Raw genomic sequence first — 115343 nt, 5'->3', positions numbered from 1 at the left:
GAGAAGATTTTTGCGACGCCCGCGCACCCGTACACTCGAAAGCTACTGAAAGCAGCCCTTGACCATTGATTTTTCACCCTTTCACCAATTGGGTGCGTGTCCCGATTGAATTTTTCTATTTGTTTTGACACGTGAATACTTACTGGCTAGTATCGACCAAACTTTTTCCGTAGCTCTCTGATTTTTAGGCAAAAAATACCGACCAATGCAGGATAGAAACCTAACCCAGGCTTGCACGCGCGTCGTCGCCGGGATGTTCATTGGCGTCTTGATGGCAGCAGCTCCCGGCGCGTTCGCCGACGAAGTAAGCAGTTTCAATCAGAATGCCTCATATTCGACCCTCAACGGGTCGAATTCTTTGTCCACTCCCAATTCGCAAGCCACCGCTCCCGATAGCGACAGCGGCGCCAAATCGTTCCTCTCCGGCATGGCCGGAAAAGCGGGCGACGTGGTCGTCGGTGCGTTGAATATGATCGGTGTGCGTTACCGCTGGGGCGGCAACACGCCGGATTCCGGGCTCGATTGCAGCGGTTTCGTCCGCTACGTGTTCCAGGACACGCTCGGTATGGCGCTGCCGCGCCGGGCCGAGGAAATGAGCCGTGTCGGCGAGAAGGTTCGCGTGAGCGATCTGAAGCCGGGCGATCTGGTGTTCTTCAACACCATGCGCCGTACGTTCTCGCACGTTGGCATCTACATCGGCGACAACAAGTTCGTGCATTCGCCCTCTACGGGCAGCACGATCCGCGTCGACGACATGGATAGCGGGTATTGGGAAAAGCGCTTCACCGGCGCGCGCCGGATCGAGACGTCCTATCAGGACGGTCAGGATCTGCGCAAGCGCGTGAACGCGGCAATCGGCGGCAATCAGTAACGGATTGCCCGGATCACGCGGCCTGCGCCGCAGCCGTTCCTGCGTAAAAAAGCCTGTTTCGTTCGAAGCAGGCTTTTTTACATTTGAGCGGAGCGGCTGACGGGGCGTCTTTCGCTTCGGAAGCCCTTGCAGGTCCGCGGTTCAGGTCCGCTTACACCGCGGCGCGGCTCGCTGCCAACTTGCGTTGTAGTTCCGGCATCATCTTCGCCACCGCTTCTTCGCCGGCCAGAATCGCGGCGTTGCGCTGGGAGAAATCACTGCCACTCATGGCGGCCAGATTTGGCCGGATCACGATGTCCGCGTATTTGTCGAGTTCGTAGGCCTTGATCGTCTGACCCATGATCGTGAAGGTCTGCATCAGCACATCGAACGAGCTGGCCGTCAGGCCGCTTTCCGGGCGCTGCGAGATATCCACGGCAATCACGAAATCCGCGCCCATCTTGCGCGCGAAGGAAGCCGGCACCGGGCTCACCAGGCCGCCGTCCACATACTCCCGCCCGCCGATCTTTACCGGCTCGAAAATCGACGGCACGCTGCATGACGCGCGTACCGCGACGCCGGTGTTGCCGCGCTGGAACAGGATCGGCTGGCCGCTCTTCAGGTCGGTGGCGACCACGCCGAGCGGCTTGGCCATTTTCTCGATCGGACGGTTGTTGAGCGTCGTGTTCAGGTAGTTCTGCAGCGCGACGCCTTGCAGGAAGCCGCGCGTGCGAAAGGGCATGGCCCAGTCGCTGATCGACGCTTCGTCCATAGTCAAGGCGAGCTTGTTCAGCGCAAAGCCGTTCATGCCCGACGCGTACAGCGCGCCGACCACCGAGCCGGCACTCGTGCCGGCCACCAGATCGATCTGGATATTGCGTGCCTCGAGGCCCTTGATCACGCCGATGTGCGCGAAGCCGCGCGCGGCGCCGCCGCCGAGGGCGAGCGCGACGCGCAGCGGCCGCTGCGGCTTGTCGAGCGGCGGCGTATTCGTGGTGGGCGTGGCAGGGGTGGCGGCGACAGGCGCGAGATCGGTTTTACTGCCGGTCGTGGTGCAGGCGGCCAGCACGGCGGATGCGGCGGCCAGTGAAAAATGGCGGCGGGCGAGGCGGGGCGATGAGGGCTTCAACGAGTTCTCCAGCAACGGCTCGGGCAACGCGAAAAACGTCACCCTGGCCGCGATCGGGCGGATAGTCAGACGACAGAATCGCCGGCGGCGATTCCATGCGCTGTGGATCCAACTCCAGCCGCAGCGCGCGCACATCATAAATCAAAGCTCAACGCGTGCGGCGGCGTGGTAATGAAACGTTGCAGAGGAAGCCCTCGGGTCCCGCAAGGCGCGGCATGCAGGACGTATTGGCCGTTCGGACGAGGGCAGGCAACCCTCCGGCGGAAGGTATAATTCGCCTCTCGTATTTAATTCCTTCGTGTCCATGCGCGGCGCCTGCTCGCCGCATGGGCGCGCTCCGCTGCCGCGCTTCACGGGTGATGTCCGCCCGGGCGCCGGCGCCTGTCTTCCGAGTAACCGCTAATGACCACCTCCGTTCGTACCCGTTTCGCACCGAGTCCCACCGGCTTCATCCACCTCGGCAACATTCGCTCCGCGCTCTACCCGTGGGCGTTCGCGCGCAAGATGAAAGGGACCTTCGTGCTGCGAATCGAGGACACCGACGTGGAGCGTTCCACTTCCGAATCCGTCGACGCCATTCTCGAAGGTATGGCGTGGCTCGGCCTCGATTTCGACGAAGGTCCGTTCTACCAGATGCAGCGCATGGACCGTTACCGCGAAGTGCTCAAGCAGATGCAGGACGCCGGGTTGGTGTACCCGTGCTACATGTCGACGGAAGAGCTCGACGCGTTGCGTGAGCGTCAGCGCGAAGCTGGCGAGAAGCCGCGCTATGACGGCACGTGGCGTCCGGAACCGGGCAAGGTGCTGCCGCAGCCGCCGGCGGGCGTGCAGCCGGTACTGCGCTTCCGTAACCCGCTCACCGGCGTGGTGGCATGGGACGACGCGGTGAAGGGCCGCATCGAGATCTCGAACGAAGAGCTCGACGACCTCGTGATCGCGCGTCCGGACGGCACGCCGACCTACAACTTCTGCGTGGTGGTCGACGATCTGGACATGCGCATCACGCACGTGATTCGCGGCGACGATCACGTCAACAACACCCCGCGCCAGATCAACATTCTGCGCGCGCTCGGTGGCGAGCCGCCGGTCTACGCGCACTTGCCGACCGTGCTGAACGAGCAGGGCGAGAAGATGAGCAAGCGCCACGGCGCGATGAGCGTGATGGGTTATCGCGACGCCGGTTTCCTGCCGGAGGCGGTGGTCAACTATCTGGCGCGCCTCGGCTGGTCGCATGGCGACGCGGAGATTTTCACGCGTGAACAGTTCGTCGAGTGGTTCGATCTGGAGCATCTGGGCAAGTCGCCCGCCCAGTATGACCACGACAAGCTGAACTGGCTGAACGCGCACTACATCAAGGAAGCCGACAACGCGCGTCTCGCGGAGCTGGCCAAGCCGTTCTTCGTCGAGTTGGGTATCGACGAAGCCGCGCTCGCCCAGGGCGCCGATCTGACAGCCGTCGTGGGCTTGCTGAAGGATCGTGCATCCACGGTGAAGGAGATCGCAGAGAATGCCGCGATGTTCTATCGCGCACCGGCGCCTGATGCCGAGTCCGTCGCGCAACACGTCACCGACGCCGTGCGTCCGGCGCTCGCCGATCTGGCCACCGCGCTGAAGAGCGTGGAGTGGACCAAGGAAGCGATCGCTGCGGCATTGAAGGCAACGCTCGGCGCGCACAAGCTGAAGATGCCGCAGTTGGCCATGCCGGTGCGTCTTCTGGTGGCGGGCACCACGCATACGCCGTCGATCGACAGCGTCCTGATGCTGTTTGGGCGTGATGTTGTCGTTGGCCGTATCGAAAAAGCGCTGGGCTAACTGCGTTCGCGCGTGCCTTGAGCGGGTTTGCATGCGACTTGTGAAAAAAGTCGCATGCAATTGCTCAAAGGGTATTTACAAAGCGCAAATTGGCCTCTAGAATCTCGTTTCTGTTCTGCAAGGGGGGTATAGCTCAGCTGGGAGAGCGCTTGCATGGCATGCAAGAGGTCAGCGGTTCGATCCCGCTTACCTCCACCATCAGAGCAGAGTGAAGTTGTTCCGAAGTCTGGAACTTGTAGCAAAAAAGACTTCACAAACGGCTGTAACGTAGTTAGAATATCGGTCTTTGCTGCTGACGAAACAGAAGTTAGCGTGAGTTAGCAGCAAGATAAAGACAGATCTGAAAAGATTATGTCCCCTTCGTCTAGAGGCCTAGGACATCACCCTTTCACGGTGAGTACAGGGGTTCGAATCCCCTAGGGGACGCCAAACATCAGCGTCGCTTTAGTGTTCCGAGTTCAGCTCGGTTGGCAGTAAGGTAGCGCAGCTTGCAGAGAAATAACCGACGCTCGCAAGCTAGGGTGTAAAGACTGGAGTGGTAGTTCAGTCGGTTAGAATACCGGCCTGTCACGCCGGGGGTCGCGGGTTCGAGTCCCGTCCACTCCGCCAGACAAAGCCCGTTCATCCAAACTTGAACGGGCTTTTTCATTAAAGGTGTAAGCAGTACGTTGTCCCCTTCGTCTAGAGGCCTAGGACATCACCCTTTCACGGTGAGTACAGGGGTTCGAATCCCCTAGGGGACGCCAGCATATCGGCGTCGTTCGGTTGGAAGTTTGAGCGATGCAGCGGTCAATGAGCCAGTCTCATAGGCTGCGGTGCAAAAAATCTGGAGCGGTAGTTCAGTTGGTTAGAATACCGGCCTGTCACGCCGGGGGTCGCGGGTTCGAGTCCCGTCCGCTCCGCCAGATTTGAGAAAGCCCACTTCGAAAGAAGTGGGCTTTTTTTATTCCGCTCTCCATTGCGCTTGGGTATGCTCGGGACAAACAGCCATTGCCAGCGCGCACGGCCTGTTTTACCGTTGACCCGACTCATCTTCGTCGCTCCGCCATGTTCGATCCCACCGAAGCTCCGTTGCCGTTTCATCTGCGCAAAGCCAGCATGGACGATTTCGAGTTCGCCGAGGCGCTGACTCGCAACAACATGGGCGGTTACTATCGTCGCCACCATCTGGTGTGGCGTGGCGATCTGTTTCTCGGTAGCTGGCGCGAATCGGAGAATTTCATTCTCGAAGTGGACGGCACGCCGATCGGCGTGTTGCGCATCACGCAAGAGGGCGATTCGCTGCATATCCGCGACGTGCAGATTGCCGAAGGCCATCGTCGGCTCGGCGCCGGCACCTATCTGCTCGATGTCTCGCATCAATGGGCGCGCGAGCGTGGGTTGCGCGAGTTACAACTGCGCGTGTTCGTCGACAACCCCGCCGCGCGGCTCTATCAACGCAAAGGCTATAAGCTGACCGGGCCGCGGCTTGCGCAACTGGGCGCGATCCGTCATCTGGCGCGACGGGTTTAGTGGCCGCTTGTGAGGCGTACGGTTTCAGGTGCCGCAGTTGGCAAAGCTTGGATTCGATGCGCGCGTTTTATTCACTCGATCTGCGTTCGGCATCGTGCGAGGCATCCGCGCGGTCCTGCGCCGCCGTCTCGCTGTCCGTCTCCAAGTCGCGATGCTCCCCATGCTCCACCCGATGTTCCGAGCCACGCTCGATGAATGCGCGCGGACTTTCACCGAACGCGCGGCGGAACATCGCGGAGAATGCGCTCTGACTCTGATAGCCCAGTTCCAACGCGACATGCGAGAGCGGGCGCCCCTGACTCAACAGCGGGATCGCACGCGCCAGAATCGCCTGCTGGCGCCACTGCGAAAAACTCACTCCCAACTCCTGACGAAACAGCCGCGCAATGGTGCGTGTACTCGCGCCCACGCTGGACGCCCATTGCTCGAGCGATTCACCATGCGTCGGATCCGCAATGACCGCTTCGCACAAAGCGCGCAGCCGCTTTTCGTTGGGCATCGGCACGGACAGCGGCAACGGCTCCGAGCGTGTCAATTCGTCGAGTGCGAGCGCGCCGAGCAACTGCTCGCGGGTGGCCGAGATGCCGGGCGTGTCGAGCGCGGCGATCACTTCGCGCAGCAGGTCCGAGACTTCGACCACGCGCGGTGTATCGAGCCCGGCCGGCACCGTGCTTTCGGTGATGTAGAGGGTGCGCAGGAAGGCGTCTTCGACGGCGACCACTTCGTGCGTCACGTGCGGCGGCACCCAGATTGCGCGCGATGGCGGCACCATCCACGTCGTGCCGGTGGTCGCGACCCGCAGCACGCCGCGCGACGCATAGGCCACCTGTGCCCACGCGTGGGTGTGACGCGCGATGCGCCAGCCCGACGGCATTTGCCGGGAGCGTACGCGGATGGGATGCGTTTCGGTCGGCTGGAACTCGGGCGGAATGTCGGCGAAGCGCACGAAGCTCGACAGGTCTGAGTCGACGGACGAAGTCATGATGAAGATCGATCCCGATAACGGAACACGAGAAGCGCGGACCCGCAAAGTAGTCCGGTGACGCCGCAATGAGAAGCCCGCTACGGCAAACCGCCGCGGGCTTCTCATTGTAGGTGTTGCGTGGCACCCGGCGTTGCATAATGTCCCGATTACCCGGACACGAGGAGAACTTCATGAGCTTTGCTACCGCGGACTTGTGCGACGCGCACGAGGATCAGTTGGCGCTCGGCACGTTGCGCGTGCTCGAGCCGGTCTTTCACCTGTTCAGCCGCGCCGAGTGTTTCAGCGGTGAGGCGGTGACGTTGAAGGTCTTCGAAGACAATGCACTCGTGCGGGCCACGCTCGAAGAGCAGGGCGCGGGCCGTGTGCTGGTGGTCGACGGCGGCGGCAGCCTGCGGTGTGCGCTGGTGGGCGGCAACCTTGCGCAGATTGCGCAACAGAATGGCTGGGCGGGCATCGTCCTGAACGGCTGTGTGCGCGATACGCTGGAACTGAATGAAGTCAACGTCGGCATCGCGGCGTTGGCAACCTGCCCGCGGCGTGGCCAGAAGCGCGGCACCGGCGAGCGTGACGTGGCGGTACAGTTGCCGGGCGCGCTGGTGCGTCCCGGTGAGTGGATCTACGCGGATATCGACGGCGTGCTCGTGGCGAGCGCGGCGCTGAACTGAACCTCGTGCCGGACTCAGGCTCGAACGGAATCACAGGCCACCCGAACCCCTATTCAAGGAGAACAAACGACGATGCAGACCGTCTTTGTATACGGCACATTGCGCGCCGGTGAAGTGAACGACATCAGCCAGGCGGCGGCGCGCAACGAGATCGACGCCCCCAATCTGCTCGGCACGGCCACGGTCCGCGGCCATCTTTTCGATTTCGGCTTGTACCCGGGCCTCGTGGTCGACGAAGCCGGTGTCGACGTGATCGGCGACGTGTATGAGATCGACGATCAGCTGGTCGCCGTGCTCGACGAAATCGAAGCGGTCTATCCGGGTGTCGAGGATCGTTTCCTCGCTCGCGAAGTGATGGTGAAAGTCGACGGCAATGTCGTGAACTGCCGCTTCTATCCCGTTGCGCCGGGTGCGGTGAAAGGCTTGCCCGAAATCCGATCGGGTGACTGGGTCGAGTACCGCAGCACGCGCTGACTGAAGTGCTGCCTGCAGTGCTGCCCGCAGTGCCGACTGAACCCCTCACGCGCACATAAAAAAAGCGGCCCGGCAAGCATACGCCTGTCGGGCCGCCCGGTCGGTCAGCCTTGCGACTCAAGCCGCTTTCGCGCGCTGTCCGTCACACGCGAAGGCGGCCTTGCTACTGCGTCGTCCGTTATCGATGCATCTGCTGCGTGAGGCCTGCTGCCGGCCTCAGATCTCTTCGTACAGCGGCAATGTCAGGAAATCGGTGAACTGTTCCGAGGTCGACATTTCCTCGAAGATCTGCGCGGCGCGCTCATACGGCTTCGTATCGCCGCCCACGGCCTGCTTCACCTTGTCGAGTTCCTGCGCCGACAACTCGCGCACCAGCTCGGCCGTGACCTTGCGGCCGTCTTCGAGCTTGCCCTTCGGCGAGCGAATCCATTGCCACACCTGCGAACGCGAGATTTCCGCCGTGGCGGCATCTTCCATCAGGTTGTGAATCGGCACGCAGCCATTGCCCGCGAGCCATGCGCCCAGGTAGTGGATGCCGACGTTGATGTTGTTGCGCAGACCGGCTTCGGTGATCGGCGCTTCCGGACGGAAGTCCGTCAGGTCGGTTGCCGTGACGAGCACGTCGTCGCGTTGCTTGCCGATCTGGTTCGGCTTGTCGCCGAGTACCTTGACGAACTCTTCCATCGCGATCGGCACGAGGCCCGGATGCGCGACCCAGCCGCCGTCGTAGCCGTCGCCGGCGTCGCGCGCCTTGTCCGAGCGCACGCCGGCCATCGCCTTGTCGTTCGCGGCCGGATCGTTCTTGATCGGAATCAGCGCGCTCATGCCGCCGATCGCCGGCGCATTGCGGCGATGGCAGGTCTTCAGCAACAGCAGCGCGTAGGCGCGCATGAACGGCGCGGTCATGGTGATCTGCGAGCGGTCGGCGAGGCAGAAGTCACGGTCGGCCTTGAACTTCTTGATCGCCGAGAAGATGTAGTCCCAGCGGCCGGCGTTCAGGCCCGAGCTATGTTCGCGCAGTTCGTACAGGATCTCGTCCATTTCGAAGGCGGCGACGATCGTTTCGATCAGCACCGTCGCGCGAATCGTGCCGCGCGGCACGCCGACCGCTTCCTGCGCGGCGACGAAAATGTCGTTCCACAGACGCGCTTCGAGATGGCTCTCCATCTTGGGCAAATAGAAGTACGGGCCGGAGCCGCGCGCGACCAGCTCCTTCGCGTTGTGCACCATGAAGAGCGCGAAGTCGAAGATGCCACCCGACACGCGCTTGCCGTCCACCTTCACGTGCTTCTCGTCGAGGTGCCAGCCGCGCGGACGCACGATCAACGTGGCGACCTTGTCGTTCAGCGTGTACGACTTGCCGTTCTGTTCCAGCGAAATCGTGCGGCGCACCGCGTCCTTCAGATTGATATGGCCGGTGATCTGGTTGTCCCAGCTCGGCGCATTCGAATCTTCGAAGTCGGTCATGTACGAATCCGCGCCTGAATTCAGCGCGTTGATGATCATCTTGCGCTCGACCGGGCCGGTGATTTCCACGCGGCGGCATTGCAGGTCCTGCGGCAGCGGCGCGATTTTCCAGTCGCCTTCACGCACGTTTTTCGTTTCCGCGAGAAAGTCGGGGCGCTCGCCGGCGTCGAGGCGCTGGGTGCGTTCCGCGCGCGCCTGCAACAACTGCTGACGGCGCGGCTCAAAAGTGCGATGCAGCGCGGCGACGAGTTCGAGCGCTTCGCGCGTGAGAATTGCTTCATAGCCCGGCTTGATCTCAGCCTTGATTTCAATGCCTTGGGGCAGCTGCAGCGACGATTGCGATGACTGCGGGTTCGCCATGTTTTCTCCTTGGTCGGTCAGATTGCAAAGATGCAAATGTTGAAAAGCGGTTGGTGTGCGTCGCGTAGTCCAGTAGTAGCCGTTACGCGCCAGGGCTGTGGCGTGTGCGGCTGCCGCCGGAGCCGCTGGTGCGGCCGGGCGACGCGAGGGTTTTCAGGAAAGCGAGCAGATCGGTCATGCCTCCGCCCGCGCCATGCGGCGTGACGCCCAGTTCTTCGGCTGGTGCGTTTTGCCGGTTGAGCCAGAAAGTCGTGAAGCCGAACCACGCCGCGCCGGCCACGTCCCAACCGTTCGACGACACGAAGACGATCTCGCGCGGTTCGGCGTCGAAGGTTTGCGTGCCCAGCGCGTAAGCGGCAGGCGAGGGTTTGTAGGCGCGCACGGCGTCGACGGACAACACGTGGTCGAACAGGCCCGTCATGCCGGCGCTCTTCACGGCGATGTCGAGCATTTGCGGATTGCCGTTCGAGAGAATCGCGAGGCGCGCGCAAGAAGCGGATTCGCCGCTGGCGGATGCCGGCGAGGTCAAAGACTCGCCGCGCGACAGGCGCAAGAGGCGCAACGCGGGCACGGCGTCGGGGAAAGCGGACAGGCACGCATACTCGTCCATCAAACGTTTTTCGGCCGTGCGGCCGAGCGTGAGCTGAAGCTTTTTTGCGGCGAAACGCAGCGCGTCGAGCGTGATGTCCCAGAACGGCCGGTAGTGCGCGCCGGGTGCGGCAGCCGGGGCGGCAAGCGTGCGCAGCTGCGTGTATTCGATCTGTTTCTGGCGCCACAGCTGCGAGAGCGCATCGCCGTGGCCCGGAAACATCTGCTCCGCGGCAGCGATCACCGAATGCACGTCGAAGAGCGTGCCGTAGGCGTCGAAAATCACTGCTTTAGGGGAGTGTGTCGTTGTGGCCGACATTGCCGTGCGCTCCTATCAGAGGTCAGGATGGATTGTATTAGTGATGCTCTGCGCTAAAAAAGAGGCTAAACATCACTTGATCTTTTACTTTCATACACCTAATCTGACGCGCACCGACCACCATTGCGCGTCGCTTCTCAACGAAATTTCCGTACTGGGACGGCGCGGCTTCAATCGCTTATGGACCGTTTCAAGCAGATCGAGACTTTCGTGACCGTCGCGGCCAAAGGCAGCCTGTCTGCCGCGGCTACGGCGGAAGGCGTCGCGCCGGCTATCATCGGCCGCCGTATCGACGCGCTCGAAGAGCGCCTCGGCGTCAAATTGCTGGTGCGCACCACGCGCAAGCTCACGCTGACCTTCGAAGGCTCGGCCTTTCTCGAAGACTGCCAGCGCATCATTCACGACATGCAGAACGCGGAAGCCAGCGTGTCGGCGGGCGGCGTCAAGGCGAGCGGCCATCTGCGGCTCTCCGCGCCGGCGGGCTTCGGGCGCCGGCACGTCGCGCCGCTCGTGCCGTCGTTCACGGTCGCCCATCCGGACGTGTCGATCACGCTCGACCTGTCCGACCGCCTCGTCGATCTGGTCAACGAGGGTTTCGATTGCGCGGTGCGTCTCGGCGAATTGCCGGATTCGTCGCTGGTGTCGCTCAAGCTCGGCGAGAACCGCCGCGTCTGCGTGGCGTCGCCGTCGTATCTGAGCCGGCGCGGCGCGCCGCACAGCCTCGCCGACCTCGCGCATCACAACTGTCTCGCGCTCGGCGCGAGCGCCAACCAGCAGCGCGGCTGGATGTTCCAGCAGGGCGACAAGGTGGTGTCGATCAAGGTGTCCGGCACGATGGAATGCTCGGACGGCGCGGTGCTGCACGAGTGGTGCCTCGAAGGTTACGGTCTCGCGTGGCGCTCGTGGTGGGAGGTCGGCACGGATATCGCGGCCGGACGGCTTGTCAGCGTGCTCGACGAATTCGCCGCACCGCCCATCGGCATTCATGCGGTGTTTCCGCAGCGCCGCCATTTGCCGTTGCGGGTGAGACTGTTCCTGGATTTTCTCAAGCATACGTACGGGCATCCCGGTTACTGGGGCTGACGCCGGCCAGGCTCGCGATGGCGCGCCCGGCGATTGCGTCGCCGGCAATACGGGGTTTCCGATATGCGGACAGACCCTTGGCAGATTCATACGCTCAATTCCGCGACCTACAATCGATTGAAGCGGCCTTCGCGCCGCGCCTCGTTGGACGCTCACGCCGCGCTGCGCGAAGCCGGCGACGGAGGGCATCATGTTCAGGCACATCCTGGTTCCGACCGACGGTTCAGACCTGTCACGCAAGGCGATTGACGGCGCCATCGATCTCGCCCAAGCCGTCAACGCGCGCGTGACCGCCTACGCGTGTCTGCCGCAATATCCTTACTCGCCGTTCTCCGACGTGGTGGTCGAGCCGCCCTCCGAATTCCTGCAGCGCAGCGAGCGCGAAGCGCGGGTGCATCTGCGAGAAGTGGAAATGGCGGCGCGCCGTGTCGGCGTGACGGTCGACAGCCGGACCAGCGTGCACCCGGCGCCGTATCTCGGCATCATCGAAGCCGCGGAGCAGGGCGGCTGCGACGTGATCTTCATGGCGTCGCATGGGCGCCGTGGTCTGGGCAGCCTGCTGATCGGCAGCGAAACGCAGCGGGTGCTCACGCATACCAAGATTCCGGTCATCGTGTATCGCTGAGCCGAAACCTGAAGCCCACAAAAAACGCGCCGGCGGTGAGGCCGGCGCGCGCTGTGTTCGCCGCGCAATCTGTTGCGCTGGCTTTCTCTGCACTGCTGCGATCTCTCCCAGATTCAAGCCGTCGGCGCTAACCGTTCACGACCCGGCGCCCCGGCGGCCTTGCTCCTCCCTGTGACGGCGGCTCTCTGACGAAAGCCGGTAGTCCGTCTGTTGCCCTGTTACTGCGATCGGCCTGCGGGTAAATTACGCGACCCGCTTGTCGAAGAACTGTTCGTCTTCCGTCGAGCCGTGCAGCGCGGTCGTCGAGGCTTCGCGTTCGACCGTTTGCGTCACGGCGTCGAAGTAGCCCGTGCCCACTTCGCGCTGGTGCTTGACCGCGGTGAAGCCCTTTTCGGCCGCAGCGAATTCAGCCTGCTGCATTTCGACGAAGGCGGTCATCTGGTTGCGGGCATAACCGTGCGCGAGGTTGAACATCGAGTAGTTCAGCGCGTGGAAGCCGGCCAGCGTGATGAACTGGAACTTGTAGCCCATCGCACCGAGTTCGCGCTGGAACTTGGCGATCGTTGCATCGTCGAGGTTCTTCTTCCAGTTGAACGACGGCGAGCAGTTGTACGACAGCAGTTGATCCGGGTATTCCTTGTGGATCGCGTCAGCGAATTTCTTCGCGAACTCGAGGTCCGGCTTGCCGGTTTCGCACCAGATCATGTCGGCGTACGGTGCGTAGGCGAGGCCACGCGAGATCGCCTGTTCGAGACCCGGCTTCGTGCGGTAGAAGCCTTCCACCGTGCGCTCGCCGGTCAGGAACGGCTTGTCGTTGTCGTCGATGTCCGACGTGATCAGGTCGGCGGCTTCCGCATCGGTACGAGCGAGCAGCACGGTCGGCGTGCCGGAGACGTCGGCGGCCAGACGCGCGGCTGTCAGCTTGGCGATGTTTTCGCGCGTCGGCACGAGCACCTTGCCGCCCATGTGGCCGCATTTCTTCACCGAAGCCAACTGGTCTTCGAAGTGCACGCCCGCTGCGCCCGCTTCGATCATCGCCTTCATCAGTTCGAACGCGTTCAGCACGCCGCCGAAGCCGGCTTCCGCATCCGCCACGATAGGCTGGAAGTAGTCCACGTAACCTTCGTCGCCCGGATTCTTGCCTTCCGACCACTGGATCTGGTCAGCGCGGGTGAGCGTGTTGTTGATGCGTTTCACGACGAGCGGCACCGAGTTCGCCGGGTACAGCGACTGGTCCGGGTACATTTCACCGGCGACGTTCGCATCGCCCGCGACCTGCCAGCCCGACAGATAGATCGCCTTGAGGCCGGCCTTGACCTGTTGCATGGCCTGGTTGCCGGTCAGCGCGCCGAGCGAGTTGACGAACGGCTCGTTGTTCACGCTTTCCCACAGCTTTTGCGCGCCGCGCTTGGCGAGTGTGTGTTCGACTTGCACCGAGCCACGCAGGCGGATCACGTCGTCAGCCGTGTAGCTGCGCTTCACGCCTTTCCAGCGCGGATCGGTTTCCCACTGCTGTTGAAGTTGCCTGGCTTGTTCTAGACGGGACATGATTTGCTCCTTGGTTGCCTGTAATGGCTGAGTGACTCTGTCGACCAGCGTCGCCGCGTGAGCGCTTGTTCTGGTCCGATACAGGAAACTTGCAATCTTCGCCAAAGCGGCCAGCCCGGTCGGGCGTTTCGTTTGGTGAAGTCTTATATAAGAGTCTAGGCAAGTCCAAGGTCGCGCAGTAGCCGTCGGAGCATGTTTTTCTGATATTTATTGTTATTTATAATCAGTCGCTTACTGTCTTTGTTTCACATTGAGAAAAGACTTTTTCCATCTTGCAATAGGCGTCTTGTGCCTTGCAGCACGATTTTTTACGACGCAAAAAAATTTTCCACATCGTGAAATTTGGGGTGCGCGGCGTACAGGCGAAAAAAAACCGGCGCCTAAGCACCGGTTTCTTCCGACCCACAGACAGCGTAAAGCCGTCCGGGTCTTTTTTAGCTGGCTGCAACGTACCGCCTGGGCGCCGCAAAGGGCTGTGTGCCCTGAAACGGAGTGCGCTCCTGCTCAGTACTGAGCGGCCAATTAGCGGCCAATTAGCTGCCGCGACGCGCCGTACGCGGGCCGTCGCTGCGGCGTGCGCCGTAGCCGCCGTCGCGCGAACCGCCGTAGCCTTCACGCGAACCGCCACCGAAGCCGCCTTCACGCGAACCGCCACCAGCCGACTTGCCGGCCCAGCCGCCGCCATTGCCGCTGCCGCTGCGCGCACCGCCGCCGTTACCGGCCGGCTTGCCCGAACCGCTACCGAAGCGACGGCCACCGCCGTTGCCACCGCCCGGACGGCCGCGGCCGCCAAAGCCAGGACGGCCGTTACCCGACGGAGCCGACTTGCGCGGCTCGAAGCCTTCGACGACATTGACCGGCAGCGGGGTGCGCACGAAGCGCTCGATGCGCTTCAACGCGCCTTGTTCCGCGTGATGCACGAGGCTCACCGCGATACCCGAGCGGCCGGCACGGCCGGTACGGCCGATACGGTGCACGTAGTCTTCGGCGAACTTCGGCAGGTCGTAGTTGAACACGTGCGTGATGCCGGGGATGTCGATACCGCGAGCGGCGACGTCCGTGGCCACCAGCACGCGCACACGGCGCTCGCGCAGGGCTTTGATCGTGCGGTTACGCGCGCCTTGCGGCAGGTCACCGTGCAGGGCGGCCGATTCGAAACCGGCGTCGGCCAGACGGCCAGCCAACTGGTCGGCGTCCATCTTGGTTGCCGTGAAGACGATAGCCTGGTCGAGGCCCTCGCCGCGCAGCAGATGGTCGAGCAGACGATCCTTGTGATCGCGGTCGTCGACGTAATGAACGGTTTGCGCGATGTTGGTACGTTGCTCCAGACGCTGGACGATCTCGATACGCTCCGGATCCTTCAGCAGGCGGCCGGTCAGCGAACCGATCTTGCCGTCGAGCGTGGCCGAGAACAACATGGTTTGACGCGTAGCCGGCGTAGCGGCAACGATCGTTTCGATGTCCTCGATGAAGCCCATGTCGAGCATGCGGTCAGCTTCGTCGAGCACGAGGATCTGCAGTTGCGACAGATCGATACGGCCGCGTTCCAGGTGATCGATCAGACGGCCCGGCGTAGCGACCAGGATTTCCGGGTTCTTCGCGAGCAGCATCAATTGCTGGCCGTAAGCGACGCCGCCCAGAATGCTGACGGTGCGCAGACGCTTCAGGTGCTTGCCGTACGTGGCGGCAGCGGTGGTGACCTGCATCGCGAGTTCGCGGGTCGGCGTCAGAACCAGCATGGTCGGACGGGCAACCGGTTGCGGGCGGCGCGTGCGGGCGCCGTCGGCCGGACGCGGCTCGCGCGGCTGGCTGGCTTGCGCCTTTTGCAATTGCGAGAAACGCTCGATGGCGGGCAGCATGAACGCGGCGGTCTTGCCCGAACCGGTCGGGCTCGAGACCAGCAGGTCACGGCCGGCGATGCCGGCGGGGATGGCACGTTGCTGAACCGGCGTCGGGGTTTGATAACCAGCGGCGGTCAGGGCAGAGACGACGTCCGGGGACAGACCGAGCGACGCGAACGACGGGCCGGACGGTGCTGCGGCTTCAGCGGCGACGGCTTCCGGAGCGGCAGCAACGGCTGCGGCTTGAGCGGGTGCGTCGGCGAGACCGAGGGCTTGGTCGGCGATGGCGTTCAACGGGCTGCTGGGGGTATTGCTCGAAGTCATGAGAATCCTTGGTAAATCCTTGGTACACACGGAATTAAAACGTCGGCGCCAATCGGCATACCCAAGTCGTCGGATTCAGCGAGCAAAGAAGCAGCGAGCAAATCGAAAAACGGGGGCAGCTCGCGGCAATGAAGGCGAGCTTTTCGTTAGAAGCTGTATCGGATGCGACATGCCAACACGGCGTGCCGCCAGCCTGGGACATGATCGCCCGTAGGGGGCTAGGCAGGAGGGGACAGGTTCTAAACTGGATTGGAGCTAAACGCTACGAGGCGCTGCGCCGCAAAGGCCGCTAGAGGAAAGCCGGGCAAAGCAGTGAAGCGCAGGCAGCATTGTATAGGGTTTTGCTGCACTGCGCCACTATTAGGAATCTTCCTGGCAGAAAAGTTGCGGCGGCCGACTGGACGAATGGCCTGCCATCTCCAATCGGGCCGCCGGGTAAGCCTTCGGCGCCAGCTCAGGCCGAGGCGCCGCTCTTCAGCGATTCGACCAGTTCGACGTATTGCTGCTTCGCGGCTTCCTCCGCCGTGCCTTTGAGCGCGGCCCACGCGTCATACTTGTATTTGCCGACGATGTCGGTGAAACCCGGCTTGTCGCCGTGAACATCGCCTTCGCTAGCCTGTTTGAAGAGGGCGTACAGCCGCAGCAGCGTGAGGTTGCCCGGGCGCTCCGGCAGTTGTTTCACATCTTCCTGAGCCTGCGTGAACTGCGTATTGATGTCGGTCATGGTCGTTTTGCCCGCCGGGCGGGACAGGGGTGAAGGTCGGCTGACGATCATAGCAATTGCATGCCGCTGCGGGGCTGAGGGCTTATTCCAAAAACAGGACGCGGGGCTTGGCGCGAAGCGCGGACCATCCAGGACGCGAGCCGGTTCAATCCGGGGCGCAAGCCAAACCACATTTGCGCGCGCAGTGCCGATTACAATACGGTCCATGACTCAAACTGTGCTCCTCGCCCTCGATACCTCGACCGAATTCTGCTCGGTAGCGCTTCTGTCGGTTGCCGGCCATGCTGCCGGCGCCGTAACTGGAGAGACCCGCGCCGAACCGCGCGTCTGGGTGCGCCACGAGCAAACCGGCGCGGTTTCCAGCACGCGCCTGCTCCCCGCCATTCGCGAACTGTTCGACGAAGCCGGCCTGAAACTGGCGGACTGCGACGCTATCGCTTTCGGCTCCGGTCCGGGCTCGTTCACTGGTTTGCGTACGGCGACCGGCGTCGCCCAAGGTCTCGCATTCGGCCTGAACCTGCCGGTCGTGCCGATCAGCACGCTGCTTGTCTGCGCTGAAAGCGCCCGCCTGCGCCATCCGTCGGCCGCGCGGGTGCTCGCCGCGCTCGACGCCCGCATGGACGAGATCTACTGGGCCGACTACGCCTGGGACGACGCGCAAGGTGAATGGCGCACCGTGCAGAGCGCTTCGCTCGACGCGCCGGACCGGCTCGTGTTGCCCGACGTCCCGTTCACGCTGGCAGGCAACGCCGCCGCGGCCTTCGGCGCGCGGCTGCCGGCGCTCGCGGCGGCGCGCAGCGTCGACGGCGAAGCGTTGCCGCACGCCGTGCCGCTCGCCCACGCTGCGCTGCGCGCGTTGCGCGCCGGCCGCACGGTGCCCGCCGATCAGGCCGCGCCGGAGTACGTGCGCGACAAGGTTGCGCAGACCACGGCCGAGCGGGTCGCCGAGAAAGCTGAAAAGGCGGCCAGACTCGCGCACGACGCGGCTCACGGCGAGGGCCGGCAATGAGTGGCGTGTTGCTCGCGGACCGCTATATGTCGCCGATGACCGAGGGCGACCTCGACGAGGTCGCCGCCATCGAAAAGATCGCTTATGAGTTTCCGTGGAGCCGGGGCAATTTCGGCGACTCGCTGCGCAACGGTTACTTCGGCGTCTGTCTGCGCCATGTCACGGGCACCTTGATCGGCTATTGCGTGTTGATGCCGGTGGTCGACGAAATGCATCTGCTCAATCTGTGCGTGACGCCCGCGGCGCAAGGCGCCGGCGCCGGACTCGCGCTGCTGCGCGAAGCCGTGCGGATCACCCGCGCCGAAAAGCTCGACGGCTTGCTGCTCGAAGTGCGGCCGTCGAATCATCGGGCGATCCGGTTGTATGAGCGCTTCGGGTTTGCTTCGATTGGGCGGCGCAAAAATTATTATCCGGCGCGGCATCGCAGCCGGGAGGACGCCATCGTGATGCGTTTCTCGTTTGCCACGGAGGGCGCAGATGGCGCTGCATGAATCGGTACTGGAAGAATTCGGACTCGCGCCGCTGTGGGTGCGTCGCGGAATGGCGGCGGCCGAGCAACCGGCTGTTGTTGAAGCCCAAGCCGAAGGCTTAGCGGGGCAGGGCACTGGCGACGTGGCCGGCTCGGGCGCGCGTCGTGACGATGCGCACGGGTCGCAGCCCGCCGCGGCTGCCGTCACGCGCCCGCTGGAGACTGTGCGTGCGCCGGAAACCGCGCCATCCGCCGTGCGCTTCCAGCAAACCGCACCGTCTGCCGTGCGTCCGCAGCAAACCGCGTCGTTCGCAGCGGGAGCGCCGGAAACCGCGTCGTTCGCAGCGGGAACGCCGGAAACCTCGTCGTTCGCGTCGCCTGCGCCTGAACCCGCACCGTCCATGCTACGGGCGCCGGCAAGCGCCTCGGCCGCCCCACACGCGGGCGAGGCGCGAAGCGCCGACGCCGCGCACGGCGAACACCGCGTGCGGCCCGCACAAGAACCAGCGCAGGCAGCGCAAGAGCGGTCGCAAATGCCCGCGGAAAAGCGTCACCCAATACCCCAGCCGCCGCCATCACGCATGCCCGAGCCGCCGGTTTTCGACGCGCCACCGGACGACGATTTCGCGTGGTTCGACGACCTGCCGACCCACGCGCCCGCGGACGCCCGTAGCGAGGCGCCCGCAGCTCCCGCAATCCACACGCTCGACTGGGACGCGCTAAGCGAGCGCGTCGCCGCCTGCCGCCTTTGCCGTCTATGCGAGAAGCGCACGAATACGGTGTTCGGCGTCGGCGACCGCGGTGCTGACTGGATGCTGATCGGCGAAGCGCCGGGTGAGAACGAAGACCGTCTGGGCGAGCCGTTCGTCGGCCAGGCCGGCAAGCTGCTCGACAACATGCTGCGTTCGCTGACGCTCGCGCGCGACACCAACGTGTACATCGCGAACGTGATCAAATGCCGGCCGCCTGGCAACCGCAATCCCGAACCGGACGAAGTCGCGCGTTGCGAGCCGTATTTGCAACGTCAGGTGGGGCTGGTCAAGCCGAAGCTGATCGTCGCGCTCGGCCGCTTTGCGGCGCAAAGTCTGCTGAAAACCGACGCGAGCATTTCGTCGCTGCGTGGTCGCGTACACGAGTACGAAGGGGTGCCCGTGATCGTCACCTATCATCCCGCGTATCTGCTGCGCAGTCTGCCCGACAAGGCGAAAGCCTGGGCCGACCTGTGCCTCGCGCGCGACACGTGGCGTGCGGCGGGCGGTGCGCCGTCGAACGCGTCGAAGTGACGGCTGCCGAGGGGCCGGCGGCCGGTTCCACCGGCGCACCCGGCATGGATGCCGCGAGCCGCGCTGCGCTGCTCGACACTTTGCATGATCCCGCCGTGCGCGATCTCGCCTGGTTATTGCTGAGCGCCGATCTGTTGCGCCCGCAACCACCGGTGGGCATCCTGGCGAATCCCTTCGATACGCCGCAGGAAGCGCAGGCGAGCGTCGCGTGGCTGCGCGCGCTCGACGCCGCGCCCGAATCCTTGCATCACGATCTCGCGGCGACGCGCATCACGCGTCTCGGCCGCTATGCCGAACGGCTGCTCGGCTGGTTTCTGCAACATGGGCCGGCGGCGCGACTGGTGGCCGCGGGCGTGCCCTTGCGGCGCGCGGGCGTCACGCTCGGTGAATGCGATTTTCTGGTCCAGACGCGGCGGGGCGCGCGTCTGCATTGGGAACTGGCCGTGAAGTGCTATCTGCACGCCGGCGAAGCACGCGGGGAGTTGGCTGCGGTGTTGCCCGCGCAATCACGCACGCAGTTACCCAGACAGTCACCCGCGCGGTTATCAGACTACGTTGGCCCGAATCTGAAAGACCGTTTCGACCTCAAGCTCGCCCATGTGCTGAATCACCAGTTGCCGTTGAGCGCGCGTGAGGAGTTCGCATCGGTCGGCTATCCGGGGCCGTGGACGCCGCAGATGTTCATCAAAGGCTGGCTGTTTTACCGGCACGGCGAAACTCCGCTCGATCCCGTCGAACTCGATCCAGCGCATGGCCGTGGCTGGTGGGTGACGCGCAGCGATTGGCCGGCCTTCGCTGCAGGCAACACGCAAAAGTGGCGGCCTTTGCCGCGGCTGGAATGGCTTGCGCCGCGGCGTCATTCAGCTGACGAGGCGCAGGCCGCAGGATTGGTTTTCGTCGATGCGCACACTCTCGCCGGGCAAACCTCGCATCAGCATGGACCGGCGATGGTCGCCGCGTTCACCGAAGACGGCGCGGGCAACCTGATCGAGCGCTCGCGCGGCTTCATCGTGCCGGACGAGTGGCTCGAGCAGGCACAAAACTACGCGCGCGAGCAGCAGCGGGGAAGCGGAGAGACCGGCGCGTAATATGGCCGCCGACTCAGACGGCAAACTCAGAGGCGAGCCCAACCGGCCAGCCCCGCCCACGCTCCCCTCACCACCACCGATAAAAATGATGCACCGGCCCGACGCCGCTGCCGACGTCGAGTCGATCGCTCGCCTGCAGCGCGCCGGTCAGATACTGCTTCGCGTCGGCGACGGCGCTCGCCAGATCGCCGCGTTGCGGAATCAGCGCCGCGATCGCCGACGACAGCGTGCAGCCCGTCCCGTGCGTATTCTTCACCGGCACGCGCGGGCCGCCCAGACGCAGCGTGCCGCTCTCCTGCACCAGCCAGTCCGGACTATCCGTCGCGCTCAGATGACCGCCCTTCATCAGCACCGCACGCGCACCGAGCGCGCGCAGCGCTTCGCCTTGCTCGACCATGCCCGCTTCATCGGTCGCGGCCGGCACGCCGAGCAGCGCGGCGGCTTCCGGCAAATTCGGCGTCAGCAGATCGGCGAGCGGCAGCAATTCGTCGCGCACCGCCGCGACCGCGTCGGGCAGCAGCAACGCGTGATTGCTCTTGGAAATCATCACCGTGTCGAGCACGATGTGCTTCGGCTTGTGCCGGCGCAGCGCGTCGGCCACGGCGCGCGCGATCGGCGCGTTCGCCAGCATGCCGATTTTCACGGCGTCGATGCGGATGTCGTCGAACACCGCGTCGAGTTGCGCGGTAATAAAACGGGGGTCCGGCGCGTGAATCGCGGTGACGCCGCGCGTGTTCTGCGCGGTGAGCGCGGTGATCACGCTCGCGCCATACGCGCCGAGCGCCGAGAAAGCCTTCAGGTCGGCCTGAATACCGGCGCCGCCGCCGGAATCGGAACCGGCGATCGTCAGCACATTGGGAATCGGTTGAGTCATGGCAAAGCGAGGAAGGAGGAAGGCGCGGGCCCCGAGGTGAGCGGACAACTCGGCGCGGGTCAGTGCTTGGCTTCGCCGATCAGCGCGACCGAGTCGAACGCGCGCTGGTTGGCCTGGTGGCGCCGCATGACGAACCACATCATCACGCACACGAAGGTGCCGAACAGCACGATCACCGCCGTGACCGGCACGTCGAGCCAGACGAGCACGGCGTAGAGGCACAGCATCACGAGCACGGAAAGGTTTTCGTTGAAGTTCTGCACGGCGATCGAGTGACCCGCCGACAGCAGCACGTGGCCGCGATGCTGGAGCAACGCGTTCATCGGCACCACGAAAAAGCCCGACAGGCCGCCGACGATCATCAGGAACACATACGCGACGATCAGATAGCCCGGCACATGCATGCGGCCGAAATAGAGGCCCCAATGGGCGGGGAACAGATCGCGCGTGTAAAACGCCATCAGCATCACGGCGATGCCCATCATGATGCCGACCGGCAACACCGAGAGCGACTTTTTCAACGGCACGCGCGAGGCCGCGAAAATCGCGCCGGCCGCCACGCCCACGGCGACCACCGCCTGCAGGATGGCCGCCTCGGAGAGCGACATGCTGAGCGACACTTCGGCCCACTTCAGGACGATGAATTGCAGCGTCGCGCCGGCGCCCCAGAACAGGGTGGTGACGGCGAGCGAAATCTGCCCGAGCTTGTCGCGCCACAGCACGAGAAAACAGTCGGCGAAATCGGTGACGAGCTTGATCGGGCCGCGCTCCTGTTTCGGATAGCGGGCGCCGGTGTCGGGAATGCGCAGATTGAACAGGGCGGCGATCACATAGATCACCATGATCACCAGCATCGCCGCCTCGGCGGGCGTGTTGACGGTGGGAATGTGATGCCGCAGGATCGGCGCGGCAATATGCGGGCTGATGAGCGCTCCGCCGAGCACGGTGCCGAGAATGATCGAGCCGACCGTCGTGCCTTCGATCCAGCCGTTCGCGGCGACCAGCCGGTCAGGCGGCAGCAGTTCGGTGAGAATGCCGTATTTGGCGGGCGAATAGGCCGCCGCGCCGAAACCCACGATGCCATACGCAATCAACGGATGCGCGCCGACCAGCATCGTGATGCAGCCGACCACCTTGATCGTGTTGGTGACGAACATCACGCGTCCTTTCGGACGGGAATCGGCGAAGGCGCCCACGAAGGCGGCGAGAACGACGTACGACAGCACAAAGAACAACTTGAGCAGCGGCGTCATCCAGTTCGGGGCGTGAAGATCTTTCAGCAGTGCGATAGCGGCGATCAGAAGCGCATTGTCGGCCAGCGACGAAAAAAACTGCGCGGCCATGATGGTGTAAAAACCTTTTTTCATCTGATGCGATGCTGTCCTCGCTGCGGTCTGTCCGCCCCGGCCGCTGGTTGAGCGTCCGGGCTTATGCCGTTCGAAATGGGTTGTGCGCACGGCTTTATATCATGAAAATAGCTGGATTCGGACTAGCAAAATCCTTGATCGCACCGCCCAGCGGGCTGCCGAGCGCTGAAAACGCCCTGTAAGCCGCTGATTCGCAAGCGTCTTTACGAAAATATCCCATGCCGCGCCCCCTTTCAGCCACGATTCATACCTCCGCTCTCGCCAACAACCTGGCCGTCGCCCGGCGCCACGCGCCGAAATCCAAAATCTGGGCTGTCGTCAAGGCCAATGCTTACGGGCATGGCCTTGCGCGCGTCTTCCCGGGCCTGCGCGCCACCGACGGCTTTGGGTTGCTGGACCTCGAAGAAGCCGTGAAGTTGCGTGAATTGGGTTGGGCCGGGCCAATTCTTCTGCTCGAAGGCTTCTTTCGCCCGACCGACATCGACGTGATCGACCGTTACAGCCTGACCACCGCGCTTCATTCGGACGAACAGTTGCGCATGCTCGAAATGGCGCGGCTGTCCAAGCCGGTCAACATCCAGCTGAAGATGAACACTGGCATGAACCGCCTCGGTTACACGCCGGAGAAGTTCCGCGCCGCGTGGGAACGCGCGCGCGCCTGCCAGGGCGTCGGTCAGATCACGCTGATGACCCATTTCTCGGACGCCGACGGCGATCGTGGCGTCGACTATCAGGTGGAGGCGTTCGAGCGCGGCGCGCAGGGCATTGCCGGCGCGCGCAGCCTGGCGAATTCGGCGGCCACGCTGTGGCATCCGGCCACGCACTTCGATTGGGTGCGTCCGGGCATCATCATGTACGGCGCGTCGCCCTCCGGCGTCCACGCCGCGATCCACGGCACCGGCTTGCAGCCGGCCATGACGCTCGCCTCGGAATTGATCGCCGTGCAAATGCTCAGCGAAGGCCATACGGTCGGCTACGGTTCGTCGTTCAAGGCTCGCGGCCCGATGCGCATCGGCGTGGTGGCCTGCGGCTACGCGGACGGCTATCCGCGCGTTGCGCCGGAAGGCACGCCGGTGATCGTCGACGGTGTGCGCACGCGGGTCGTCGGGCGCGTGTCGATGGACATGCTCACCGTCGACCTGACGCCGATTCCGACCGCCAACGTTGGCTCGCGCGTCGAGCTGTGGGGTAACGCGCTGCCGATCGACGACGTCGCCCAGGCATGCGGCACCATCGGTTATGAGCTGATGTGCGCCGTGGCGCCGCGCGTGCCGGTGCGCGCGGAGTAAAGGTCGCCAAGTAAAGGTCGCCAAGTAAAGGTCGCGAAGTAAAGGTCGCGAAGTAAAGGTCGCGAAGTAAAGGTCGCGAAGTAAAGGTCGAACATGGGCGCGGGCTGGTGCCTCGCGCCCAGCGGAAGTTCCAATCCAAAGAACAGCAACACAGGCAACAAGCGCGTGGCTAAACCCAAGACGGTGTACATCTGTAGTGAATGCGGCGGGCAATCGCCGAAATGGGCCGGCCAGTGCCCCTCATGCAATGCATGGAACACGCTGGTCGAGTCGGTGGCGGAAGCGCCTTCCACGCACCGCTTCCAGTCGCTCGCGAAGAGCGCGCCGGTGCGCCGTCTCGCCGATATCGAAGCGTCCGACGTGCCGCGCTTTTCCACCGGCGTGAGCGAGTTCGACCGCGTGCTCGGCGGTGGTCTGGTACCGGGCGGCGTGGTGCTGATCGGCGGCGATCCGGGCATCGGCAAATCGACGCTGTTGCTGCAATCGCTCGCGGAAATCGCCGCTGACAAACGCGCGCTTTACATCAGCGGCGAAGAATCCGCCGCGCAGATTGCGTTGCGCGCGCAACGACTTTCTTTGCTGGAGCCGGGCTCGAAGGCAAGCGAACTGCAACTGCTGGCCGAAATCCAGCTCGAAAAAATCCAGGCGACGATCGCCGAGCAGCGACCCGATGTCGCGGTGATCGACTCGATCCAGACGGTCTATTCCGACGCGCTGACCTCCGCGCCGGGCTCGGTCGCCCAGGTGCGCGAGTGCGCGGCGCAACTCACGCGCATCGCCAAGCAGTCGGGCACCACCATCATCATGGTCGGCCACGTGACCAAGGAAGGCGCGCTGGCGGGGCCGCGCGTGCTGGAACACATTGTCGATACGGTGTTGTACTTCGAAGGCGACACGCATTCGTCGTATCGTCTCGTGCGCGCGATCAAGAACCGTTTCGGCGCGGTGAATGAGCTCGGCGTGTTCGCCATGACCGAGCGCGGCTTGCGCGGCGTGGCCAATCCCTCGGCGCTGTTTCTGTCGCAGCATGAGCAGTCGGTGCCGGGTTCCTGCGTGCTGGTGACGCAGGAAGGCACGCGGCCGCTGCTGGTCGAAGTGCAGGCGCTCGTTGACGCCGCCAACGCGCCGAACCCGCGGCGCCTGGCGGTCGGCCTGGAGCAGAACCGGCTCGCGATGCTGCTGGCGGTGCTGCACCGGCATGCGGGCATCGCGTGTTTCGACCAGGATGTGTTCCTGAACGCCGTGGGCGGTGTGAAGATCACCGAGCCCGCCGCCGACCTGGCCGTGCTGCTCGCGATCCACTCGTCCATGCGCAACAAGCCGTTGCCCAAGGGGCTGGTGGTGTTCGGGGAAGTGGGTCTCGCCGGTGAGATCCGGCCGTCGCCGCGCGGTCAGGAGCGTCTGAAGGAGGCCGCCAAACTGGGCTTCTCAGTCGCGGTGATTCCGAAGGCCAATGCGCCGAAGCAGCCGATAGAAGGCTTACAGGTCGTTGCGGTCGAGCGGATCGAACAGGCCATCGACCGGGTCCGAACGCTCGAATAGACGGGGCTCGTGCGCCTCCAGGCGCCCGCCGCTCCGTAATGGCCGGTAAATATCTCCATATTGGCTGTAACCTGCCGGACATTCCTTTTTCCTAAGCTGCAAGGGTTTGCATCCCTTCTGATGCCCGAAAAAGGATCGCGCCTTGAAACAGTCATATGAAACCGTAGCCGAGCGGCCGATACAGGTGCGCGGTTGCCGCGTCTCCGCGCCCATTCGCCAGCCATGGGGCGGCGCCTGCCGGATCGTCGAGTGGATCGACACGGCGGGGCAGATTTCGCGGCGGGTGGTGGCCGAACACGCCACGGCTGCCGAAGTCCGCGCCACGATCGACCGTCATGTGGAAGGCCGCAAGCACATGCTGTACGACGATGAAAAGACGCCGCGTCAGACTTTGCCGCGGCAGACTGCCGCGCGGCGTTGAGGGTGTTGAGGGTGTTGAGGGCGTTGAGGGCGTTGAGGGCGGTAAGGCGCGGCTTCTCCCGCGCGTTACCGGACCAACCGGTCTTCCTCGTCTTCGCCGCGTACGTTTGCCGCATCGTAAGCCTGCGGATTGAACAGCGGATGGCGCGCGGCTTCGGCCGCTGTCAGCACTGGCGAGACACAGCAGTCGAGCGCCTCCAGCATCACCACCCATTCTTCCAGCGGACGCTTGCCGATCACCTCGGCGAGTTCCTGCGTGAGCGCGGCTGCGTCCGGGCCACCAATGGCCTGGCCGAGACTCCAGTGGCGCGTGGCCCATTCGGGCCGGTCGAGCGCCATGCAGAGCGTTTCCCAGAACTTCAATTCGAGCGCGCCGACCGCGAGCCAGCGGTTATCGAGTGTGCGGTAGAGGTTGTAGCAGGGCACGCCGCCATTCAGCAGACCGGCGCCTGCGGCCGGCGCCGCGCCTTCATTGGCGAGCGCGACCTGCGCCACGACGTTGTGCGCGTAGGTGACGTGCGTCATGGATACGTCGACGAAGCGGCCTGTGCCGCCGCGCGACACCTGCCATAACGCCGCGAGAATCTGCGTGACTGCGCTCAAGGCACCGCCGAGCAGATCGGCAATCTGAAAATTGGGCAGGATCGGCGCGCCGTCACGGCCCGCCAGTTGGTCGAGCACACCCGCGTAGCCGATGTAGTTCAGATCGTGACCGGCGTGATCGACGAATGGACCGCTCGCGCCGTAGCCGCTGATCGCGCAATAGACCAGCCGGGGGTTGACCGCGCGCAAGGTGTCGTAGCCGATGCCGAGCCGCTCCATCACGCCGGGCCGGAAACTCTCGATCAGCACATCCGCTTCGGCCGCGAGCGCGCACAGCACGTTGCGGCCCGCCTCGGATTTGAGGTCGAGGCGCGTTTCGCGCTTGCCGCGATTCACTAACCGGTAGAACGCGCCGGGCCGCCCGGCCACGCGATCGCTCGACGATTGCATCATCGTGCGGGTGGGGTCGCCGGCGCCGGGCGCTTCGATCTTCAGCACGTCGGCGCCCAGCTCGGCCAGCCGCAAGGCGGCCACTGGCCCCGGCAGCAGGCGAGTCAGGTCGAGCACTCGCAGACCTTGCAGCGCGGGCGGCGCGGGACTGGCCGATGAGTTGGCCGGTGACCTGGCCGATGAGTTGGTCGATGACTTGGCCGATGAGCCGGCCGATGAGCCGGCCGATGCCCCGGCCATCGTTGCGGCCGTTGAGACGGATGATGTCGCAGAAGACAAAGCCAACCTCTCGTCGATGCCGGCGCGGACCTGGAACAGCGTGCCGCTAACCGATTTGTTCGAGTTCCTCGTGAGTCTCGAGCCATTCGGCTTCGAGCGCTTCGAGGCGCGCGTTCACGTCTGCCTGACGGCGGATCGCCTCCGTCAGTTTGCTTTTCTGGGCGGGCTCGTAACTCGCCGGATCGGCGACGAACGCATCGAGCATCGCTTTCTCCGCGTTGAGCGTGTCCATTTCCTTTTCGATCTTGGTGATCCGGCTTTGCAGCGGTTTTTTCAGATGCGCGAGCTTCTGGCGCGTTTCGGCTTCGAGGCGCCGCTGTTCCTTGCGGTTGACGCCGTTGTCCGCACCGCCGTCAGCGCCATTGCCGCCGTTCGACGCCGTGCCCGCCTTGAGCGCCGCGCGCTGTTCGGCCGCATGCTGAAGCAGCCAGTCGCGATAGTCGTCGAGGTCGCCGTCGAACTCCTGCAGGCGATGTTTCGCGACCAGCATGAACTGATCCGTGGTGGCGCGCAGCAGGTGCCGGTCGTGCGACACCAGAATCAGTGTGCCTTCGAACTGGGCGAGCGCCATGGTCAGCGCGTGACGCGTTTCGAGATCCAGGTGATTGGTCGGTTCGTCGAGCAGCAGCAGGTTCGGCTTTTGCCAGATGATCAGCGCGAGCGCGAGGCGGGCCTTTTCGCCGCCTGAGAAGGGCGCGATCTTCGAGGTCGCCATCTCGCCGGAAAAGTTGAAGCTGCCGAGGAAGTCGCGCAATTCCTGCTCGCGCGTGTCCGGGGCGAGGCGCGCGAGGTGCTGCAACGGCGTGTCGTCGGGGCGCAGGGTTTCGAGCTGATGCTGCGCGAAATAGCCGATGCGCAGCCCCTTGCCTTCCCGCACGTGGCCGCCGAGCGCCTCGAGCGTGCCGGCGAGCGTCTTGATCAGCGTGGACTTGCCCTGGCCGTTCGCGCCAAGCAGACCGATGCGCTGCCCGTTCTGGATCGACAGCATGACGTGATCGACGATCGGAATCTCGACGCCCGGTTCGTCTTCGCTGCGATAGCCGCAGCGCACGTCTTCCATCACCATCATCGGATTCGGCGCGGAATCGGGCGTGCGGAACTCGAACGTGAACGGCGAGGCCGCATGCGCCGGCGCGATCAGCTCCATCTTTTCCAACGCCTTGACGCGGCTTTGCGCCTGGCGCGCCTTGGTGGCCTGCGCCTTGAAGCGGTTGATGTAACTCTGCAAATGCTCGACCGTGCGCTGCTGTTTCTCGTATGCGCTTTGCTGCAACGCGATCTGCTGCGCGCGCAGCACTTCGAATTGCGAGTAATTGCCGCCGTAGCGCTTGATCTGCTGCTGCTCCAGATGCAGCGTGACGTTGCATACGGAATCGAGGAATTCGCGGTCGTGCGAGATCACGATCAGCGTGCCCGGATAACGGGCCAGCCAGTCTTCCAGCCAGACGATCGCGTCGAGATCCAGGTGGTTGGTCGGTTCGTCGAGCAGCAGCAGGTCGGAGCGGCACATCAGCGCCTGCGCGAGATTCAGCCGCATGCGCCAGCCGCCCGAAAAGCTGCTGACCGGTTCGCGTGTCTGGTCGAGCGTGAAGCCGAGCCCTAGCAGCAGGGCTTCGGCGCGCGCGGGCGCGGTGTAACCGTCGGCGTCGGCGAATGCGGCGTGCGCCTCGCCTTCGGCCGCGCCGTCATGGGCGGCGGAGGCGGCGGCAATGCGCGCTTCGATCGTGCGTAAGGCGGCGTCGCCATCCAGCGTGTAGGCGAGGGCGGTTTTGTCCGCGGCCGGCGTTTCCTGCGCGACGTGCGCGATCTGCCAGGTCGGCGGGATCGAAAAATCGCCGCCGTCCGCATGCAGCTCGCCGCGCAGCACGGCGAACAGCGTTGACTTGCCCGCGCCGTTCGCCCCCACCAGGCCGGCCTTTTCGCCGGGATTGAGGGTGAACGTGGTGTTGTCGAAGAGCGGCTTGGTGCCGCGCGCTAGGCTGAACTGGTTAAAGCGGATCACGAAAAGGCCGGCTGGAGAAAACCGCTATTTTAGACTGCCGGGGCTGACACCGGGCGCTCAGCCGGGATCGGCCATTCGGCCGACTGTATCGGCGAAGCTTTTGGCATAGACTGACGGCTTTTACGGGGGGAGCACATGGCATCGATTTATTCGTTTTCGGCGCGCACGCTGGGTGGCGAGGAAGTGAGCCTTGGGCAGTATGACGGCAAGGTTTTGCTGATCGTCAATACGGCAAGCGAATGCGGGTTCACGCCGCAGTACGCCGGCTTGCAAAAGCTGTACGACACCTACGCGGCGCGCGGGCTCACGGTACTCGGTTTTCCCTGCAACCAGTTCGGCAAGCAGGAGCCGGGCGACGCCGCGCAGATCGGCAGCTTCTGCGAAAAGAATTACGGCGTGACTTTCCCGATGTTCGATAAGGTCGACGTGAACGGTGCGAACGCGCATCCGCTGTTCCGCTACCTGACCGGTGAAGCGCCGGGTGTGCTCGGTCTGGAGGCGATCAAGTGGAATTTCACCAAGTTTCTGATCGACCGTGACGGCAACGTGGTGAAGCGTTACGCGCCGCTGACGAAGCCCGAGGCGATTACCGAGGATATCGAAAAGCTGCTGTGAGACGCGGTGGGAAACAAGAGTTGGCCTCGCGTCGTCGCTAAAGGCCGGTACTGTTGCGACACGGCTGCAGCGCAAGCGCCCTTACGGCCTTGGGTTAGTCCTGGGCGTTAGTCCTTAGCGCGGCTGCCTTGCTGGACTGCTTAGAATCGGCAGCCGGCCGGCTGGGCGCGGGCGCCGACTTCAGTTTCACGCCGTTGCGGCGAATCAGCGCTGTTTGCAGCAGCGCGGCCTCACAGAATTGGCGAAAACAGCCGCGCTACGTGCATGAGCACGCGCTTCAAGGCGCTTGCCTGCCGGTACTCGTTGCGGTCGATTTCGCGCGATTCGGCGAAGTCGGCCAGCAGCATCGTTTCGACCTCTTCGGCGAAGCCGCGATCCACGGTCAGCACCATGATCTCGAAGTTCAGGCGGAACGAGCGGTTGTCGAGGTTGGCGCTGCCGACTGCCGCGGCCACGCTGTCGATCAGCACGACCTTCTGATGCAGGAAGCCCGGCTGGTAGCGGAAGATCCGGATGCCCGCGCGCAGCGAGTCATACGCATACAGCTTCGAGGCCGCGAACACGACGAGGTGATCGCGCCGGCTCGGAATCAGAATGCGTACGTCCACGCCGCGCAGCGCCGCGAGCCGTAATGCCGAGAACACGGCTTCATCGGGAATCAGGTAGGGCGAGGTGATCCAGATCCGCTCGCGCGCCGCATTGATCGCTTCGACGAAAAAGAGCGAGCAGGTCTCCTGCTTGTCCGCCGGGCCGCTCGGCACCACGAGGCAATGCATGCCCCGGCCGCCATCAGGCTGGATGGCCGGAGGGGGCGGCATGTCGAATTCGGGCAACTGCTGCGTGGCCCAGTGCCAGTCTTCGGTGAAGACGAACTGAATGCTTGCGACCGCGGGGCCGCGCACTTCGATATGCGTATCGCGCCATGGCGAAAGTGGTGGCTTGCCGCCGAGATATTCCACGCCCACGTTGTGTCCGCCGACAAACGCGCGTTCGCCGTCCACCGAAACGATCTTGCGGTGATTGCGGAAGTTCACCTGCAGACGGTTGACGAAGCGGCGATGGGTGGCGAACGGATGCGTCTCCACGCCGCCCGCGCGTAGCGCCGCCACATAGCGGTGAGGCAGATCGAAGCTGCCGATGCTGTCGTACAGGAAGTAGACGCGCACGCCCTGTTTTGCTTTCGCAATCAGTGCGTCTTTGAGCATCTCGCCGAGCGCGTCGTCGCGCACGATGAAGAACTGCACGATTACGTAACGGCGCGCATTCTCGATCGCCTCGAAGATGGCCTCGAAAGTCGCCGCGCCGTTGACCAGTGTGCGCACCGTGTTGCCGGGCAGAAACGGCATGCCGCCAAGACGCGTGAGCGAATGCACGAGCCTGCCGCCCAGCTCCAGCGTGGGCAGGTTCGCCGACGAAGTGCGCGTGTCCCATTCCGGCGGATGCGCGCGTGTGCGCAGCAGTTCGTTTTCGACGCGGCGCGCGTCCGCATAGCCGGCAAACTTGCTGCGGCCGAGGAACAGATACGGGATCAGCGTCAGATAGGGCATTGCGACCAGCGACACGGCCCACGCAATCGCGCCTTGCGATGTGCGGGTGTTCAGAATCGCATGGCACGCCGCGACCACGCCGAGAATATGGCAGAGGCCGACCAGCGTGCCGATGTGAAGCAGGTCGAATTGCATAGGTGGACGAAGGGTTGGCGAGGGGCTGGCCTGGCTGGCTCGATGAGCGCCGGGTAGCTGAGCTCGCCCATCTTACCGAACGCGCGTGCATTCGGGGCGCGTGCGGCTCGAGGCGGGCGGTTTTGCTGCGCGAGCGCAGCAAAACTTTAGACCGGCAAATCAGCCGCCTGAATCAGGAACACGTTGTCGTCGCCGGCGCTGGTCGACAGCCAGACCAGATCGAGGCCGCCGAACGCCGCTTCCACGTGCGCGCGCTCATTGCCGATTTCCACCACCAGCACGCCTTCATCGGTCAGCCAGTTGCGCGCTTCGGCGATGATCCGGCGCACGATGTCCATGCCATCGGCGCCGCCCGCCAGCGCCATGTCCGGCTCGTGCTTGTATTCTGCGGGCAGTTCCTGCATGGACGCGGCGTTCACGTACGGCGGGTTGGTGATGATCACGTCGTAGCGGCGCTCGGCGAGCGGCGCGTACAGATCGCCTTCGAACAGGGCGATGCGGTCGTCGAGCTTGTAGTCCGTGACGTTGCGCGTGGCGACTTCCAGCGCGGGCGCGGACAGATCCACCGCGTCGATATCCGCGTTCGGGAACGCATGGGCCGCGAGAATCGCGAGGCAGCCCGAGCCGGTGCACAACTCCAACACGGCGCTCACCTGTTCGGGATCTTCCACGTAGGGCTGCAAACCGTCCTGCAGCAGTTCGCCGATGAACGAGCGCGGCACGATCACGCGTTCGTCCACATAGAAGCGGAAGCCGTGCATCCACGCTTCCTGCGTGATGTAGGCGGCCGGCACGCGCTCGGTGGCGCGGCGCTCGATCACGTTCAGCACGGCGTCGATTTCAGCGGCGCTCAAACGCGCGTCGAGAAACGGCTCCAGCAGATCGAGCGGCAGATGCAGCGTGTGCAGGATCAGATAGGCGGCTTCGTCGTAAGCATTGGCCGAACCGTGGCCGAACGACAGATCGGCCTGGTTGAAGCGCGAAACCGCGAAACGCAGCAGGTCGCGAACGGTGGAAAACGGGAGCGTCATCGCAATAGTCCTTGGGTCACGCAATCAGTTGTTCGAGCACGCGGCGGTACACGTTTTTCAGCGGCTCGATGTGTGCGACTTCGATATGTTCGTCGATCTTGTGGATGCTGGCGTTCAGCGGGCCGAATTCGATCACCTGCGGGCAGATGCGCGCGATGAAGCGGCCGTCCGAAGTGCCGCCGGTCGTCGACAGTTCGGTGGTCACGCCGGTTTCGTCCTTGATCGCCTTGGCAAGCGCGTTCGACAGATCGCCGCGCGGCGTGAGGAACGGCAGCCCGCTCACGGTCCATTGCAGATCGTAATCGAGCCCGTGTTTGTCGAGAATCGCGTGCACGCGCGCCTGCAAACCTTCCACCGTGCTCGCCGTCGAAAAACGGAAGTTGAACATCACGTCCGCGTGGCCGGCAATCACGTTGGTCGCGCCGGTGCCGCTGTGAATGTTCGACACTTGCCACGTGGTGGGCGGGAAATATTCGTTGCCGTCGTCCCAGCGCTCCGCCACCAGTTCGGCGAGCGCGGGCGCGAGCAGATGCACCGGATTTTTCGCCAGATGGGGATAGGCGATATGGCCTTGCACGCCCTTGACGATAAGCTTGCCGGACATCGAACCGCGCCGGCCGTTCTTCACCATATCGCCGAGCTGCGCGCTCGAAGTGGGTTCGCCGACGATGCAGTAGTCCATGCGTTCGCCGCGCGCCTGCAGCGCCTCGACGACCTTGATGGTGCCGTCGGTGGCGGGGCCTTCTTCGTCGCTCGTGATCAGGAACGCGATCGAGCCGCGGTGCGCCGGGTGCGCGGCGACGAACTCCTCGCTCGCCACCACGAAGCCCGCGATCGACGCTTTCATGTCCGCCGCGCCGCGGCCGTACAGTTTGCCGTCACGCTGGGTCGGCTCGAACGGCGCCGAGTGCCACTGTTCGAGCGGGCCGGTCGGCACCACGTCGGTATGACCGGCGAATGTGAGCAGTTTGCCCTCAGTGCCGTCGACGCCGCGTTTCACGGCCCACAGGTTGGTCACGCCGTTCGATTCGATCGTCTCGTGCTCGAAGCCGAGCGCGGCCAGGCGTTCGATCAGGAGGCGCTGGCAATGCTGGTCGTCGGGCGTGACGGACGCGCGCGCGATCAGTTGTTCGGTAAGGGCGAGGGTGCCGGACATGGATTCGATACAAGCCACTTTGAAATGAAAAAATGCCGGCTGGCGGTTGAACACCGCAGCCGGCAACAGCTTTTGAGCCACGCGACCAGGGTCGCGTTTTACTACGTTTTGCGTTCGCGGCGCCGGCGCATGGACTCGCGCCAGACGGCTAGCAGATCCGGCGGCGCTCAACTCCGCGCGCCGGATCCGACGAACAGTGCTGCTCTTACGCAACCAGCGCTTCGTACTCGTCCGCGGAAAAACCGAGCGATTTCACGCGCCCGTTGACCACCAGCACCGGCCGCTTGATCACCGACGGCTTGTGGATCATCAACGCGATCGCGCCCGATTGCGTGTCCGCGGCCGCCTTCATGTCGTCGGACAGGGCGCGCCACGTGGTGCCGCGACGGTTCAGCAACGCGTCGAGCTTCACGTCTTTCAGCCAGTCCTGCACGAGCGGTTCGGTCACGCCATGCTTCTTGAAGTCGTGGAACTCGAACTCGACGCCGTGTTCTTCCAGCCACACGCGGGCTTTCTTCACGGTGTCGCAGTTCGGGATGCCGTAGACGACGGTTTTGGTGCCGCGCGCCATCAGTCGCCTCGCAGCAGCTCGTTCAGGCCGACCTTCGCACGCGTCTTGGCGTCGACCTTCTTCACGATCACGGCGCAGTAGAGGCTGTGCGAACCGTCTTTCGACGGCAGGTTGCCCGCCACCACCACCGAACCCGCCGGAATGCGGCCATACGTGACTTCGCCGGTTTCGCGGTCGTAAATCTTGGTGCTCTGGCCGAGGTACACACCCATCGAGATCACCGAATTCTCTTCGACGATCACGCCTTCCACCACTTCCGAACGCGCGCCGATGAAGCAGTTGTCTTCAATGATGACCGGGTTCGCCTGCAGCGGCTCCAGCACGCCGCCGATGCCCACGCCACCCGACAGGTGAACGTTCTTGCCGATCTGCGCGCACGAACCGACGGTGGCCCACGTGTCGACCATCGTGCCTTCGTCCACGTACGCGCCGATGTTGGTGTACGACGGCATCAGCACGACGTTCTTCGCGATGAACGAGCCGCGGCGCGCGATGGCGGGCGGCACCACGCGGAAGCCGCCGGCAGCGAAGTCTTCAGCGGTGTAGTTGGCGAACTTGGACGGCACCTTGTCGTAGAACTGCGAGTAACCACCCGCAGGCATGGGCGCGTTGTCTTCCAGACGGAACGACAGCAGCACGGCTTTCTTCAGCCACTGATTGACGACCCAGTCGCCGTCTTTCTTCTCGGCGACGCGCAGTGCGCCCTTGTCCAGTTGCTCGATGGCGTGGGCGACGGCTTCGCGCACGTCGGCCGGAGCGGCCTTCGGCGACAGTTCGGCGCGGTTTTCCCAGGCGGTGTCAATGATCTGCTGAAGTTGTTGCGACATATGCGTGCTTTATCGAAGAGTTGAAGTCTGAAGAAGGGGATGCGGTGCGCGAGGGTTGCAATCAGTGAAGACTCAACCCGCCAGCGCACGGCAAAAGTCGACGATCCGCTGCGCGCCTTGCGTGCATTCGTCGACGTCGGCGACGAGCGCCATGCGCACGAAATTGCGGCCGGGGTTCACGCCATGCGCTGTGCGCGCGAGGAACGAGCCCGGCAGAACCGTCACATTATAGTCGGCGTAGAGGCGCTGGGCGAACTCGGTGTCCGTGAGGCCCGTGCGCGAGACGTCCGCCCACAGGTAGAACGCGGCATCCGGCAGGCGCACGTCGAGCACCTCGGCGAGCATTGGCGTGACCGTGGAAAACTTCTGCACATACTTCGCACGGTTCTCGCGCACGTGCGCCTCGTCATTCCAGGCGGCGATGCTGGCATTCTGGAACACGGTCGACAAGGCCGCGCCGTGGTATGTCCGGTATAGCAGGAAGCTCTTGAGAATCGCCGCGTCGCCCGCGACGAATCCCGAGCGCATGCCCGGCACGTTCGAACGCTTGGACAGGCTCGATAGCATGATGAGCCGCTCGAACCCGCGGCCGAGCTTGTGGGCCGCTTCCAGACCGCCGAGCGGCGGGCTGGCTTCGTCGAAATAGATTTCGGAGTAGCACTCGTCCGAGGCGATCACGAAACCGTAGCGGTCCGACAGCGCGAACAGTTCGCGCCAGTCGTCGAGCGTGAGCACCGCGCCGGTCGGATTGCCGGGCGAGCAGACGTAAAGCAGCTGCGTGCGCGCCCAGATATCGGCCGGCACCGCCGAATAGTCGCAGGCAAAGTTGCGCGCCGGGTCGCTATTGACGAAGTACGGCTGCGCGCCGCCCAGAATCGCCGCGCCTTCGTAGATTTGGTAGAACGGGTTCGGACAGAGTACGATCGCAGGCTCGCCGTCAGCATTCTTTTTCGGGTCGAGCACGGTTTGGGCGAGGGCGAACAACGCCTCGCGCGAACCCGATACCGGCAGCACCTGGGTGGCCGGATCGACCGGCGGCAGGTTGTAGCGCTGCGTAACCCACTTCGCGATCGACTCGCGCAGGGCAGGCGTTCCGATCGTGGCCGGATACGCGGACAAGCCGCCGAGCGAGGCCACCACGGCGTCGCGGATCAGCGCCGGCGTGGGGTGTTTCGGCTCGCCGATGCCGAAGCTGATATGCGCGAGGCCGGCGTTCGGCGTGACGTCCGCGAAAAGCGCGCGCAGCTTTTCGAACGGGTAGGGCTGAAGGGAGTCGAGTAGCGGGTTCACTGGGCGGATCGAGCCTGATCGAAGATGGGCGCTGACGGATGCAGAAAGAAGCGGCGCACGCGCTGGCGGCGGTAAAGCGCAAAAACACGCTCGAAAGATGGCAGCAGCGGCGAGCGGATGATTATAGCGTGGTGAGCCTGGCGTGGCGGGCCTACCGTGGCGCAGGGTTTCGCGGGCGGGCCTGAGCCGGCGGCGCCGCGCCGCGCCACGCCAGGCCCGGCCCGGCCAGTTGAACGGTCAAGCAGATTAGGGACCCCGCGCCGGCAAGCACCGGCGCAACCCGCCAGGTGGCGCAGGCAATGCGCTGCAGCGGGAACGACGCGAGCCGCCGACGGTTCGCGCAAGCAAGAAGCAGGAGCAGCAATGTACGCAGCAGCCCCGGAGACATCCGGACACAACAGGCGCGGGAGCGCCGCGGTCCGTGACAGACACACCCCGAACGCCTCCGCAAGGAGTTCCGCACCATGACCAACTGGCTTCGCAACGGTTGGCCCACGCTCGCGATCATGCTGGGCGCGTCGGTGTGGGGAATGATCTGGTATCCATTGCGCATGCTGAATGCGCTCGGCGTGACCGGCACGGCAGCCAGCGCGCTGACGAGCGGCGCCGGCTGCCTGTTCGTGCTGCTGGTGCGGTATCGCGCGCTCAAGACTGTGCGCTGGCACTGGCTGCTGCCCGCTCTCGCGCTGGCCGCGGGCATCACCAACCTCGGCTTCGTGTGGGGTTCGATTCATGGCGAGGTGATGCGTGTGTTGCTGCTGTTCTATCTCACCCCGGCGTGGACCGCGCTCTTCGCGCACTTCATCCTGCATGAGCGGCTCACGTGGTCGGGGGCGGGGCTGGCCGCGCTGTCGCTAGCCGGCGCGATGACCATGTTGTGGTCGCCGCAACTGGGCATTCCCGTGCCGGGCAATCTCGCCGAATGGGCGGGCCTCGCGGGCGGCATGGGCTTTGCCATGAGCAACGTGCTGATTCTCAAGACGAGCCGCGTGTTGCCTGATATGAAGCCGGAAATGCGCACCGCGACGATTTTCGGCGGCGCGGCGATTTTCGGCGCCTGTGCTTCGCTATTCGAGGCGATGCCCGCGCCGCCCACCGGCGCGCATCTCGGCACGGCCGCGTTACTGGTGCTCGGCCTCGGTTTTCTGCTCGCGTCGAACAATATGCTGGTGCAGTACGGGCTCGCGCGCGTGCCGGCCAACCGCGCTTCGATCATCATGCTGTTCGAGATCGTAGTCACGGCGTTGTCGGCGTGGCTTTTCGCCGGCGAGACGCCCGGTCCGCGCGAATGGGCCGGCGGCGTGTGCATCGTGCTGGCCTCGGCGCTGTCCAGTTGGGTGCATCGGACCAAGGCCATGCCGCCCGATCCGGCCATTCAGGAAGAAAGCCTCGTGAATGAACGCAATGCAGACCTCGGCGAGCACAAGGACGGCAAGAACCCTCCACGCGCGATGGTATGATTGCCCCTCATTAGCCGGCACATGTCTGAACGCATGAAGCCGGCACCCGTGTCCCGAGGGTTTGTTGGGTTTCGCGGGCCGTGTCGCTCTTTCGGCGAACGGCTGGCGCGGCCTTCACGAGCCACCCATTTTTTCCCTTTTCAAACAGCGAAATCGCCGTGCGTCTGACCTCGATCAAACTCGCTGGCTTCAAGTCATTCGTCGATCCCACGCATTTCCAGGTTCCGGGCCAGCTAGTCGGCGTGGTCGGACCGAACGGGTGCGGCAAGTCCAATATCATCGACGCCGTGCGCTGGGTGCTCGGCGAATCGCGCGCCTCCGAGTTGCGCGGCGAATCGATGCAGGACGTGATCTTCAATGGCTCGACCGCGCGCAAGCCGGGTAGCCGCGCCAGCGTCGAACTCGTGTTCGACAATGCCGACGGACGTGCCGCCGGCCAGTGGGGGCAGTATGCCGAAATCGCCGTCAAGCGCGTGCTCACGCGCGACGGCACCTCGAGCTACTACATCAACAATCTGCCGGCGCGTCGCCGGGACATTCAGGACATCTTCCTCGGCACCGGTCTCGGGCCGCGCGCCTACGCGATCATCGGGCAGGGCATGATCGCGCGCCTGATCGAGGCGAAGCCGGAAGAGTTGCGCGTGTTCCTCGAAGAAGCCGCAGGTGTGTCGAAGTACAAGGAACGCCGCCGCGAAACCGAGAACCGGTTGCACGACACGCGCGAGAATCTGACGCGGGTCGAGGACATCGTCCGCGAACTGGGGGCGAACCTCGAGAAGCTGGAAGCGCAGGCGGTGGTCGCCACGCGTTACAAGGAATTGCAGACCGACGGCGAAGAGAAGCAACGGCTCTTGTGGCTGTTGCGCAAGAACGAAGCCGGCAGCGAGCAGGAACGCCAGCAGCGTGCGATCGAACAGGCCCAGATCGATCTCGAAGCGCACACTGCGAAGCTGCGCGAAGTCGAAGCGCAACTCGAAACGCTGCGCGTCGCGCATTACTCCGCGAGCGACGCGATGCAGGGCGCGCAAGGCGCGCTCTACGAGGCAAATTCTGAAGTCAGTCGGCTCGAAGCCGAGATCAAGTTCATCGTCGAATCGCGCAATCGCGTGCAGGCGCAGATCGCCGCGCTGAATGCGCAGCGTGAGCAGTGGCAGTCGCAGGCGCAAAAAGCGCAAGACGATCTCGCGGACGCCGAAGAACAACTGGCCGTTGCCGAAGAAAAAGCCGCGCTAGCCGAAGACGAAGCCGCCGCCAAGCACGACGCGATGCCCGCGCTCGAAGCGCGCTGGCGCGATGCGCAAACGGAGTTGAACGCCGAGCGCGGCGGGATCGCGCAAACCGAACAGGCGCTCAAGCTCGAAGCCGCGCATCAGCGCAATGCCGATCAGCAATTGCAGCAATTGCAGGCGCGTCACGAGCGTTTGAAGTCGGAAGCAGGCGGTCTCGACGCCCCCGACGAAGCGCAGCTCGAAGACTTGCGCATGCAGCTTGCCGAGCACGAAGAAATCCTGCACGACGCACAAACGCGTCTCGCCGACGCGCAGGAAACGCTGCCGCGTCTGGACGGCGAACGCCGCGCCGCGCAGGAGCGCGTGCAGGCGGAAAGCGCGCAGATTCATCAGCTCGACGCGCGCCTCGCCGCGCTCAAGCAGTTGCAGGAAAACGTCCAGACCGAAGGCAAGATCCAGCCGTGGCTCGAAAAGCATGAACTGGGCGGCTTGCCGCGTCTGTGGAAAAAGCTGCATGTCGAAGCTGGTTGGGAAGCTGCGCTCGAGGCCGTGCTGCGCGAGCGGCTCGCCGCGCTGGAAGTGTCGAACCTCGACTGGGTCAAGGCATTCGCCACCGACGCGCCGCCCGCCAAGCTCGCCTTCTACGCGCCGCCCGTGGCCGGGCAGCCGTCCGTCACGCCGCCCGCGCTGCGGCCGCTGCTGTCGCTGGTGCGGATCGACGACGCGGGCATCCGCGCGGTGCTCAACGACTGGCTCGGCCTCGCGTTCGTCGCCGACGATCTGCAGCAGGCGCTCGCCATGCGCTCGCAGTTGCCGGAAGGCGGCTCGTTTGTCGTCAAGGCGGGCCATGTGGTGACGCGCGTGGGCGTGCAACTGTATGCCGCCGACTCCGAACAGGCCGGCATGCTGGCCCGTCAGCAGGAAATCGAAAATCTGGCGCGCCAGGTGCGCGCGCAAGCCTTGCTCGCCGACGAGGCGAAGGCCGCCGCGATCCGCGCCGAAGCCGCGCACACGCAAGCCGCCCAGGCCTTGACCGAGGTGCGTCAGCAGGCGGAGCGCGCCACGCAGCGGGTGCACGCCTTGCAGATGGACGTGCTCAAGCTCACCCAGGCGCACGAGCGTTACACGCAGCGCAGCACGCAGATTCGCGAGGAACTCGAAGAGATCACCGCGCAGATCGAAGAGCAGCGCGCCATGCGTGCGGAGTCGGAAGCGAACTTCGAGCGTCACGATGGTGAGCTGGCCGAATTGCAGGCGCGCTTCGAAGATCATCAACTGGCGTTCGAGGCGCTCGACGAACAACTCACCGCCGCGCGCGCTCAGGCCCGCGATCTCGACCGCGCCGCCACCGACGCGCGCTTTGCCGCGCGCAACATGGCGAACCGCATCGACGAATTGAAGCGCAGTATTCAGGTCGCGCACGAGCAGAGCGAGCGTGTTGCGGCGTCGCTGGAAGACGCGCGCGCCGAGCTGGAAACGATCAACGAGCAGACCGCGCACACCGGCTTGCAGGACGCGCTCGACATTCGCGCAGTCAAGGAAGAAGCGCTGCACGCCGCGCGCCTCGAACTCGACGATCTCACCGCCAAGCTGCGTGCCGCCGACGAAACGCGTCTCACAGCCGAGCGCGCGCTGCAGCCGTTGCGCGACCGGATCAACGAATTGCAGTTGAAGGAACAGGCGGCGCGCCTGAACGGCGAGCAGTTCATCGAGCAACTGGCCGCGGCCGGTGTCGACGAGGCGCAATTGCAGGCCAAGCTCACGCCGGACATGAAGCCGTCGTATCTGCAGGGCGAAGTCACGCGCATCAACAACGCGATCACCGCGCTCGGTCCGGTCAACATGGCCGCGCTCGACGAACTGAAGGCGGCGACCGAGCGCAAGTCGTTCCTCGACTCGCAATCGGCCGACCTGAACAGCGCGATCGAAACGCTCGAAGACGCGATCCGCAAGATCGACGCGGAAACGCGCACGCTGTTGCAAGGCACCTTCGACCAGGTGAACCAGCATTTCGGCGAACTGTTCCCGCGTCTGTTCGGCGGCGGCCAGGCGAGGCTGATCATGACCGGCGACGAGATTCTCGACGCCGGCGTGCAGGTCATGGCGCAGCCGCCGGGCAAGAAGAATTCGACGATTCACCTGCTGTCGGGCGGCGAAAAAGCGCTGACCGCCACCGCACTGGTGTTCGCGATGTTCCAGCTGAATCCCGCGCCGTTCTGTCTGCTCGACGAAGTGGACGCGCCGCTCGACGACGCCAATACGGAACGCTTCGCGAACCTCGTGCGTGCGATGTCGGACAAAACCCAGTTCCTTTTCATCTCGCACAACAAGATCGCGATGGAAATGGCGCAGCAGTTGATCGGCGTGACCATGCAGGAGCAGGGCGTGTCGCGGATCGTTGCCGTCGACATGGAAACGGCTGCGGGTTTCGCCCAGAATATCGTTTGAGTTGCGCTTGAGTTGCGCTTGAGTTGCTTTTGAGTCGACATTCGCGGGTGTCCGCGTTCAGCGCAGCGGCCGTTGGCCGCGCGACACGTGAGCCGGGCGTAGAAGCCGCGCAGATAAAAGAATTGCTGATGGAGCATGCATGGACGAGTTGACACTCGGTTTGATCGGCGCGGGTGCCGTGGTGGTCGGGGGCGTGGTCGTGTACAACGCGTGGCAGGGCGCGAAGGTGCGCCGCAAGATGCCGCGGCCAATGCCGGCCGACACCGCCGAGAACTTCGCGCGGGACGATCAGGAGGAACAGAGCCCGTTCATCGAGCCGGCCCGGCCGACCACGCGCCGCGAGCCGGTGGTGGGCGCCGAAGCGGCAGGAGAAACCGCGGCGGCGCGCGTCGAGCCGACTTTCGGCGGCCCCGCTACAGCGGCTGCGCCACTCGATACGCCGGCCGATATTCAGGCCGAGACGACCACGCCGAACGGCTACCCGGAAGCCGAGGGCGTGGCTGAAGCCGAAGGCGGCGAGCACGCGCAGGCCGGCAAGGCCGCGCAAGCCGCTCACCTGACCGACGAACCGGCCGAGCCGATTCTGCCCGCCGCCACGACGATTTCGTCCGCGCCGCCGGCTATCGTCGATCGCCGCATCGACTGTATCGTGCCGATTCGTTTGAATGGCCCGGTCGCTGGCGACAAGGTGATCCCGCTTGCGCAGCGTCTGCGCCGCGCGGGCAGCAAGCCGGTGCATATCGAGGGCAAGCTCGAAGGCGGCGCGTGGGAACTGCTGCAGAACGGCGCGCGCTACGAAGAGTTGCGCGCGGCCGCGCAGTTGGCCAATCGCAGCGGCGCGTTGAACGAACTGGAGTTCTCCGAGTTCGTGACCGGCGTGCAGCAATTTGCCGACGCGCTGGATGCGTCGCCGGAATTCCCCGACATGCTCGAAACGGTGGCGATGGCGCGTGAACTCGACGGCTTCGCCGCGCAGTGCGACGCGCAATTGTCGATCAACGTGCTCTCCGACGGCGCGCCCTGGTCCGCCAACTACGTGCAGGCGATCGCGTCGCAAGACGGGCTGCTGCTGTCGCGCGACGGTACGCGTTTCGTCAAGCTCGACGCGCGGCAAAGCCCGGTATTCATGCTGCAATTCGGCGACACCAACTTCCTGCGCGACGACCTGACCTACAAGGGCGGCCAGATGATCACGCTGGTGCTCGACGTGCCGGTGGCCGACGAAGACATCCTGCCGTTCCGCCTGATGTGCGACTACGCAAAATCGTTGGCTGAGCGTATTGGCGGGCGGGTGGTCGACGACGGCCGCCGTCCGTTGCCGGAAACCGCGTTGCTCGCAATCGAAAAGCAACTGATGACGCTCTATGCGAAGCTCGAACAGGCGGGGATCCCCGCGGGTTCGCCGGCCACGCGGCGCTTGTTCAGCCAGTAATTTTTTACGTTTTTACCGATGTCCGCAACGGCCGCACGATGTGCGGCCGTTGTCGTTTCAGGCGGCGGTTTCACGCGCAGCCGGCGACCGGGAGCACCCCGTGCCGAAACTGGCCATTCGGCCGATGTAAAGGGGCACGCTTCCTGCGATAATCCAATGTCTGAATTTCACCGAAGAACCTTCCGACAGCATGGCCCGAACCCCCGTCTCACCCTCCGCAAGCAGTGCCCCGGCAGAGCGCGCCGCGTGGCTGCGCGCGGAACTCGAACGCGCCAATTACGCGTACTACGTGCTCGACCAGCCGGACCTGCCCGACGCGGAATATGACCGGCTGTTCAAGGAACTCGAGCGCATCGAGACGGAACATCCTGACCTGATCGTGCCGGATTCGCCCACTCAACGCGTGGGCGGCGAGGCGGCCAGCGGTTTCGAGCCGGTCGTGCACGACCAGCCCATGCTGTCGCTGAACAACGGTTTCGCGGACGAAGACATCGTTGCATTCGACAAGCGTATCGGCGATGCGCTCGGCAAGAATGCGAGCGAGCCCCCGGTGCCGGTCGATTACGCGGCCGAACTGAAGTTCGACGGCCTTGCCATCTCGCTGCGTTACGTCGACGGCGTGTTCGCTCAGGCGTCCACGCGCGGCGACGGCACGACCGGCGAGAACGTCACCGAAAACGTCCGCACGATCCGCTCCATTCCGCTCAAGCTCAAGGGCAAACGCGTGCCGGCCGTGCTCGACGTGCGTGGCGAAGTGCTGATGTTCAAGCGCGATTTCGAGCGTCTGAACGAACGTCAGCGGGCTGCTGAACAGAAGGAGTTCGCCAACCCGCGCAATGCGGCGGCGGGCAGTTTGCGGCAACTCGATTCGAAGATCACCGCGCAGCGGCCGCTGTCGTTTTTCGCTTATGGAATCGGCGTGCTCGAAGGCATGGACATGCCGGCCACGCATAGCGAACTGCTCGACTGGTACAAAGAACTCGGCTTGCCTGTGAATGGCGAACGCGCGGTGGTGCGGGGCGCAGAGGGCTTGCTGGGGTTTTTCCACGCCGTTGGCGAGAAGCGCGAGAAGCTGCCGTACGACATCGACGGTGTGGTGTACAAGGTCAACCGGCGCGATGAGCAGGAGGCGCTCGGTTTCGTGTCGCGCGCGCCGCGTTTCGCGCTCGCGCACAAATTCCCCGCGCAGGAGGCGCTCACCAGACTCGTCGCGATCGACGTGCAGGTCGGCCGTACCGGTGCGATTACGCCGGTGGCGCGGCTCGAGCCGGTGTTCGTCGGCGGCGCGACGGTCACGAACGCCACGCTGCACAACGAAGACGAAGTGCGCCGCAAGGACATCCGCATCGGCGACACGGTGATCGTGCGGCGCGCCGGCGACGTGATTCCCGAAGTGGTGAGCGCGCTGCTCGACCGGCGTCCTGAGGATGCCCGCGAGTTCGTCATGCCCACGCATTGCCCGGTGTGCGGCTCGAATATCGAGCGCTTGCCGGACGAGGCGATTGCGCGCTGTACCGGCGGACTGTTCTGCCCGGCGCAGCGCAAGCAGGCGCTGTGGCATTTCGCGCAGCGGCGCGCGCTGGATATCGACGGACTGGGCGAAAAGATCATCGATCAACTGGTCGAGCAGAATCTCGTGCGTACGCCGGCCGATCTGTTCAATGTCGGCTTCGCGACGCTCGCCGAACTCGACCGTTTTGCGGAAAAGTCCGCGCAGAACCTGCTCGACTCGCTCGAAAAGGCCAAGCACACCACGTTGGCGCGCTTCATCTACGCGCTCGGTATTCGCCATGTGGGCGAGTCCACGGCAAAGGACCTGGCCAAGCACTTCGGCTCGCTGGATCCGATCATGGACGCGTCGGTGGAAGCCTTGCTGGAGGTCAACGACGTCGGGCCGGTAGTGGCCGAGTCGATTCATCAGTTCTTCGCCGAAGAGCACAACCGCACGGTGATCGAACAACTGCGCGCGCCGGGTAAAGTCACGTGGGCGGAAGGGCCGCCGGCGCCGAAAGCGCCTGTGGGCGTGCTGGCCGGCAAGACGGTCGTGTTGACCGGCACCTTGCCGAGCCTCGCGCGCGAAGAGGCGAAGGAAATGCTGGAGGCCGCCGGCGCGAAGGTGGCTGGCTCCGTGTCGAAGAAAACGGACTATGTGGTGGCGGGAGCTGAAGCTGGCAGCAAGTTGGCGAAGGCCGAGGAACTCGGCATTCCCGTACTCGACGAAGATGGTATGCGTAAGCTCCTGGAGGGGCAGTTATGATCCGCGAAATTCTTAAGATGGGCGATCCGCGCCTTTTGCGTATTGCCGATCCGGTCGATCACTTCGACACGCCCGAATTGCATGAACTCGTGAAGGACATGTTCGAGACCATGCATGACGCCAATGGCGCGGGCCTTGCCGCGCCGCAGATCGGCGTCAATCTGCAGGTGGTGATCTTCGGCTTCGGCCACAACGAGCGCTATCCGGACGCGCCGCCAGTGCCGGAAACGGTGCTGATCAATCCGACCATCACGCCGGTCTCGCAGGACATGGAAGAGGGCTGGGAAGGCTGCCTGTCTGTGCCGGGCTTGCGCGGCGCGGTGAGCCGGTTTTCGATGATCAAGTATCACGGCTTCGACCAATACGGCAAACCGATTGATCGCGTCGCGGAGGGTTTTCACGCGCGCGTCGTGCAGCATGAGTGCGATCACCTGATCGGCAAGCTCTATCCGATGCGGATCAACGACTTCGCGAAGTTCGGTTTCACGGAAGTGCTGTTTCCGGATATGGATCCGAATAGCGACGATTGAAGCTGTTGGGGTGATGTGGCGCGGCGTGATGAACCACCGCGGGTGTTCCTATAGCGGCAAACTGGCGCGACTCTCGGACCTGGTGAAGCGTGAGACTCGTCCAGCGTCGTATACGCTGACAGGCGGCAGGGCGCCGGAAGGACCGGCTCATTAGCAAACGACCCCACGTTTTCGAACAAACGTGGGGTCGTTTTGCACCGCCGCCAGGCTATCGACCGGGTGAGGATCTAACCGCGCCCTCAGCACCGGACACATAGTTTCAGAACGATTCGTCGGCTGACAGGTAGCGCCATTGCCCAGGCGGCAGCGCGCCCAGCATCACACGGCCCATGCGCACGCGCTTCAGGCCGATCACTTCGAGGCCGACCAGTTCGCACATGCGGCGAATCTGGCGCTTCTTGCCTTCGCGCAGCACAAAACGCAATTGTTCGCCGTTCTGCCAGCTGACCTGCGCGGGTTTGAGCGGCACATCGTCGAGCGACAGGCCGTGCCGCAGCAGCGCCAGACTTTCCGGCGGGAAGTGGTTTTCGACGTCGGTGGTGTGCTCGCCGAACGCCACGCGCACGAGATACTCCTTGTCGATTTCCGAATGACCGCCGATCAGCTGCTTCGCGATACGGCCGTCCTGAGTCAGTACCAGCAAGCCCGTCGAGTCGATGTCCAGACGGCCGGCCGGTGCGAGCTGGCGCAAATGCGCGACCGAAAAGCGAATGTCCGAGCGGTCGCCTTCCCAGCGGTTCTCCGGCGTAACGAGCGTGATGGCCGGTTGATAACCGTCTTCCGCCTGACCCGAGACGAAGCCCACTGTCTTGTGGATCAGCACTGTCACCTGGCTTGCTTGCGCGGCTTCGGCGGCGGGGTCGATCTCGATACGCTGGTCCGGGCGAACCTTGGTGCCGAGCGTGTCGATGCGCTCGCCGTCCACCATCACCCAGCCTTTTTCGATCCACTCGTCGGCTTCGCGGCGCGAACACATACCGAGTTCCGACATCAGCTTGGACAGGCGCAAAGTGCCCGGCGCGTCTTCGTAATCGCGACGCGGCGTGCGCGGCGTGGCATCGACTTCGGAATCGCGCTCGCTTCGTGCTGCGCCGCGCGGCTTGTCGGCGCGCGCGGGACGCTCGTCGCCGAAGCGGCGTCCGGCGGCGGGCAAGGTTTTGTCGAAGCTGCGGACAGGGCGCTCGGTGCGCTCGGTGCGTTCCGCGCCGCGCGCAGGACGGTCGCCGAATTCGCGTTTGGCCGGCGCGCGATCGCCGCGCTCGTCGCGCGGAGCGCGAGCCGGACGGTCGGAGCGCTCGCCGTAGCCGCTCTTGACGGGCTTGGCAAAACTGCGTTCACCGCGTTCGGACGAACCGCGCTCGCCTTCGAAACGGCGCGGCGCGCTGTCGCTGCGCGGCCCGCGCTCACCGCCACGGCGCTCTTGCGGAGCGCCACGGTCGCTGCTGAAGCGCGGACGGTCGGACGCATCGCGCTCACGACGTTCCGGACGATCGCCGCGCGACGAGCCTTCGGACGGACGGCCCGCGCCAGGACGCGCACCGCTGAACGGGCGGCGTTCGCCATCGTCGCGGCGCGGGGCGCGGTCGCTGCTGCCTTCAAACCGGCGTGGCGGGCGTTCACCCTCGGTGCGACGGGGGGCGCGGTCGCTGGCACCTTCAAACCGACGTGGGGCGCGTTCACCCTCAGCGCGGCGCGGGGCGCGTTCGCTACGATCACCACTGCCTTCAAACCGGCGCGGGGCGCGTTCGCCATCGTCGCGACGCGGGGCGCGCTCGCTGCTGCCTTCAAACCGACGCGGTGCACGTTCACCCTCAGCCCTGCGGGGTGCGCGTTCACTGCGGTCAGCGCCACCTTCAAAGCGACGCGGTGCACGTTCACCTTCGGTGCGACGGAGTGGGCGTTCGCTGCGGTCAGCACCACCTTCAAACCGACGTGGCGCGCGCTCTCCCTCGGCGCGGCGCGGGGCACGTTCGCTGCCACCTTCAAAACGGCGCGGTGCCCGCTCACCCTCGGCCCTGCGCGGCCCACGTTCGCTACGATCACCGCTGCCCTCAAACCGGCGCGGGGCGCGTTCACCATCGTCGCGACGCGGAGCGCGCTCGCCGCTGCCTTCAAACCGGCGCGGCGCACCCGTATTGCCGGCGCCTTCGCGGCGCGGCGGCCGATCCGACGCGGCGCGCTGAGTCCCACCCGCCGTCCGCTCGCGCGAAAACGACCCTTCGGCCTGTGCCGGACGAGCGCCGGCGCCCACCGGCTTGCCGCCGGCCGGTCGCTTGCCGCTTCCAGCCGGCGCGCCCGCACGTTCGCTCCGGGCTCCGCCGACACCCGCGGTCGACTCAGAAGGCTTCGGCCCCGCCGGGCGCGTCGGCTTACGCGCCGATGGACTTCCGGTACGGACAGGGGCGCGTTCGGACGAAGCCGGCCGCGGGTGCTTGGCTGTTAATTTGACTCGCATGAAATCTCACACTGCAATCGCGCGCAGCAGTTCGGTCTCGACCTGAATTTGCAGGCGGCTGTCAGACAGGCCGCGTCCATCAAGCAGGAACACGTCTTCGACGCGTTCGCCGAGCGTATTGATCCGCGCCGAAGCGACGCCGACCCGATGCTCGGCCAGCACGCGCGCAATCGAATAAAGAAGGCCTGGCCGGTCGTTCGCCGACACGGACAGGATGTAATATTGGCCGCGCTCGTCGGCCCGAAGATCGACGCGCGGCGTAACAGGGAAGGTCCGCGACAGCCGTGAAAGACGGCCTTTCGACGGTCCCGGAAGCAGGGTGCCGTCGCCGGTGAGGCGGGCGGTCAGTTCCTGTTCGACCAGATTGGCAATATCGCGATAATGCACGTCTTCTTCGGTATGCGCGACGAGGAAATTATCGAGCGCGTAACCGTGACGGGTCGTGCTGACCCGCGCATCGAGCACCGACAAGCCATTGCGGTCGAAATATGCGCAAATGCCGGCGAACAGATCGGGCTGATCCTTCACATAGACCAGCACCTGGAGCGCCTCGCCGATCGGCGACGGACGGGCCCGCACGATCGGCGTCGGCGTTTCGACATGGCGATACAGCACACGTGTTTGCCACGCGATATCCGCCGCATCGTGACGCAGGAAATAGCCGATGTCGAGCTTGTCCCATAGCGCCCTCTGCGCGCCTTCCGGCACGGTTTCGAGGCGCAGCAGCGCAAGCGCTTCTTCCTGCCGGGACTTCAGTTCCGAATGCGCATCCGGACGTGCGCCGCCGAGCACGGAGAGGGTGGCGCGGTACAGATCTTCGAGCAGCTTGCCTTTCCACGTGTTCCAGACTTTCGGACTGGTGCCGCGGATGTCGGCCACGGTCAGCAGGTAGAGCGCCGTGAGGCGGCGCTCGGTGCCGACCAGTTCGGCAAATCGCTTGATGACTTCCGGGTCGCTCGTATCCTGCTTCTGCGCGACCTGGCTCATGGTCAGATGCTGCTGGACCAGCCACACGACGAGTTCGCCGTCGTCGCCGAGAATGCCGTGATTGCGGCAGAAGCGCCGCGCGTCGGCCATGCCGAGCGTGGAATGGTCGCCGCCGCGGCCTTTGGCGATGTCGTGAAACAGCGCCGCCACGTACAGCACCCAGGGCCGGTCGAAGTTCGCGATCAGCTGGCTGCAGAACGGATATTCGTGCGCGTGCTCGGCCACGGCGAAGCGCCGCAGATTGCGCAGCACCATCAGAATGTGCTGGTCGACGGTGTAGACGTGATACAGATCGTGCTGCATCTGCCCGACAATGCGCCGGAAGTTGAGCAGATAGCGCCCCAGTACGCTGGTCTGGTTCATCAGGCGCAGTGCGTGCGTGATGCCGGCCGGCTGCTTCAGAATGTCCATGAAGAGGCGCCGGTTTTCCGGGTCCCGCCGCCAATGCTGATCCATTACGTCGCGGGCGTTGTAGATCGCGCGCAGGGTGCGCGCCGACAGGCCTTTTACGCCGGGCGTCTGTTCGTACAGCAGGAAAGCCTCGAGGATCGCGTTCGGCTCGCGCTGGAACACGTCGTCGCTGGCGATTTCCAGCATGCCCTGCTTCTCGACGAAGCGGTCCGACAGCACACGCGTCACGCCGCTCGTGCTGGGAAAGAGTTGCGCCTCGATGTTCTGGATCAGGATCGTGGCGAGTTGCGTGACAGCCTTGGCAGACCAGTAGTAGCGGCGCATGAGCTGTTCGCTCGCGCGCTTGGTGGCGGTCGGCTTGTAGCCGAAGCTCTCCGCCACCGCCGTTTGCAGGTCGAACACCATGATGTCCTGACGACGCCCGGCGATCACATGCAGCCGCGCGCGCAGCGCTTTCAGGAAACTCTCGTTGCGACGCAGTTCGCGCGCCTCGCGCTCGGTGATCAGGCCGCGCGCTTCGAGTTCGCGCCAGCTGCTGCCGAAACCGGCCGCCTGGGTGATCCACAGAATCAGTTGCAGATCGCGCAGGCCGCCCGGGCTCTCCTTGATGTTGGGTTCGAGCGAGTAAGGCGTGTCCTGGAATTTGGCGTGGCGCTGGCGCATTTCCAGGACTTTTGCCTGGAAGAAGGCTTTGGGGTCGAGCGCGTCGCGGTAACGTTTCGCGAAGTCGTCGAACAATTCCGCGCTGCCGGTTATGCGCCGTGCTTCGAGCAGCGAGGTGCGCACCGTGACGTCGTTGGCGGCTTCATCGAGGCATTGCGACACGCTGCGTACGCTGCTGCCCAGTTCGAGCCCCAAATCCCAGGCGAGACTGATAAAGCGTTCGATGCGGGCTTCCAGATGCCCGATCGGCGCGTCGGGCAGCAACACCAGAATGTCGATGTCGGAGTGCGGCGCCAGTTCGCCGCGCCCGTAGCCGCCCACCGCCAGCAAGGCCAGCTCGGGCGGCAGGTCGCAGGTGTTCCAGACGGCGCGCAGGGAATCGTCGGTGGCGCGCGCGAGCGAGGCCATCAGCGCCTCGACGTTGGTGGCCGTCCTGAAGCGTTCCAGCAGTTGGGCTTTGGCCACTTTGTACTCCGCCTTGAGCGACCTGGCAGGGGATTGGGCGAGGGCTGGAACACTACTCATTGGCAGGCGGCGGTGGGTTCGGAAGTCAGTCAGGCGGTGGCCGCGACGATCGGCGGACGCGCGGGCGTGCCGGCCGAAACGGTCAGCACGTCGTAGCCGGTTTCGGTGACGAGCACGGTATGCTCCCACTGCGCCGACAGGCTGCGGTCTTTCGTTTTGACGGTCCACTGGTCCGGCATGGTGCGGATGTCGCGGCGGCCGGCATTGATCATCGGCTCGATCGTGAAGATCATGCCGGTTTGCAGCTCGAGCCCAGTACCGGGGCGGCCGTAGTGCAGGATCTGCGGGTCTTCGTGGAACACCGTGCCGATACCGTGACCGCAATATTCGCGCACCACGCTGTAGCCCTGGCCTTCCGCATGCTTCTGGATCGCATAGCCGATGTCGCCGAGATGGGCGCCCGGACGCACCTGGTCGATGCCGAGCCACATGCATTCGAAGGTGGTCTGAACCAGACGTTTGGCCAGGATCGAGCCTTCGCCGACGATGAACATGCGGCTGGTGTCGCCGAAATAGCCTTCCTTGATGACGGTGACGTCGATATTCAGCGCGTCGCCGTTCTTCAAGGTCTTGTCGCCCGGAATGCCGTGGCAGATCACGTCGTTGACGGAAATGCAGGTGGCTTTCGGGTAGGGCGGGTAGCCGGGCGGCTGATAGTTCAGCGGCGCCGGAATCGTGCCCTGTTCCTTCAGCATGTATTCGTGGCACAGGCGGTCGAGTTCGCCAGTGGTGATGCCCGCCGTGACGAACGGCGTGATGTAGTCGAGCACTTCGCTCGCGAGTTTGCAAGCGACGCGCATCTGCGCGATATCGTGTTCGTTTTTGAGCGTAATAGCCATGAGTCGGGCCTGAAATGCGATTTATTGCGAGATTATCGCACCATATTCCTGCCGCCGCAGGCTTTTGCGACGGGAGTGACGCCTGTCGAGGGCTCGTGCGCGAGTCCCTGAGGTGGTCCCTGAGGTGGTCCATTGAGCAGGCGGCTTTCGCCGCGGTGGCGCAATGCCGCTCAGTGTCGAAGGCGCGCCGCAGTCGGCATTGCACCATGCCAGGGCGGGTTGGGTCGGCTGGCTCGGGCTAGTCGATCGGGGGCGGGCGGCGAGTACGCGGGTGCAACCGGCGGCGTCAGACAGGAGCTACCGGAGCAGGTTGAGTCGTGCAATAGTCGCGTGCTATAATCTTTGGCTAAGTCGATCTCTGTCTTGCTTTATTGCTTCATATGGTCTCCATGTGAGTGAAAAGTTTGGCGGGAGCGGCTTCTCATGGCGCTGGTTGCCTGCGCCATGAGGTGGTAAAGCATGATAAGGCAGCAGACTCGCAAGCCGGCGCACCCAGGGTGTCCGTCGCGTTCAGCCAGATAGATGAAATGGCGGCGCGGCCGATACGGCAGCCGGCTTAAGACCCAACCCTCGCGGAGATTTTCATGGCAGTTACCATGCGTCAAATGCTGGAAGCCGGTGTCCACTTCGGTCACCAAACGCGCTTCTGGAACCCGAAGATGGCCCCGTTCATTTTCGGTCATCGCAACAAGATTCACATCATCAACCTCGAAAAGACGCTGCCGATGTACAACGACGCGCTGAAGTACGCGCGTCAACTGGCGGCGAACCGCGGCACGATCCTGTTCGTGGGCACGAAGCGTCAATCGCGCGACACCATCGCTGAAGAAGCACAACGCGCTGGTATGCCGTACGTCAACGCTCGCTGGCTCGGCGGCATGCTGACCAACTTCAAGACGCTGAAGGTATCGATCAAGCGCCTGAAGGACATGGAAGCGGCGCTGGAAGCAGGCGAAACCGAACGCATGAGCAAGAAGGAAGCGCTCCTGTTCGAACGCGAAATGGCCAAGCTGCAAAAGTCGATCGGCGGCGTGAAGGACATGGGCGGCATTCCGGACGCGATCTTCGTAGTCGACGTCGGCTACCACAAGATTGCCGTGACCGAAGCCAACAAGCTCGGCATTCCGGTCATCGCCGTGGTCGACACGAACCACTCGCCGGAAGGCATCGACTACGTGATCCCGGGTAACGACGACGCCTCGAAGGCTGTCGCTCTGTACACGGCTGGCGTGGCTGACGCGATCGTTGAAGGCCGTGCGAACGCGGTCAACGAAGTGGTGCAGGCTGCACGTGGTGGCGACGGCGACGAGTTCGTCGAGGTCAACGCGGAAGCGTAAAGCTGCCCCGTGTCCGGCAAAAAAGGGGGCTTTCTACAGGCCCCCTTTTTTTAAGCCGCGATATTGTAGTAGGGTGCGGCCGGCAGTCTTCCGAGCGGTGCCCAGGCGTTGTCCGTAAAAAAGTACGCGCAACGCTGAAACGAATTCTTGCCGCCGGCATCGAAATGCGGGCGGCGTGTGACAGACGGAACTCAAGGAGCAAATGATGGCGGCAATTACCGCAAGCATGGTTGCAGAACTGCGCGCAAAGACCGACGCGCCGATGATGGAATGCAAGAAGGCGCTGACGGAAGCCGACGGCGACATGGCGCGCGCTGAAGAGCTGCTGCGCGTGAAGCTGGGCAACAAGGCCAGCAAGGCAGCGTCGCGCGTGACGGCTGAAGGCGTGGTCGCATCGTTCATCGGCGGCAATGCAGGTTCGCTGGTCGAGCTGAACTGCGAAACCGACTTCGTTTCGAAGAACGACGACTTCCTGGCTTTCTCGAAGAAGGTCGCTGAGCTGGTCGCTACGCAAAACCCGGCTGACGTCGCTGCTTTGTCGGCACTGCCGCTGGACGGCTCGACGGTCGACGCAGTGCGTCTCGCGCTGGTCGGCAAGATCGGCGAAAACCTGTCGATCCGCCGTTTCGTGCGCTTCGACACCGCCAACAAGCTGGCAGCGTACCTGCACGGCACGCGTATCGGCGTGCTGGTCGAGTACACGGGCGCGGACGAGCAGGTCGGCAAGGACGTGGCAATGCACATCGCCGCAATGAAGCCGGTTTCGCTGTCGTCGGACGACGTGCCGGCGGATCTGATCGCCAAGGAACGCAGCATTGCTGAACAGAAGGCCGCCGAATCGGGCAAGCCGGCTGAAATCGTCGCCAAGATGGTCGACGGCAGCGTGCAGAAGTACCTGAAGGAAGTGTCGCTGCTGAACCAGACGTTCGTTAAGAACGACAAGCAGACGATCGAACAGATGCTGAAGGCCGGCAACGCGAGCGTGCAGAAGTTCGCACTGTTCGTGGTCGGCGAAGGCATCGAGAAGAAGCAGGACGACTTCGCAGCTGAAGTGGCCGCTCAAGTCGCTGCTGCAAAGCAACAATAAGTCTCACCCAAGCATCACTGTTGTATCGTTGGACCCGCGGCAGAGCAAGACTTTGCCGCGGTCGGCAGCGCCGCAAGGCTGCGCGCGGGTTGACCCTCGTGGCGCAGCCGCCGCTGGCGAACCCCAGGGTTCGTCAATTTGGCGACGCTTGCCCGAATCAGCATTTCACCCCTACATTAGTCCCTTGTTGTTGCCCTGTTCTGCGCGATCTGGATACCCCTATGCCCACTGCCTATAAACGCGTCCTGCTCAAACTCTCCGGTGAAGCTCTGATGGGCGACGATGCCTTTGGCATCAATCGCGCGACCATCGAACGAATGGTGGCGGACGTGGCCGAAGTGGTCCGTCTCGGAACGCAGCTGGCCGTGGTGATCGGCGGCGGCAATATTTTCCGCGGCGTCGCGGGCGGCGCGGCGGGTATGGATCGCGCCACGGCCGACTACATGGGCATGCTGGCCACCATGATGAACGCCCTGGCGCTGCAGGACGCCATGCGCCACGCCGGTATCGAGGCGCGCGTGCAATCGGCGCTGCGCATGGACCAGGTGGTCGAGCCGTACATCCGGCCCCGCGCGATTCGCCAGCTCGAAGAAGGCAAAGTCGTGATTTTCGCGGCCGGCACCGGCAACCCGTTCTTCACGACCGACACGGCCGCAGCGCTGCGCGGCTCGGAAATCGGCGCGGAAGTCGTGCTGAAAGCAACGAAGGTGGACGGCGTCTACTCCGCCGACCCGAAGAAAGACCCGAGCGCGACCCGTTACACCACGATCAGCTTCGACGAGGCAATCGGCCGCAATCTGCAGGTCATGGACGCCACGGCGTTCGCACTGTGCCGCGACCAGAAGCTGCCGATCCGGGTGTTTTCGATCGTCAAGCCGGGCGCGCTCAAGCGCATCGTACAAGGTGAGGACGAAGGCACTCTCGTCCACGTGTAAACTCTCGTTCACATAACGTGGGCTTTGACGCGAGCCCGGGTCGCCGCATCTTGCGCGCGCTGGCCGGCTCGCACCGTTTTGAAGGTTCGGAGGTTTAAAAATGTCTGTGGCTGATATCCGAAAGGGCGCTGAACAAAAGATGCAGCGCTCCATCGACGCGTTCAAGAACGACCTGTCGAAGATCCGCACGGGCCGTGCGCATACGGGCCTGCTGGATCACATCCAGTGCGATTACTACGGTTCGCCGGTGCCGATTTCACAAGTCGCGAACCTGACGCTGATCGACGCCCGCACGATTGGCGTGCAGCCGTGGGAAAAGAAGATGGTTCAGGTCGTCGAAAAGGCGATCCGCGAGTCGGACCTCGGCCTGAACCCGGCCACGCAAGGCGACGTGATTCGCGTGCCGATGCCCGCGTTGACCGAAGAGCGCCGCCGCGAACTGACCAAAGTGGTCAAGAGCGAAGCGGAAACGGCCAAGGTCGCCGTGCGCAATTTGCGCCGTGATGCAAACGAGCAACTGAAAAAGCTCGTGAAGGACAAAGAAATTTCGGAAGACGACGAGCGTCGTGCCGGTGACGACGTTCAGAAGCTGACGGACAAGTTCGTTGCCGAAATCGACAAACTCGTCGTGACGAAAGAAGCCGAGATCATGACGGTCTGAGGCCGGTCGCCTCTCAGAAAAACGCCGGGCCGCCCCAGGTTTTCCGCCCCGCAGGACATCCCCTTCGGGGATTGCCCCCTCGGGCGGCTGGCGTGAAGCGCCAGGTTTGGGGGCACTCGGTACTTTCAGGGTTTCCACTTCTTTATTTGCAGTCACTGTCCCGACGGCCATGACCTATACCAGCTCAACCGTGCGCGTGCCTGATGTCGCCGCGGTGCCGCGACATATCGCGATCATCATGGACGGCAACGGCCGTTGGGCCACCCAGCGGCGCCTGCCGCGCGTGGCGGGCCATACGCGCGGCGTCGACGCGGTGCGTGCGGCCGTCGAGGCGTGCGCCCGTCAGGGTGTCGAATATCTGACGCTGTTCGCTTTCAGCTCGGAAAACTGGCGTCGTCCCAACGACGAAGTGTCGTTCCTGATGCGCCTGTTCGTGACCGCGCTGGAGCGCGAGATCGGCAAACTGCACGCCAACGGCATCCGTTTGCGGGTAGTGGGCGATCTGTCGCGCTTCGATACGCGCATCCGCGACCTGATCAAGCGCGCGGAGACCAAGACCGCGCGCAATACCCGCCTTACACTCACGATCGCCGCGAACTACGGCGGCCGCTGGGACATCATGCAGGCCACCCGCAAGCTCGCCGAACAGTCGGCGCTGGCGGGCAAGGCGGTCGAGGTGACCGAGGAATCGTTCGCCGAGCACCTCTCCATGGCTTATGCGCCGGAGCCGGATCTGTTCATCCGCACCGGCGGCGAGCGCCGTGTCAGCAACTTCCTGCTGTGGCAGCTCGCTTACACCGAGTTCTACTTCACCGACACGTTCTGGCCGGATTTCGACGCCGACGCGCTCGGCCACGCCATCGCTTCGTACGCGGAGCGCGAACGCCGCTTCGGCCGCACCAGTGCTCAACTCGAGCCGCAATCGCAAAACGTCGATTCGCTTCCATGCTAAAAACCCGTGTCATCACGGCGATCATCCTGCTGGCGGTCTTCCTGCCGGTGACGTTGTTCGCGCCGGTGGGTGCGTTCGGCGCGCTTATCGCCTTCGTCGTCGTGTTCGCCGCATGGGAGTGGGCGCGCCTGCTCAAGCTGGGCGGCGCGGGCCCGGTCATTTATGCGCTGGTGGCCGCGGTGGCGCTCGTCGCCAGCACGCGCCTTGGCACCGGTATCGAGCAGGCGAGGCCGCTCTTTCAGGCGGCCGCGATTTTCTGGGTGATCGCCGGTCCGTTCGTGCTGTTGCGCAAGCCCACGCTCGCCCAGGGCGCATGGCGCTCCTTTCTGTTTGTTGCCGGCATTGTGGTATTCGTCGCGTGCTGGCATGCTCTCGTCGCCGCGCGCATGCAGGGCGTGCCGTTCGTGCTGTCGTTGCTGCTATTGGTATGGCTGGCCGATATCGGCGCATACTTCTCGGGAAAAGCATTCGGAAAACACAAGCTGGCACCTGCCATCAGTCCGGGTAAGACTTGGGAGGGCGCGATCGGCGGCTGGCTGGTGGTGATGATCGTCGCGGCGGCGGCGGTCTTTTTGCATGCGTTCGAGCCGACCCTGTATTCTGCGTTGCTGGCGCATCGGGGCGCCGTGCGCACGTTGCTCGCCCTGACCCTGCTGGTCGTTTTCAGTGTGGTGGGCGACCTGTTCGAATCCATGATGAAACGCCAGGCCGGTGTGAAAGATTCAAGCGGCCTGTTGCCGGGGCACGGTGGCGTGCTCGACCGCATCGACGCATTGTTGCCGGTGCTGCCGCTTGCCATGCTGCTGCTCGGCTAGAGAAAGAGATATGCAAAAACGTCTGACACTGCTCGGTTCCACGGGCTCGATTGGAGACAGCACGCTCGACGTCGTCGCGCGTCATCCCGAGCGTTTTTCGGTGTATGCGCTGAGCGCGCATCGCAACGGCGACAAGCTCGTCGAGCAATGCCTGCGCTTTCAGCCCGAAGTCGCGGTGGTCGGCGACGCCGACACGGCCGCCAGCGTCGCCGCGAAATTGCGCGAGGCGGGTTGCAAGACCGAGGTCACGTACGGACCGCAGGCGCTCGTCGACGTGTCGAAGAGCGACGGCTGCGATACGGTGGTAGCGGCGATCGTCGGCGCGGCCGGCCTCGCGCCGAGCCTTGCCGCCGCGCGCGCCGGCAAACGCATCCTGCTCGCCAACAAGGAAGCGCTGGTCATGTCCGGCGCGATCTTCATGGACGCGGTGCGCGACAACGGCGCCGTCCTGCTGCCGGTGGACAGCGAGCACAACGCGATTTTCCAATGCCTGCCGCGCGAAGCCGCGCTGCACGGCGGCGTCTCCAAGATCATTCTGACCGCTTCGGGCGGCCCGTTCCGTACGCGCGAACCGGCCACACTCGTCGACGTCACGCCGGAAGAAGCCTGTAAGCATCCGAACTGGGTCATGGGCCGCAAGATCTCGGTCGACTCGGCCACCATGATGAACAAGGGCCTCGAAGTGATCGAGGCGCACTGGCTGTTCGATCTGCCGGGCGAGCGCATCGACGTGCTGATTCACCCGCAAAGCGTGATCCACTCGATGGTCTCGTACGCCGACGGTTCGGTGCTCGCGCAGCTTGGCAATCCCGACATGCGCACGCCGATCGCCCATGCGCTGGCGTTTCCGGATCGCGTCGATTCGGGCGTGGCGCAACTCGATCTGCTGCAGGTCGCGTCGTTGTCGTTCGAAAAGCCGGATTACACGCGCTTTCCGTGTCTCGCCCTTGCTGTCAAGGCACTCGCCGAGGGAGGCCTCGCGAGCGCGGCGCTGAACGCCGCGAACGAAATAGCGGTGGAGGCTTTCCTCGCGCGCCAGATCGGTTTCATGGCGATTGCCCAAGTGGTCGACGCGGTGCTCAACGCGCTGCCGAACCGCAGCGCGCACGCGCTCGAGGACGTGATCGAAGCGGATGCCGCCGCGCGTCGCGCCGCTGCCGAATTCATCGCGCGTCTGCCCGACGGCGCCCGTCGCACGGAACGCGCCGTCCAGTGAGGCGCTCATGAACCTGCTGATCGAACTGCTCGCCTTCGCGGTCGCGATTGGCGTACTCGTGGTCGTCCACGAATATGGGCATTACAGCGTGGCACGCCTGTGCGGCGTCAAGGTGCTGCGCTTTTCGATCGGCTTCGGCAAGCCGCTGTTCCAGTGGGTGAGCCCGAAGACGGGCACCGAATGGACCATTGCCGCGCTGCCGCTCGGCGGCTACGTGAAGATGCTCGACGAGCGCGAAAACAGCGCCGAGCCGATTCCCGTGGAAGCATTGCCGCATGCGTTCAACCGGCAGTCCGTGTGGCGCCGTTTTGCGATTGTCGCGGCCGGCCCGGTCGCGAACTTCCTTCTGGCGATCGTGCTGTTCGCGCTCGTCTTCGCCACCGGCGTGACGGAGCCGGCGGCCGTGGTCGCGGCGCCCGCGCCGAATACACCCGCGGCGCTCGCCGGCTTCGACGGCGGCGAGACGATCGTTGCCGTGCGTGCCGAGAACGCCGGCCAATCCGAGCCGGTGCGCTCATGGTCGGACCTGCGGTGGAAACTGCTGGGTGCGGCATTCGATCACAAGCGCGTCGTTCTGAGCGCGAAAGACGCGCACGGCACGTCGGACTTTCAACTCGATCTGCGCGGCCTCACCGAAAAAGACGTCGACGACGACTTCATGTCGCATCTCGGTTTCGAGCCGGGTGGTGGCAAGCTGACGGTGGCCGGTGTGCAGCCGGGCAGCGCGGCGCAAAAGGCTGGGCTCGTCGCCGGCGATCGTCTGCGCGCCGTCGACGGAATTCCGACCGAAAATGCCACGGCCTTTATCGCTTATGTAAAATCGCACGCCGGCAAACCAGTCACGTTGCAGGTCGAGCGCGGAGGTAAGGCGGCGGGCAAGCTCGAAGACGTGAACATCGTCCCGCAGGCGCAGCGTGACGAAGCGACGGGCCAGCAGATCGGTCGCATCGGCGCGGAACTGGCTACCCAGGTGCCGTCGATCGACGTGCACTATGGGCCGGTTGAAAGCCTGCAACTGGGCGCGCGCCGCACGTGGGATCTCGCGGTGTATTCGGTGCGGATGTTCGGCAGGATGATCGTGGGCGAAGCATCGCTCAAGAATCTTTCCGGGCCGGTGACGATCGCCGATTACGCAGGAAAGAGCGCACGTCTAGGTCCTTCTGCATTCCTGTCGTTCCTGGCCCTTGTCAGTATTAGTCTTGGCGTACTGAACCTGTTACCAATTCCGGTATTGGACGGGGGTCATCTGTTATATTATTTGGTTGAAGCTGTTACCGGTAAAGTTGTCTCCGATCGCTGGCAACTCGTTTTTCAGAGGGCGGGTCTCGCCTGCATCGTCGCGTTGTCGGCGATCGCGCTGTTCAACGATCTGGCTCGTTTAATCCATTTTTAAAGTGTTCGGCGGCGTTCACGATGGCGACCGCCCGACCTGATGCAGCTATACACACTGGGGAAGCACGTTGTTTAAACCTCATCGCTTTGTTCCAAAGACGGTTATAGCCGCGGCATTCGCCGCGCATGGGCTGGTTGCTCACGCAACGACGCCCTTCGTGGTGCAAGACATCCGGATCGAGGGATTGCAACGCGTCGAACCTGGTACCGTGTTCGCCTACCTGCCCATCAAGCAGGGCGACACCTTCAGCGACGACAAGGCATCGGAGGCCATTCGCGCCCTGTATGCCACGGGCTTCTTCAACGACGTCAAGATCGCGACCGAAGGCAATGTCGTCATCGTGCAGGTGCTGGAACGTCCGGCTATCGGCACGATCGACTTCGCCGGCATTCATGAGTTCGACAAGGAAAACCTGACCAAGGCGCTGCGCGCGGTCGGCTTGTCGCAAGGCCGTTATTACGACAAGGCGCTCGTCGACAAGGCCGAGCAGGAACTGAAGCGTCAGTACCTCACGCGCGGTTATTACGCCGCCGAGGTCACCACCACGATCACGCCGATCGACCGCAACCGTGTGTCGGTGCTGTTCTCGGTGGCCGAAGGTCCGAGCGCGAAGATCCGCCAGATCAACTTCATCGGCAACAAGGCGTTCAGCACGGGTACGCTGCGCGACGAAATGCAGCTGTCCACGCCGAACTGGTTCTCGTGGTACACGAAGAACGACCTGTACGCGAAAGACAAGCTCACCGGCGACCTCGAAAACGTCCGCTCGTATTACCTGAATCGCGGCTACCTCGAGTTCAACATCGACTCGACTCAGGTCTCGATCTCGCCGGACAAGAAGGACATGTATCTGACGGTCACGCTGCATGAAGGCGAGCCGTACACGATTTCGAGCATCAAGCTGGCAGGCAATCTGCTCGACCGCGAGCCGGAGCTGGCCAAGCTCATCAAGATCAAACCGGGTGACCGCTTCTCGGCTGAAAAGCTGCAAGCCACCACCAAGGCGATCGTCGACAAGCTGGGCGAATACGGCTATGCGTTCGCTACCGTCAACGCGCAGCCGCAGATCGATCAGTCCAACCACAAGGTCGACCTGACGCTGCAGGTGGACCCGAGCCGCCGCGTCTACGTGCGCCGCATCAACGTGGTGGGCAACACCCGCACGCGTGACGAAGTGGTGCGCCGCGAAATGCGCCAGCTCGAAAGCTCGTGGTTCGATTCGAACCGCCTCGCGCTGTCGAAAGACCGGATCAACCGTCTTGGCTACTTCACGGACGTCGACGTGACCACGGTGCCGGTGGAAGGCACGCCGGACCAGGTCGATGTGGACGTCAAGGTGGCGGAAAAGCCGACTGGCGCGATCACGCTGGGTGCGGGCTTTTCGTCGACCGACAAGGTGGTGCTCTCGGCAGGCGTCTCGCAGGACAACGTGTTCGGCTCGGGTACGAGTCTCGCGGTGAACGTGAATACCGCGAAGACGTACCGCACGTTGACGGTCACGCAAGTCGATCCGTACTTTACGGTCGACGGTATCAAGCGGATTACCGACGTTTATTACCGTACGTATCAGCCGCTGTATTACTCCACGGATTCGAGCTTCAAGATCGTCACGATCGGTGGTGACCTGAAGTTCGGTATTCCGTTCTCCGAAGTGGACACGGTTTACTTCGGCGCCGGCCTCGAGCAGAACCAGCTCGACATCGACTCGAACACGCCGCAAAGCTATATCGACTACGTGCACGAATTCGGCCGTGTGTCGAACAACGTGCCGATCACGGTAGGCTGGTCGCGCGACGCGCGTGACAGCGCACTGGTGCCGAGTCGCGGTTACTTCACGCAGGCGAACGCCGAATACGGCACGCCGATCGGTGGCACGCAGTACTACAAGGCCGACATCAACGCGCAGTACTATTACTCGTTCTCGCGCGGGTTCGTGCTGGGCTTCAACTTCCAGGGCGGTTACGGTAACGGCCTCGGCGGCAAGCCTTATCCGATTTTCAAGAACTACTATGCGGGCGGTATCGGTTCGGTGCGGGGCTACGAGCCGAGCTCGCTGGGTCCGCGCGACGCCAAGACGAACGACCCGATCGGCGGCTCGAAGCTGCTGGTGGGTAACGTCGAGTTGACGTTCCCGCTGCCGGGCACGGGTTACGACCGCACGCTGCGTGTCTTCACGTTCCTCGACGCTGGTAACGTGTGGGGCACGGAAGGTAACAGCATCGGCGCCAACGGTCTGCGTTACGGCTACGGTGTCGGTCTGGCGTGGATCTCGCCGATCGGTCCGCTGAAGCTGAGCCTGGGCTTCCCGCTCACGAAGCATACGGGCGACCAGTATCAGAAATTCCAGTTCCAGATCGGGACGGCGTTCTGATCGGGCGGGTGGCGGCTCGGCCAGAAGCGGCTGGCCAAACTACAGTATCGAGAGGATGACTTTGCTAACCGGTATGTTTTCGAAACGTGTGGCGTGCGCGCTGGCGCTGGCAATGACCTTGGGGGTCGGGGTGGCGCATGCGCAGGAGGCGAGGATCGCGGCGGTGAACTCCGACCGGATCCTGCGCGAATCCGCTGCTGCGAAGGCCGCGCAGGTCAAGCTCGAGGCAGAGTTCGCCAAGCGTGACAAGGACTTGGCCGACATGGCGCAGAAGCTGAAGTCGATGTCCGACTCCCTCGACAAGAACGGCGCGTCCATGTCGCCCGCCGATCGCGCGCAAAAACAGCGCGATCTGTCGCAACTGGACACGGATTTCCAGCGCAAGCAACGTGAGTTTCGCGAGGATCTGAACCAGCGCCGCAACGAAGAACTGGCGGCGGTGCTCGACCGCGCCAACAAGGTGATCAAGCAGATCGCAGAGGCCCAGCACTACGACCTGATCGTCCAGGAAGCGGTGTACGTGAGCCCGCGCATCGACATCACCGATCAGGTGCTCAAGGCGCTGGCGGCGTCGGGTAACTGAATGCTGCAGCGGGGCAGGTCGCCCGGCAACAGCAGATCTGACAAGTTGGACTGAACGGTAGGAGACAGGATAGGCATGGCATTTACGCTCGAGGACATCGTCCAACGGTTCGGCGGTGAAGTAGTCGGAAACGGTTCGCAGCGCGTCGGCAGTCTCGCGCCGCTCGACCAGGCGGGCCCGGACCAGCTGGCGTTCCTCGCCAATCCGAAGTACCTGTCGCAGGTCGAAACGACCCGTGCGGGCGCGGTGTTGATCAACGCCGGCGACCTCGCCAAACTCGCTTCCCGCGAGAATCGTAACTTCATCGTCACGCCGAATCCGTACGCTTACTTTGCGCGGGTCGCGCAGACCTTCATCGACCTCGCATCGCCCAAGGCGGTGCCAGGCGTGCATCCGAGCGCAACCATCGACCCGTCGGCGCAGATTGCCGCGAGCGCGGTGATCGGTCCGCACGTCACGGTCGAGGCGGGTGCGGTGATTGGCGAAAACGTGCGGCTCGACGCCAATGTCGTGATCGGCCGTGGCACGCGCATCGGCGCGGGTTCACATCTCTATCCCAATGTCGCGGTGTACTACGGTTGCAAGCTCGGCGAGCGCGTGATCGTGCACGCGGGCGCGGTGATCGGCTCGGACGGTTTCGGCTTCGCGCCGGATTTCGTCGGCGAGGGTGACGCGCGCACCGGCAGCTGGGTGAAGATTCCGCAGGTGGGCGGCGTGTCGATCGCGGCAGACGTCGAAATCGGTGCGAACACCACCATCGACCGCGGCGCAATGGCGGACACCATCATCGAAGAGTGCGTGAAGATCGACAATCTCGTGCAGATCGGTCACAACTGCAAGGTCGGTGCCTATACGGTGATCGCCGGCTGCGCGGGCATTGCGGGCAGTACCACGATCGGCCGCCATTGCATGATCGGCGGCGCGGTCGGGATCGCCGGTCACGTCACGCTGGCCGATTACGTGATCGTCACGGCCAAGTCGGGCGTCTCGAAATCGCTGTTGAAGCCTGGTATGTACACCAGTGCCTTCCCGGCCGTGAACCATGCAGACTGGAACAAGAGCGCGGCATTGCTGCGTAACATCGACAAACTCCGCGATCGTATCAAGGCGCTTGAAAACGCCGCGGCCGAGAAAGAAGGCAGCCCGGCCGCCAATGCAGCAAGCCGTTCCGCAGACGACCAGGCCTGAGAGGCACCAGGGTAACTCTTAGGCCGACTCGCGGGACAATTCGCCATGCATTTCGCAGGGCAACCTGCCGGCACCGCGTAAAATAGCGGGCGAGCATCAGGAAGCAAAGTCGGTTGCCGTGACCGGGTGGCACGGCCGCCGGGTCATGGCGAGCGCCGGCAGCATGCGTTATCAACCCACCTGCACCAGCATCCGCAGTCATCATCGCGCAGTCAATGCGCGAGTAGAAACACCATGAGCACCGAAAAAATCAATCTCGACATTCATAAGATTCTCACGCTGCTGCCACATCGTTACCCGATCCTGCTGGTCGACCGGGTGCTCGAACTTGAGCCGCACAAGAGCATCAAAGCGTTGAAGAACGTGTCGATCAACGAACCGTATTTCCAGGGGCACTTCCCGACGCGTCCGGTGATGCCGGGTGTGCTGATTCTCGAAGCGCTCGCGCAAACGGCGGCTCTGCTGACGTTTTCTGAAGAGCCGAGCGACCCGTCGAACACGCTGTATCTGTTCGTCGGCATCGACAACGCGCGCTTCAAGCGCGTGGTGGAACCGGGCGATCAGCTGATCCTGAACTGCACGTTCGAGCGTCATATGCGCGGCATCTGGAAGTTCAAGGCGCGCGCCGAAGTGGATGGCGTGGTAGCGGCGGAAGCCGACCTGATGTGCGCGGTGCGGCACACGGACAAGGACGCTTGACGCGCTAGCCAGTGTCCGGGCGGTCGGCGGCGTGATACACACGCTGGCCGCTTCGCCAGATGCCCATCCAGACAACGCAACAGAATCAGAAGCGAGGACGCATGAGCAGGATTCATCCCACTGCGATCGTCGAACCGGGCGCACAACTCGACGAATCCGTCGAAGTCGGACCGTATGCCGTGATCGGCGCACATGTGACGATCGGCGCGCGGACCACGATCGGTTCGCACAGCGTGATCGAAGGTCACACCACGCTCGGCGAAGACAACCGGATCGGCCACTACGCATCGGTTGGCGGCCGTCCGCAGGACATGAAGTACAACAACGAGCCGACCCGGCTCGTCATCGGCAATCGCAACACGATCCGCGAGTTCACCACGATCCACACCGGCACGGTGCAGGACGCGGGCGTCACCACGCTCGGTGACGACAACTGGATCATGGCGTACGTGCACATCGGGCACGATTGCCACGTGGGCAGCAACGTCATTCTGTCGAGCAATGCGCAGATGGCCGGCCACGTCACGATCGGCGACCACGCGATCGTCGGCGGCATGTCGGGCGTGCATCAGTTCGTGCGCATCGGCGCGCATTCCATGCTGGGCGGCGCCTCGGCGCTGGTTCAGGACATTCCGCCGTTCGTGATCGCCGCCGGCAACAAGGCGGAGCCGCACGGCATCAACGTCGAAGGCCTGCGCCGCCGCGGTTTTTCGCCGGACGCCATCTCGGCGCTGCGCGCGGCTTATCGCGTGCTGTACAAGAACGGCCTGTCGCTGGAAGAGGCGAAGGTGCAACTGCGCGAACTCGCGTCCGCGGGCGGCGACGGTGACGAACCGGTGCAGACGCTGCTCGCGTTCGTCGAAGCGTCGCAACGCGGCATCATTCGCTAACCGATGGCATTGCAACCCAGTCCACTGCGCGTGGCGATGGTGGCCGGCGAACCGTCCGGCGACCTGCTGGCGGCGTCGCTGCTCGACGGTCTCGCGAGCCGTTTGCCGGCCGGTACCCAGTACTACGGAATCGGCGGCCCACGCATGATCGCCACGGGCTTCGACGCCCATTTTCCGATGGAAAAGCTGTCGGTGCGCGGCTATGTCGAGGCACTGAAGCACATTCCCGGCATTCTCGGCATCCGCAACGAACTGAAGCGCCAGTTGCTGGCCGAGCCGCCCTCGGTGTTCGTCGGCGTGGATGCGCCCGATTTCAACTTCGGGCTCGAGCATCCGTTGCGCGACGCCGGCATTCCGACCGTTCACTTCGTGTGTCCGTCCATCTGGGCGTGGCGCGGTGGCCGCATCAAGAAGATCGCCAAGGCGGTCGACCACATGCTGTGCGTGTTCCCGTTCGAAACGGCGCTGCTGGAAAAGGCGGGCGTCGCGGCATCGTACGTCGGGCATCCGCTTGCCGACGAGATTCCGCTCGTACCCGACACGCTCGGCGCGCGCCGGGCGCTGGGGCTGGCCGAAGAGGGCCCGATCATCGCGGTGCTGCCGGGTAGCCGGCGCTCGGAGATCGATCTGATCGGCCCGACGTTCTTCGCCGCGATGGAGATGATGCAGCACCAGGAGCCCGGTCTGCGCTTCGTCATGCCGGCGGCCACGCCGGCGCTGCGCGAGATGCTGCGGCCGCTGGTGGATTCGCACCCCGGCCTTGCGCTGACGATTACCGACGGTCAGTCGCAGCTCGCCATGACCGCGGCTGACGCGATCCTCGTGAAGAGCGGCACCGTGACGCTGGAAGCCGCGCTGCTGAAAAAGCCGATGGTGATCTCGTACAAGGTGCCTTGGCTGACCGGCCAGATCATGCGCCGTCAAGGGTATCTGCCCTATGTCGGTCTGCCGAACATCCTTGCGGGGCGTTTCGTGGTGCCGGAGATCCTGCAGCACTTCGCCACGCCGCAGGCGCTGGCCGAAGCCACGCTGAAACAGTTGCGCGACGAGACCAACCGGCGCACGCTGACGGAAATCTTCACGGAGATGCATCACGTGCTGAAGCAGAACACCGCGCAGCGCGCGGCGGAAGTCGTGGCGAGCGTCATCGAAAAGCGCAAGGGGCGGCCGTGACCGGCGCACGCGCACCGCGCCGCAAAACCGTTGCCGGAGCGGCGGCCCAGCAGGTCGGCCTGAACTTCGAGACGCCGGAGGACATTGTCTGCGGCGTGGACGAAGCGGGGCGCGGACCGCTAGCCGGCCCGGTGGTGGCAGCGGCGGTGATTTTCGATCCGGCCAAGCCGATGATTCGCGGCCTCGACGATTCCAAAGCGCTGACCGCGAAGAAGCGCGACGAGCTGTATGACAAGATCGTCGACCGTGCGCTCGCTTACTGCATCGCTTCGGCATCGGTCGAAGAAATCGATTCGCTGAATATTCTGCACGCCACCATGCTGGCGATGAAGCGCGCCGTGGAAGGCCTGTCTGTCGTGCCGACGCTCGTGAAAGTCGACGGCAATCGCTGTCCGACACTGAGCGTTCGCAGTGAAGCGGTGATCGGCGGCGACGCGCTCGTGAAGAGCATCTCCGCGGCGTCGATTCTTGCCAAGGTCACGCGTGACCGCATGCTGCTCGAATTGCACCAGACGTATCCCGTGTACGGCTTCAATGCGCATGCCGGTTACGGCACGCCGCAGCATCTCGCGGCGTTGCGCGAACATGGACCTTGTGAGCATCATCGGCGTTCGTTCGCGCCGGTGCGTGAGGCGCATCTGCGGTTGCGTACCGGCGTGCCGCTGCCGGCCCGCGACGTGATCGTCGTATCCGAAGTGATGTTCGACGACGACGCCTTCGGCGAACGCAGCAGCGCCGTCTGAGCTTGACGCGAACGTCGCGCGAGCGCTTCATTAGCGGCGCGTGTCACAACCCTTTCCTCATTCTCACTGTCTTCGCTGCCTGTGAAAGCCATCACCTCGCGGGACAATCCGCTCTATAAACGCCTGAAGGCATTGGCCGGCTCGACGCATCAACAGCGCAAGAGCGGCCACGCGCTGCTCGAAGGGTTTCATCTCGCGAGCGCGTATCTCGACGTCGCCGGGCAACCGGAAATGTGCATCGTCACCGACGGCGCGCTGCGCCATGACGAAGCGCAGGCGATCGTTGCACGCATCGAAGATCACCGTGTCGTGACGCTGCCGGACGCTTTATTCGGGCAGTTGTCGAATGTCGTGCACGGTGTGGGCATACTGCTGCTGGTCGAAAAGCTCGACACGCCGCTGCCCGACAACGTCGCGCAAACCTGCCTCGTACTCGACGGCGTGCAGGACGCGGGCAACGTCGGCTCGATTCTGCGCAGCGCGGCGGCCGCCGGCATTCAGCAGGTGTTCTGCGCGCCGGGGACGGCGTACGCGTGGTCCTCGAAGGTCTTGCGCTCCGGCATGGGCGCGCATTTCCTCCTGCAGATTCATGAGGACGTGGAAGCGCCGGCGCTGATCGAGCGCCTCGCGGTGCCGATCGTCATTACGGATTCGCACGGCGCCGAGGCGATCTACGACTGCGATCTGAGCGGAGCGCTCGCGTGGGTGTTCGGCAACGAAGGGGCAGGCGTTTCGCAGATCTGGCGCCACGCGGTCTCGTTGCGGGTGGCGATTCCCCAGCCGGGCGGCATGGAGTCGTTGAATGTGGCGGCTGCGGCGGCTGTATGCGTGTTCGAGCAATGCCGCCAGCAGCGCGGGCGGGTTTGACGCCCTTCGCCAGACGCCTTTCGTTTGGCGCCGTGTTTTGACACGCGCGCGCTGCCGCGCGTGTCTCCTCTTCAGGCTAGCGGACCGACGGGGTGGTTCAATAAGCCGGCCGGTCCAGCTTGATTTCCTGCAGGATGGTTGTTGCGATCTCTTCGATCGACTTGTGCGTCGACGACAGCCACTTGATCCCTTCCCGCCGCATCATCGTTTCGGCCTCGTTGATCTCATAGCGGCAATTCTCCGGCGCCGCGTACTTGCTGCCGGGACGGCGCTCGTTGCGAATCTCCGAAAGCCGCTGTGGATCGATCGACAATCCGAACATTTTCTGCCGATGCGCGAGTAGCGGCGTAGGCAATTTGCCGCGCTCAAAATCTTCCGGGATCAGCGGATAGTTGGCTGCTTTCACGCCATACTGCATGGCCAGATAGAGGCTCGTCGGCGTTTTGCCGCTGCGCGATACGCCGACCAGAATCACGTCGGCGTCGGCCAGATTGCGGTTCGATTGGCCGTCGTCGTGGGCGAGCGAGAAGTTGATCGCCTCGATCCGGTTCTTGTACTCCTCGGTGTCCGCGTTCTGGTGGCCGCGGCCCATCGCGTGGCTCGACTTCAGTTCCAGTTCCTGTTCGAGCGGCTCCACGAACGTCTGAAACATGTCCAGCACGAGCGCGTTCGAGCCTTTGACGATCTGATTCGACGCGCTGTCCACCAGCGTCGTGAACACGATCGGGCGGCGACCGTCCTGCTGGATCGCCTCGTTGATCTTTTCGAGCGTGGCATAGGCCTTTTCCGTCGAGTCGACGAAAGGCACGCGAACCAGGCGGAATTTCTGGTCGAACTGGGAGAGGATCGAATGCGCGAAGGTTTCGGCAGTGATCCCGGTACCGTCGGAGACGATGAATACGGTGGGCGGCATCAGTGGGGCTGGGGAACGTGAGCGGGGAAAATCGCTCGAATGAAACATCGCTGTATCGACGCCGCTGCCCGGTGGCTAACCGGAGGCTGCAGCGGCGTTCAACCAGCGCGCCGTGGGCACCGCAACTGCGCCCGGATGGTGGCGGGGCCTCGCAAAAGCCCGCTGGCCGGTCCGGGGCGCGTTTCGAGGCGCAATTCTCGTCCGACAGTCACATTTTCAAAGTCGGCACGGTAGAATAGCGGCAACCTGTTGGATAAGCAATTGCAGGCGATTGGCGTCTAACTTACCGTGAACGGTCGTTCAACGCCTCGCTTTTAACCGGTATTTTAGTCGCCAAGTTGCGGCGAACGTGGTGGATCGATCGGTAAATTCGTCCATTCGCCTTCTTCGTCGCGCATCCGGTGCTTCGGGCAATGTGCAGCGATTGCTTCTCCAACAGGTTGTGCAAGACGCGAGGTCACGCTTCCAATGGGCGTCTCGCGTTCGAGCCCACTTGCACAGCCGTGAATTTCTTTCACACTTAGGGGCTTGTATGACTAACGCAGTTACCGTCGCAAAGGATAAGGCGTATGTAGTTCCGTTCGAGCAGTTGCGGATGACCGATGTGGAGATTGTCGGTGGCAAGAACGCGTCGCTTGGCGAGATGATCAGTCAGCTCGCTGAAGCCGGCGTGCGCGTGCCGACCGGTTTCGCCACCACGGCGCTGGCTTTCCGCGACTTCTTGCAGCACAACAATCTGACCGAACGCATCGCCAAACGTCTCGAAACGCTCGACGTCGACGACGTGAAGTCGCTCGCCGAAGCGGGCAAGGAGATCCGTCAATGGATCGTCGACGCGCCGCTGCAGCCGCAACTCGAGGCTGATATCCGCGCGGGCTTCGAAACCCTGCAAAACAGCTCGCCTGAAGAGCTGTCGTTCGCCGTGCGTTCCTCGGCAACGGCGGAAGACCTGCCGGACGCATCGTTCGCGGGCCAGCAGGAAAGCTACCTCAACGTGGTCGGTATCGACGACGTGCTCGATCGCATGAAGCACGTGTTCGCGTCGTTGTACAACGACCGCGCTATCTCGTATCGCGTCCACAAGGGCTTCACCCACGCTGAAGTCGCGTTGTCGGCTGGCGTGCAGCGCATGGTGCGCTCGGACGTCGGCGCGGCCGGCGTGATGTTCACGCTGGACACCGAATCGGGCTTCAAGGACGCCGTGTTCATCACGTCGAGCTATGGTCTCGGCGAAACCGTGGTGCAAGGCGCGGTGAATCCGGACGAGTTCTACGTCTACAAGACCACGCTCGCCCAAGGCAAGTACCCGATCATCCGCCGCTCGATCGGCTCGAAGCTGATCAGGATGGAATTCACCAAGGCGGGCGAAGAAGGCCGCGTGAAGACCGTCGACGTCTCGCACGAGCAGCGCAACCGCTTCTCGATCACGGACGAAGACGTGATCGAACTGGCTAAATACGCGGTCATCATCGAAAAGCACTACGAGCGTCCGATGGACATTGAGTGGGGCAAAGACGGCCGCGACGGCAAGATCTTCATTCTGCAGGCGCGCCCGGAAACGGTGAAGAGCCAGGCGGTGGGCAAGGCCGAACAGCGCTTCAAGCTGAAGGGTCAATCGAACGTACTCGCTACGGGTCGCGCGATCGGTCAGAAGATCGGCGCGGGTCCGGTGCGCGTGATTCACGATCCGTCGGAAATGGACCGTGTGCAGCCGGGCGACGTGCTGGTCGCCGACATGACCGACCCGAACTGGGAACCGGTCATGAAGCGTGCTTCGGCAATCGTCACGAACCGTGGCGGACGGACCTGCCACGCGGCGATCATCGCGCGTGAGCTGGGCGTGCCGGCCGTGGTCGGCTGCGGCGACGCGACCGACGTGCTGAAGGAAGGCGCGCTGGTCACGGTGTCGTGCGCGGAAGGCGACGAAGGCAAGATTTACGACGGTCTGCTTGAAACGGAAATCACCGAAGTGCAGCGCGGCGAACTGCCGCCGATTCCGGTGAAGATCATGATGAACGTCGGCAACCCGCAACTGGCTTTCGACTTCTCGCAACTGCCGAACGCAGGCGTGGGTCTCGCGCGGCTCGAGTTCATCATCAACAACAACATCGGCGTTCACCCGAAGGCGATTCTCGAGTACCCGAATATCGATCAGGACCTGAAGAAGGCGGTGGAAAGCGTCGCTCGCGGTCACGCATCGCCGCGCGCGTTCTACGTCGACAAGCTGACCGAAGGCATCGCCACGATCGCGGCGGCGTTCTATCCGAAGCCCGTGATCGTGCGTCTGTCGGACTTCAAGTCGAACGAATACAAGAAGCTGATCGGCGGTTCGCGCTACGAGCCGGATGAAGAAAACCCGATGCTGGGTTTCCGTGGCGCTTCGCGCTATATCGCCGAAGACTTCGCCGAAGCGTTCCAGATGGAATGCATCGCGCTGAAGAAGGTGCGTGAAGAGATGGGCCTCGACAACGTCGAGATCATGGTGCCGTTCGTGCGTACGCTGAAGCAGGCGGAGCGCGTGGTCGGGCTGCTGGCCAAGTACGGCCTGAAGCGCGGCGAGAAGGGTCTGCGCCTGATCATGATGTGCGAAGTGCCGTCGAACGCGATCCTTGCCGAAGAATTCCTGCAATTCTTCGACGGTTTCTCGATCGGTTCGAACGACCTGACGCAGCTCACGCTCGGCCTCGACCGCGACTCCGGCATGGAACTGCTGGCTGTGGATTTCGACGAACGCGATCCGGCGGTCAAGTTCCTGCTGAAGCGCGCGATCGACACCTGCCTGCGACTCGACAAGTACGTCGGTATTTGCGGCCAGGGCCCGTCGGATCATCCGGACTTTGCGCAGTGGCTGACCGATGAGGGCATCAAGTCGATCTCGCTGAACCCGGATACGATCGTCGAGACGTGGCAGCAACTGGCAAAGTCGGCGAAGTGAAGCGAGCAGCATGCCGCTTTCTAAGCGGCATGCATAGCGGCGCGCATAGCGCACGACGCGGTATTTCAAACGTGCGCTCATTGCACGATAAACCGTACTGCACCGCTCGTTAAAATGCGTTCGCTTCGTGCTATAAACACCCCGGTAGATCCGGGGTGTTTTGCTTTGTGGAGGTCGACGTGGCGCCAGGTGGATTGTTCTGGTGGATCGGGGCGGGCGTGCTGGTCGTGCTCGAGTTGCTCAGCGGCACGTTCTATCTGCTGATGATCGCGTTGGGTTGTGTAGCGGCCGCCATCGCGCACCTCGCGGGTGCCGCCGCCGACGTGCAGTTCGCCGCCGCGGCCGTGGTCGCACTGGCGGCGGTGCTGCTGCTCAGGCGTTCGCGGTTTGGCCGCAAAACGCGCAAGGAGGCGTCGCGCAACCCCGACGTCAATCTCGACATCGGTCAAACGCTGACCGTGCCTGCCTGGCACGAGCGCCGGGCGCGCGCCAATTACCGCGGCGCGGCATGGGATGTCGAGCTGGCCGCGGGTGAACCTGAAGACGCGCAGCTTTACGAAATCACGGAAATGCGTGGCAGTTGCCTCCTCGTCGTGGCGGCCCGCCATTCAGCCAAACGGGCCACCACGGCCTGAGTTTTTTCGCAGCACAAACAACTATTCCAACCAGGGACCGGAGGGCAGTCATGGATTCGACCATCGTCGGGGCGGTGCTTCTGATCATCGTGATCGTACTGGCGGCGCAGACTATCAAGATCGTGCCGCAACAGCATGCGTGGGTGCTGGAGCGCCTCGGCCGCTATCACCGCACGCTGACACCGGGTTTGAGTTTCGCGTTTCCGTTTGTCGATCGGATCGCTTATAAGCACATCCTCAAGGAAATTCCGCTAGAGGTGCCAAGCCAGGTCTGTATCACGCGCGACAATACGCAGTTGCAGGTGGACGGCGTGCTGTACTTTCAGGTCACCGATCCGATGAAGGCGTCGTACGGGTCGAGCAACTTCGTGTTCGCGATCACACAGTTGTCGCAAACCACGCTGCGCTCGGTGATCGGCAAGCTCGAACTCGACAAGACCTTCGAGGAGCGCGACTTCATCAATCACAGCATTGTTTCGTCGCTCGACGAAGCGGCGTCGAACTGGGGCGTGAAGGTGCTGCGCTACGAGATCAAGGACCTGACGCCGCCCAAGGAGATCCTCCACGCCATGCAGGCGCAGATTACCGCCGAGCGCGAAAAGCGCGCGCTGATTGCCGCGTCGGAAGGGCGCAAGCAGGAGCAGATCAACATTGCGTCCGGCGGGCGTGAGGCGGCGATTCAGAAGTCGGAAGGTGAACGCCAGGCGGCGATCAATCAGGCGCAGGGTCAGGCGTCGGCGATTCTGGCCGTGGCTGAAGCGAACTCGCAGGCGATTCAGAAGATTGCCGCGGCCATTCAGTCGAACGGCGGGATGGAAGCGGTCAATCTCAAGGTGGCCGAACAATACGTGAACGCGTTCGGCAATCTGGCGAAGCAGGGCACTACGCTGATCGTGCCGGGCAACCTGGCCGACATGAGTTCGATGATCGCCTCGGCGCTCACGATCGTGAACAAAGGGAAGGGCACGACGGAGATGCGCTGAGCGTGCTTTAGCTGCTGAAAAAAGAAATGGCCCGCAGACTGTGCGGGCCAGTTTCATTTGAGTGCTTGCAGGTTCGTTGCCGCGCGCTGGCGGCGAACGAAGCGCGGCATATCCGCGCAGCGTCCGCTCGAACCGACGATCAGCTCGGCGAGCGCATCAAACGCGCTTTTTCACGTTCCCAATCGCGCTTCTTCTCGGTCTCACGTTTGTCGTGCTGCTTCTTGCCCTTGGCCAGACCGATCTCGCATTTGACGCGGCCGCCCTTGTAGTGGAAGTTCAGCGGCACGAGCGTGTAGCCGCGCTGCTCGACCTTGCCGATCAGTTTGCTGATTTCTTCGCTATGGAGCAGCAGCTTGCGCGTGCGCACCGGGTCGGGGTTGATATGGGTCGAGGCTTCGGGCAGCGGGCTGATGTGCGTGCCGATCAGGAACAGTTCGTTATTCTTGATGACCACGTAACCTTCCTTGATCTGGCCGCGCCCGGCGCGCAGCGCCTTGACCTCCCATCCTTCGAGCACGAGCCCTGCTTCGTAGCGTTCTTCGACCGAGTAGTCGTAGAAGGCTTTTCTGTTGTCGATGATGCTCATGAATGGAAAGTGCCCAACTCGTTTAAAATCACGATTTTAGCAAAGCGGGGCAAGGAAAGCCCGCCGCGCTTGTCCACCCTTGCCACGCGCTGTTCAATTTATGGCAGATGTCCAGAAAACCGTGTTGATCCGCCATTCGGCGGAACAGATGTTCGACCTCGTCACCGACGTCGCCGATTACCCCAACTTCCTGCCTTGGTGCGGGGGAGTCGAAATCCGCCGCCGGGACGAAACCGGCATGGAGGCGAGGATCGATATCAACTTCAAGGGCATCAAGCAGCACTTCGCCACGCGCAACAGCATGGAGCGGCCCACGCGCATCGACATGGAGTTCGCGGACGGCCCGTTTCGCAAGTTCACCGGCTTCTGGCGCTTCACGCCGTTGCGGGCCGATGCCTGCAAGATCGAATTCGCGCTGCACTACGAATTCACCAACATCATTCTCGAGAAGATCATTGGGCCGGTGTTCAATCACATCGCCAATACGTTCGTCGAATCGTTCGTGAAGCGCGCCGATCAGCGCTACGGTAAGGCATGAGCGCGCGCTTGTCGATCGAAGTCTGCTACGCGTTAGCCGGTGAGCAGGCGCTGATTGGCGTGGAACTGCCGGAAGGCGCCACGCTGCAGCAGGCGTTGGATGCGAGCGGCATCTTGCGGCGCTTCCCGCAGATCGACCTCGCCACGCAGAAGGTGGGCATATTCGGCAAGCTCAAGCCGCTCGACGCGGTGCTGGCCGACCACGATCGGGTGGAGATTTACCGGCCGCTGCTGGTCGATCCCAAGGTGTCGCGTCAGCGCCGCGTCGAGAAAACCCGCAAGGCGGGCTCGATCGAAGGGCGCCGCTGGCAGAACAAGGATTCGCGGTAGGCGAATTCGACCGGGTGGGGCGGGAAGCCGCCTCGATCCGCTGCGGCCGCCGCGGTGCAAGGCGGTAAGCCGCTGTCAGGCAACTCCGGGCGCGCCTCGCCGCACGTCACAGCGGCTCAACGCGCGGCGCCGCATCGCGGCTGACGGCGCCTCACCTCACTGCGCCGCAAGGCGCCGCGCCCCACTGTGCCTCGCCTCGCGCCTCCTGTGCCTCGCCTCGCGGCTCCGCACAGCGCCTCGCCTCGCCGCACCTTGAGGCACCTTAAGGTGCCTCAAGGCGCCTCAAGGCGCCGTCACTTGCGGCTTGTCCTTGATTCGTGTCACGTCGGGCGTATCGTCGTCCGCATGCTGGCGCACCGACCAGCACACGCCGGCCACCAGCAGCAGAATCGCCGCCAGTTCCAGCGGGCGCGGCAGGCGCTCGTCATAAATGAACGCATAAAGCAGCGCGAACAACGTCTCGAACACGATCATCTGGCCGGAGAGCGTCAGCGGCAGCCGTTTCGATGCGGCATTCCACAGCCCGTTGCCGAGCCACGACGCGCCGATCGCGAGGCCCAGATTGAGCATCCAGAAGCTGTGCCAGCGACCGTCGGCCAGCTCGCCTTGCGGGCCGCCCGACGGCAGCACGGCAACCACGAGCCACAGCGCCGCGCCGAGCGCGCCGGTCACCACGCCCCACAGAACCGACCACTCATTGCCGCTGAAATGCGTCTGACGCTGCAGGTAGCGGGCGTTTTCGACCGCGAACCACGTCCAGCAGCCGAGCGCGCCGACCGCGCAGGCGAGGCCGAGCAGCTTGGTGGCGACGCTTACCGGCGTGCTGTCGGCGACCGTAAACACGTCGATGTTGATGCAGACGATGCCCGCCATCACCATCGTGAGCGGCCAGGCGAGGCGGGCGAGCGGCACCGCGCCATGATCGCGCCGGCCGAGCAGCGTCACCGTGACGGGCAGCACGCCGACGATCAGCGACGCCGGCGCGATGCCGATCAGGTGGACGGCCGCCGTCAGCAGAAGGTAATAGAGCAGGTTGCCGGCCAGCGCCAGCTTCACCAGCGCGCCGAGATCCTCGCGGGTCAGTCGTTTGAAGAGCGAGCGCCCCATGGGCAGCGCGGCGGCCAGCGAGACCACGCCGTACATGGTGTAGCGGCCGGCGCTCAGCAGCAGCGGCGAAAAATCGGGCAGCACGCGCGGCACCAGAAAAACCATGCCCCATAGGGCTCCGGCCAGGACTCCATAAACCACACCGCGCTGCATCGACTGCTCCTGCAAGAAAAAACTGGAATGGTCGGCAGAATAGCCGGTCGGCGGCTTCGGTGTCTTGTTCGATTCTGCATTCGGACGCGGTGGCACCCGTTTGCGCCCCATTGCGCCCGAACGCGCAAACGAAACCGGATCGAACCCGAGGCGAACAGACAAGCGAAATCCCGGCGGCCCGATGATGCGAAAAAACTGCCCGAAATTCGCTAAGCTGCTGTTAGTGCAGTGAAAACCAGGGAGGTATCGCGTATAATTCGCTTTTGCGCCTATAGGATTTGCCATGCGTCTGATCCAAACAGCACTCACGTTCGATGACGTGCTCCTCGTCCCGGCTTTCTCCGATGTTCTGCCGCGCGACACCAGCCTCAAGACCCGGCTGACCCGCAACATCTCCCTGAATATGCCGCTCGTGTCCGCCGCCATGGACACGGTCACCGAAGCCCGCCTCGCCATCGCCATGGCGCAAATGGGTGGCGTGGGCATCATCCACAAGAACCTCACGGCTGCCGAACAGGCGCGTGAAGTCGCCAAGGTGAAGCGCTTCGAGTCGGGCGTGGTCCGCGATCCGATCACCGTACCGCCGCAAATGAAGGTGCGCGACGTGATCGCGCTGTCGCGTCAGCATGGCATTTCGGGCTTCCCGGTCGTCGAAGGCGCGCAGCTGGTGGGTATCGTCACCAATCGCGACCTGCGCTTCGAAGAGCGTCTGGACGAGCCGGTGCGCAACATCATGACGCCGCGCGAGCGCCTCGTCACCGTCAAGGAAGGCACGCCGCTCGCCGAAGCCAAGGCGCTGATGCACAGCCACCGCCTCGAGCGCGTGCTGGTGATCAACGACGCATTCGAACTGCGCGGCCTGATGACCGTCAAGGACATCACCAAGCAGACCGAGCACCCGGACGCGTGTAAAGACGAACACGGCAAGCTGCGCGCGGGCGCGGCAGTCGGCGTGGGCGAAGACAACGAAGAACGCGTGGAACTGCTGGTGCAGGCCGGTGTAGATGTGATCGTGGTGGACACGGCGCACGGCCACAGCAAAGGCGTGCTCGAGCGCGTCAAATGGGTCAAGCAGAACTTCCCGCAGGTTGAAGTGATCGGCGGCAACATCGCCACTGCGGCGGCTGCCAAGGCGCTCGTCGAATATGGCGCGGACGGCGTGAAGGTCGGTATCGGCCCGGGCTCGATCTGCACGACGCGGATCGTTGCGGGCGTGGGTGTGCCGCAGGTCACGGCGATCTCGAACGTTTCCGAAGCGCTGAAGGGCACGGGCGTGCCGGTCATCGCCGACGGCGGCGTGCGATTCTCCGGCGACGTCAGCAAGGCGCTGGCCGCCGGCGCGAACGCCGTGATGATGGGCAGCATGTTCGCCGGCACGGAAGAAGCGCCGGGCGACGTGTTCCTGTTCCAGGGCCGTCAGTACAAGTCGTACCGTGGCATGGGCTCGGTCGGCGCCATGAAAGACGGCGCGGCTGACCGCTACTTCCAGGACAACTCCGCGAACATCGACAAGCTGGTGCCGGAAGGTATCGAAGGCCGCGTCGCCTACAAGGGCTCGGTCAACGCGATCCTTTACCAGCTGATCGGCGGCGTGCGCGCCAGCATGGGCTACTGCGGCTGCCGCACCATCGCCGAGATGAACGACAAGGCCGAGTTCGTGCAGATCACGGGCGCGGGCTTGCGCGAGTCGCATGTGCATGACGTGCAAATCACCAAGGAAGCACCCAACTACCACGTGGACTAAACGCCAATGAAGCCATTGCTGCGCGGTGTACTCATCCTCGATGCCTTGCTGTTGCTTGCGTTCGGCCTGCTGTTTCTGCTGACGCCGTGGACTTCGCTGTACAACGCGCTGCTTCTGGTGCAAACCCAGCCGGCTCTGGTCGGCCAGGGGTTTGGCGTGGCGCTGATCGGGCTTGCGTGGCTGGCCTTGCACGCGTCGATCGACGGCGCGCTGACGTCATCGGTCGCCCGGACGGTCGGCCATGTGAACTGGCTGACCGGCGTGCTGATGCTGGTCTGGCTGCTCGGTCTGCATACGCCGGCGCTGACCGGTTTCGGTCAGATCGTCGCGGTGCTGACGGGTGTGGTGCTGCTGGTGATCGGTCTGGGCGGCGTGCGCTTGTCGGGCGCGGTGCGGCGGCGCGAGAAAGTGCGGCTGGTCGAGGCCGCCGCTGCTGAGCGTGCCGAAAAGCAGGCGGCCAAAGACGCGGCGAAAGACGCAGCCAACCGGCGCGAGCCGGGTCGCGTGACAGCCGGTTTTCCGGTGTATCACGCCGAGCCGGTCGTCGAGCCCGTGGTGCCGGTTACGCGTCCAGTCAATCCCGCCAGTCCTGTCGCAGCAGCGCCGCTTCATCCGGTGGCTGACGAAGCCGGCCTGACAGCCTCCGAACGCGCAGCGCGGGCAGAAGCCGCTGCCGCGCGTGACGAAGCCCGCGACGGCGCCGCCAACGCGCCCCGGCCGCCGTTTCATGGCTGAGGCGTCGCGCGCCACGCCATCCGCCGCAGTGACCGGATTTCGTTCGCGCTCGCCGCAGGCAACTGGCTGTGGCGCCGCACGCGCCAGACCGCTGCATCGTTACGCTTCATGCTCGATCGTCCCCACGTGGACCGCTTTGAATTCAACGCCGCGCGCTGTGCGCGGCATTCCGTATCCGCTTACTCTTTGACTCCGTCCGCTGCCATGCACGACAAGATTCTGATCCTCGACTTCGGTTCGCAAGTCACCCAACTGATTGCACGTCGCGTTCGCGAAGCCAACGTGTATTCGGAAATTCATCCGTACGACGTCGATGCGTCGTTCATTCGCGACTTCGCGCCGAAGGGCGTGATCCTTTCCGGCGGCCCGAGCTCGGTCACCGAATCGGACACGCCGCGCGTGCCGCAGGCCGTGTTCGAACTCGGCGTGCCGGTGCTGGGCATCTGCTACGGCATGCAGGCTATGGCCGAGCAGCTGGGCGGCAAGGTCGACATCGGCCACCTGCGTGAGTTCGGTTATGCCGAAGTGCGCGCGCGCAATCACACGAGCCTGCTCGAAGGCATCAGCGACTTCACCACGCCGGAAGGTCACGGCATGCTGAAGGTGTGGATGAGCCACGGCGACAAGGTGCTGGAAATGCCGCCGGGCTTCGCGCTGATGGCGTCGACGGAATCGTGCCCGATCGCGGCAATGGCCGACGAAAAGCGCCGCTTCTACGGTCTGCAATGGCACCCGGAAGTCACGCACACCGTGCAGGGCCGCGCCATGCTCGAACGCTTCGTGCTGCAGATTTGCGGCGCGCAGCCCGATTGGGAAATGGGCCACTATATCGACGAAGCCGTCGCCAAAATTCGCGAGCAGGTCGGTAGTGAGCACGTGATTCTGGGTCTGTCGGGCGGCGTGGATTCGTCGGTGGCGGCGGCGCTGCTGCATCGCGCGATCGGCGATCAGCTGACCTGCGTGTTCGTCGATCACGGCCTGCTGCGCCTGAACGAAGCCGAGCAGGTGATGGCGACCTTCGCGGACCACCTGGGCGTGAAGGTGATTCACGTCGACGCGAGCGAAGTGTTCCTGCGCAAGCTCGCCGGTGTGACCGATCCGGAAGCGAAGCGCAAGATCATCGGCGCGGAATTCGTCGAAGTGTTCCAGACGGAAGCCGGCAAGCTGACCGATGCGAAGTGGCTGGCGCAAGGCACGATCTATCCGGACGTGATCGAATCGGCCGGCAAGGGCAAGAAAGCCACCCAGACGATCAAGAGCCACCACAACGTGGGCGGCCTGCCTGAGACGCTGAATCTGAAGCTGCTCGAGCCGCTGCGCGAACTGTTCAAGGACGAAGTGCGCGAACTCGGCGTCAAGCTTGGTTTGCCGCCGGCCATGGTGTACCGCCATCCGTTCCCGGGCCCGGGTCTGGGCGTGCGGATTCTCGGCGAAGTAAAGCGCGACTTCGCGGACCTGCTGCGCCGCGCGGACGCGATTTTCATCGAGACGCTGCGCACGTTCATCGACAAGGAAACCGGCAAGTCCTGGTACGATTTGACGAGCCAGGCGTTCGCGGTGTTTCTGCCGGTGAAGAGCGTTGGCGTGATGGGCGACGGGCGGACTTACGAGTATGTCGTCGCGCTGCGCGCCGTGCAGACGCTCGACTTCATGACCGCGCATTGGGCGCATCTGCCGCATGAGCTGCTGGGGCATGTGTCCAACCGGATCATCAATGAAGTGCGTGGCATCAACCGGGTGGTGTATGACATCTCGGGTAAGCCGCCGGCGACGATCGAGTGGGAGTAGGGCGAATGGATTTCTCTATATAAATCAATAGCTTGGAAAATCACTCAAAGATAGTTAACGAGAATGTGATTCTTCTAAGTTATTGATTCTAAAAAGTGCTGCGTGAGACATTTCACCCTTTAGTCACGCCCGGTTAGCAAAGCTGACGGTAAATTGACGGGATGCATAAGCTCTTTCGGCTAGGGGTGGGGTGTGCTTCGATAGAACTACCGTCTATGACGGTAGTTCTATCTGTTAGAAATCGTAATTTATGCGGGCTCGCAGGGGTATGCAGGTCTCGTGATTGATGACGGCAATCGGCCGTTTCTATCAGGAGATCACTCCCGTGCTTACAGACTTTGCCCTGCAGAACTTGAACCCTCGCGCGACCCTTTACAGCGTCGCCGATCGCGATGGCATGCACGCCGTCGCGTCGCCGAAAGGCACTATCTCCTTCCGATACGACTACCGGATCAATAGCCGACGAGAGACGTTGACCATAGGCCGTTATGGCTTCGGAGGTAGCGTTGCATTCCTGTGCGGCCGGTTCCAAGTTTGTCGTGCCGTTGTGCCACAACGCTGACAGTTGTATGTCCATGGCGACCGACCTTAAACCGAGTCACGCAGCTCGTGGTCGAGATGGCCAAGGTCCCAGACTTGCCACTGGAGCCGCTTACCGTCCACGACTTGCGCCGTACTGGATCAACGTTGCTGCACGAATTGGGCTTCAACCGGAATTAGATCGAGAAGTACCTGGCGCATGAAGACAGACGGTCCTCGCGCTCGATCTGGAACAAGGTTCAGTACGCCGAACAGCGGCGACACATCTTGCAAGAGTGGGCCGGACATGGTGGATGCCTAGATCGACGAGCGGACCCATGTGCCGAAGCTGTTTCCGGAAAACTTGGTGGTGCCGGGCGTTGAACACAATGGCCCAGAAAAGAGGCACGTTCATCACTTGACAATCGGAACGTAAGCAGGGGACGGTGGCCTTTGTGAACGATGATTATCACGCACTGATACAATATTGCCGGAAACACATCGGGGACTCAACATGAAGCGGTGCATCGTTGGCATTCAGCGCGCAAATGGCGAGCACCCTCATCGACCGGGGAGCAAAACGCCGCAGATTTGGTTCAGTTCGTTGGCGTCGCTTGCTGCTGTGCTCTCGGACGACAACCGGCGCTTGCTGCGCCTAATCCATGAGAAACGTCCGAAGTCGTTGACGGAACTGGCCGACCTCAGTGGCCGCAAAGTTCCGAATCTATCGCGCACCTTGCGTTTGATGGCGGATTACGGGTTGGTCTCGTTACAGCGCAATGTCCGCGATGTCCAACCGACTGCATTGGCGATTGAATTTTTGATCGTGTTGGACTGACGACTATGAACACCAGAGGGAACGCAATGGCTCGGATGTGGATGGTACGCGGCGAAGGTGGAAGCTTGAACGATGCTTTTCGCGAGCGCGGCGTGGTCGCCGTGAGCTGGAATCAGTTGGCCGCCCACGCCAAACCTGGAGTCGGACGCAAACAGTTGATCGCCCTGTACCAGGCTGCCGAGCCCCAGGCGAAACAGGGGACGGTAGTCTCGGGCGCATCTCAAGTCTGGCGCTTTGTCAACGACATTCAGAATGGCGATTGGGTCATCACCTATTCGCCAGCCAATCGTCTGTACTCGACCGGCAAGGTTACTGGCCCAGCCGAGCACCACCCTGAGTGGGGCGAGGAAGGCATGCCACTGGCGCGCAAGGTGCAGTGGCAAGCACAGGAACTGCCGCGCGACAGCCTGGGCACGAGCACCAAAAACAGTCTGGGTTCGACTTTGACTTTGTTCGAGGTGCCATCCAATGCGGCGGCGGAAGTGCTTGCAGCGCTGAAGGGTAGACCGGCGCCAGCAGTGGAAGATGAAGCCGAAGAAGTCATCGCCGATCCGCTGGCCGACATTGAATCGCAGGCACTGGAGCGCATCAAGGACCGGGTCAACGAACTCGACTGGGACGATATGCAGCAACTGGTTGCTGGGATCCTGCGTGCCATGGGTTACAAAACTCAGATTTCACCGCCCGGATCTGATCGAGGCAAGGACATCGTTGCCTCACCCGACGGCTTTGGTTTCGAGCACCCGCGCATCGTCGTGGAGGTCAAGCACCGTAAGGGGCAGATGGGCAGCCAAGAAGTTCGCAGCTTTCTTGGTGGCCGCCACAAGGATGATCGCGGGCTTTACGTCAGTACTGGTGGTTTCACCAAGGACGCTCAATATGAAGCTGACCGCGCCTCCATACCGCTGGCAATGTGGACACTGGACCATGTCGTCCGCGCGCTGATTGAGCACTACGACGCCACCGACGCCGAGACCAAACGAGTCGTTCCGTTGAAGCGGCTGTATTGGCCTGCTTGACGCCATAGGGGTAACCAGTGGTATCTACTGACAACCTATCGAATGCTTCATTAGAAAGGTCGCTGGATTGCTGATAACGCACGTCTACGTGGAGCCCTCGACTAGCAGAACCGTGCGCACCGACGGACTAATAAGAAACTGATCAGTTGGGGCTGCATTCGTTCTCAGCGGCGACGTGGTCGTTTATCCAGATCGCGGTTCATCTGTTGCCGAAACACATAATTTTTTCTGGCTCGTACTTCCCACCTGAGCCAGACCCTTTGAAATAGGAAAACCGTATGACCAGTGCCCAACAACGTGCCGCCCTGCAACGTCAGATCTGGGCCATCGCCAATGACGTGCGTGGCGCAGTCGACGGCTGGGATTTCAAGCAGTACGTGCTCGGCACCTTGTTCTATCGCTTCATCAGCGAGAACTTCGTTGACTACATCACCGGCGGTGATGCATCGGTCGATTACGCTGCCATGGACGATGGCGAGCCGCTGATAGCCGCTGCCAAAGAGGACGCCATCAAGACCAAGGGGTATTTCATCTATCCCAGCCAGTTGTTCAGCAACGTGGTCGCCAAGGCCGGCACTAACGACAGTCTCAACACCGATCTGGCGAGCATCTTTGCCGCCATCGAGAGTTCTGCTAATGGTTACGCCTCGGAGCAGGACATCAAAGGCCTGTTCGCAGACTTCGACACCACCAGCAACCGCCTAGGCAATACCGTCGCCGACAAGAACAAGCGCTTGGCGGATGTGCTCAAGGGGGTGAGTAAACTGGAGTTTGGCAGCTTCGATGCCAGCCATATCGACCTGTTCGGCGACGCCTACGAATTTCTCATCTCCAACTACGCCGCTAATGCCGGCAAGTCCGGTGGCGAATTCTTCACCCCGCAGCATGTGTCCAAGCTGATCGCCCAACTGGCCATGCACAAGCAGACCAGCGTCAACAAGATCTACGACCCGGCATGCGGCTCCGGCTCGCTGCTGCTGCAAGCCAAAAAGCACTTCGACGCTCACGTCATCGAGGATGGATTCTTCGGTCAGGAGGTGAACCACACTACCTACAACCTGGCGCGGATGAACATGTTTCTGCACAACATCAACTACGACAAGTTCAACATCCAGTTGGGTGACACGCTGCGCCATCCGCACTTTGGTGATGACAAACCCTTCGATGCCATCGTTTCCAACCCGCCGTACTCGGTGAAGTGGATCGGCAGTGATGATCCCACGCTAATCAATGATGACCGCTTTGCCCCGGCCGGCGTGCTGGCGCCGAAATCCAAGGCAGACTTCGCCTTCGTGCTGCATGCGCTGAGCTACCTTTCCGCTAAAGGCCGCGCCGCCATTGTTTGCTTCCCCGGCATCTTCTACCGTGGCGGCGCCGAGCAGAAGATCCGCCAATACCTGGTGGACAACAACTACGTGGAAACGGTGATCTCGCTGGCACCCAACCTGTTCTTCGGCACCACCATCGCCGTCAACATCCTGGTGCTGTCCAAGCACAAGCTGGACACCACCACCCAGTTCATCGACGCCAGCGCGCTGTTCAAGAAGGGCACCAATAACAACCTGCTAGAAGACGCGCATATCGAGCGGATCATGCGGGTGTTTGATAGTAAGGAGAATGTCGATCACTTCGCGCTGTCAGTGCCGTTGGAAAAGGTGGCCGCCAACGATTACAACCTGTCGGTCAGCAGTTATGTGGAAGCCCGGGATATCCGCGAAGTGGTGGATATTGCAACGCTCAATGCCGAGCTGAAAACCACCGTCGCGCGGATTACCCGGCTTCGAACTGAGATTGATGCCATCGTCGCGGAGATCGAAGGTGAGGAGCTTGAGGCATGAGCAGCGTGAGCTTCTTGGATAAACTGCTGGATGGCGTTGCGGTGGAGTGGAAGGCGCTTGGCGAGGTGCTCGTTCGAACTAAAGGCACAAAGATCACCGCCGCAAAGATGCGAGAGCTTCATAAAGATGCTGCGCCGGTGAAAGTTTTTGCGGGCGGCAAAACAGTGGCGTTTATTAATTTTGAAGACTTACCCGCTAAAGATGTAAATCGAAATCCATCGATTATTGTAAAGTCTCGCGGTGTTATTGAGTTTGAGTATTATGACGGTCCGTTCTCTCATAAGAGCGAGATGTGGTCATATTATTCGGAATCGGGAAGGGCTCACATCAAGTATGTTTATTATTTCTTGAAAATTAATGAGCCTCGCTTTCAGGGCATTGGTGGCAAGATGCAAATGCCACAAATTGCAACTCCCGATACTGACAATTTCAGAATCCCTATCCCTTGCCCGGAGAATCCCAAAAAATCGCTTGAAATCCAAGCGGAAATCGTCCGCATACTGGATACTTTTACCGAGCTTACCGCTGAGCTTACCGCTGAGCTTACCGCTGAGCTTACCGCCCGAGAAAAACAATACAACTACTATCGCGACCAGTTGTTCGGTTTTGAAGAGATCAAAGGGGAGGTGGCGTGGAAGGCGCTGGGGGATATTGGCGAGTTTATTCGTGGGAAGCGATTTACCAAGGCTGATTACGCCGAAGAAGGCATTAGCGTCATCCACTACGGTGAAATTTACACCCGATATGGTGTGTGGGCCGATCACGCGTTTTCAAAGGTTCGAGGTGACATGGCTGGTTCGCTGCGCTATGCCGAGCCGCAGGATGTGATATTAACCGATGTTGGCGAAACCGTTGAGGATGTCGGCAAAGCAGTTGCGTGGCTCGGCGAGGAAAAGGTCGCCATCCACGACCACTGTTACGCCTTCCGGCACTCGATGAACCCGAAGTTTGTTTCCTACTGCATGCAGACGCAATCTTTTATCGCCAAGAAGGCAAAGTATGTGGCTAGGACCAAGGTAAATACCTTGTTGATCAATGGTTTTTCAAAAATTGAAATACCTGTGCCATATCCCGATGATCCTGAAAGATCGCTGGCGGAACAGGCTCGCATTGTCGCCATTCTGGACAAGTTTAACGCCCTCACCAACTCCATCAGCGAAGGTTTGCCCCGCGAGATCGAGCTGCGCCAGAAACAATACGAATACTACCGTGACCTGCTGTTGAGCTTCCCCAAGGCGGAAGAGGTGGCTGCTTAAGATGAACAAGACGCTGACCGAGATCGCCCAGCAGCTGAAAGACGCCAACAGGAAGGTGCAGCTGATCTACGCCTTCAACGGCACGGGCAAAACGCGCCTGTCGCGCGAGTTCAAGCAGTTGGTCGCACCAAAGGGTGAGGGCGAAGAGGCGGCTGATCCGCCAGGGTTGTGGCGCACCAAAATCCTGTACTACAACGCTTTTACCGAAGACTTGTTCTATTGGGATAACGACTTGGCGCTGGATGCGGAGCCCAGACTCCGGATTCAGCCCAACTCTTTCACGGATTGGGTGTTGAACGAGCAGGGGCAGGATATAAACGTTATCACGACCTTTCAGCGCTACACCAACGACAAGCTCACACCACACTTTAACGCAGAGCGCACGGAGAAAGATGAGGACGAAAAAGACGTCATCATCAAGGCCTTTTCGGAAGTAACTTTCTCGATGGAGCGTGGTGACGAGACAAATACGGGGAACATGAAGATATCCAAGGGTGAAGAAAGCAACTTTATCTGGAGTATTTTCTACACTCTGCTCGATCAGGTGATCAGCGTTCTCAATGTGCCAGAGCGTGGCGACCGGGAATCGAACGAGTTCGATCAATTGGAATTCGTGTTTGTCGACGACCCGGTGAGCTCGCTTGACGAGAATCATTTGATCCGGCTGGCCGTGGATCTCGCGCAGTTGATCAAATCAAGCGAGTCTGAAGTCAAGTTCATCATCACCACACACAACCCGCTTTTCTACAACGTGCTGCATAACGAGCTGAACAGCGATGATGGTAGTTACAAGAAAAAAAATTTTGAAAAGCACCGGCTGACAAAGCTTGACGACGGCACCTATCAGCTGACTCCCCAGCCCAATGACTCGCCTTTTTCGTATCATCTTTATCTGAAGGCGGAACTCGAAAAGGCCATTGAGACCAACCAGATGAGCAAGTACCACTTCAATTTCTTGCGAAACATCCTGGAGAAAACGTCCACCTTTCTTGGTTACAAGAAATGGGGCGATCTGTTGCCGAAAACAGATGATGGCAGAACCAACCCGTATGAAGCCCGGATCATCAACATTTCCAGTCATTCAAAACACGCGGGCGAAGAGGTCGCGGATCTGACCGAAGACGACAAGCGAGTGTTGATTTATTTGGTGCGCCATATCAACGAGATGTATCGCTTCGAAGCGAATGGGGGTTGAAGAATGCTCAACCCCGATGGCTCTGAGGACGAAGACATGAATGAGATCACCCGCCACAGCGATTACCGACAAGCGTTGGCCACCATCAAGCAGCGTATCCATACATACCAGAGCCGTGCAGTGCTGGCGGTGAATGCCGAGTTTTTGAACCAGCCGACGGTAGGGTAAATTGAGAGCGAGTTCGCACAGGGAAACGGGGGAATTCCAAGCAATGACTGACTACAAGACCATAGCCGAGTTGAAGAACTTCATCGTCCTCGACAAATACACCAAGGAATGGGAGGTCGCTGACAGCTACCAGAGCGAAGGTGATCTGGAGCGTGAGTTCATCCAGGATCTGGTCAATCAGGGCTATGAGCTCCCAGCCGGCCTGAAAACGGCCGAGGCGATGCTGGCCAATTTGCGCATTCAGTTGCAGTCTCTGAATCACGTCGAATTTTCGGACAGTGAGTGGGCGCGCTTCGTGGAAAGCTGGCTGGACAAGCCCAGTGACAGCATCGTCGACAAGACCCGCAAGATTCACGATGACCATGTCCATGACTTCGTATTCGATGATGGGCGCATCCAGAACATCTACATGCTCGACAAGAGGAACCTCGCCCGCAACAAGCTGCAGATTATCAAGCAGTTCGAGCAGTCTGGCAGCCAGGCCAACCGCTATGACGTAACGATCCTGGTAAATGGCCTGCCACTGGTGCAAGTCGAGCTGAAAAAGCGCGGAGTGGCGATTCGCGAAGCATTCAATCAGGTGCACCGCTATAGCAAGGAAAGCTTCAATACCGAGCATTCGCTGTTCAAGTATCTGCAGCTATTCGTCATCTCCAACGGCACGGATACGCGCTACTTCGCCAACACCACGCAGCGCAACAAGCATAGCTTCGACTTCACCATGAATTGGGCGCAGGCCGATAACAGCCCAGTCAAGGATCTGAAGGACTTCACGGCGACCTTCTTCCAGAGGCGCACTCTGCTCGATGTGTTGCTGACCTATTCGGTGTTCGATGTTAGCAACACCTTGCTGGTGATGCGCCCGTACCAGATTGCCGCCACCGAGCGCATCCTGTGGAAAATCAGAAGTGCCTCTCAGGCCAAGCGCTGGAATAGTACCGAGGGCGGCGGTTATATCTGGCACACCACCGGGTCAGGCAAGACCCTGACCAGCTTCAAGGCAGCGCGCCTGGCTACCGAGCTGGAGTTCATTGACAAGGTGTTCTTCGTGGTGGACCGCAAGGATCTGGATTACCAGACCATGAAGGAATATCAGCGTTTTTCGCCCGATAGTGTGAACGGCTCGGAGAGCACCGCCGGGCTCAAGCGCAATCTGGACAAGGATGACAACAAGATCATCGTCACCACAATCCAGAAGCTCAACAACCTGATGAAGAGCGAAGGTGACCTGCCGGTGTACAACCAGCAGGTGGTGTTCATTTTCGACGAGTGCCACCGTAGCCAGTTCGGTGAGGCGCAGAAGAACCTGAAGAAGAAATTCAGGAAGTACTACCAGTTCGGGTTCACCGGCACGCCCATCTTTCCGAAAAATGCGCTGGGAGCGGACACCACCGCCAGCGTGTTCGGCCGGGAGCTGCATTCATACGTCATCACCGATGCTATCCGCGATGAAAAAGTGCTCAAGTTCAAGGTGGATTACAACGACGTGCGTCCGCAGTTCAAAGCCCTCGAAACCGAACAAAACGAGAAGAAGCTCAGCGCCGCAGAAAACCGGCAGGCCTTGCTGCACCCCACGCGCGTCCGCGAAATCTCGCAGTACGTTCTGAGGCATTTCCGCCAGAAAACCCATCGCCTGCAGGGCGGCGGCAAGGGCTTCAACGCCATGTTTGCGGTGAGTAGCGTCGATGCCGCAAAAGCGTATTACGAGTCGTTCCAGAAGCTGCAGGAAGGCAGCGACAAGCCGTTGAAGATCGCCACTATCTTCTCGTTCGCGCCCAATGAAGAGCAGGATGCCATTGGAGATATCGTGGATGAGAGTTTTGAAGTGTCCGCGATGGACAGCAGTGCCAAGGAGTTTTTGAGCGCTGCAATTGGCGACTACAACACCCTGTTCAAAAGCAATTTCGGCGTGGACAGCAAGGGTTTCCAGAACTATTACCGCGACCTGGCCAAGCGCGTGAAAGACCAGGAAATCGATCTGTTGATCGTGGTTGGCATGTTCCTGACAGGCTTCGATGCGCCGACGCTGAATACCCTATTCGTGGATAAAAGTCTGCGCTATCACGGCCTGATTCAGGCCTATTCGCGCACTAATCGCATCTTTGATGCCACCAAGACTTTTGGCAACATCGTCACCTTCCGTGATCTGGAGCAGGCCACTGTCGATGCCATCACGCTGTTCGGTGACAAGAACACACGCAACGTGGTACTGGAGAAGAGCTACAAGGAGTACATGGCGGGCTTCACTGACGAGCTGATCGGGGAGGCGCGGCGCGGTTTCGTGGATGTGGTGACTGAGTTGGAGCAACGGTTCCCCGATGCCGCCAACATAGTCAAGGAGTCCGACAAGAAGGCCTTCGCCAAGTTGTTCGGCGAATATCTGCGTGTGGAAAACGTGCTGCAGAACTACGATGAGTATGCCAGCCTGAAGGCCTTGCAGAACGTCGACATGAACGACCCGCAGGCTGTCGAGGCATTCAAGGCTGATCACCATCTGGATGACGAGAAGCTTGCTGAGTTGCAGGTCATCCGCCTGCCAGCCGAGCGCACGATCCAGGACTATCGCTCCACCTACAACGATATTCGCGATTGGTTGCGACGTGAGAAAGCAGGCAACGAGAAAAGCGAGTCCACCATCGATTGGGACGACGTGGTGTTCGAGGTAGACCTGCTCAAATCGCAGGAAATCAATCTGGATTACATCCTGGAGCTGATCTTCGAGAAGAACAGGAAGGTCAAAGACAAGGCGTCCCTGGTCGAGGAGATGCGCCGGGTGATTCGTGCCAGCCTGGGCAACCGCGCCAAGGAAAGCCTAGTGGTTGACTTTATCAATCAGACCGATCTGGATCGGATTGGTGACAAGGCTAGCGTAATCGATGCCTTTTTCACTTTCGCCCAATCAGAGCAGCAGCGCGACGCGCAAGAGCTGATCAGCGACGAAGAACTAAATGAAGAGGCGGCTAAACGATACATCGCCACTTCACTGAAACGGGAATTTGCCAGCGATAATGGAACTGAGCTTAATGCCATCTTGCCAAAAATGAGTCCGCTTAATCCGAAGTATCTCAAGAAGAAGCAAGATGTTTTTCAAAAGATCGCCGCTTTTGTTGAAAAATTTAAGGGCGTAGGTGGGTATTTATAATGAAATAAGGGTACCCATAAAGACTATGGGGGCTGAGTGTCGACTGGAGCGCGGAATAGTGCGACTCTCCCGCCCTAGCCTCTTTAGCTATGCGTGATTTAAGCAATACTCTGAAAAATTCATCGCTTCGCTAAGATGCAGCTTGATTGACACTCAGCCCGAGTGACGCCGCCACGCAAAATTCTTCATAGCTGAAGTTCAAGCCAAGCCGCCGCAAGACTTCTCACCACGTGTCGCCGATGCCGCACTGGGCAGGCTTGAGCAGGTGGCCAAAACACTCGTGGGATGGCGCCGTAAGCGGGAGACGATTCGATCGTTCCAGGGCAAGTTCGAGCGCGGTGAGAGGCATCGTGATCGACGATAAAGTCGAAAGTGGTCGACGCCGCGCAAATCGCTCCATAACCCACGCCAGCATTAAGTGAGTTTTTTGATGGTAAACGTCGACGGTAAAACGTATGCCAATCATCGCAACTCCTTTTAACCGCGCGGTTTGTGAGACTTATTGACAATCGAATGGGGGAATGATTCGGACTGCTTCCGTCGTTCGGGGAGGTCCGGTTGTTCATGTTTTTCCATTCAAAAAGACATGAGGTTATTGTCCGCTCCGGTCTGCTGTGATCCGCGCAATGGTTAATAAAAATGCCGGTCTCGTCACCGATACCGGCATTTTTTCTTTGGACGACCTGTTCGATACCATCAAACCAGTTTGACGGTATCGGTTGCCGGAATACGTTCGAAGAGTCCCTATGCTCACAGACACGCGGTGGCGAGCGCTGAATCCGGCCAAGATGATCTGCAAGCCTGCCGATCTGCGGGAGCTACATGCGGCAGTGACGCCTTCAGGCGCGACAAACGGTTCGAGGCGACCGAGCCGCTAACGTCTGGTAAGTCGGCGGAGAAACACTTCTCACCGAATGCTTTCAGCTTGCTCCCAACTCAAGCATTGCTCGAGTACCTTCTAGACCGATGGCGCCAAAGCGGACACAGTAGGCCCGACCAAACGAGTGGCGGAGACTACGGCGATTGGCGACCTGACGGACCTTCACCCCATCACGGGCCATGCCTTGTCGCGTGCCGTATGGTGGCTTGTCGAGACGAAAGAGTCCGCGTGGTGAAAATCGTGACTCGTGCTGAAAAATCGGCCCCGGCGCGGCGGCACCGCGGCCGTTCAAGAACGTCCGGGCGCTGCCTGTTGGCTGCCCGGTGCGACGAGCAACACCAGGCACCACCCATTCCCGACTGAGGCTATTGAGGCAGTGGAACTTGTTTGCGTGCCGGGATTTTCTGAAGTGGTAGCAGATCCATAACGTCGCAGAACAAGGCGCGGTGCTTCCAGTCGTTTCTGTCGCCGACCACGTAGAAGCGACGTTTGGCGTGCGTCGCTGCGACGTTCAGGAGGTTGGGCTCCGATACCGTCCAGTTGCGAGCACCTGATCCCTCCGTATTGCCACCCAGCGCCATGATGACGACCGGCGCTTCCTTGCCTTGCATGGTGTGGATCGTGCCGGACACCATCTTGCTGCGAAGCATGCGCTTGAGATTTTTCTGGACCGCCTTGAAGGGCGTGATGACCGAAATGTCCTTGGCGGTAACACCATCTTCATGCAGCAGCGCGAGCAGCTCGCGTAGAGCCTGGCCGTCGGCGGGCACCCAGTTTCCTTCGGATGGACCGTTGGCTTGTATCCAACCTGTCGGCAGACTGGCGCGTGTTTCCTTGTCCGCGCGCGGTGCCATCGTTCCATACACCATCGCTCCATCATAGGCGATGCGGTTGGCCAACTCGTGCATGGGCCTGTCACAGCGACGATGCACGATCAGCGGCAGCCCCACCCAGGTTTTGCTGTCGGCCAGTCCCGTCATGCGCCCCCAAGGGGTGGCTTCGTCGGCCAGCGTCTGAGCGGGCTGATGGTTGGGGAGCCAATGTGACTAGACACAGTACCGTGTGCGCATGTGTTCCAGCACCGCATCGGATACGGTGACAATGGGCTTGAGTTGCAGCGGGTCTCCCACCAGCAACGCACGGCGGGACCGCCACAGTGCCCCCACCGCCGCCTGGGGCGAAGCTTGGCCGGCCTCGTCCACGAACAGCCAGCCGATCTCGCTGGCGCCCAAAGAACCAAATGAGCGAGCGAACGATGCGAAGGTGCTGCTCAGTACCGGCACGACCATGAACAGCGAAGCCCACGCCGAGCGAATGGCATCCCGTGAAAGCCCTTGGTAACGCGAGCCTGTCAACAGGCCGTTGATGAAATACAAGTTGGAACGCATCCGGGATGCCTCCAACTCGAAGAACGTCTGATGGAGCTTTAATGCTTGGATGAAGACGCGAGCACGTGCTTGCCGCCAACCTTCAATACGCCAAGGCTCGGCCAACTCAACGGCATTGCCACGAACGATGACACCGTCTTGTAACCACGCGAGCAGGTGGTCGGCCCGGCAGGTAGTTGCCAGTCCAGTGGCATCGCTCGTCAAGGCTTGCTCTTTGTCCTTCGATCGCTGAAGCGCGCGGTGCGCGTCGGCGATCTGCTTCTCCAAGCTCCCCCTCGATGCGTCGAGTTGCTTGGTCAGGCGTGCGATCCGCGCGAACTCGGCCTTAGCCAGATCACGCTAGCCTTCCAGTAACGCCTGCGTTGCATTCCAGTCGCGTTGAGTCCTCCACTGGCTGAACAAGTTCGCCAGGAAACCCGGTTTGCGGGTTTGGTGTTGCGCAAGTGCGTCTAGGCACTGCTTGAGTGCCGTGTTGGCGGGGCGGCTTTCCTCCGCATCCAAGCGCGAGAGCTGATTGACCGCATCGGTCAACTCCTGCTCGAGCGCGCGAAGTGCTTTGGACTTGTCGGCAATCGTCCTCCTAGTTTGGCAAATAGCCTGGATCAGCTCACGGATGCGATTGGCATCGGAGCATGCCTTATGCGCTTCCGCCTTGACCGCCTCGCAATCAGAGACGGCTTGCTGCCACAAGGCTTGACGCTCCTCCGAAGAACGAGTCGCGTTGACCTCGGCATTCGCGCCGAGCCACCCCAGGAAACCCTTTGGTCCTTTCTCTGTCGCGGGTGGCGCCCCATCGTCCTGATCGACGCCGCCCTCGTCGCTCTCCGCCCCTGTAGAACTATCGGAGAACAGGCCGTCCACGATGTTGTCGAGGTCCGTATCAGATTCGAGGTCGGTATCGTCTTCGGTTGCCGAGTCAGCCTTGCCTTCGCTGCCGGAGGGGCGTTGACCATAGAAGTAACGCTCGACGAAATTGGTCCGTCGCGTCCTGCTGCCCAATGGGCCGGAAATCAGCCGCCCAAGCGGGCTTGCCGGCAACCAGTTCCCCTAACTCGGCGAAATACTCGGCTTCGGGTAGCCAACTTTCGTCGATCTTGTCACGCTGGGGCAATTCGAGCGTGACGTTCTCCACAGCACCATTGTTGGACGAAGCAACCACGATCTCGAAGCCACACAGTGCTGGGTTTAGCTTGAAACAAGCCTGCTGCTTGCTACCGTCGTTGGCGGCTTCGCGTCCGTTGCTCATGAGCCCGTCGGAGGCACGGCGTAAGGTGGCAAGCACGTCGGCCCGGCTGGTGATGATGGCGGCAATCAAGTCGCGCAATAGGGTCGTCTTTCCGGTGCCAGGCGGGCCATTGACGCCTAGTAACCCCTTTCCATTGGCCAGAGTGGACAGAATCGTGTTGACGGCCAGTTGCTGGGAATGCACGAGGCCCAAATGATGCTCCGTAGGCCAGCAGCTGTCGGCATAGGCATCCGGGATCAGTCGGTCGATCAGTGGCAGCGATACATGGTGATCGTCCACGTGCAAACGCGGCTTGGGATCGTGCCGACGCAAATACTGATCCAACGGCTCACTTCTCACGCCCTTGCCGATGTTGTCGGCAACATCGGCAAGATCATCGAGCAGGAAACTGTTGAGCGGATCGTCCTCCGATTCGGGCTTGTCGGGATTCACGGGCTGGGAGCGAAAGCGAAATCGATGGCGATCCATGTCGCCAAAGAAGTCAGCTACGCCGAGAAACTGGAGAATCCATTGGGTCAGTTCGCGCAAAGCGTTGCTGGACACCTGTTCTTCGAGCAGCGTCTTCGCGTGGTCGCCGATGGTCTTTTGATCGTCCTCAAATCCTCGGGTCCAGTCCTTTCCGGCCAGCACCCGTCCCAGGAACCACACTTCACTGGAAAGCACGAAGCTGTCATCCACCAACCGGCCTTCCATGGTGAATTTTGCCGCGAACAGCGCCGATTCGCGGAACTGCGGCTCTCGATAGCCTTGATCGGCGCCATAGACTTCGTTGAGCTTGTTGGCCACGAGGCGACTGTCATACAGATGGGCAAAAAGCGTATGGCTCCATACGCGTCTCTTGGGTAAGCCCTGCTTGCTGACGACGCTTTCCGCTACCCACGGAACAATGGGGCGCTGGATGGGTGTGTCGTGGATGAACGCCTCGTATCGGCCGCTACGTTTTTTCAGCTTGGGTGCCGACTGTGGTTGCAGCAACTCGACGGCATGCCAATAACGGACGATGCTCTCTTGGTCCTTCAATATTTCTTCTCCTCAATAGCCACTCGGATCCCCTCAGTGATGGGCGAGGTCCGACGTTCAATTTGATGCATAGAAGCGGCATTGGCGCGTCAAACTTGAAGCCCTGAGTACCAAGAGTGCGCAGATCCAGAATAATCGCATGTCACGGCGATGGTTGGCGCGTTGACTCTTGCCGTGACTCTCTGGACCAGGTTGTGCACGTGCCTGCCATCTTCGATGCTGGTGGTTCACCGCCTGTACGTCACGAAGGGCGGTTCACCGACACGCCGCCCGGCCTTGCTACGGAGCTTCCATGCCACGCCTCAACCATGAGGGCCGCCTGCTGGCGAGGGGCATTCTTGTCTTGTCGCTGGCGATTGTCCTTGCCCGCGTTAGGGCGCAAGCCGGTAAAGCCGTCGCCGGCCACGTCACTTTCGGGAGCGGGTGTCCTAGCGTCCTTGGCTTGTCGTGAATCCTGGCGGGGACGCGACTGCGCCTTGGGCTTCATGGCCGTAACCTTCCAGCGAAAACAATTTCCCCCGCGCTGCGCGCATTCCTCGCGGGGCAAATTCTTTTTTCGCTTCCAGGTTCTCCACTGTGCTGCGATCGCAAGCGGTGCGGCCGGGCCTGCCAGTCAGCATCATCGTCAACCGCGACCTGGTGCTGCGGCCGTTCCAGCCAATGTTCGTCAACCGGGGGACTTCACAAGGAGCACGACACGCAAGCTGCGGCTGGGGCCTCTGCCCAAGACCGAAAGCATCAAGCTGACGTTCGCGTGTCCGGCTACTCTCAAGGCCGACCTCGACCGCCACGCGGCTATGCACGCGCAGACCTACGGCGAAGCGGTTGATGCGACGACGCTGATCTCCCACATGCCGAAGGCATTCATGGTAGGAGATCGAGGGTTGAAGAAGGGGGCAGGGGCTGATCTTCAGCAAGGATTTCGAATAGCCGTCGTTGTCGCAGCTTGGCTACTGCTGCCTCAAAACCACAAAATTTCAGTGTTATGACCTATTTCAGCAAGCGATGAAATAGGTTTTCTGGTGAAATTCGTGCGCGGATTTCAGAAAATGTGCTACTTTCAGCGCATGTTGAAAGAGGAATATTTGATGAAAGAGGCTGAGTCCCGTGCCGGCGAAGCACTGCGCAAGGTGCTTGAGAAAGTTCCGATCCTGCAGATCGAAGGCATCGACGCCGAAGTCATGTCCGGCGATTGGGAGCCGGACTTGATCGCGCGGCTGCTCGTTGACGGACGGCCGCACCTACTTATCTGCGAGTACAAGTCGAACGGGCAACCGCGATACGCCAGGTCCGCGCTGCTGGAGTTGCGGAACTACGTTGCGCACCGAGTCCCCGCGGCGACGCCCGTCTTCATTGCTCCCTACATCTCGCCGGCAGTGAGGCAGATGTGCGAAGAAAAGGGCGTCGGCTATCTCGACTTGGAAGGAAATGCCCGGATCGCGTTCGGTGGCGTGTTCATCGAGCGCGCAGTGGCGGACAAGCCGGTGGCCGAACAGCGCGAACTCAAGTCGCTGTTCAGGCCAAAATCTGCGCAAGTGCTGCGCGCCATGTTGCGTGAGCCGGGCCGAGCGTGGCGGGTCACCGAGTTGTCGGAAATTTCCGGAGTCAGCTTGGGACATGTCAGCAATGTGCGCACCGGCTTGATTGATCGGGAATGGGCACGCGCCTCGGACGATGGCCTGGTTCTCACGGAACCCGATGCACTGCTGGACGCCTGGCGCGAGAGTTACGCAGCACCAGCCGGTGAGCGGTTGCGCTTCTACACGCCACTGCATGGCAGCGCATTTGAAGATGCGGCTCGAAGCGCTCTGCGCGCGGACAACAGTCCTGGCTGCGCGACCTTCGCATCGTTTTCGGCCGCACAGTGGCTTTCTCCATATGCGCGCACTGGCTCGCATTACTTCTTCGCCGACGACGAAGGCCTGCGCAAGCTCAAGTCAGCGTTGAAGCTCACGCCCAGCTCGAAAGGGGAGAACGTGGTCGTCACTGTGCCGAAGGACTTGGGACTCCTCGCCGATACCGTTGAGCCAGCGCCAGGTGCGATCTGCACGAGCCCGGTTCAAACCTACCTCGATCTCTCCATTGCCGGCGAGCGTGGCGCCGAGGCGGCGAACCACTTGCGACAGGAACGACTCTCATGGCCCAAATGACACCTGCACAGGAACCGCAGTCGGCGGCCGAGTACGACGACCGCACGACTGCGGCGGTGAAGTCCGTGCTGATCGAAATCGGGCAGATCCTTGGCAGCTTCAAAGGCAAGTTCGCCATCGTCGGCGGCGCGGTTCCCTGGCTGCTGCTGGCCAGCGAGGACATGCCCCACGTCGGCACGCTCGACGTGGATGTCGGGCTGGACGCAGAAGCACTCGGCGATGGTGAGTACGCCACCTTGATCAGTGCGCTTCAAGGCCATGGATATGCTCAGCGCGAGGGGCTTCGGCGTTTCCAACTGGTTCGCCAGGTCCCCACGCGAGATGGCGGGGAAGCAATCGATGTCGTCGTCGATTTCTTGATGCCCCGCGACGCCGAGATCGTCAAGAACGATCCGCCGCTGATCAGCGACTTTGCCGTGCAGCGGGCGGATGGCGCCGATCTGGCGATGCGCTTCTATCAACTCGTGGCGGTGACAGGGGCGATGCCGGATGGCGGGACAAACCGCGTGGAGATCGCGGTATGTTCCATCCCGGCTCTGCTGGCGATGAAGGGCCACGCACTGGCGGGCCGCTACAAGCAGAAGGATGCCTACGACATCTACTACTGCGTGCGGAACTACCCCGAGGGGATCGACGCGCTGGCACGGGAATGTCAGCCGCTCCTCGTGCATCCAAGCGGCGAACGTGGTTTCCGCTACATCGCCGAGAAGTTCGACACCTTCGAGGGATACGGGCCGACCTGTGTGAGGCGCTTCGTCGAAGACACGCATGCGCTGGGTGATCGTACGCCCGAGCAGTGGCAGCAGGATGCCTTCGGTCAGATCGACGCGCTGTTACGCGCTATGACGCTGCGAGCTTGAATCGTACCCAATGGACTACGCCCAACTTCGCTCGCTGTTGGCTCCGCTCATCATGGCGTTAAAAGACGCCGGCACGCATACCATGCTGCCGACGCTTTGCGAGGAATTGGGGTTGCCCGTGCCCGCCACTGAAGGCTCCAAGCGTGACCGCATGACCTCTAGCTTCGAGGCGACCGCCGACGCTGATCTGCCTGTGGTTGCACGCAAGCTGTTGGTTCGCCATCCACCCAATGCCACGACGCGCAACCAGATTCAGGACATTCTCTGGAGTGACAGCGGGTGTCCGCCGATCCCGAAACGGTATCGGCGCGAGGTCGCTCGAAGACTCAACAGCGAAGAGCTGTATGGGGATGCTCGCAGATTCGATGATCTTCTGGAGCGGTTGTGGATCTTGGATGCCGATGACTGGCTTAATTTGCTGGGCGGCAAGCCCAGCGGGTTGCGTGCGGACATTCAGCAGCACGTCCATCGGAATCCGGAGGACTGGCCTGCTGAAACGCTGTTCGACCAGTTGGGCGCCTATGACGCTTCCGATGGGCGCTTTGCGCTGTTTCTTGAGGGGCTGGCTTCGGCCGACGTGCGACCCCACGAGGCAGCGCAACGCCACTTCGTTGCTTGCGTCAACGAGTCGCTGCGCAATTGCGGTGTCGAGCTGCGCGAGACGGATTCGGAGGGAGGTTACCCGATTTTCTCGATGGTCTCGTTGCACGCGGCGGTCAAAGGCCGCCCGAAGAATCTCATCTTCGCCTCTCACGACAAGCCTGACCTACGTTTCCGCGACGCGCTGGACAACGACGTCGAGATCGTCACCAATGCCGATAAGGTGCTTGTTTATGACCGTCCCATCGGCAACGACGGACTGCGCTGGAATGACCTACAGCAGTGGTGGGGCGATACCGAGCGGATTGCCGATGCCACGCAGGCCAAGCGCTCGCTGTACGCACGTCTCAGGGCCAGCTTGCCCCGCAATTCCCCGCCGCAGTCCTTGCTCTTCGATGCCTTCTTCGAGGGCTTCCGCGGTGCCGTGCCGAACCTGCCCGCACTGCTGCCGGAAGTATGGCTTCTCTGGGACCCACGCACGGTCAAGGAGCGGGGGCCGGATGCGCTGCTGCGCTTTCGCATGGACTTCCTGTTGCTGCTACCACAGGGCGTGCGGGTCGTCATCGAAGTGGACGGCAAGCACCACTACGCGGACGGCGCCGGGTGCGCCGACGTGCAACGCTATGCGCAGATGGTCAAAGGCGACCGCGAACTCAAGCTTGCGGGATACGAAGTCTTTCGCTTTGGTGCAGCGGAGCTGCAGGCAGCCACAGCCAAGGCGGATGTGAAGGCCTTCTTCGAGGCCCTGTTCAAGCGCTACGGTATTCCGACGACCTGACCACACAACCTCGTGCTAACACTGGCAATTCCTTGGAGACCAGCGCAGAAGAGCCTGAAGTCTTGCTGCCTATTCGGTATGCTTGAAGCTGATTGATGATGGGTCGGCGCTTCGCAAATTGTCCCGAATCCCGCGCCAGAAAGAGCATCTTTTCCTGACGGTGAAAGCAACGGTAAAGACCCATGTCGGTCACTGCAAATTCCTTTAACCATGTTGACTTGCGAGTCTCGTTGATGATCGAGTGGGGGAATGATTCAGACTGCTCCCCGTCGTTCGGGGAGGTCCGGTTTTCCATGTTTTTCCATTCAAAAAGACATGAGGTTATTGTCCGCTCCGGTCTGCTGTGATCCGGGCAATGGCTGATGAAAATGCCGGTATCGTCACCGATACCGGCATTTTTTCTTTGGACAACCTTGTTCGATACCATCAAACCAGTCTGACTGGTACACGTTCGAAGAGTCCCTATGCTCACAGACACGCAGTTGCGAGCGCGGAGAGACACTTCTCACCGAATGCTTTCAGCTTGCTCCCAACCTCCGCCCAAAACCTTGTACAACGTCACAAGATTGGCCTGCCGGGACAGCGTATCGGTCGCGAGTTGCTGCTGCGCGGTGTAGAGCGTGCGCTGCGCATCGAGGAAGGTCAGAAAGCTGTCCGTACCCGCCTTGTAACGCGCTTCGGCCAGCGTGTAGTAACGCTGCGAGGACGTGACGTAGTCGCGATCCGCCTGCACCTGATCGATGTAGGTGGCGCGTGCGGTGAGCGCATTAGATACTTCCTTGAAGGCCGTCTGGATCGTGTTTTCATAGTCGGCGATCTCGATCTGCTTCTCGATTTTCGCAACATCGAGCGATGCCTTGTTGCTTCCGTAATCGAAGATCGGCATCGACACGCTCGGCGCGAATGCCCATGCTCCCGTGCCGGCCTTGAACAAACCCGAGAGCGTCGAGCTCGACGTGCCGGCCGTCGCCGTCAACTCGATCTTCGGGAAGAACGCCGCGCGCGCGGCGCCGATGTTGGCGTTCGCCGCTTTCAACGCATGCTCGGCCTGCACGATGTCAGGACGACGGGTGAGCAACAGGGACGGCACGCCCGCGCCGATGTCGGCGAACATGGACTCGTCGTCGAATGAGCGGGCAGGCGGCAGGTCGTCGGGAATCGGCGCGCCGAGCACAGCGACCAGATTGTTGCGGTCTTGCGCGACGGCACGACGGTAAGCCGCCAGGCTGGCCTTCGCGCTCGCCAACGAATTCTCGGCTTGTTGCACGTCGAGCAGGGAAGAGTTGCCCAACTCCTGAACACGCTTCGTGACCTCGTAGGTCGACTGATCCGCCTTGACCGTGTCTTCGGTTAATTGCAGCAGGCGTTCATCGGACAGCAAGGTCAGGTAGTCGGTCGCCACCGTCGCGATCAAACTGATCTGCGTGCTTTGGCGCGACGCGTCCGTGGCGAGATAGTTTTCCAGCGCCTGACGCTTGAGGCTGCGCAAGCGTCCAAAGAAATCGATTTCCCACGACGTCGTGCCGACATTGAGATCGCTGACACTGCTCGTCACGCCTTGGGTTCGCTCCCGAGTCAGGCTGCCGCTCGCGCTGATCGACGGCGCAAGCGCGGCGCGCGTGATCCGGTATTGCGCTTCGTACTCGGCGACGTTCAACGCCGCCACGCGCAGGTCGCGATTGTTCGCCAACGCGATGCCGATCAACCGCTGCAGACGTTCATCGCGAAAGAAGCTTTGCCATGCGGTATCGGCGGCCAGCGGCGGTGTGACGCCCGTGCTGCTCGCGCTCGTCGAACTCGCCGCGGCGCTCGTGCTTTCGTAGCCATCGCCGTGCGGATACGCCACCGCCACCGGCGCGGCGGGCCGTTCATAGTGCGGATCGAGCGTGCAGCCCGCGAGCAGCGCGAGCGCGAGCGCCGCTGCACAGGCACCGAGTTTGAGTCCCATCATTCAACACCTTCCTGTTGCTTGGTGTCGCCGTGCTCGCCGAACAGGCGTCGCACGACGACGAAGAAAACCGGCACGAAAAAGATCGCAAGGAACGTGGCGGCGATCATCCCGCCCATCACGCCGGTGCCGATTGCATGACGGCTCGCCGAGCCGGCGCCCGTGCTGATCACGAGCGGCAGGACGCCGAATATGAAGGCGAGCGAGGTCATCAGAATCGGCCGCAACCGCAACCGCGCGGCCTCGACGGTGGCTTCGATCAGCCCGCGCCCCTGCGCCTGCAGATCCTTGGCGAATTCGACGATCAGGATTGCGTTCTTGGTGGACAAGCCAATGGTCGCGAGCAGGCCGACCTTGAAATAGATGTCGTCGGAGAGCCCGCGGATATGCGCGCCCAGCACCGCACCGAGCACGCCGAGCGGCACCACGAGAATCACCGCGATCGGAATGGACCAGCTTTCATACAGGCCGGCAAGACAGAGGAACACCACGATCAGCGAAATCGCGTAAAGATAGATCGCTTGCGAGCCGGCAATGCGCTCCTGATACGATTGCCCGGTCCAGTCGATGCTGTAGCCCGCGGGCAGTTTCTTGACGAGCGCATCGACCGCGTCCATCGCCTGGCCGGTGCTTGTATTTGCACCGGTTTGCGCGGTCATTTCCATTGCCAGCGTGCGATTAAAGCGCTCGATCTGCGGCGGCCCGAAGGTCCATTTGCCGGTGGCGAAGGCGGAGAAGGGCACCATCTCGCCGTCGTAGCCGCTGGTGGTTGAACTGCTAGTTGAGCTGCTGGTCGAGCTGGTGCTCGTCGAAGTGGTGCTGCCCGAACTGCTCGTGGTGCTCGAGCGCACATACCATCGGCCGATGTCCGACGGCATCATCCGGTATGGAGCGTCGGCCTGGACGTAGACCTTTTGAATGCGCCCCGTATCGACATAGTTGTTCACATATGAAGAGCCGAACGCCGTCTGCAACGTGTCGTTCACATCGGCAATGGAGAGCCCGAGCGCGCTCGCCTTCTCACGGTCGATATCGACATGGAACTGCGGCGTGTCGTCGAGACCGCCGGGACGCATGCCGGACAACGCGCTGTCTTTGGCCGCGAGCGCGAGCAGTTGCTGGCGCGCGGCCATCAGCTTGTCGTGGCCTTGGCCCGCGCGGTCTTCCAGTTCGAAGTCGAGGCCGCTCTGTGTGCCGAGTTCCTGAATGGCCGGCGGATTGAGCGCGAAAATCTGCGCGTCGCGCGTGGCGGCGAAGTGCATGTTGGCGTGCTGGATGAGTGCCGCCGCCGAGCCGTCCTTGCCGCGCCGGGTGCTCCAGTCCTTGAGCTTCACGAACGCCAACGCGTTGTTCTGTCCGGAACCGTTGAAGCTGAACCCGGTCAGTGCGATGATCTTGTCGACCTGCGGAAGCCCGAGATAGTACGCTTCGACCTTCTTCACGGTTTCCAGCGTCTGCGCGGCGGGCGTGCCGACCGGCGCGGAAATCGAGGTGATGATGATCCCCTGATCCTCGTCGGGCAGGTAAGACGAAGGCAGCTTCATGAAGAGGAGTGCCACGACGCCCGCGATCAACACATAGATCACCATGTAGCGCATCGGATTGCCGATCACGCGCGAGACCGCCGAGTCATAGCGATCCGTGCCGCGCGCGAGCACGCGGTTGAACCAGCCGAACACGCCGCGTTTCGCGTGATGCTCGACGTCGTTACGCCGCAGCAAAGTGGCGCACAGCGCCGGCGTGAGCGTCAGCGCGAGGAACACGGAAAGCAGCATCGCCGCGACGATCGTCACGGAAAACTGCCGGTAAATCGCGCCCGTCGAGCCCGAGAAGAACGCCATTGGAATGAACACGGCGATCAGCACCGTCGTGATGCCGACCAGTGCGCCCGTGATCTGCTTCATCGCCTTGCGCGTGGCTTCGACCGGAGACAGTCCTTCTTCGGCGATCAACCGCTCGACGTTTTCGACGACCACGATGGCGTCGTCCACCAGCAGACCGATTGCCAACACCAGCCCGAACATCGACAGTACGTTGATCGAAAAGCCGACCACCGACATCACCGCGAACGTGCCGAGCAGGGCGACCGGCACGACAATGGTCGGAATCAGCGTCGCGCGCAGGTTCTGCAGGAACACGTACATCACGACAAAAACCAGCATGACCGCTTCGATCAGCGTCTTCACCACTTCTTCGATCGAGATCCTCACGAACGGCGTGGTGTCGTACGGATAGTCGACCACCACGTTGCGCGGCAATTGCCCGCTCAGTTCGTCGAGCTTGGCGCGCACGGCTTTCGCGACGCTCATCGCATTCGCGCCGCTCGCGAGCTTGACCGCGAGCGAGGCCGCCGGCGCGCCGTTCAGGCGCGAGTCCGTGCTGTAGTCGTCGCCGCCCACCTCGACGCGCGCGACGTCCTTGAGCATGACTTTCGAGCCGTCGCTATTTACACGCAACAGGATCGCGCCGAACTGCGCGGGCGTGGTGAGCAGGCTCGATGCGGAAATCGTCGCGTTGATGGCCTGCGTTTTCGTGGACGGCGAGCCGCCAATCTGGCCCACCGAGAGTTGCACGTTCTGATTCGTGATCGCGGTAGTAACGTCGGCGGTGGTGAGCCCGACTGCCTGCAACTTCACCGGGTCCAGCCAGATGCGCATGGCGTGTTGCGCGCCGAACAGCGTGACGTCGCCCACGCCGTTGATCTGTGTGAGCGGGTCCTCGATCTGCGTCGCGATGATATTGCCCAGATCGATGGAATTCATGCTGCCGTCGCTCGACGACAGCGACACGATCATCAGGAAAGCGTTGGCCGCTTTCGCGACCTGCACGCCTTGCTCCTGAACCGTCTCCGGCAGCGACGAACTGGCCTGCTCGACCTTGTTCTGCACTTGCACCTGCGCGATATCCGCATTGGTGCCCTGCTGAAACGTGAGCGTGATGCGCGCCTGTCCCGACGAACTGCTGGTGGACGACATATAGAGCAGATGGTCGATGCCGCTCAGCTTCTGTTCGATCACCTGCGTGACGGTCGTGGCGATGGTTTCGGCGGAGGCGCCCGGATAGGTTGCCGTAATTTGCACGGAAACCGGCGCCACGCTCGGATACTGTTCGACCGGAAGCGTCTCGATGGAAGCACCGCCGATCATCATGATGACGATGGCGATGACCCACGCGAGGATCGGTCGGTTGATAAAAAATCCTGCCATGAGAATCTCGCTTTAACTATGGGCTGCCGACGTGTTGTCCGCGGTGGCGGGCGTGGCCGAGGTGCCCGATGTGCCGGGGCTTTCGACGGGCTTGACGAGCGAGCCGGTGCGCGCTTTCTGCGAGCCCGCGACGATCACGCGATCGCCCGCTTTGAGGCCGCTCGTGACGAGCCAGTCGCTGCCCGATGCGGTGTCGGCCGTCACGGTTCTCTGCACGACCTTGTTGTCGGCGCCGACGGTGAGCACGCTGGCGGAGCCGTCCGACGCACGCGAGACCGCGAGTTGCGGCACCGTGATTGCCTGCTGGTTCACGCCTTCTTCGAGTCGCGCGCGCACGAACATGCCGGGCAATAACACGCCGTCCGGATTCGGGAATACGCAGCGCAAGGTCACGGACCCGGTGGTGGCGTCGACGGTGATATCGGAGAACAGCAGCTTGCCGGGCTGCGCATAGGTGCTGCCGTCTTCCATCACCAGATGAACGACGGCGCCGTCCGTGCCGGCCTGCTGCAATTGACCGCTCGCGAATTCCTTCTGCAGACGCAGCCAGTCCGCGGAGGAGCGTGTGACGTCGAGATACATCTCGCTCGTCGCCTGCACCGTTGCGAGCGCGGTGGTCTGCTCGGCGGTCACGAGCGCGCCTTCGGTCACGCTCGATTTGCCGATGCGGCCCGCAATCGGTGCCACCACCTTTGTGTAGCCGAGATTGATCGCGGCGGTCTTCAACGCGGCGCGGTCGGCGACGACGTCGGCTTTCGCCTCGTCCAGCGCGGCGACGGCGTCGTCGTAGTCCTGGCGGCTCACGCCCTGGATCTTCGAGAGTTCGGCGTAGCGCGTGGCCTTGGTCTGCGCGGCGCTCGCCGTCGCCACTGCTTTGGCCAGCGTGCCGACCGCCTGGTCATAGGCGGCCTGATAACTGGACGCGTCGATCTGATACAGCACGGCGCCGGACGCGACCTGCGAGCCCTCGGTAAACAGGCGTTTTCTGACGATGCCTTCGACTTGCGGCCGGACTTCGGCGACGCGAATCGCCGAGAGCCGTCCGGACAATTCGGTGCTCGACACAACGGTATGCGGCGTGATGGTCTGGACGCTGACTTCGGGGACCGTCTGCACGGGTCCATGAGACGCTTCGTCGCCGCAACCGGACAACATGAATGTGGCAACGGCAACGGCCGCCGCGAGTAGCGTGAACGCCGGCGCGCGCGGTGACGGCTCAACCGCGATGGTGAGAGTGGGCATGCTGTGAGCATCCTTCGACTGGATTTCGAACAAGGTCCGTCTGGCGCGCGCCGTTCGCTCGCGAAAGAGCCCGCGCAGCGCTGCGCCAACGGCAAGATGGAGCCCAGCATAGAGACCAACGTCTTACGGTGGCTTAGACAGGGATTACGACTTGTAACGGAGCGCGGCTTGTGGGGTGGGGGGATGGGATGGGAACGTGATGCCGTGCGCAAGACACTCGAACTGGCCGCGCCGCCGTAATAAACTGTAAGCGTGGCTAAGAACCCGCAACCCTCGGCGTCGCGCGATTCGATATATTTCGACCCAGTGGCTGGCGCGCGGGAATGCCGTCCGTCAACTCTCCTCATCGATCAGGGCCCAGCCATGCCAGACACGCCCATCCAGGTTCTACTGGTCGACGACGACGCCGACCTTCGCGACCTGCTCCGAACGTTCTTTCAGCAACGCGGCATCGAGATGTCCGTGCTGCACGACGCCAATCATTTGAGCCGCCGGCTTGAACGTGAGCGGCCCTCGATCATCGTGCTCGATCTGATGATGCCGGGCATCGACGGACTGAGCGCGCTCAAGCAATTGCGCGCCAATGGCGACGCGATTCCCGTGATCATGCTGACGGCACGCGCCGACGGCGTGGATCGCGTGGTCGGTCTCGAACTCGGCGCCGACGACTATCTCGGCAAGCCGTTCATGCCACAGGAACTGCTTGCGCGTATTCATGCGGTGCTGCGCCGGCATGCCCAACCGGCGCTCGCAGCGGCGTCGCCGGTCGAAAAGCGTGAAGCACTCCGCTTCGGCCGCTTCAGGCTCGATTTCGCGAGCCGCACGCTATTTCGAGGTGACGAGCTGCTCAAGCTGACCGGCGGCGAATACGCGTTGCTTGAGGTGCTTGCCCAACATCCGATGGAAACGCTGTCGCGCTCGAAGCTAGTCGACCTGCTGCACGGTCCCTATTCGGAAGTGACCGAGCGCGGTATCGACGTGCCGGTGTGGCGCCTGCGCCGTCTGCTCGAAGACGATCCGGCCAATCCGCGCGTGATTCAGACGATACGTGGCACCGGCTACATGTTCGTGCCTGGCGGCAGTGACGATGACCAATCCCTTTAACACGCTGTTCGGCCGGCTCTCGTTGATGACGGTGAGCCTGATCGTGCTGGTTCACATTACCGCCCTGTTGCTCGTGGACCGTGAGCGCGGCCAGATCGACACGGCTCACGCGCAGCGCGCTCTGCTTCTCGCAGTTCAGGCAGAACATGACGGTACTCTGGCCGCTTCGCACGTATCGGCGATACTCGGCGTGTCGTATGTGAAAGCGAACGACGCGATCGCGTCAGGCTGTCCCGCGCCGTGCGAGAACACCTCGGGTCCGTTCGAACGCGACTTGCGGGCGAAGTTGCCGCCTGGCAGCCAGGTGGTGTCCAACGCCGACGATGGCACGGTGTGGGTGCACTACGCGGGCAATCCGGATTGGATCAAGCTGCAGAATTCGATGTTGCCGGCGCGACGCTTTCTCGGTGCGTCGGCGATGATGCTGATCTTTGCGGTGATCGTCGCGTTGGTTGCTGCGTGGCATTTGCAGCGGCCGTTGCATCGGTTGGCGCTCGCGGCGCGTGAGTTCCGCGTGGGCCATCGCGCGCCGGTTGTGGAGGCGAGCGGTCCGCGCGAAGTGAAGGAGTTGATCGGCGACTTCAACCAGATGGTGCACGAACTCGCGCAAGCCGAGCAGGAGCGCGCGGTGATGCTGGCCGGCGTGGCGCACGATCTGCGCGCGCCGATTACGCGTATGCAGGTGCGCGCGGATCTGCTGCCCGACGAAGCGAACCGTCGCGGCTTCTTGCGCGATGCGGAGTCGTTGTCGCGGATCGTCACGCAGTTTCTGGACTTTGCGCGTGAGACGGCCGACGCTTCACCGCGCACCCACGTCGATGCGCATTGCCGCCGCCACTACGGCGACAGTCTCGCTGACGATGCACTCGTGCGTCTGAATCTGCGCGCCGGTGACGGCTTCGAGTTGCCGCTCGTCGACCTCGACCGGATTCTGACGAATCTGATCGAGAACGCGCTGACGTACGGCGAACCGCCGGTGGAAATCTCGACGTCACGGGAAAACGGCCGCTTCACGCTCGTGGTGCGCGATCACGGCAGCGGCATACCTGGCAACCAGCTCGACCGCGCGCTGCAACCCTTTGGGCGGCTCGACGAAGCGCGCGGCGGCGATGCCCATTGCGGCTTGGGCCTCGCGATCGTGCGGCGTCTGGTGCGGTATAACGGTGGCGAGTTTCATGCGGATAACGCGCCCGACGGAGGGTTCGTGGTGTCGATGACGTTTCCGCTGTAGTCGCAGCGTGGCGACGGGCAGCATGACGAATTGTCAGAGAAGCAGCCCAGGCAGGAGCGGGCGTACCTCTCTTACGGATAGTCACTGAAGCGCGAGGTGGGTTCGTTGACCGTCGAAGCCGGTGTATAACCTGGCACATTCGCGCGAAACTGATCGAGCAGCCCGTTATCCACCTGCGAGAAACCCTTGAGCTGAAGTTGCATCAACACACGCGTACCGGTGCTCGGCGACGTGGTCGAACTGGTGGCGTTGGTGTACTTTTCGAACGCGACGCCCAATGACCAGCAATCCGCGTCGTACTGAAATCCCAGCAATCCTGCGATCAGGCGGTGCGTACTCATGTCGTAATTCACCCGGGCCACACTCACCACGTTGCGCGCGAGTGGCCATTGCTCCGACACGATGAACTGGTTGACCGGCTGATAGTCGAGCGTACTGTTAGCCCGCGTATAGCGATACGCGACGTTCAACACCTCGCGCGCCCCCGGCGCCCAGCCGAAGCCGGCCTCCGCATGGGTCAGGTAATGGTTGGCCTGGCTGTACTCCACCGCCTGTTCGGTCGTGAAATCCGGCCCCACCTTGTACGAAGCGCCCACGATCACGCCGGTACGAGCGACCGTACTGGCCGCGTCGTCCGTCTGCAGGGTCACGCGCGGGGTGCGGAAGTCGTACTGCTGCGCGAGGATGAAACGGGCGCGCTCGTCGCCGCTCGCGGGATCGATGAAACGCGTGGTCAGTGCGGCGGTGACGCGATTGGCGTCGGACACCCGGTCGTTGCCGACGAAGCTGTTGGGCATGAACAATTCCGTGAGCCCGAAATCGGCCGTTGCCGTATCGAACAGCGGCACGAACGATTGGTCGCGATACGGCGTGTAGACATAGAAAAGCCGTGGTTCGAGGGTCTGTATGTACGATTGCCCGAAAAGCCGCACGCTGCGCTCGAACCGCATGCCCGAGTCGAGGCTGAAGGTGGGTACGTTCACACTGAACGACTTCGGCTCCCCGGCGGGCACGTCGGTACCGATCGAGGTCAGGTCGTAGGCTGCGAAATGCCACGCGAGCTTCGGCGTGATGAACCAGCCTGGGCGCTCGATCGGATAGCTGACGTAAGGATTGAACACGAAGCGGTTGCCTTGCGTCATATCCGACGATGAGATCGTGAAACGTGTCGCGTCCGCTTCGGCGCCGAAGTCGAATCCGCCCACGTCGTAGCGTGCGTAGTGCACGTTCACCTGCGGTTCGCGGTTATAGGTCGAGTCGCTCGAGAAAGTCTGCCAGCGCTGTTCGCGGGCCAGCACGCTCCACGGACCGTTGCTGTAGGTGAGGCCCGCCTCCTGTTGGTAGAGCGTGGTGGAGCCGGTTGGAAACGCCACACCCGAGGCCAGATCGGTCGACACCGTCGAGTCCGACACGCGGTTGTAGTTCACGTAGGCGTTCAGACCGGAACCGAGATTCCAGTTCTGATTCAACGCAATCGAGTAGCGTTGTGTGCCGGTAATCGCATCGTGCGGCAGCCATGCGAGAGATATCGTGCCCGAATCGCCCGGCTGCATATAACGGTAGTCGGCGGTCAGCATCTCGCCTCGACGCGACATGATGCGCGGCGTGAGCGTGAGGTCGTAATTCGGCGCGAGACTGAAGTAGTACGGCAATGCGACGTCGACGCCGTTGGTGGAACTGACCGAGAACGTCGGCGGCAGGAAGCCGCTGCGGCGGGCGCCGGACAATGGAAACGACAGCCATGGGCTCGCCAGCAGTGGCACGCCCTGAAAAAACAGCACGCCGTAGTGCGCGATGCCTTCGTCGTTGCCATTGTCGATATCGAATTCGGATGCCTTCAGATACCACGCCGGCGCGGACTCGCATTGGCAGGTGCTGTATGTGCCGCGATAAACGATGGTACGTTCGTTATCGACCACATCCGCGCGCTCGGCGCTGCCCCATCCGCCGCTGAGATTGAACCTGTACTTCGGCACGCTGATATAGCCGTGGTTTGCCTCCACATAAAAATGCGCGTCCGGCCCGTCGAATACGTTGCCGTTGTCGGCGAGGCGCACATGGCCGTAGGCGTCGACCTTGTCGCGGTCGACGTCGTAATGCAGCGCGTCTGCCTCGACAATCGACGCCGGGCGCCGCAACTGCGCGTGTCCTTTCAATGAGACGTCGGTGCCGGTCGTGGTGGTCATCGAATCGGCTATCGCCGAGGTGACGGGTTTGTCGCCCGGCCGCAGGGGATGTTCGCTCAATTGCGGCGCGAGGCGCAGGCCCCAGATGCCGTCGGGCGATTCGGGCACCGCTGCGGTGCCGGCCAATTGCGCGTAACCGGCAAGTGGCGCGCATCCTGCCGCGCATAGCACGAGAGGAACGAGCGGCCGCAAACGTAGACGCTGAAATACACGGCGTAGTATCAAGACAGGTAATGCCCGGAAAGGAGGAGGGAGGCTGCGATTCGGCGTGGTGAAGAGGAGCCCGGGCATGCGCCCGGTCGAACAGCGTCATGCGCGGGTGGATAGACCGGGCTTTACTGAAGCGTCATGTCGTTCGAGCGGGGCTCGCTTACACCCGCTGCGCCGCCGAGCGCCTGCAGCAGATAGGGAATCTGCCCGGCCGGCAACGAAAACGACAACCCCGCGCTGCCGGATAGCCGGAAGCGGATCACCACCATCTCCATACCGTTGAGCCGACCGACTTCCCAGCCCTGGCAGTGCAACGCGAAGCCCATGTCCTGATCGTTATGAATCACGCGGTCGGCGTGCTCGATGGCATTCGGCAGGGCGACCAGCAAGTCGTTGAGTACCGAGCGATGCAACGCAGCGGTGGGCTGATTGCCGTGAATGAGCAGGTATTGACCATCCGCCGTCAACTGCATGTCGGTAATGGAATTGAGCATGAAGGTCGACGAATCAGACACGGTTCGGTTCCTCCAGTCCTGGCGTTGTCCGGCTCGCGGCTTGACGATCCGCCGTGTTCGCGATGTTCGCCGCGCTGCCGGGCACCTCGCGTGGAGTGAGCAGCGACGCCAGAGCCAGATGGATCGAGAAGATCGGCGTTGAGCTGGCACGCAGGACCGCCGCCAGAACGGTGGGTGAAAGATATTCAATCATGATCGCTTCTCCAAATCGCGTTTCGCAGGTAGCGGAATCGACAATTTGACGATAGCAGCGCACGCCGGCCGCCGGGTTACACGCGCCCTACGCTTCCTTGGGTTCTGTAACGCTTTATTTCGACGCACGGTCTGCAAAGCGAATGCGCCTGCCCAACGAGCAGCCTACGCACGTTAGCAACCCTAATGTACGGAAAGTTTTCAGTAACGATCCAGGGCAATCACGTCCCTATACTTCGCGCTTTCCAGAGCCGAGGCACGTCGTTTCGAATGCAGCGCTCGCATGCTTTCTCGTTGTCGCGCGATGCATCAGGACTGAAACCCAAGATGAAACTTCAAGTATTAACGAGCCGTTTAGGCGGCGCGCTCTCGCTCGCCGGCATTACGCTGACAAGCGGGTCCGCCCAGGCCGCGCAGCCTTTCGTGGTGCAAGACATCCGCATCGAGGGACTGAAACGTGTCGAGGCCGGCACGCTGTTCGCCTATCTACCGATCAAGCAGGGCAGCATGTTCAGCGACGATAAGGCTTCCGAAGCGATCCGCGCGCTCTATGCCACCGGCTTCTTCAACGAGGTGCGGATCTCGACCGAGGGCAATGTCGTGATCGTGTACGTGCAGGAACGTCCGGCCGTCGGTACGATCGACTTCGCGGGTATTCATGAATTCGACAAGGAAAACCTCACCAAGGCACTCGGTTCGGTCGGACTGTCGCAGGGCCGCTATTACGACAAGGCGCTGGTCGACAAAGCCGAACAGGAACTCAAGCGCCAGTACCTGACGCGCGGCTATTACGCCGCCGAAGTCGTCACCACGATCACGCCGATCGACCGCAATCGGGTGGCCGTGCTGTTCTCGGTCGCCGAGGGGCCGAGCGCGAAGATCCGCCAGATCAACTTCATCGGCAACCAGGCATTCAGTACCGATACGTTGCGCGACGAGATGCAACTGTCCACGCCGAACTGGTTCTCGTGGTACACGAAGAACGACCTGTACGCGAAGGACAAACTCACCGGCGATCTGGAACACGTACGCGCGTATTACCTGAATCGCGGCTATCTGGAGTTCAACATCGAGTCGACTCAGGTATCGCTGACACCCGACAAGAAGGAGATGTACCTCACCGTCACGCTGCACGAGGGCGAGCCGTATACGATTACGTCGATCGGTCTCGCGGGCAATCTGCTCGATCGCGAAGCGGAATTGAGAAAGCTCGTCAATATAAAAGCCGGTGAGCGTTTCTCGGCCGAGAAGCTGCAGGCCACCACCAAGGCCATTGTCGACAGGCTGGGGGAGTATGGCTATGCATTCGCCACCGTCAATGCGGTGCCGAAGATCGATCAGGAACACCATACGGTCGATCTGACATTGCAGGTGGACCCGAGCCGCCGCGTGTATGTGCGCCACATCAATGTGATCGGCAACACGCGTACGCGTGACGAAGTGGTGCGCCGTGAAATGCGTCAGCTCGAAAGCTCGTGGTTCGATTCGAACCGTCTCACGCTGTCGAAAGACCGGGTCAACCGGCTCGGCTACTTCACCGATGTGGATGTCACCACGGTGCCGGTGGAAGGCTCGCCCGATCAGGTCGACGTGGACGTCAAGGTCAGCGAGAAACCCACTGGCGCGATTACGCTGGGCGCGGGCTTTTCGTCGACGGACAAGGTCGTGCTCTCGGCCGGCATCTCGCAAGACAACGTGTTCGGTTCGGGCACGAGCCTCGCCGTGAACGTGAACACCGCGAAGACCTACCGCACACTGACCGTGACGCAGACCGATCCCTATTTCACCGTGGACGGCATCAAGCGGATCACCGACGTGTACTACCGCACCAACTACCCGCTCTACTACTATACGGACACAAGCTTTCGTATCATCACGGTGGGCGCGGATCTGAAATTCGGCATTCCGTTTTCCGAGGCGGATACCGTCTATTTCGGTGTTGGACTTGAACAGAACCGCCTGTCGACGGATTCGTCCACGCCGCAAAGTTACAAGGACTACGTCGCCGAATTCGGCCACGTGGTCAACAATGTGCCCCTCACGGCGGGGTGGGCTCGCGACAATCGAGACAGCGCACTGGTGCCGAGTCGCGGCTACTTCATTCAGGGTAACGGCGAAGTCGGCACGCCGGCCGGCGGCACCGAATACTACAAGGCGGACGTGCAGGCGCAGTATTACTACTCGTTCTCGCGCGGCTTCATTCTCGGCCTGAATCTGCAGGGCGGTTATGGCAATGGATTTGCGGGTAAGGCCTATCCGATCTTCAAGAACTACTATGCGGGCGGGATCGGCTCGGTGCGCGGCTACGAGTCCGGTTCGCTCGGTCCGACCGACAAGACGACCGGCGACCCGATCGGCGGCTCGCGCATGGTAGTGGCCAACGTCGAGATGACGTTCCCGCTGCCAGGCAGTGGTTGGGACCGGACGCTACGCGTATTCACTTTCCTCGATGCCGGCAATGTCTGGGGCGACGAAGGCAACAGCACCGGCGCCAACGGATTGCGTTACAGCTACGGTGCGGGTCTCGAATGGATTTCACCGATTGGTCCGCTCAAGCTTTCGCTCGGCTTCCCGATCGTCAAACACGCGACTGACAAATATCAGAAGTTCCAGTTTCAGATCGGCACGTCGTTCTGAGCGAGTGTCGCAAGGCTGCGGGCCTGAGCCGCGCAGAGGCTGCGCGGTTGCTGCCTGCGGCGCTATCGGTCGAGAGACCAGCGTCAGGATGTTGTGCGCAATCAGAAGGTCACATTAGCCTGCGGCGTGCGGCGGATATCAGTCCGACCGAAAAACTTTCGTAAGCGCTGCGCCAGAAGGCTATCTAAACGCGTCTTATCAGCGGGGACCTGATCTGTAACATAGGCGGCGAGACTGCTTGGTCATTTTAAAACACGAGTGGAGCATGAAAGGAGGCCCATTCATGAATCCTCGCGTATGCCAGGTGCTTTTGTCAGGAGCGAATGTGCGGCGGCTTCTTTTGACCACATTGCTGGCGGGAATAGGCGGATTGCAAGGTTGCTCGGCTACGCTGGAAACCCTTGGATTAGGGGTTGGGTTGGGCATCGGGGTGGGAACGATCGCAGCGATAGGTACGATCGCTTGCGCGATCGGCTGTGAGCGTAATCACGGGTTTTGAGTGGGCTTGCCGGGATCCACCTGGTGGTGATGACGCGTCTCTGCCGATGACACGACTGACATCGTCGGCGCTCGAATACCCGCTCTGAGAGTTTGGTCCGGTCCCGGCGCATTCTATTCACTCAAACGGCCGGGTAGCCGTCGAAAAAATACGAAGAGTTGTTACCGACGAATTCGTCCTGGTCTTCAAGATCCTTTTTACCTGACAGTTGTCTTCGTGGAGTCGTTGACGACACCGGTAACGGAACGCACGATTTCGCGATTGTGTTCTTCTTGAGCGGCGGGTGTCACGGTACGTGAAGACTCAAGCTCTGCGCGAACTTCCGCGCGAGTCTTGACGCCCAGTCCATAGTTGGGAGGGCCTTCATAGCTGCCCGATCGGCCGATTCCCTGGCCTCCTTGAGCAAAAGCAGTCGTCGTGATGATGGTCGCGACGAGTGCCAACGAAAGTCGATAAAGAGTGGCTGACATATTGAAGATCCGTTAGAGAAAAAATCTACGAAAGATGACGCTTAAGGATAAAAATTAAAGTTGGTAATACGAAATAAAAATAAGTGGCAGGTAGATAAGAACTAAATTCGTGGCAACCTTCTCGGTTAAAAGTTACCCATCTTCGGCGCTCTGAACTGGCTGACTATCTCCGTGCGGGTCTGCCGGCCAGTCGGTATTGCGGTGAGTCCGTTTTCGAGCAGAACTGCCAACGCTCACGTTTCATTTGTGAGCGTTGACGTTCTCATCGCTCACTCGACCGCTTTCACCATATCCTCAATCACCTTCTTCGCATCGCCGAAC

At 62.4% G+C, this 115343-nt stretch carries 95 protein-coding genes, 5 tRNA genes and 1 pseudogene (1 of these 101 running past the window's edge); 66 read left to right on the top strand and 35 right to left on the bottom strand.

The window, feature by feature from the left end:
• Positions 1-69: the final stretch of an ABC transporter ATP-binding protein gene (locus P0D68_RS32070; protein ID WP_408302819.1), read on the top strand. Its footprint begins 1563 nt before the window's first position; 69 of the gene's 1632 nt are visible here — the last part of the coding sequence; its start codon lies off the left edge, out of view; the stop codon is at positions 67-69.
• Between the two features lie 136 nt (positions 70-205).
• Complete coding sequence (locus P0D68_RS32065; RefSeq protein WP_091793274.1) at positions 206-871, top strand: C40 family peptidase; 666 nt, start codon at positions 206-208, stop codon at positions 869-871.
• A 151-nt stretch (positions 872-1022) separates the two neighbouring features.
• On the opposite strand, the gene P0D68_RS32060 is transcribed toward P0D68_RS32065, so the two are convergent.
• Positions 1023-1979 carry a patatin-like phospholipase family protein gene (locus tag P0D68_RS32060; RefSeq protein WP_091800352.1) on the bottom strand — a complete coding sequence of 319 codons (957 nt, stop codon included), beginning with the start codon at positions 1977-1979 and terminating at the stop codon, positions 1023-1025.
• A gap of 402 nt (positions 1980-2381) precedes the next feature.
• On the opposite strand from P0D68_RS32060, the gene gltX reads away from it, so the two are divergent.
• The 7 genes from gltX (at position 2382) to P0D68_RS32025 (ending at position 5303) form a co-directional block, all read left to right on the top strand.
• Positions 2382-3791 carry a glutamate--tRNA ligase gene (gltX, locus tag P0D68_RS32055; RefSeq protein WP_408302816.1) on the top strand — a complete coding sequence of 470 codons (1410 nt, stop codon included), beginning with the start codon at positions 2382-2384 and terminating at the stop codon, positions 3789-3791.
• A gap of 122 nt (positions 3792-3913) precedes the next feature.
• Positions 3914-3989: transfer RNA gene (locus tag P0D68_RS32050), tRNA-Ala, on the top strand.
• A 155-nt stretch (positions 3990-4144) separates the two neighbouring features.
• Positions 4145-4220, top strand: a tRNA-Glu gene (locus P0D68_RS32045).
• Positions 4221-4323: 103 nt separating this feature from the next.
• Positions 4324-4400, top strand: a tRNA-Asp gene (locus P0D68_RS32040).
• A 61-nt stretch (positions 4401-4461) separates the two neighbouring features.
• Positions 4462-4537: transfer RNA gene (locus P0D68_RS32035), tRNA-Glu, on the top strand.
• Between the two features lie 82 nt (positions 4538-4619).
• Positions 4620-4696 (top strand) — tRNA-Asp (locus tag P0D68_RS32030).
• A gap of 142 nt (positions 4697-4838) precedes the next feature.
• Positions 4839-5303, top strand: a complete 465-nt coding sequence (locus tag P0D68_RS32025) for a GNAT family N-acetyltransferase (protein WP_091793277.1) — start codon at positions 4839-4841, stop codon at positions 5301-5303.
• A gap of 67 nt (positions 5304-5370) precedes the next feature.
• On the opposite strand, the gene P0D68_RS32020 is transcribed toward P0D68_RS32025, so the two are convergent.
• A complete protein-coding gene (locus P0D68_RS32020) occupies positions 5371-6285 on the bottom strand; it encodes an AraC family transcriptional regulator (RefSeq protein ID WP_408302814.1) in 915 nt (304 codons plus the stop codon).
• 173 nt (positions 6286-6458) lie between these two features.
• Here P0D68_RS32020 and rraA point away from each other — a divergent pair, with 173 nt between their 5' ends.
• Both rraA and P0D68_RS32010 read left to right on the top strand, forming a co-directional pair.
• A complete protein-coding gene (gene rraA / locus P0D68_RS32015; RefSeq protein WP_091793280.1) occupies positions 6459-6953 on the top strand; it encodes a ribonuclease E activity regulator RraA in 495 nt (164 codons plus the stop codon).
• 72 nt (positions 6954-7025) lie between these two features.
• Complete coding sequence (locus P0D68_RS32010; protein WP_091793281.1) at positions 7026-7427, top strand: gamma-glutamylcyclotransferase family protein; 402 nt, start codon at positions 7026-7028, stop codon at positions 7425-7427.
• Positions 7428-7643: 216 nt separating this feature from the next.
• Here the strand turns inward: P0D68_RS32010 and aceB are convergent, their stop codons facing one another.
• Entirely contained in the window at positions 7644-9254 is a 1611-nt protein-coding gene (aceB, locus tag P0D68_RS32005; RefSeq protein ID WP_408302811.1) for a malate synthase A, read from the bottom strand.
• Between the two features lie 82 nt (positions 9255-9336).
• Positions 9337-10161: a (S)-2-haloacid dehalogenase gene (locus P0D68_RS32000; RefSeq protein ID WP_408302809.1), complete on the bottom strand. Its 825-nt coding sequence runs from the start codon at positions 10159-10161 to the stop codon at positions 9337-9339.
• Positions 10162-10341: 180 nt separating this feature from the next.
• Between P0D68_RS32000 and P0D68_RS31995 the strand changes: the two genes are divergently transcribed.
• Positions 10342-11244 carry a LysR family transcriptional regulator gene (locus tag P0D68_RS31995; protein WP_091793287.1) on the top strand — a complete coding sequence of 301 codons (903 nt, stop codon included), beginning with the start codon at positions 10342-10344 and terminating at the stop codon, positions 11242-11244.
• 190 nt (positions 11245-11434) lie between these two features.
• Positions 11435-11869 carry a universal stress protein gene (locus tag P0D68_RS31990; protein ID WP_091793288.1) on the top strand — a complete coding sequence of 145 codons (435 nt, stop codon included), beginning with the start codon at positions 11435-11437 and terminating at the stop codon, positions 11867-11869.
• A 243-nt stretch (positions 11870-12112) separates the two neighbouring features.
• Here the strand turns inward: P0D68_RS31990 and aceA are convergent, their stop codons facing one another.
• The 3 genes from aceA to P0D68_RS31975 all read right to left on the bottom strand — a co-directional run bounded on the left by aceA (position 12113) and on the right by P0D68_RS31975 (position 16306).
• Positions 12113-13417: an isocitrate lyase gene (gene aceA / locus P0D68_RS31985; protein ID WP_408302807.1), complete on the bottom strand. Its 1305-nt coding sequence runs from the start codon at positions 13415-13417 to the stop codon at positions 12113-12115.
• Between the two features lie 533 nt (positions 13418-13950).
• On the bottom strand, positions 13951-15582 hold the full coding sequence (locus P0D68_RS31980) for a DEAD/DEAH box helicase (protein ID WP_408185685.1): 1632 nt from the start codon (positions 15580-15582) through the stop codon (positions 13951-13953).
• A gap of 454 nt (positions 15583-16036) precedes the next feature.
• Complete coding sequence (locus tag P0D68_RS31975; protein ID WP_408185686.1) at positions 16037-16306, bottom strand: acyl-CoA-binding protein; 270 nt, start codon at positions 16304-16306, stop codon at positions 16037-16039.
• Between the two features lie 205 nt (positions 16307-16511).
• Here P0D68_RS31975 and tsaB point away from each other — a divergent pair, with 205 nt between their 5' ends.
• The 4 genes from tsaB to P0D68_RS31955 are packed head-to-tail and all read left to right on the top strand — an operon-like array spanning position 16512 to position 20155.
• Positions 16512-17315, top strand: coding sequence for a tRNA (adenosine(37)-N6)-threonylcarbamoyltransferase complex dimerization subunit type 1 TsaB (tsaB, locus tag P0D68_RS31970; protein WP_408302804.1), 804 nt, complete (start codon positions 16512-16514; stop codon positions 17313-17315).
• Positions 17312-17806: a ribosomal protein S18-alanine N-acetyltransferase gene (gene rimI / locus P0D68_RS31965; protein WP_095418979.1), complete on the top strand. Its 495-nt coding sequence runs from the start codon at positions 17312-17314 to the stop codon at positions 17804-17806. Before tsaB ends, rimI begins: the two co-directional genes overlap by 4 nt.
• Positions 17793-19067 carry a uracil-DNA glycosylase family protein gene (locus P0D68_RS31960; protein ID WP_408302802.1) on the top strand — a complete coding sequence of 425 codons (1275 nt, stop codon included), beginning with the start codon at positions 17793-17795 and terminating at the stop codon, positions 19065-19067. The genes rimI and P0D68_RS31960 overlap by 14 nt, the downstream gene beginning before the upstream one ends.
• On the top strand, positions 19064-20155 hold the full coding sequence (locus tag P0D68_RS31955) for a DUF1853 family protein (RefSeq protein WP_408302800.1): 1092 nt from the start codon (positions 19064-19066) through the stop codon (positions 20153-20155). Before P0D68_RS31960 ends, P0D68_RS31955 begins: the two co-directional genes overlap by 4 nt.
• Before the next feature lie 67 nt (positions 20156-20222).
• Here the strand turns inward: P0D68_RS31955 and thiD are convergent, their stop codons facing one another.
• Both thiD and lplT read right to left on the bottom strand, forming a co-directional pair.
• On the bottom strand, positions 20223-21029 hold the full coding sequence (thiD, locus tag P0D68_RS31950; RefSeq protein ID WP_408302798.1) for a bifunctional hydroxymethylpyrimidine kinase/phosphomethylpyrimidine kinase: 807 nt from the start codon (positions 21027-21029) through the stop codon (positions 20223-20225).
• Positions 21030-21088: 59 nt separating this feature from the next.
• Complete coding sequence (gene lplT / locus P0D68_RS31945) at positions 21089-22396, bottom strand: lysophospholipid transporter LplT (protein WP_091793303.1); 1308 nt, start codon at positions 22394-22396, stop codon at positions 21089-21091.
• A 218-nt stretch (positions 22397-22614) separates the two neighbouring features.
• Between lplT and alr the strand changes: the two genes are divergently transcribed.
• The 3 genes from alr to P0D68_RS31930 all read left to right on the top strand — a co-directional run bounded on the left by alr (position 22615) and on the right by P0D68_RS31930 (position 25648).
• The gene (gene alr / locus P0D68_RS31940; RefSeq protein ID WP_408302796.1) at positions 22615-23685 is read left to right on the top strand and encodes an alanine racemase; all 1071 of its coding nucleotides are present in this window, start codon (positions 22615-22617) and stop codon (positions 23683-23685) included.
• A 165-nt stretch (positions 23686-23850) separates the two neighbouring features.
• A complete protein-coding gene (gene radA / locus P0D68_RS31935; protein WP_091800361.1) occupies positions 23851-25227 on the top strand; it encodes a DNA repair protein RadA in 1377 nt (458 codons plus the stop codon).
• Positions 25228-25369: 142 nt separating this feature from the next.
• On the top strand, positions 25370-25648 hold the full coding sequence (locus P0D68_RS31930; protein WP_091793307.1) for a DUF2866 domain-containing protein: 279 nt from the start codon (positions 25370-25372) through the stop codon (positions 25646-25648).
• A 65-nt stretch (positions 25649-25713) separates the two neighbouring features.
• Here P0D68_RS31930 and P0D68_RS31925 read toward each other — a convergent pair whose 3' ends face one another.
• Together P0D68_RS31925 and P0D68_RS31920 are read right to left on the bottom strand one after the other, a co-directional pair.
• A complete protein-coding gene (locus P0D68_RS31925; RefSeq protein WP_408185717.1) occupies positions 25714-26772 on the bottom strand; it encodes a CaiB/BaiF CoA transferase family protein in 1059 nt (352 codons plus the stop codon).
• A 193-nt stretch (positions 26773-26965) separates the two neighbouring features.
• Positions 26966-28921, bottom strand: a complete 1956-nt coding sequence (locus P0D68_RS31920) for an ATP-binding cassette domain-containing protein (RefSeq protein WP_408302793.1) — start codon at positions 28919-28921, stop codon at positions 26966-26968.
• Between the two features lie 135 nt (positions 28922-29056).
• Here P0D68_RS31920 and P0D68_RS31915 point away from each other — a divergent pair, with 135 nt between their 5' ends.
• Positions 29057-29536 carry a glutathione peroxidase gene (locus P0D68_RS31915; RefSeq protein WP_091793311.1) on the top strand — a complete coding sequence of 160 codons (480 nt, stop codon included), beginning with the start codon at positions 29057-29059 and terminating at the stop codon, positions 29534-29536.
• Positions 29537-29766: 230 nt separating this feature from the next.
• Here P0D68_RS31915 and cls read toward each other — a convergent pair whose 3' ends face one another.
• The 6 genes from cls to dapC form a co-directional block, all read right to left on the bottom strand.
• Entirely contained in the window at positions 29767-31218 is a 1452-nt protein-coding gene (gene cls, locus P0D68_RS31910) for a cardiolipin synthase (protein ID WP_408302791.1), read from the bottom strand.
• 146 nt (positions 31219-31364) lie between these two features.
• A complete protein-coding gene (gene prmB / locus P0D68_RS31905) occupies positions 31365-32249 on the bottom strand; it encodes a 50S ribosomal protein L3 N(5)-glutamine methyltransferase (RefSeq protein WP_408185692.1) in 885 nt (294 codons plus the stop codon).
• 16 nt (positions 32250-32265) lie between these two features.
• On the bottom strand, positions 32266-33405 hold the full coding sequence (gene dapE / locus P0D68_RS31900; protein WP_408302837.1) for a succinyl-diaminopimelate desuccinylase: 1140 nt from the start codon (positions 33403-33405) through the stop codon (positions 32266-32268).
• A gap of 205 nt (positions 33406-33610) precedes the next feature.
• Entirely contained in the window at positions 33611-33976 is a 366-nt protein-coding gene (locus tag P0D68_RS31895; protein WP_408302789.1) for an ArsC family reductase, read from the bottom strand.
• On the bottom strand, positions 33976-34803 hold the full coding sequence (gene dapD, locus P0D68_RS31890; protein ID WP_027213332.1) for a 2,3,4,5-tetrahydropyridine-2,6-dicarboxylate N-succinyltransferase: 828 nt from the start codon (positions 34801-34803) through the stop codon (positions 33976-33978). The genes P0D68_RS31895 and dapD overlap by 1 nt, the downstream gene beginning before the upstream one ends.
• A gap of 72 nt (positions 34804-34875) precedes the next feature.
• Entirely contained in the window at positions 34876-36093 is a 1218-nt protein-coding gene (dapC, locus tag P0D68_RS31885) for a succinyldiaminopimelate transaminase (protein ID WP_408302787.1), read from the bottom strand.
• 464 nt (positions 36094-36557) lie between these two features.
• On the opposite strand from dapC, the gene P0D68_RS31880 reads away from it, so the two are divergent.
• The 5 genes from P0D68_RS31880 (at position 36558) to def (ending at position 45449) form a co-directional block, all read left to right on the top strand.
• Positions 36558-37553 (top strand): DMT family transporter, encoded by a 996-nt coding sequence (locus P0D68_RS31880; protein WP_091793321.1) that lies wholly within the window; start codon positions 36558-36560, stop codon positions 37551-37553.
• A 158-nt stretch (positions 37554-37711) separates the two neighbouring features.
• Positions 37712-41230, top strand: coding sequence for a chromosome segregation protein SMC (gene smc / locus P0D68_RS31875; RefSeq protein WP_408302783.1), 3519 nt, complete (start codon positions 37712-37714; stop codon positions 41228-41230).
• A gap of 139 nt (positions 41231-41369) precedes the next feature.
• Positions 41370-42662, top strand: coding sequence for a cell division protein ZipA C-terminal FtsZ-binding domain-containing protein (locus P0D68_RS31870; protein ID WP_408302781.1), 1293 nt, complete (start codon positions 41370-41372; stop codon positions 42660-42662).
• 190 nt (positions 42663-42852) lie between these two features.
• On the top strand, positions 42853-44919 hold the full coding sequence (gene ligA, locus P0D68_RS31865; protein WP_408302779.1) for an NAD-dependent DNA ligase LigA: 2067 nt from the start codon (positions 42853-42855) through the stop codon (positions 44917-44919).
• Positions 44916-45449: a peptide deformylase gene (gene def / locus P0D68_RS31860; protein ID WP_007181426.1), complete on the top strand. Its 534-nt coding sequence runs from the start codon at positions 44916-44918 to the stop codon at positions 45447-45449. Before ligA ends, def begins: the two co-directional genes overlap by 4 nt.
• 259 nt (positions 45450-45708) lie before the next feature.
• Here def and P0D68_RS31855 read toward each other — a convergent pair whose 3' ends face one another.
• From P0D68_RS31855 to map, 3 genes are read right to left on the bottom strand one after another with little or no spacing between them, the layout of a single operon-like run.
• Positions 45709-47904 carry a pseudouridine synthase gene (locus tag P0D68_RS31855; protein ID WP_408302775.1) on the bottom strand — a complete coding sequence of 732 codons (2196 nt, stop codon included), beginning with the start codon at positions 47902-47904 and terminating at the stop codon, positions 45709-45711.
• 6 nt (positions 47905-47910) lie between these two features.
• Positions 47911-50490, bottom strand: a complete 2580-nt coding sequence (locus tag P0D68_RS31850) for a [protein-PII] uridylyltransferase (RefSeq protein ID WP_408185699.1) — start codon at positions 50488-50490, stop codon at positions 47911-47913.
• 29 nt (positions 50491-50519) lie between these two features.
• A complete protein-coding gene (map, locus tag P0D68_RS31845; protein WP_091793331.1) occupies positions 50520-51329 on the bottom strand; it encodes a type I methionyl aminopeptidase in 810 nt (269 codons plus the stop codon).
• Positions 51330-51913: 584 nt separating this feature from the next.
• On the opposite strand from map, the gene rpsB reads away from it, so the two are divergent.
• From rpsB to P0D68_RS31765, 16 genes are all read left to right on the top strand, one after another.
• Positions 51914-52666, top strand: a complete 753-nt coding sequence (gene rpsB, locus P0D68_RS31840) for a 30S ribosomal protein S2 (RefSeq protein WP_007181432.1) — start codon at positions 51914-51916, stop codon at positions 52664-52666.
• A 205-nt stretch (positions 52667-52871) separates the two neighbouring features.
• Positions 52872-53753 (top strand): translation elongation factor Ts, encoded by an 882-nt coding sequence (gene tsf, locus P0D68_RS31835; protein WP_091793333.1) that lies wholly within the window; start codon positions 52872-52874, stop codon positions 53751-53753.
• A gap of 221 nt (positions 53754-53974) precedes the next feature.
• Positions 53975-54688 (top strand): UMP kinase, encoded by a 714-nt coding sequence (pyrH, locus tag P0D68_RS31830; protein ID WP_011488865.1) that lies wholly within the window; start codon positions 53975-53977, stop codon positions 54686-54688.
• Between the two features lie 100 nt (positions 54689-54788).
• Positions 54789-55349 carry a ribosome recycling factor gene (gene frr, locus P0D68_RS31825; RefSeq protein WP_012433445.1) on the top strand — a complete coding sequence of 187 codons (561 nt, stop codon included), beginning with the start codon at positions 54789-54791 and terminating at the stop codon, positions 55347-55349.
• 169 nt (positions 55350-55518) lie between these two features.
• Positions 55519-56301, top strand: a complete 783-nt coding sequence (gene uppS, locus P0D68_RS31820) for a polyprenyl diphosphate synthase (protein ID WP_091793334.1) — start codon at positions 55519-55521, stop codon at positions 56299-56301.
• Positions 56295-57116, top strand: a complete 822-nt coding sequence (locus P0D68_RS31815) for a phosphatidate cytidylyltransferase (protein ID WP_408302772.1) — start codon at positions 56295-56297, stop codon at positions 57114-57116. Before uppS ends, P0D68_RS31815 begins: the two co-directional genes overlap by 7 nt.
• A gap of 10 nt (positions 57117-57126) precedes the next feature.
• Positions 57127-58332: a 1-deoxy-D-xylulose-5-phosphate reductoisomerase gene (locus P0D68_RS31810; protein ID WP_091793338.1), complete on the top strand. Its 1206-nt coding sequence runs from the start codon at positions 57127-57129 to the stop codon at positions 58330-58332.
• A gap of 7 nt (positions 58333-58339) precedes the next feature.
• A complete protein-coding gene (gene rseP / locus P0D68_RS31805; protein ID WP_091800373.1) occupies positions 58340-59725 on the top strand; it encodes an RIP metalloprotease RseP in 1386 nt (461 codons plus the stop codon).
• 67 nt (positions 59726-59792) lie between these two features.
• Entirely contained in the window at positions 59793-62096 is a 2304-nt protein-coding gene (bamA, locus tag P0D68_RS31800) for an outer membrane protein assembly factor BamA (RefSeq protein WP_091793340.1), read from the top strand.
• A 61-nt stretch (positions 62097-62157) separates the two neighbouring features.
• On the top strand, positions 62158-62679 hold the full coding sequence (locus P0D68_RS31795; protein ID WP_177205078.1) for an OmpH/Skp family outer membrane protein: 522 nt from the start codon (positions 62158-62160) through the stop codon (positions 62677-62679).
• A 75-nt stretch (positions 62680-62754) separates the two neighbouring features.
• The gene (gene lpxD / locus P0D68_RS31790) at positions 62755-63867 is read left to right on the top strand and encodes a UDP-3-O-(3-hydroxymyristoyl)glucosamine N-acyltransferase (protein WP_408302769.1); all 1113 of its coding nucleotides are present in this window, start codon (positions 62755-62757) and stop codon (positions 63865-63867) included.
• A 234-nt stretch (positions 63868-64101) separates the two neighbouring features.
• On the top strand, positions 64102-64566 hold the full coding sequence (gene fabZ / locus P0D68_RS31785) for a 3-hydroxyacyl-ACP dehydratase FabZ (protein WP_006048683.1): 465 nt from the start codon (positions 64102-64104) through the stop codon (positions 64564-64566).
• A 101-nt stretch (positions 64567-64667) separates the two neighbouring features.
• Positions 64668-65456 carry an acyl-ACP--UDP-N-acetylglucosamine O-acyltransferase gene (lpxA, locus tag P0D68_RS31780; RefSeq protein WP_091793346.1) on the top strand — a complete coding sequence of 263 codons (789 nt, stop codon included), beginning with the start codon at positions 64668-64670 and terminating at the stop codon, positions 65454-65456.
• Between the two features lie 3 nt (positions 65457-65459).
• A complete protein-coding gene (gene lpxB, locus P0D68_RS31775; RefSeq protein ID WP_091793348.1) occupies positions 65460-66629 on the top strand; it encodes a lipid-A-disaccharide synthase in 1170 nt (389 codons plus the stop codon).
• On the top strand, positions 66626-67372 hold the full coding sequence (gene rnhB / locus P0D68_RS31770; RefSeq protein WP_408302766.1) for a ribonuclease HII: 747 nt from the start codon (positions 66626-66628) through the stop codon (positions 67370-67372). The genes lpxB and rnhB overlap by 4 nt, the downstream gene beginning before the upstream one ends.
• Positions 67373-67453: 81 nt before the next feature.
• Positions 67454-68239 (top strand): TrmH family RNA methyltransferase, encoded by a 786-nt coding sequence (locus tag P0D68_RS31765; protein ID WP_408302764.1) that lies wholly within the window; start codon positions 67454-67456, stop codon positions 68237-68239.
• Between the two features lie 97 nt (positions 68240-68336).
• Here the strand turns inward: P0D68_RS31765 and ppsR are convergent, their stop codons facing one another.
• Positions 68337-69152, bottom strand: a complete 816-nt coding sequence (gene ppsR / locus P0D68_RS31760; protein WP_091793354.1) for a posphoenolpyruvate synthetase regulatory kinase/phosphorylase PpsR — start codon at positions 69150-69152, stop codon at positions 68337-68339.
• 532 nt (positions 69153-69684) lie between these two features.
• Between ppsR and ppsA the strand changes: the two genes are divergently transcribed.
• The 3 genes from ppsA to P0D68_RS31745 all read left to right on the top strand — a co-directional run bounded on the left by ppsA (position 69685) and on the right by P0D68_RS31745 (position 73705).
• The gene (ppsA, locus tag P0D68_RS31755; protein ID WP_408185707.1) at positions 69685-72087 is read left to right on the top strand and encodes a phosphoenolpyruvate synthase; all 2403 of its coding nucleotides are present in this window, start codon (positions 69685-69687) and stop codon (positions 72085-72087) included.
• Between the two features lie 179 nt (positions 72088-72266).
• Positions 72267-72722, top strand: coding sequence for an NfeD family protein (locus P0D68_RS31750; protein ID WP_091793358.1), 456 nt, complete (start codon positions 72267-72269; stop codon positions 72720-72722).
• 50 nt (positions 72723-72772) lie between these two features.
• A complete protein-coding gene (locus P0D68_RS31745; protein ID WP_091793360.1) occupies positions 72773-73705 on the top strand; it encodes an SPFH domain-containing protein in 933 nt (310 codons plus the stop codon).
• Between the two features lie 139 nt (positions 73706-73844).
• Here P0D68_RS31745 and smpB read toward each other — a convergent pair whose 3' ends face one another.
• Positions 73845-74291 carry an SsrA-binding protein SmpB gene (gene smpB, locus P0D68_RS31740; RefSeq protein WP_042323149.1) on the bottom strand — a complete coding sequence of 149 codons (447 nt, stop codon included), beginning with the start codon at positions 74289-74291 and terminating at the stop codon, positions 73845-73847.
• A 100-nt stretch (positions 74292-74391) separates the two neighbouring features.
• On the opposite strand from smpB, the gene P0D68_RS31735 reads away from it, so the two are divergent.
• On the top strand, positions 74392-74829 hold the full coding sequence (locus P0D68_RS31735; RefSeq protein WP_091793362.1) for a type II toxin-antitoxin system RatA family toxin: 438 nt from the start codon (positions 74392-74394) through the stop codon (positions 74827-74829).
• The gene (locus P0D68_RS31730) at positions 74826-75158 is read left to right on the top strand and encodes an RnfH family protein (RefSeq protein ID WP_091793364.1); all 333 of its coding nucleotides are present in this window, start codon (positions 74826-74828) and stop codon (positions 75156-75158) included. Before P0D68_RS31735 ends, P0D68_RS31730 begins: the two co-directional genes overlap by 4 nt.
• 282 nt (positions 75159-75440) lie before the next feature.
• Here P0D68_RS31730 and P0D68_RS31725 read toward each other — a convergent pair whose 3' ends face one another.
• Positions 75441-76418 (bottom strand): DMT family transporter, encoded by a 978-nt coding sequence (locus P0D68_RS31725; RefSeq protein WP_091793366.1) that lies wholly within the window; start codon positions 76416-76418, stop codon positions 75441-75443.
• A 283-nt stretch (positions 76419-76701) separates the two neighbouring features.
• On the opposite strand from P0D68_RS31725, the gene guaB reads away from it, so the two are divergent.
• The 12 genes and pseudogenes from guaB to P0D68_RS31665 all read left to right on the top strand — a co-directional run bounded on the left by guaB (position 76702) and on the right by P0D68_RS31665 (position 90660).
• Entirely contained in the window at positions 76702-78162 is a 1461-nt protein-coding gene (gene guaB, locus P0D68_RS31720; protein WP_091793368.1) for an IMP dehydrogenase, read from the top strand.
• 6 nt (positions 78163-78168) lie between these two features.
• Complete coding sequence (locus P0D68_RS31715; RefSeq protein ID WP_408302759.1) at positions 78169-78897, top strand: hypothetical protein; 729 nt, start codon at positions 78169-78171, stop codon at positions 78895-78897.
• 204 nt (positions 78898-79101) lie between these two features.
• Entirely contained in the window at positions 79102-80685 is a 1584-nt protein-coding gene (gene guaA, locus P0D68_RS31710; RefSeq protein WP_408302835.1) for a glutamine-hydrolyzing GMP synthase, read from the top strand.
• Positions 80686-80971: 286 nt separating this feature from the next.
• Complete coding sequence (locus P0D68_RS31705) at positions 80972-81247, top strand: Arm DNA-binding domain-containing protein (RefSeq protein WP_408302833.1); 276 nt, start codon at positions 80972-80974, stop codon at positions 81245-81247.
• A pseudogene (locus P0D68_RS31700) lies at positions 81186-81526 on the top strand (tyrosine-type recombinase/integrase); the annotation flags it as partial. The gene P0D68_RS31705 and the pseudogene P0D68_RS31700, both read left to right, overlap by 62 nt.
• Positions 81527-81718: 192 nt before the next feature.
• Positions 81719-82042 (top strand): HVO_A0114 family putative DNA-binding protein, encoded by a 324-nt coding sequence (locus P0D68_RS31695; RefSeq protein ID WP_408302757.1) that lies wholly within the window; start codon positions 81719-81721, stop codon positions 82040-82042.
• Positions 82043-82107: 65 nt separating this feature from the next.
• Entirely contained in the window at positions 82108-83061 is a 954-nt protein-coding gene (locus tag P0D68_RS31690; RefSeq protein WP_494471296.1) for a restriction endonuclease, read from the top strand.
• Between the two features lie 278 nt (positions 83062-83339).
• A complete protein-coding gene (locus P0D68_RS31685) occupies positions 83340-84899 on the top strand; it encodes a type I restriction-modification system subunit M (RefSeq protein ID WP_408302755.1) in 1560 nt (519 codons plus the stop codon).
• A complete protein-coding gene (locus P0D68_RS31680) occupies positions 84896-86155 on the top strand; it encodes a restriction endonuclease subunit S (protein ID WP_408302753.1) in 1260 nt (419 codons plus the stop codon). The genes P0D68_RS31685 and P0D68_RS31680 overlap by 4 nt, the downstream gene beginning before the upstream one ends.
• Before the next feature lies 1 nt (position 86156).
• Complete coding sequence (locus P0D68_RS31675; RefSeq protein WP_408302751.1) at positions 86157-87350, top strand: AAA family ATPase; 1194 nt, start codon at positions 86157-86159, stop codon at positions 87348-87350.
• A 36-nt stretch (positions 87351-87386) separates the two neighbouring features.
• Positions 87387-87518 (top strand): hypothetical protein, encoded by a 132-nt coding sequence (locus P0D68_RS31670; protein WP_408302749.1) that lies wholly within the window; start codon positions 87387-87389, stop codon positions 87516-87518.
• Positions 87519-87561: 43 nt separating this feature from the next.
• Positions 87562-90660: a type I restriction endonuclease subunit R gene (locus P0D68_RS31665; RefSeq protein ID WP_408302747.1), complete on the top strand. Its 3099-nt coding sequence runs from the start codon at positions 87562-87564 to the stop codon at positions 90658-90660.
• Positions 90661-91905: 1245 nt separating this feature from the next.
• Here P0D68_RS31665 and P0D68_RS31660 read toward each other — a convergent pair.
• The 4 genes from P0D68_RS31660 to P0D68_RS31645 form a co-directional block, all read right to left on the bottom strand.
• Complete coding sequence (locus tag P0D68_RS31660; protein WP_408302745.1) at positions 91906-92520, bottom strand: DEAD/DEAH box helicase; 615 nt, start codon at positions 92518-92520, stop codon at positions 91906-91908.
• Between the two features lie 66 nt (positions 92521-92586).
• Positions 92587-93195 (bottom strand): AAA domain-containing protein, encoded by a 609-nt coding sequence (locus P0D68_RS31655; protein WP_408302743.1) that lies wholly within the window; start codon positions 93193-93195, stop codon positions 92587-92589.
• Between the two features lie 72 nt (positions 93196-93267).
• The gene (locus P0D68_RS31650; protein WP_408302741.1) at positions 93268-93789 is read right to left on the bottom strand and encodes a hypothetical protein; all 522 of its coding nucleotides are present in this window, start codon (positions 93787-93789) and stop codon (positions 93268-93270) included.
• A gap of 55 nt (positions 93790-93844) precedes the next feature.
• Entirely contained in the window at positions 93845-95194 is a 1350-nt protein-coding gene (locus tag P0D68_RS31645) for a hypothetical protein (protein ID WP_408302739.1), read from the bottom strand.
• A gap of 704 nt (positions 95195-95898) precedes the next feature.
• On the opposite strand from P0D68_RS31645, the gene P0D68_RS31640 reads away from it, so the two are divergent.
• The 4 genes from P0D68_RS31640 to P0D68_RS31625 all read left to right on the top strand — a co-directional run bounded on the left by P0D68_RS31640 (position 95899) and on the right by P0D68_RS31625 (position 99582).
• Positions 95899-96183: a DUF2274 domain-containing protein gene (locus tag P0D68_RS31640; RefSeq protein ID WP_408302829.1), complete on the top strand. Its 285-nt coding sequence runs from the start codon at positions 95899-95901 to the stop codon at positions 96181-96183.
• Positions 96184-96261: 78 nt separating this feature from the next.
• Positions 96262-97344 (top strand): type IV toxin-antitoxin system AbiEi family antitoxin, encoded by a 1083-nt coding sequence (locus tag P0D68_RS31635; protein WP_408302827.1) that lies wholly within the window; start codon positions 96262-96264, stop codon positions 97342-97344.
• Positions 97332-98204: a hypothetical protein gene (locus P0D68_RS31630; RefSeq protein WP_408302737.1), complete on the top strand. Its 873-nt coding sequence runs from the start codon at positions 97332-97334 to the stop codon at positions 98202-98204. Before P0D68_RS31635 ends, P0D68_RS31630 begins: the two co-directional genes overlap by 13 nt.
• A gap of 10 nt (positions 98205-98214) precedes the next feature.
• Positions 98215-99582, top strand: coding sequence for an AbiJ-related protein (locus P0D68_RS31625; RefSeq protein WP_408302735.1), 1368 nt, complete (start codon positions 98215-98217; stop codon positions 99580-99582).
• Here P0D68_RS31625 and P0D68_RS31620 read toward each other — a convergent pair.
• The 4 genes from P0D68_RS31620 to P0D68_RS31605 all read right to left on the bottom strand — a co-directional run bounded on the left by P0D68_RS31620 (position 99554) and on the right by P0D68_RS31605 (position 105978).
• Positions 99554-100009 (bottom strand): hypothetical protein, encoded by a 456-nt coding sequence (locus tag P0D68_RS31620; protein ID WP_408302733.1) that lies wholly within the window; start codon positions 100007-100009, stop codon positions 99554-99556. The genes P0D68_RS31625 and P0D68_RS31620 overlap by 29 nt on opposite strands.
• A gap of 78 nt (positions 100010-100087) precedes the next feature.
• A complete protein-coding gene (locus P0D68_RS31615) occupies positions 100088-101533 on the bottom strand; it encodes an efflux transporter outer membrane subunit (RefSeq protein WP_408468800.1) in 1446 nt (481 codons plus the stop codon).
• Positions 101530-104736, bottom strand: a complete 3207-nt coding sequence (locus P0D68_RS31610; protein ID WP_408302729.1) for an efflux RND transporter permease subunit — start codon at positions 104734-104736, stop codon at positions 101530-101532. Before P0D68_RS31610 ends, P0D68_RS31615 begins: the two co-directional genes overlap by 4 nt.
• 12 nt (positions 104737-104748) lie before the next feature.
• Entirely contained in the window at positions 104749-105978 is a 1230-nt protein-coding gene (locus P0D68_RS31605; RefSeq protein ID WP_408302727.1) for an efflux RND transporter periplasmic adaptor subunit, read from the bottom strand.
• Positions 105979-106341: 363 nt separating this feature from the next.
• Here P0D68_RS31605 and P0D68_RS31600 point away from each other — a divergent pair, with 363 nt between their 5' ends.
• Complete coding sequence (locus P0D68_RS31600) at positions 106342-107082, top strand: response regulator (RefSeq protein ID WP_091793378.1); 741 nt, start codon at positions 106342-106344, stop codon at positions 107080-107082.
• Positions 107066-108313, top strand: coding sequence for an ATP-binding protein (locus P0D68_RS31595; protein WP_408302725.1), 1248 nt, complete (start codon positions 107066-107068; stop codon positions 108311-108313). The genes P0D68_RS31600 and P0D68_RS31595 overlap by 17 nt, the downstream gene beginning before the upstream one ends.
• Before the next feature lie 71 nt (positions 108314-108384).
• On the opposite strand, the gene P0D68_RS31590 is transcribed toward P0D68_RS31595, so the two are convergent.
• From P0D68_RS31590 to P0D68_RS31580, 3 genes are all read right to left on the bottom strand, one after another.
• Positions 108385-110670 (bottom strand): LPS-assembly protein LptD, encoded by a 2286-nt coding sequence (locus P0D68_RS31590; RefSeq protein ID WP_408302825.1) that lies wholly within the window; start codon positions 110668-110670, stop codon positions 108385-108387.
• Positions 110671-110834: 164 nt separating this feature from the next.
• Positions 110835-111224 (bottom strand): hypothetical protein, encoded by a 390-nt coding sequence (locus P0D68_RS31585; protein ID WP_408185714.1) that lies wholly within the window; start codon positions 111222-111224, stop codon positions 110835-110837.
• Complete coding sequence (locus P0D68_RS31580; RefSeq protein ID WP_408302723.1) at positions 111217-111417, bottom strand: hypothetical protein; 201 nt, start codon at positions 111415-111417, stop codon at positions 111217-111219. Before P0D68_RS31580 ends, P0D68_RS31585 begins: the two co-directional genes overlap by 8 nt.
• A gap of 326 nt (positions 111418-111743) precedes the next feature.
• Between P0D68_RS31580 and bamA (P0D68_RS31575) the strand changes: the two genes are divergently transcribed.
• Positions 111744-114053, top strand: coding sequence for an outer membrane protein assembly factor BamA (bamA, locus tag P0D68_RS31575; RefSeq protein ID WP_408302721.1), 2310 nt, complete (start codon positions 111744-111746; stop codon positions 114051-114053).
• A 696-nt stretch (positions 114054-114749) separates the two neighbouring features.
• On the opposite strand, the gene P0D68_RS31570 is transcribed toward bamA (P0D68_RS31575), so the two are convergent.
• Positions 114750-115022 (bottom strand): hypothetical protein, encoded by a 273-nt coding sequence (locus P0D68_RS31570; RefSeq protein ID WP_408302719.1) that lies wholly within the window; start codon positions 115020-115022, stop codon positions 114750-114752.
• Positions 115023-115343: the final 321 nt, after the last annotated feature.

Source organism: Paraburkholderia sp. RL17-380-BIE-A (assembly GCF_046028085.1).
In the GTDB taxonomy this organism is placed as follows: domain Bacteria; phylum Pseudomonadota; class Gammaproteobacteria; order Burkholderiales; family Burkholderiaceae; genus Paraburkholderia.
This window is presented reverse-complemented; position numbering and strand designations above follow the sequence as displayed.

Coding starts and splice junctions, on each gene's coding strand:
- P0D68_RS32065 (WP_091793274.1), top strand. CDS start 206: ATGCAGGATAGAAACCTAACCCAGGCTTGCACGCGCGTCGTCGCCGGG.
- gltX (WP_408302816.1), top strand. CDS start 2,382: ATGACCACCTCCGTTCGTACCCGTTTCGCACCGAGTCCCACCGGCTTC.
- P0D68_RS32025 (WP_091793277.1), top strand. CDS start 4,839: ATGTTCGATCCCACCGAAGCTCCGTTGCCGTTTCATCTGCGCAAAGCC.
- P0D68_RS32020 (WP_408302814.1), bottom strand. CDS start 6,285: ATGACTTCGTCCGTCGACTCAGACCTGTCGAGCTTCGTGCGCTTCGCC.
- rraA (WP_091793280.1), top strand. CDS start 6,459: ATGAGCTTTGCTACCGCGGACTTGTGCGACGCGCACGAGGATCAGTTG.
- P0D68_RS32010 (WP_091793281.1), top strand. CDS start 7,026: ATGCAGACCGTCTTTGTATACGGCACATTGCGCGCCGGTGAAGTGAAC.
- aceB (WP_408302811.1), bottom strand. CDS start 9,254: ATGGCGAACCCGCAGTCATCGCAATCGTCGCTGCAGCTGCCCCAAGGC.
- P0D68_RS32000 (WP_408302809.1), bottom strand. CDS start 10,161: ATGTCGGCCACAACGACACACTCCCCTAAAGCAGTGATTTTCGACGCC.
- P0D68_RS31995 (WP_091793287.1), top strand. CDS start 10,342: ATGGACCGTTTCAAGCAGATCGAGACTTTCGTGACCGTCGCGGCCAAA.
- P0D68_RS31990 (WP_091793288.1), top strand. CDS start 11,435: ATGTTCAGGCACATCCTGGTTCCGACCGACGGTTCAGACCTGTCACGC.
- aceA (WP_408302807.1), bottom strand. CDS start 13,417: ATGTCCCGTCTAGAACAAGCCAGGCAACTTCAACAGCAGTGGGAAACC.
- P0D68_RS31980 (WP_408185685.1), bottom strand. CDS start 15,582: ATGACTTCGAGCAATACCCCCAGCAGCCCGTTGAACGCCATCGCCGAC.
- P0D68_RS31975 (WP_408185686.1), bottom strand. CDS start 16,306: ATGACCGACATCAATACGCAGTTCACGCAGGCTCAGGAAGATGTGAAA.
- tsaB (WP_408302804.1), top strand. CDS start 16,512: ATGACTCAAACTGTGCTCCTCGCCCTCGATACCTCGACCGAATTCTGC.
- rimI (WP_095418979.1), top strand. CDS start 17,312: ATGAGTGGCGTGTTGCTCGCGGACCGCTATATGTCGCCGATGACCGAG.
- P0D68_RS31960 (WP_408302802.1), top strand. CDS start 17,793: ATGGCGCTGCATGAATCGGTACTGGAAGAATTCGGACTCGCGCCGCTG.
- thiD (WP_408302798.1), bottom strand. CDS start 21,029: ATGACTCAACCGATTCCCAATGTGCTGACGATCGCCGGTTCCGATTCC.
- lplT (WP_091793303.1), bottom strand. CDS start 22,396: ATGAAAAAAGGTTTTTACACCATCATGGCCGCGCAGTTTTTTTCGTCG.
- alr (WP_408302796.1), top strand. CDS start 22,615: ATGCCGCGCCCCCTTTCAGCCACGATTCATACCTCCGCTCTCGCCAAC.
- P0D68_RS31915 (WP_091793311.1), top strand. CDS start 29,057: ATGGCATCGATTTATTCGTTTTCGGCGCGCACGCTGGGTGGCGAGGAA.
- cls (WP_408302791.1), bottom strand. CDS start 31,218: ATGCAATTCGACCTGCTTCACATCGGCACGCTGGTCGGCCTCTGCCAT.
- prmB (WP_408185692.1), bottom strand. CDS start 32,249: ATGACGCTCCCGTTTTCCACCGTTCGCGACCTGCTGCGTTTCGCGGTT.
- dapE (WP_408302837.1), bottom strand. CDS start 33,405: ATGTCCGGCACCCTCGCCCTTACCGAACAACTGATCGCGCGCGCGTCC.
- P0D68_RS31895 (WP_408302789.1), bottom strand. CDS start 33,976: ATGGCGCGCGGCACCAAAACCGTCGTCTACGGCATCCCGAACTGCGAC.
- dapD (WP_027213332.1), bottom strand. CDS start 34,803: ATGTCGCAACAACTTCAGCAGATCATTGACACCGCCTGGGAAAACCGC.
- P0D68_RS31880 (WP_091793321.1), top strand. CDS start 36,558: ATGACCAACTGGCTTCGCAACGGTTGGCCCACGCTCGCGATCATGCTG.
- P0D68_RS31870 (WP_408302781.1), top strand. CDS start 41,370: ATGGACGAGTTGACACTCGGTTTGATCGGCGCGGGTGCCGTGGTGGTC.
- ligA (WP_408302779.1), top strand. CDS start 42,853: ATGGCCCGAACCCCCGTCTCACCCTCCGCAAGCAGTGCCCCGGCAGAG.
- def (WP_007181426.1), top strand. CDS start 44,916: ATGATCCGCGAAATTCTTAAGATGGGCGATCCGCGCCTTTTGCGTATT.
- P0D68_RS31855 (WP_408302775.1), bottom strand. CDS start 47,904: ATGCGAGTCAAATTAACAGCCAAGCACCCGCGGCCGGCTTCGTCCGAA.
- P0D68_RS31850 (WP_408185699.1), bottom strand. CDS start 50,490: ATGAGTAGTGTTCCAGCCCTCGCCCAATCCCCTGCCAGGTCGCTCAAG.
- map (WP_091793331.1), bottom strand. CDS start 51,329: ATGGCTATTACGCTCAAAAACGAACACGATATCGCGCAGATGCGCGTC.
- rpsB (WP_007181432.1), top strand. CDS start 51,914: ATGGCAGTTACCATGCGTCAAATGCTGGAAGCCGGTGTCCACTTCGGT.
- tsf (WP_091793333.1), top strand. CDS start 52,872: ATGGCGGCAATTACCGCAAGCATGGTTGCAGAACTGCGCGCAAAGACC.
- pyrH (WP_011488865.1), top strand. CDS start 53,975: ATGCCCACTGCCTATAAACGCGTCCTGCTCAAACTCTCCGGTGAAGCT.
- frr (WP_012433445.1), top strand. CDS start 54,789: ATGTCTGTGGCTGATATCCGAAAGGGCGCTGAACAAAAGATGCAGCGC.
- uppS (WP_091793334.1), top strand. CDS start 55,519: ATGACCTATACCAGCTCAACCGTGCGCGTGCCTGATGTCGCCGCGGTG.
- P0D68_RS31815 (WP_408302772.1), top strand. CDS start 56,295: ATGCTAAAAACCCGTGTCATCACGGCGATCATCCTGCTGGCGGTCTTC.
- P0D68_RS31810 (WP_091793338.1), top strand. CDS start 57,127: ATGCAAAAACGTCTGACACTGCTCGGTTCCACGGGCTCGATTGGAGAC.
- rseP (WP_091800373.1), top strand. CDS start 58,340: ATGAACCTGCTGATCGAACTGCTCGCCTTCGCGGTCGCGATTGGCGTA.
- lpxD (WP_408302769.1), top strand. CDS start 62,755: ATGGCATTTACGCTCGAGGACATCGTCCAACGGTTCGGCGGTGAAGTA.
- fabZ (WP_006048683.1), top strand. CDS start 64,102: ATGAGCACCGAAAAAATCAATCTCGACATTCATAAGATTCTCACGCTG.
- lpxA (WP_091793346.1), top strand. CDS start 64,668: ATGAGCAGGATTCATCCCACTGCGATCGTCGAACCGGGCGCACAACTC.
- lpxB (WP_091793348.1), top strand. CDS start 65,460: ATGGCATTGCAACCCAGTCCACTGCGCGTGGCGATGGTGGCCGGCGAA.
- ppsR (WP_091793354.1), bottom strand. CDS start 69,152: ATGCCGCCCACCGTATTCATCGTCTCCGACGGTACCGGGATCACTGCC.
- ppsA (WP_408185707.1), top strand. CDS start 69,685: ATGACTAACGCAGTTACCGTCGCAAAGGATAAGGCGTATGTAGTTCCG.
- P0D68_RS31745 (WP_091793360.1), top strand. CDS start 72,773: ATGGATTCGACCATCGTCGGGGCGGTGCTTCTGATCATCGTGATCGTA.
- smpB (WP_042323149.1), bottom strand. CDS start 74,291: ATGAGCATCATCGACAACAGAAAAGCCTTCTACGACTACTCGGTCGAA.
- P0D68_RS31735 (WP_091793362.1), top strand. CDS start 74,392: ATGGCAGATGTCCAGAAAACCGTGTTGATCCGCCATTCGGCGGAACAG.
- P0D68_RS31730 (WP_091793364.1), top strand. CDS start 74,826: ATGAGCGCGCGCTTGTCGATCGAAGTCTGCTACGCGTTAGCCGGTGAG.
- P0D68_RS31725 (WP_091793366.1), bottom strand. CDS start 76,418: ATGCAGCGCGGTGTGGTTTATGGAGTCCTGGCCGGAGCCCTATGGGGC.
- guaB (WP_091793368.1), top strand. CDS start 76,702: ATGCGTCTGATCCAAACAGCACTCACGTTCGATGACGTGCTCCTCGTC.
- P0D68_RS31715 (WP_408302759.1), top strand. CDS start 78,169: ATGAAGCCATTGCTGCGCGGTGTACTCATCCTCGATGCCTTGCTGTTG.
- guaA (WP_408302835.1), top strand. CDS start 79,102: ATGCACGACAAGATTCTGATCCTCGACTTCGGTTCGCAAGTCACCCAA.
- P0D68_RS31705 (WP_408302833.1), top strand. CDS start 80,972: ATGACGGCAATCGGCCGTTTCTATCAGGAGATCACTCCCGTGCTTACA.
- P0D68_RS31695 (WP_408302757.1), top strand. CDS start 81,719: ATGAAGCGGTGCATCGTTGGCATTCAGCGCGCAAATGGCGAGCACCCT.
- P0D68_RS31685 (WP_408302755.1), top strand. CDS start 83,340: ATGACCAGTGCCCAACAACGTGCCGCCCTGCAACGTCAGATCTGGGCC.
- P0D68_RS31680 (WP_408302753.1), top strand. CDS start 84,896: ATGAGCAGCGTGAGCTTCTTGGATAAACTGCTGGATGGCGTTGCGGTG.
- P0D68_RS31675 (WP_408302751.1), top strand. CDS start 86,157: ATGAACAAGACGCTGACCGAGATCGCCCAGCAGCTGAAAGACGCCAAC.
- P0D68_RS31670 (WP_408302749.1), top strand. CDS start 87,387: ATGAATGAGATCACCCGCCACAGCGATTACCGACAAGCGTTGGCCACC.
- P0D68_RS31665 (WP_408302747.1), top strand. CDS start 87,562: ATGACTGACTACAAGACCATAGCCGAGTTGAAGAACTTCATCGTCCTC.
- P0D68_RS31660 (WP_408302745.1), bottom strand. CDS start 92,520: ATGACGGGACTGGCCGACAGCAAAACCTGGGTGGGGCTGCCGCTGATC.
- P0D68_RS31635 (WP_408302827.1), top strand. CDS start 96,262: ATGTTGAAAGAGGAATATTTGATGAAAGAGGCTGAGTCCCGTGCCGGC.
- P0D68_RS31630 (WP_408302737.1), top strand. CDS start 97,332: ATGGCCCAAATGACACCTGCACAGGAACCGCAGTCGGCGGCCGAGTAC.
- P0D68_RS31625 (WP_408302735.1), top strand. CDS start 98,215: ATGGACTACGCCCAACTTCGCTCGCTGTTGGCTCCGCTCATCATGGCG.
- P0D68_RS31620 (WP_408302733.1), bottom strand. CDS start 100,009: ATGGTATCGAACAAGGTTGTCCAAAGAAAAAATGCCGGTATCGGTGAC.
- P0D68_RS31615 (WP_408468800.1), bottom strand. CDS start 101,533: ATGATGGGACTCAAACTCGGTGCCTGTGCAGCGGCGCTCGCGCTCGCG.
- P0D68_RS31610 (WP_408302729.1), bottom strand. CDS start 104,736: ATGGCAGGATTTTTTATCAACCGACCGATCCTCGCGTGGGTCATCGCC.
- P0D68_RS31605 (WP_408302727.1), bottom strand. CDS start 105,978: ATGCCCACTCTCACCATCGCGGTTGAGCCGTCACCGCGCGCGCCGGCG.
- P0D68_RS31600 (WP_091793378.1), top strand. CDS start 106,342: ATGCCAGACACGCCCATCCAGGTTCTACTGGTCGACGACGACGCCGAC.
- P0D68_RS31595 (WP_408302725.1), top strand. CDS start 107,066: ATGACCAATCCCTTTAACACGCTGTTCGGCCGGCTCTCGTTGATGACG.
- P0D68_RS31580 (WP_408302723.1), bottom strand. CDS start 111,417: ATGATTGAATATCTTTCACCCACCGTTCTGGCGGCGGTCCTGCGTGCC.
- bamA (WP_408302721.1), top strand. CDS start 111,744: ATGAAACTTCAAGTATTAACGAGCCGTTTAGGCGGCGCGCTCTCGCTC.
- P0D68_RS31570 (WP_408302719.1), bottom strand. CDS start 115,022: ATGTCAGCCACTCTTTATCGACTTTCGTTGGCACTCGTCGCGACCATC.